This window comes from Companilactobacillus versmoldensis DSM 14857 = KCTC 3814 (assembly GCF_001434295.1).
GTDB lineage: Bacteria > Bacillota > Bacilli > Lactobacillales > Lactobacillaceae > Companilactobacillus > Companilactobacillus versmoldensis.
On sequence record NZ_AZFA01000001.1, the window covers coordinates 1 to 115343 of the forward strand.

Below are 115343 nucleotides of genomic sequence, written 5' to 3' on the forward strand. Positions count from 1 at the left end.
TACCAGAAAGTTTAGACCCGTGAGTTTGCGATTTTTGTATATAAATGATTAATATTTTAAAAATGGAGTGTTTATGTTTTAATATTAAACTATAATTAGATTATTATTAAAAGATTCTCTCAGAGGAGGTACTAATTTGGATTATCAAGGACAAGAAAGCTCGGTACTACAAGGACGCAGTTTCTTAAAAGAAAAGGACTTCACACCCGCAGAATTCCAATATTTTATTGATCTCGGATTGCATTTGAAGGCACTCAAGAAGCAAAATATTCCACATCATTATCTAGAAGGGAAAAATATTGCTTTATTATTTGAAAAGACTTCAACCAGAACTCGATCCGCATTTACCACAGCTGCCATCGATCTCGGCGCTCATCCAGAATTTCTGGGAAAAGATGACATTCAGCTCAACAAGAAAGAAAGTGTTGAGGATACTGCAAAAGTTTTAGGTAGCATGTTTGACGGTATCGAATTCCGTGGTTTTAAACAACAAACTGTTGAAGATTTAGCAAAGTATTCCGGAGTACCAGTTTGGAATGGACTGACAGATGAATGGCATCCAACACAAATGGTCGCCGATTTTATGACAGTCAAAGAGACCTTTGGAAAGTTAAAGGGGATCACCCTGACTTTCGTCGGTGATGGTCGAAATAATATGGCCAATAGCTTTCTTGTTTCAGGCGCCATGCTTGGCGTTAATATCCATATTGTCGCTCCAAAAGAATTGCATCCAAGTCAAGATATCGTTGATTTAGCCAAAAATTATGCCCAGGATTCTGGCAGCCAGATTGTCATCACTGATGATATTGATGAAGGAGTTAAGGGGTCAAACGTGATTTACACCGATGTTTGGGTCTCAATGGGTGAAGAGGACCAATGGGATGAAAGAATCAAGCTCTTAAAACCATATCAAGTCAATATGGATCTCTTGAAAAAGACCAAAACACCTGATGAGCAATTGATATTTATGCACTGTTTACCAGCATTCCATGACGTAACTACTGATTATGCCAAAAACATTAAAGCTAAATATGGGTTGACCGAAATGGAAGTTACCGATGAAGTGTTTAGAAGTAAATACGCTCGCCAGTTCGAAGAAGCCGAAAATAGGCAACATTCTATCAAAGCAATTATGGCAGCAACTTTGGGACATTTGTTTATCCCTAAAGTCTAACTATTAAAAAGGTTGAGTCGCGGTCGTTGATGTGCTAATATTTTAATGCAGAAAAGAAGGATTAATTAGTCGGTTATTTTCAAGCGAGATCAGATTTGGTGAGAGCTGGTCAAATTAATGTCTAAGTCGCACCTTCTCGACAATTAAATATTTATTAATGAGTGGATCTTAATCAACTAGAGTGGTACCGCGGGAAAATCTCGTCTCTTTCGATATGTATTTTTATATGTATTGGAAGAGCTTTTTTTATTAGGAGGAAAAATATGGATTCAAAACAGTTAACAGTTCAGGCATTACAAAAAGTTTTGCCTGATGATATTAGTGAAGAACAAATTACTAATTTGATTGAAAAGCCAAAATCTTCAGACTTAGGTGATTATGCTTTTCCAACCTTTATCTTGGCTAAGTCATTGCACAAAGCACCTAACATGATTGCTGAAGATCTAGTTGGCCAAATCGATCAAGATGGTTTCGAAAAAGTCGTTAATACTGGTGCTTATGTAAACTTCTTCCTCGATAAAGGAAACTTTTCAAATAATATTTTGCACACTGTATTATCTGAAAAAGAAAACTATGGTAATGCCGATGAAGGCAAGGGCGGCAATGTACCAATCGATATGTCATCACCTAACATTGCTAAACCAATGTCGATGGGCCACCTACGTTCAACTGTGATTGGTAATTCGATTGCTAAGATCATTACTAAATTAGGTTACAAGCCAATCAAGATCAATCACTTGGGTGACTGGGGAACACAATTTGGTAAGTTGATCGTCGGGTACAAGAAATGGGGTTCACAAGCTGAAGTTGAAGCTGACCCTATCAATAATTTATTGAAGTACTATGTTCGTTTCCACAAGGAAGCCGAAACACAACCAGAACTTGATGACGAAGCTCGTGCATGGTTCAAGAAGATGGAGGATGGTGACCAAGAAGCCCTCAATCTTTGGACATGGTTCCGAAAACTTTCACTAGCTGAATTCCAAAAAGTTTATGATCGTTTGGATGTAACTTTTGACTCATACAATGGTGAAGCATTCTATAACGATAAAATGGATGATGTTATCAAAACCATTCAAGATAAAGGCTTGCTAGAAGAAAGTCGTGGCGCTGAAATCGTTGACTTGTCTGAACTTGATTTATCACCAGCTCTGATCAGAAAGACTGATGGTGCTACACTTTATATCACTCGTGATTTAGCCGCAGCTATTTATCGTAAAAATACCTATCACTTTGTTAAATCACTATACGTTGTTGGTAGTGAACAAAGTGAACACTTTAAGAAATTAAAAGCAGTTTTAAAGAAAATGGGCTACGATTGGTCCGATGATATCCATCATATCGACTTCGGTTTGATCACTAACGGTGGTAAGAAATTATCTACTCGTAAGGGTCGAGTTATTTTATTAGAGAACGTCCTCAACGACGCCGTCGATTTAGCTAAGAAACAAATCGAAGAGAAGAACCCCGATTTAAAGAACAAAGACGAAGTTGCCGAAGCAGTTGGTGTTGGCGCTGTTGTCTTCCATGATTTGAAAAATGAAAGACGTGACAATTTCGACTTTAACTTGGAAGAAGTTGTTCGTTTCGAAGGGGAAACAGGACCTTACGTTCAATACACTAATGCTAGAGCTTTAAGTATTTTGAGAAAAGCTAAGACAGATGATTATCAAAATGCTGATGACCTTTCACTTGATGACAGCGAAGCCTGGGATACGATCAAATTATTGCAACAATTCCCAGAAATCGTTGATCGTGCTGGTCAAAAGTATGAACCATCCGTAGTTGCTAAGTATGCATTGAAACTTGCAAAGAGTTTCAACCAATATTATGCTCATAGTAAGATTTTGACTGAGGATGATGGCTTGAATGCACGATTAGGATTAGTAAAATCAGTATCGATCATCTTGCAAATGTCACTTGGTCTATTAGGTGTTAGAGCACCAGAGGAAATGTAGTAGGTGGAAAAATTTGGATTGGAAACTTTTTAGGGAACTTTCTGATGTAAAATCAACTTTGTTAGACTTATGTCTATTCATATTGGTCGTAAGCTATTCTTTTACAAAATTTATGACATTTGATTTTGTCAGTGGTTTATTAGGATTGTTAGCCGTGGTGATTTTTCATATCATCATCAATTTTCACAACAATTCCAACATTTATCGGACAGGAAGTTCGAAAAATTTTCGGAAAAAAATCAACCAGCTGAATATTAATCGGGAGAATCTCTCCTATACCAAGAGAATGGTCTATATACTGATCATTATTCCTTTAGCAATCACAGCTTATTTGGTTTACAGTACCGGTTGGTTCGTCTTAGTGGTAGCTATTTTAGGGCTACTTTTAGGGTTCTTGTACACCTCTGGGCCGAAACCATTTTATAAAACAGTTATTGGTGAAGGAATCATGGCTGTGATAACTACAGTCGTGATTCCAGTAGCTTTTATTTACTTAGGAATTGAAAATTCCGGGAAATTGGATTCAAGTACGATCATCGATGTCATCGTGATCTGTCTACCAAATACATTTGCCATTTTCTCTAGTATCTTAGCTGCAAATTTGACTGAGTTAGAGGAAAGAGATCCCGAGGCCGATACACTGGTTGAAAGAATCGGCCAACATAATACGCTAAATTTATTCCGTGCCAGTTGGGCCTTAGCATTCCTATTAGTCCCGATCTTAACGATCATGCAGGTTATCCCGTATGTCGTTGATATCTTGATTTTGTTTTATCCGAGCCTTTGGGACAACTTCCGACCATTTCTTAAAAAGCCGACAGTCAATAATCTTCAATCAGTCTTGCAAGCAACTAATAGACTGTCAGTTACCTACGTTGGACTATTAGCACTGGGAGCAATAATCACAGTAATAATCAGTCTAATCAAATAAATTATCAAAAATAGGCAAATCCAGCCCACGTTGGATTTGCCTATTATTATGTCAAGTTGTGATCTTGAATGAACTGTCTCATTTCTGCAGTCGGAGAAATTTCGACAATTTTAGTTTTATTACTAAATGGGATTTGATATTGTAGTTTATAAGCTGTCAACATCATATTTCCTGATGGAATTGCTGAATTGTATAACTCATCGTTGACGATGGGCCAGTTACTGGCAGCTAAGTGGACCCGGATCTGGTGCGTCCTACCAGTGTGAAGATTTAATTTTAAGAGTGCAAATCGATTACTTTTTTTTAATACTTTATAATCGGTTTGAGCTGGATCACCAGTAGCGATGACCTCCCGTTTGCGCTTGTCAGTCTGATCTCGACCAATTGGTAAATCGATTGTTCCCTGATCACCGATTGGTTTGTTTAAGTCAACAATGGCCAAGTATTGACGCTGTAGGATTTTTTTAGTTAATTGCCGATTCAAGATAGGAACTAGGTAAGGAGTTTTAGCTATTAAAACTAGTCCAGTGGTCAACATATCGATTCGATGGACCATGTATGGTTTATTGGGTGATAAATAAGCTTGAACGTCATTGAATAATGAATCATTTTCAGTTGCTAGATTAGGATGCGTCTTGATATTGGCAGCTTTGTTAACGACAAGGATGTCATTATCTTCATAGGCGATATCGATTTTGCGATGGCCAGGTAGATAGATTTGGTCTGCCGAACGTGGGGGAAAATCAAAAATCAAGGTAATCTCATCGTTGTCATGGACGGTCTCATTAAAAGAGTGATAAGTCCCATTGATCAAAACATCTTGTTTAATGCGTAAATAGTGCTGCCATTTTTTGGGTATTAGCCACTTTTGCAATAATTGCCGGACTGTTAAATCAGCTGTATCGGTAGGATGGTAAATGATTTTTCGTTGATAAATAATAATTTCACTCCTTAAAGATTCTTTGGAAATAGGGAAATAGTCAGAGATTATGGTAAAATTTGTTCTTACAGAGGTAAACGTATTATGAATAATAATCGAGGATTTTGGGATTGGCTGAAGCCAAAACTAAAAGTTGCTTGGTCATACATTAAAAGGTATTGGAAAAGGTTTCAAATTACCCGTTGGTTGATTTTACTGATTCTGACATTTGTTTTAGTACTAAGTGGATTTTGGACTTATAAAGCTAAAACCTCAAATATTGAGAATTTACAAGCATCATTACAAACAAAAACAGTTGTAATGGATAAAGATGGTAACAATGCCGGAGCACTGTATTCTCGCAAGGGAACTTATGTCAAGCTGGATAAGATATCTCCAAATATCCAAAATGCAGTTATTTCTACTGAAGACCGAACTTTTTGGACTAATCCCGGATTTAGTATCAAAGGATACGCGAGAGCTGCATTAGGATATTTGCTCCATCGTGGCATCAGTGGTGGTAGTACCTTGACGCAACAGTTGGCCAAAAATGCTTTACTGACTCAGAAACAGACCTTATCCAGAAAAGGTGAAGAGCTATTTCTGTCGATCGAGATAAATAAAGTATATTCGAAAAAATCGATTTTGACGATGTATCTTAATAATGCTTATTTTGGCAACGGTGTTTGGGGCGTTCAAGATGCTTCTAAAAAATACTTTGATAAGGATGCTAGCAAATTAGATCCCGGCGAGGCTGCGGTGATTGCTGGGATCCTGAAAAACCCAAATGGCTATAATCCAATCGATAATATGGATAATGCCAAGGCACGGCGAAATGTTGTTCTTGGATTGATGGTCGATAATAACAACTTAAGCGAGCAAAAGGCTAAATACTATGAATCGAGTAATATTGATCTGAGTGATGGCTATTCGGAGTCTAGTTCTTACAAATATCCGTACTTCTTTGATGCTGTTATTGATGAAGCAGTCAACAAATATGGTTTGAAGGAAGACGATATTTTGAATGACGGTTATAAAATCTACACAACGTTGGATCAAAATATGCAAAGTTCAATGGAAAAATCGTTTGATAACAATTACTTGTTCCCAAGTAATTCAAGTGACGGCAAAGAAGTTCAAGGAGCTTCGATTTCTGTTGACCCTAATAATGGTGGTGTCCTAGCAGTAGTTGGTGGACGTGGTGAACATACCTTTAGAGGTTTCAATCGGGCTACACAAATGAAACGTCAACCAGGCTCGACCATCAAACCACTGGCTGTTTATACACCAGCAATTCAAAATGGCTACAGTTATGATTCAGAATTACCAGACCAAGTCACAAGCTTTGGTAAGAATAAGTACACTCCAACTAATGCTGATGGCCTTTATCAGGATAAATTACCAATGTATAAGGCCTTGGCTCAAAGTGAGAACGTTCCAGCGGTTGCCTTACTTGACAAAATTGGCGTTAAAAAGGGTGTCTCTTCAGTTGAAAACTTTGGGATCAAGGTCAATAAGAAAGATCAAAACTTAGCTTTGGCCTTAGGTGGTCTTTCAACAGGTGTATCACCTTTACAAATGGCTAAAGCATATACGGCTTTTGCTAACGATGGTAAATTGGCCGATACTCACTTTATTACTAAGATCGTCGATGCAAACGGAACGGTCATCGTTGATAATTCTAACAATTCTACTAAACAGATCATTAACAAAGATACTGCTAAAGAAATGACTAGTATGATGTTAGGAGTTTATAACGAAGGTACCGGTAAGAATGGGAAACCTTCCGGTTATAAGATAGCTGGTAAGACTGGTAGTACTGAAGTTCCACGTTCTTATGGAGCCAACGGTACTAAGGATCAATGGATGATCGGCTATACTCCCGACGTTGTGACGGCTAGTTGGATAGGTTTCGACGATACTAATTCGACCCATTTCATTCAAGGTTCTGATGAAAGTGCGATTGCACCATTATTTAAGAATGAAATGTCCAACATTTTGCCGTATACTAATGGAACATCGTTCAATACGAAGGACGCTGCTGAAATTGCCAGTGAAAATGACGATGATAACAGCAGTGACGACAATGATTTCTTTAAATCATTCGAAGATGGCGTAAACGGTGTAAAAGATAAAGCCAGTGAATGGTATAATGAAATCAAGAATTTCTTTAATTAATTAGGAGGACTATATGAACATTTATGACAGTGCCAACAAATTGGAACAAGATCTAAGAGCTTCAACTGAGGTATCAGATTTGAAGTTGGCTTTTGAGGCTGTTAAGGCTAATGACTTAGCATACAAACTTTTTGACAAGGTTCAAAATGAACAATTTGCCCTTCAACAAAAACAAATGCAGGGTCAAGAGATCACTGATGATGATGTTGAACAAATGCACAAATTGACTGACCAATTACAAAACTTCCAAGAAATCACTAACTTGATGGAAAAAGAAAAGAAAGTTGATTCAATGATGCAAGAATTGAACAAAATCATCTCAAAGCCTATCGCAGAAATTTATCAATGCTAATTTAATCCATTTTGGACTGGGCTAACAATTAGCCCGGTCTTTTTTTATAGGAGGAACAATGAAATTTATTCATGCAGCAGATTTACATTTAGATACTCCTTTTGCCAATATCAAAAATTTTTCTAAGCAGCTGCAAAATGATCTTAGACGTTCAACGTATACTGCGGCAACCAAAGTTTTTGATACAGCTATCAAAGAAAAAGTTGATTTTGTTATTTTGGCTGGTGATACTTATGACAATACTGATCGTTCTTTGAATGCCCAGGATTTCCTCAAAAATCAATTCCTGCACCTCAAAGAAAATGACATCAAAGTCTATTTGATCTATGGGAATCATGACTATTATCGCAACGATTTTTCAACGATCGATTTTCCAGAAAACGTCTTTATCTTTCATGATCAGCCTGAAACGTTTGAATTGACCACTCATGATGGTAAAAAAGTAGGCTTGACTGGTTTCAGTTATTATCAACGACATATTGATCAACAGGTGATTAACGATTATCCTATACGTGGAAATTTTGATTATCAGATCGGAATCCTCCACGGAGGGATTGGCGACAACAATTATGCACCGTTCACTGTGCCAGAACTAATCGCCAAAGGTTACGATTATTGGGCATTAGGACATATTCACAAACGTCAGATATTAAATCAAAATCCCTACGTAATTTATCCAGGAGATACACAAGGGCGTAATCCCAACGAGACTGGTCAAAAAGGCTTTTATTTAGTGACCGTTTTGAATCAGCAGACAACTTTGGACTTTATACCAAGTTCCAGTTATCTCTTTGAGCAAAAAAGAATAGTCGCTCAAAGCAGTGATAATTTAGCTAGTTTGACTACTGAAATTGGTCGTCAGTTGGAAGTCGATGTTCCAACTCTCTTCACGTACCAAGTGGAGTCAGCTCAAGTCTTGGATCAGGAAGTAGTTGCTGCTATTCAGCGTGGTGATCTGATTCAACATTTCGAGCGTCAGCAGTCAAATGGATATTTGTATCAGCTCAAATTGAAATTTAGCCAGACTAAGCAATTGCAAGAAATTGACGCCAAGTATTGGCAAGATTCTGCCAAACAAGTTTTTGACCTAGATGACATCAAAGATTTGGATGCAAAACTATACAGTATTGATGTGATCAGAGAACATTTGAATGATCCTGATTTTTTGGATGAGATCAAGGATCAGACGATTAATTTGATTAATCAACAATTTATTGGAGATAAACAGTGAAATTAATTAAAGTTAATATTTACGGTTTTGGTAAATGGATCGACCAGCAATTCGATATTGCTACTGATTATCAAGTCATCTTTGGTAACAATGAAGCTGGTAAGACGACATTTTTGAATTTTATTAAAAGTATCCTATTTGGATTTGCTTCCGGTCGGGGCAATAATAAATTTGCTCAGTATCGACCTAAGAAGGGGACTAGTTACGGTGGTGAACTGGAATTTATTGATGGACAAACTAAGTGGTTAGTTCGTCGAGTCGACGGTAAGGGTGATGGTGATTTATCACTTTTTCGAGATGGACAACAAGTGCCAAATAAATTGCTGACCCAGATAACTAAGGGATTTTCCAAAGCTGATTTTGAATCAACACATGTTTTTAATGATGAAACGATGCGATCAGTTTATCAGATGGATGAGCAGTCCTTAGAGACCGAAATTTTAAGTTTAGGTGCACTTGGTAGCAAACAATGGTTATCGGTGGCTGATGACCTTGAAAAGGCCAGTGGGGATGTTTATAAGTCTCGAGGGATGAAACAGCCGCTGATCCTGTCGATTAAAAAATATCAGAAATTGCTACAAGAACGAGCTTCGTTTGAAAATCAACAAGCTAAATATCGAAAATTTCAAGATAAAATAATTCAAAATCGTCAAAAAATCAACCAACTTGAGAACGATCGGACACAAAATCAAGTAAGTTTAAATAGAACAAAAATATTGGCTGAGAAGGTTGCTACTTATCAAAACTATCAAGCAACACTCAGGGATATTGACCAGTCTGCCACTAAAATTTCTGAGACTGAATACAATGACTTCGTCAATCATGAACAACAGATTGAATTTATTAAGCAAGTCAATGCTCAGCAAGAAGAGAATTCCATTTCGGTCGAAGAAGACGCCTTTATGAAAAATTACCGCGCCAATCAAGCTGATATTGATTATATTTATAGTCGACGTAACTTTGTTCAAAATACAATTTTTCAGATTGAACAGCTACAAGAACAGTTACGAAAGTCAGATTTTGAAACCGATCAATTGCAGCAAAATAATTCCAATTTGACTGAAGAGATGACCAAGCTTTCTGTAGATGAAATAGATCGATTGCAGGCGCCGAAAGCAAAACTAAATTTGAACATGCCAGTGGCAGTTGTCTTAGTCAGTTTGATCATCGCCTTGGTTTTATCTGGTCCTATTAGATGGGTACTGATTGCAATGGCAATTTTAGGAGCATTATATGGAGGCTACCAATACCAGCAATATCGAACACGTCAAGCTTCTGAAGTTGACACTGATAAAACAATTTCATCCCAACATCATTTTAGCAATGTAACGGTCGAAGAAGCCTTGTCATTGCAGACGGCAATTGATCAACTGGCTGAGAAACGCTCTCAACAAAATGATTTGCAGGCTAAGCTTGATCAATCTGAAGGTGAGTTGCAGAAGTGGCGCAATCTTTATCAGAAGGTTGGCATCATTTCTAATTATGATCAACCTGACGATTTTGTTGCTAAGGTTGATGAATATTTTAATAAGTTGAACCAGATCAAAGGTAAGTTAAAGGCTTTGGACCAACATAAGTCTCAAGCTGATAGTCAATCTGGTAAAGGTGATTTAGCAAAACTGCAAAAAACTCAAAAGGAAATCCTTGCGAAATATCAAATGGATTCTGAATCATTTGAGACGGCCTATCGTAAACAAAAAGCTAATCAAGAACGTCTTGATAAGGTGGCTGCTGATAAAAAATATTTGGGTGCTGACTGGGATGTCTTTACTCAAGTTGACGATTTGACTAGTTTTGAAACTAATTTTAAAAATGCCCAACAAAAGGCCTCACAACTGGATTCACAATACAATGATTTGCTCACTGAGAAGGGCTATTTAGAAAGTTCTTTGAAACAAGTTTTCGACGACCGGGCTTATCAACAGGTGGTCGATGATCTGACTGACACTAAGGAAACGATGGTCGAACAATATGATGAGTGGTTAACTAACAAATTAGCTAGCGACTGGATCCATCAGATGTTGATGTCAGCCAGTGAACGTCGGTTCCCGAAGATGATCGAGCGGGCTAAAAAATACTTCGAAACTTTAACTGACGGAAATTATTCGGGGATCGAAATGACTTCTGAGCATAATTTATGCTTAGTAAGTGCAGATAAAATGACTTATGACGTGCACGAACTTTCGAAAGCTACCACAGTTCAGTTGTATATCTCTTTACGGATGGCATTTGTGATCGAGATATCTGATATAGTTGACTTACCAATTTTGATAGATGATGCTTTTGTCGATTTTGACCAGGATCGTCTGCAAAAGGTCTTTTCGATGATCGAGCAGGTTGCGGCTGAACATCAAATTATTTTTGTGACGGCAAATTTAAATAAGAATATTCCAAATGACCACGTTTTGAAATTGGAGGGGGAAAAAGATGAGTAAACGCATCACGGATTATAAGAATGGCGAACAAATGAGTTTAGAAGCAGTAATAAAACTCTCGGACTATCGCTTGGCAAAAAATGGGAAGCATTTCTTGTCATTAGTTTTTGAAGATAAATCAGGGCAGATTCCTGGTAAATATTGGGATGCTAGCGAACAGGATGCTAATGATTTTAAGGTTGGCGCAATCGTTCAATTAGACGGCAAACGAGATTTATATCAGGGCAAACCTCAAGTGACTATTGCACGTTTGGGCGTGATCGATCCAAATACGGTCGATATGTCACGCTTTGTTCAGACTGCTCCTGAAAAAAGAAGCGATATGGAAAACGAATTTGAAGATGTCTTTTTACAAATAACTAATGGGGCTTGGAATCGGATCGTCCGCTATTTATTCAAAAAATTCCACGAACAATTTTTCACTAGTCCAGCTGCTAAATCAAATCATCATGATTTCCAGGGTGGTCTAGCTTTTCATACGTTAAGCATGGTCCGCTTAGCTGAAAAAATTTCTGATCAATATGCCCAAGTAAATCGTGCCTTATTGATTGCAGGTGCTTGTTTACACGATTTAGGTAAAGTTATCGAGCTCCTTGGCAACCTTGGAATAGAGTACACGTTTGAGGGTAATATGATAGGTCATATTACTATTGTTGATGAAGAGATCACCTTAGCTGCTAAAGAACTGGATATCAAACTTGATTCAGAAGATATGATTCTTTTGCGTCATATGGTCTTGTCGCATCATGGACTCCTTGAATATGGATCGCCTGAGCGTCCTAAATTACTAGAGGCTGAGATTTTACACGACATCGATGTATTAGATGCCTCGATCAATATGATTTCAAAGGCATTGGACAAAACTGATCCAGGGAACTTTTCTGAAAGGATTTTTGGAATGGACAATCGGTCTTTCTACAAACATTCTTAATCGGGTCGAGAGTATAACGTAAAAAATGAATAGAATTATGATATAAAAATATGGACGAAAACCTCGTTTGAGGTCTTCGTCCATATTTTATTTTCTCTTGAATCTATAGTTTTAGTTACAAAGTTTTTGATAGCAAAAAAAATAACCCCGAAGGGTTATTTAAAATCTAATTATTTAGATGATTTTGCTGAGCTACTTGAGCTAGAAGAATTTGTACCGTATCCAGCAAGGACATCTTTAAGATCGTTATCCTTGATTGAAACGTTAGCTTTCTTCAAGACCTTAGAAATAACTGATTGCATTACAGTTGAATCTTGCATCCAACCAGCATAGAGTTTGCTCTTAAGTTCCTTAGTATGATCAGACATCTTACCCTTAGTAGGTTTCTTGTCTAGCTTAAGAATGCTGTAACCATATTGTTTTTTAACTGGTTCTGATGAAATGTCGCCAACTTTATCAAGTTTGAATGCGGCTGATTTCAATGATGTATCAACACTAGTACTGTCGCTATCAAATGGTGACATCTTTCCACCCTTGTTCTTAGTAGCGGAATCAGTAGAATATTTCTTAGCTAATTTAGTAAAGTCGCCACCGTTGTTCAATTGGTTGATAATGTCAGTAGCCTTTGACTTCTTAGCAACTAAGATTTGAGAAACAGTGATCTTAGGTGTATATGACTTCCATTCTTTCTTAAGTTGCTTGTTAGTAACTTTCTTGTTCTTTTCAAGCGCAACCTTTGTTAGAAGGTTAGTCCGAATGTTTTTCTTGAATTGAGCTGTTGTCATACCATTTTGTTGAAGAATAGAACTGAATGAAGAACCATATTGACTCTTGTACTTGTTGTATTCCTTGTCTACTTGCTTACTTGAGACTTCTTTACCATATTGGTTCTCAAGAGCTTTTGAGATGATCATTGTTTGTAATTGTTGCTTACCAGCAGAAGAATCCTTCATTTCTTTATAGTAATCGTTTTGAGTGATTCTACCACCCTTTAATGTAGCAACGGTTTTATTACCGGAACAACCAGCAACAACTGTTACTAATAGCAGACCTGCAAGTGCTAAGATCCACTTAGTCAATCGTTTGTTCATCTTTTTACACATCCTTATTTAATATGTCTATAATTGAAGAGAATACCATAAAATTAAGAAAACTGAAAAGTTATTAAGCAAAAAACACAAAAAATTCATAATTTACTTATTTATATTTTGCAGTTTTTCCAAGTTATCCTTCAATTCAGCTACAGACGATTTTAAGTCTTTAATATCTGGTTGAATATCTTTAGTATAGCTAACCACATCATCTTTGATGCCAGAAACTACCTTTGTGGCATCTTTTGATTGGTTCTTCAAGTCGACAAAATCACTCTTTAAATCTTTTATATTTTTGCCGATGTTGTTATGATAATGTTTAGGCATTGCATAGGTGGATTGATAGTATTCTGCTGCCACACCTGACATTGAGCCTAGGACAAACCCTACGATGAAATTCATTTTATGCCTCCAAATTTTTCTTGATGTTATCTGCACGTGCTTGAAGTTGTTCATCACTAGCTTTACCAGTGTTGTCGCCCCAAGTCATTGAGAAATCGTCATCAGAAGAGTAACGAGGAACTAAGTGAACATGAGAATGCATGACACTTTGATAAGCAATCTCACCATTGTTTTGGCAAATGTTCATTCCAATGATATCCTTATTGGATGCTTTGATAGCCCGAGCCAACATAGGAATTTTTTTGAATACTTTTTGAGCGAGATCTTCGTCATATTCAAAAATATTTTCCACATGTTTTTTGGGAACTACCAATGTATGACCAGGTGTAACTTGCGAGATATCGAAGAAAGCCTTGATATCATCATCTTCATAGATAGTGATATTTGGTATCTCATTTCTAATAATTTTACAAAAAATACAATCGTCCATAAAAAATACCCCTTTCAAAAACAGCATTAAAATTAACCTAATGCTATCATAAAAAGAGTATTAATAAAAACGAAGACAAATAGGTGGTTTATCCATGACTTTAGAAATTAAAGATTTAACAGGGGGCTACGGACAAGTAGCGGTTTTGAAAAAAGAATCATTTACTGTTAAAGATGGTCAAGTCGTTGGCTTGATTGGACTTAACGGTGCTGGTAAGTCGACCACTATCAAACATATCATCGGTTTATTGACACCACGTGGTGGTCAAATTTTGATCGATGGCATGAGTTTGAAACAAGACGTCGAAAATTACCGCAAAAAAATTGCTTATGTTCCTGAAATGCCCATCCTTTATCCAGAATTAACTTTAAAAGAACATATCGATTTAACAATTATGGCTTATGATTTAGATCACGATAAAACTTGGGAAAACGCCAATCGACTTTTGAAAACTTTCCGCTTAGATAACAAACTCGAGTGGTTCCCACAAAACTTCTCTAAAGGTATGAAACAAAAAGTTATGATCGTCTGTGCGTTTATGACCGAAGCACGTCTATTCATCATCGACGAACCATTCACGGGCCTTGATCCTTTGGCTGTTAAAGATTTACTAGATATCGTCGAAGAAAAGAAACAGGCCGGTTGCTCAGTTTTGATGTCAACTCATATTTTAGCAACCGTTCAAGATCATGCTGATAAATTCATTCTCTTAAACAATGGGCAAGTCCGTGCTGACGGAACATTGGATGAATTGAAAGCCAAATTCAATATGCAAGACGCTAACTTAGACGACATTTATATCAAGATGTCTAATGAGGATAACTAATGAATAATTTATGGAGAGACCGATTAAGAAGACATCAACTTGATCAGTTTAAATATTTACGTTTGATTTTTAATGATACCTTCGTCCTAGCTTTTATCGTCTTGCTGGGAGCTTTAGGATTTTGGTATTCAAATCTGCTTGATACTATTAATTCAGAGCTATGGTTTGGCAAAATCGTTGTCGTTGCAATCCTGTTTATCACAGTTCAAGCCGGTCATTTGGCGACATTAATGGAATCACCTGATAGCACCTTCTTACTCGTGAGGGAGAAACAATTTTATAAGTATTTCCAATCGGCAGAAAATTACAGTCGAATCTTGCCGATTTTATTGATTGCTGTTGTGACTTTCTTGCTGTCACCATTCGCCTTTCAAGGAGCTCATATTTCTGCCTTGAGCATCGTTTTATTGGGCCTATCCGCTGTCATCTTCAAGATGGTTCTTTTAGATATTGAATTGTTGGGCTTATATGGTCAACACAGCATTGCCAATATCAACATAAAATTTGCCTCTGAATTAATTTATTTAGTTGTTCTATTGCTATCAGCTTATATTTCAGCATATATTGCACCAGTTGTTGTTCTGATTTGCTGGATCGTCTTGATGAACCGTGGTCAAAAATGGGCCAGTGAAGGTCAATTGCAATGGCAAAAGGCAATCAGTGATGAAAATCAACGGATGTTCCGAGTTAAAAGGTTTTATAATCTCTTTACTGACGTACCCGGTGTAACAAGTAAGATCAAACGTCGTAAATGGTTAGACTTTCTATTTAATAGCATCAAATTGAATCATAAAAATACTTATTTGTTCATGTTTGCTCGTGGAGTAGTTCGTAATAATGAATATATGGGGCTATTTCTCAGATTGACGATCGTCCAAATTATTTTATTATGTTTGATTGATAACTTTTATGTTGCTTTGATCGTTGAAATGCTATTTATTTATTTAGTTGGTTTCCAATTAAAACCTTATTTTAAAGAAGTTATGCAAAACTTAATGCAAAGACTTTACCCAGTGAGTGATAAGAGTAAAATCGCTGATTTCACAAAAATCAGTAATGTAATGCTACTAGTTCAATGGTTTGTCAACATCTTCGCGGTTGTTTATAAATTTGGCTTGAGTAGCAACAGCTTGCTGATCAATCTTGGTGGATTATTAGTGATTGTGTTCTTAAATTATCTTTATTTACCACATCAATTGAAAAAATACCTAGTTAATGGAGAGAATATTTAATGCGATTAAGAAATAAACCTTGGGCTAAAGATATGATCAATGAAAATCTTGATTTGATCTCGATCCAACCCGAAGGTATGGCCGGTAAATGGCAAGAAAAATTTGCCAAAAAACAACCTTTATTTTTGGAAGTAGGTTCAGGTAAGGGTAGATTCATTACAGAACTTGCCCAACAGCATCCAGAGAACAATTATATTGGTATGGAAGTCCAAGAAGGGGCAATTGCCTTACTCCTCAAGAAACAAGTTAACTTGCGTCTACCGAACTTACATTTACTTTTAGATAATGGTTCGAAATTGACGGAGTTATTTGGTGAGAGTGAAGTCGATGGACTTTATTTGAATTTTTCTTATCCATGGCCAAAACATCGACACGAAAAAAGAAGGCTTACATACAAAGCCTTCTTAAAACAATATCAAACTATTTTAACTGACGATGGATATATCCGTTTCAAAACCGACAATCAAGGTTTATTCGAATATTCATTAATGAGTCTTAATAATTATGGTATGAAGTTTGATGAACTTTCACTTGATCTCCATAATGATGAAGACTTGAATCAAGAGAATATTCAAACTGAATATGAAGAAAAGTTCTCAAAAAAAGGCTTCAGGATAAATTACCTGAAAGCCCATTTTGAAAGTTAGTTTTTAATTATTGAACTTTTTTGATATTTAGTAGTTCGCCTGAAATTGCATCAGCAATGAAGTGATATTGAGATACATCAAAGTCGTCCATTGTTGTGACACCACCTACGATGCCCCATGATGATTGACCATTGACATCAACGCGTTGATAGAATGGTTCAACCCATGAACCGATGAACTTACTATCTTCTCCGAGAACTGATTTTACCTTGTTAATGATTTTTTCACTGTCTAAGTGATGCTTTACTAAAACTGTAGCAGCAGCACCTGCAACTAGGGCAGTACCAGCAAAAATAACTGAACCAATACCTTTTTTACTCATATCTTAATCACTCCTTGATGTTTTATAACTTTATATTAACACTTTCCGGAGGGTGATTGTTAGGTCCTTGCCCAAGATGGTAAAAAAGTATAAATATCAACCAATAAAACGATATCATTGGTTGATATTTTTTTATTTATTTTGAGTATTAAATGCATATAATCTTGAATCTTTTTGCGTTAAAATATAAAAATGTAAATAAGAAATCGAATATTTTGATTTATCAGGCTGTTAGAGCAGTTTAATTGACCGTTTTCGTTGGAAAACGTATATTCAAAATAAGAGGTGAAGAATAATATGAAAAAATTTGAAGATTTTGGTCAAAGTGATTACAAAGAAGTAACTAAGGAAGGGAAATACATTCTATTTTTCTATGCTGACTGGTGCCCAGATTGCAAATTTATCGAACCTAAATTACCCGAATTAGAGCAAGAGTACTCTGATTTTGAATGGATCAGTTTCAATCGTGATAATAATATGGATACTGCTCGTGAATTAGGTATTATGGGAATTCCTAGCTTTGTTATTATTGAAAATGGTCAAGAAATTGGTAGACTAGTAAATAAAGACCGTAAGACAAAAGAAGAAGTTGAGACGTTTGTTAACTCGGTAATTAATAAATAAATTTGAGTGAGGGCACTAACTTGTTACTAAGCTTTTATAATCCTGACGTCCTAGGAGACGTCTTAATAGTTGAGTTGGCCAATGATGCCAACGTAAAACAATCCTCTGAAAAAAAGGGTAATGTTGTCAGAATTTTTAATAATGAAACTAATGAAGCCATTGGTTTCAATTTTTTTGGTCTAGCGCAAGAACTTGACTTAACTGAAAAAGGTCAAATGATCTTAGACGCAGCCCAAGTTGATATTTTGAATTCTCACATTAAAGAAGTTGGATTCGACGACACACTTGCAGCTGATGAAACACCTAAGTTCGTCATTGGTCATGTCGATGAGATGAAAGAACATCCAGATTCTGACCATCTTCACATTACTCAAACAGATGTTGGTTTAGATAAACCTGTTCAAATCGTCTGTGGTGCACCTAATATCGATCAAGGACAATTAGTTGTTGTTGCTTTGCCTGGTGCTGTGATGCCTACTGGTATGGAGATCTGGCCTGGTGAATTACGAGGTGTAGATAGTTATGGGATGATCTGTTCTGCTAAGGAATTGGGAATCCCGAACGCGCCGAAGGCACGAGGGATCTTAGTTTTAAATGACGGAAAACCTGGCAATGCTTTTGATTTTGTAGCAGCAGAGAAAATGTTCAATTAGGAGTAATTATGGAAAATACAGTTTATCATTTCGTTGGTATCAAAGGTACAGGGATGAGTGCTTTGGCACTGATCTTAAAAGATCTTGGCTATGAAGTTCAAGGTTCAGATATAGATAAATATACATTCACTCAACGTGGACTTGAACAAGCAGGTATCAAGATTTTGCCTTTTAATGAAGAAAATATTCATGAAGGTTTGACTGTCATCAAGGGAAATGCATTTGACGATGATCAAGTTGAAATTAGAAAAGCTAAAGATTTACATTTACCAGTAGTGACTTATCCACAAATGGTCGGTAAGTTAGTTTCAGAATATACTTCGATCGGTATCGCTGGTTCACATGGTAAGACTAGTACGACTGGACTTTTAGCACATACCTTAAGTGGTATTGCTAAAACTTCTTATTTGATTGGTGATGGTACTGGTAAAGGTGAAAAGGATGCTAAATTCTTTGTCTTCGAAGCTGACGAATATCGTCGTCACTTCTTAGATTATTCACCAGATTACTTAGTTATCACTAACATTGATTTTGATCATCCAGACTATTTCTTTGGTGGGATCAATGATGTCGTTGATGCTTTTGAATCTGAAGCACGTAAGACTAAAAAGGGCATCTTCATTTGGGGCGAGGACAAACATGCTCGCAGTATCAAAGCAGATGCACCGATTTATTACTATGGTCTAGAAGAATCAGATGATATCCGAGCTACTAATATTCAACGTACAGTTAAGGGCTCGTCATTTGATGTGTCAATCAAGGGTGAAAATATTGGTAATTTCCAAGTGCCACTCTTTGGTGAACACAATGTTATGAATTCATTGGCTGTCATCGGTGTTGGTCATATGGAACATCTTGATCACGCTCTGATCAATCGTGAGTTACAAACATTCAGTGGTGTTAAACGTCGTTTCAGTGAAAAACAAGTTGCTGATATGACTATCATCGATGACTATGCTCATCACCCACAAGAAATCAAAGCTACAATTGATGCTGCACGTCAAAAGTACCCTGACAAAGAAGTGATTGCTGTTTTCCAACCACATACTTATACAAGAACATTGGCTTTAATGGACGATTTTGCTAAGTCACTTGATTTAGCCGACAAAGTTTATTTGACTAATATCTTTGGTTCAATTAGAGAAAAGCATGGCGATATCACAAGTAAAGACTTAGGTAACAAGATCCACAAAGGTGGAGAGGTCTTGACACTTGAAGACATGTCACCATTATTGGATTACCACAATGCTGTCATGATTTTCATGGGGGCAGGAGATGTCCAAAAATATGAAACTGCATATGAACGGATTCTCAGTACTTTGAATCCTAATCAACAATAATTTTTAAAATGGAAGATTAAATAATTATAGATAAGTTCTGAAAATAATCTTATAATTACATTAGTCTGAAAACGAAAGCTATGACAGAGCATATTGTCATAGCTTTTTCGTTTTAAAAGAGGGAAGTATATGAATACAAAAATTTCAACACGAGTGAAATTATCTATTCTGGCAGTCGGATTGTTGACCTTCGTCGGCGTCTTAGTCGAAACATCAATGAACGTAACTTTTCCAGAATTAAAACAGGAATTGCATGTCAGTCTGGGTACGATCCAATGGTTAACAACTGGATATTTATTATTGACGACCATTGTCATGAGTACCACAGCTTATATTTTGAAAAAATTTGACTCCAAAAAAGTTTTTATGTTTGCAGCAACTTTATGTTTTATCGGCACACTGGTTTGTTTGTCAGCCGTTTCTTTTCCAATTTTGTTGATTGGGCGACTGATTCAAGCCATATCAACTGGTTTAGCTACACCCTTGATGTTCAATTTGATTTTTACTGAGATCCCGTCATCAAGGCTTGGTGTCTACACTGGACTAGCTAGTGTGATCATCTCTCTAGCACCTGCTTTAGGACCGACCTATGGTGGATTAGTTAATGATATTTGGTCTTGGAGGGCAATTTTCGTTGGCGTTATTCCAATTATCTTATTCTTGGGTATTTTAGGCTGGTTCACCGTTAGGGGTAAAGCTATCGGTACCGACGGAATTAAATTTGATTATTGGAGTGTCATTGGTTTGGCAATTATTTTCTTCATGATTTTATTTACTTTTGATCAAGCTGGAACTAATGGTTGGTTATCACCACAATTTGGTCTTTGGATCATTGCCTCCATTATCATTATTCTGATATTTAGATACTATAATCGTCGTTCAAAACGACAGATGATCGATTTTTCTATTTTGGAATTACCCATTTTAAGGTTACGTTTATTTGGCTATTTTTCACTGCAATTTATTAATATCGGATTATCTTTTGTTTTACCGATCTTTGCTCAAACTGTTTTGAGTGCTAACTCCTCTCAGGCAGGTCTTATGCTCCTGCCGGGCTCTCTGATTGGGGCCATGGTGGGACCATATGCTGGATATTTGTATGATAAAAAGGGTCCAACCGTAACATTACTTATCAGTGGTATCTTGATCACGCTGGGATCATTATCATTTGTTCTAGTTGGAGCAAATTTGACAGTTATTACAATTGGTATTATTTATACAATCGTCAGAATGGGCTTTAACTTTGGTTTCAGTACTTCACTTTCTGATGGGAGCGTCCAAGTCACTGGTTCTAAGAAATCTGATCAGAATTCTTTATTCAGCATGATGCAACAATATGCTGGTTCTCTCGGTACCAATGTTTTGTCAGTAGTAATTTCTGCTGCAGCAATTACCACAGGAACTAATAATAGTGTTATCAATACTTTGCTGGGTGCCAAAATTGACTTTGTGATTTTGACGATCTTATCTGCTTTAGTATTATGCTCGATAATTTATGTGTATTTCAAATATAGTAAAAATAATGAAGCCGAAAAGTCATAAAAACTTTTCAGCTTTTTTGCTTTGAAATTTTCGATAACTGTTAACAAAGGCTCGTTTTTGGTAAAATAGATAATGATTAACTGCGGTTTAATGGGAGAAAATATGACTGAAAATAAAAAATTACTATTAATTGATGGTAACAGTGTGTCATTTAGAGCATTTTTTGCGATGCATAATGTTTTAGATAAATTTATTTCTGGTGACGGTGTTCACACTAACGCCTTATATGCCTTTAATAATATGCTCGAAATCATCCTTAAAGAAGAAAAACCAACTCATGCCTTAGTTGCGTTTGATGCTGGTAAGACAACTTTTAGAACCAAGATGTATTCAGAATATAAAGGTGGACGTGCCAAAACTCCACCAGAATTATTAGAACAATTACCTTTGATCAAAGAGTTATTGAACCTTCGTGGAATCAAGACCTATGAATTAAAGGATTTTGAAGCTGACGATATCATTGGAACACTTTCAAAAGAAGGCGAAAAAGATGATATGGATGTCACTGTCATTACTGGTGACCGGGATCTTACCCAATTGACAACGAAAAAAGTCACTGTTCGAGTCAATGTCAAAGGTGTCACTGAAACAGAATCCTATACTCCCGAACATGTCAAAGAAAAACTAGGTATTGATCCTAACCAAATCATTGATATGAAGGGCTTGATGGGTGATAACTCTGACCATTACCCAGGTGTTGAAAAGGTCGGAGAAAAGACCGCTGTTAAATTGCTCAATCAATATGACAGTATGGACGGTATTTATGACAATATTGATGACATGAAAAAGAGTAAATTAAAGGAACATTTGATCAATGATAAGGATCAAGCCTTCTTGAGTCGTAAATTAGCTACGATCGATACTGATGCACCGATCGAGGTTAAAATGGGCGACCTTGAATATCAAGGTGACAATCAAGAGCAATTGATCAGATTTTATCAAAAGATGAGTTTCAATTCGTTTCTCGAAAGAATGGACGTTGACACCGATACGAATGTTTCTGACTTAGCTGAGATTGAATATTCGCTGTTAGATGAAAAAGCCCTTAAACAAATCGTTTCTGACACAGGTGTTCAGACTGTAATCGTTGAAAGTCTGGGTGAGAATTATCATACGACACCAATTATCGGTCTAGCTGTTGAAAGTGGCGATAAGTATTACGCAACTGATGATGTTGGAATTTTAGAGAACCAAGATTTCAAGGATTGGCTAGCTGACAAGTCCAAAGAAAAATACGTTTTCGACTATAAGAAGACGATTGCCCTATTAGACCGCTATGGCTGCAAGATTGATGGTGTAACCTTTGACATGTTGCTGGTAGCCTACTTACTAGATACAAATGATAGTAAGCAAGATATTGGCCTGGTTGCTCAAAATTACGGTCATAATTTGCCTACAGAAGACGAGTTCTACGGAAAAGGTGCCAAAAAGGCAATTCCAACTGATACTGACAAATTGTTGAATTACTTAGCTCAACAAGCACAAGTTATCGTCAGTTTACATGACAAGATGATGGCTGAATTGAAAGATAATGATCAAGATAGCTTGTATGACGAGATTGAGTTACCATTGACAATCGTTTTGTCAGATATGGAACTTCAAGGTGTGACTGTTCAAGCATCTAAGTTAAAGGAAATGGAAAATTCTTTTGCCCAAAGATTATCTGACATTGAAAAGAGTATCTATGCAGCTGCAGGCGAAGAGTTCAATATCAATTCGCCAAAACAATTGGGTGTCATTTTATTCGAAAAATTAAAATTACCAGTTATCAAAAAGACCAAGACTGGCTATTCTACAGCGGTCGATGTCCTTGAAAAATTAAAGGATAAATCGCCGGTGGTTCAACAAATTTTGGATTATCGTCAAATTTCAAAGATCAATTCAACTTATGCGGTTGGTTTGCAGAAATTCATTCAACCGGATAATAAGATCCATACGATCTATCAACAAACTTTGACGCAAACTGGTCGTTTGTCTTCAATTGAACCTAATTTGCAAAATATCCCAATCAGAATCGATGAAGGTCGTCAGATCAGAAAGGCCTTTGTTCCTCAACATGAGAATTGGGAAATGTTCTCAGCCGATTACTCACAAGTTGAATTGCGGGTCTTAGCTCACATTTCTGGCGATGAGCACATGCAAGAAGCCTTTAAAGAAGATTATGATATTCATGCTCACACTGCCATGCGGATCTTTGGATTAAATAGCACTGATGACGTGACACCAAATATGCGTCGCCAAGCTAAGGCTACTAATTTTGGGATCGTTTATGGTATCAGTGATTATGGTTTGTCTCAAAATATTGGTATCACACGTAAAGAAGCAGCTAAGTTTATTGAGAGTTACTTTGAACAATATCCCGGTGTAAAAAAATATATGGATGACATTGTTAAATTTGCTCGTGAGAATGGTTATGTTGAAACGATCATGCATCGCCGTCGTTACTTACCTGATATTCATGCCAAGAATTTTGCCCAAAGAAACTTTGCCCAAAGAACAGCCATGAATACACCAATCCAGGGTAGTGCTGCTGATATCATTAAAGTTGCGATGATCAATATGCAAAAGAAACTCAAGCAAGAAAATCTTCAAGCTAATTTATTATTACAAGTACATGATGAAATGATTTTTGAAGCACCTAAGTCAGAAATCGAAACTCTAGAAAAAATAGTTCCAAGTGTCATGGATTCCGCTGTTAAACTAGATGTTCCACTGAAAGTTGAGTCAGCACACGGTAAGACATGGTATGAAGCTAAATAATTGTAGGTGAAATAAATGCCAGAAATGCCAGAAGTTGAAACTGTTCGTCGTGGTTTGATCGACCAAGTAAAGGGTAAAAGGATCACTGATATTGAGATCCGTTATCAAAATTTGATCACTGGGGATGTTAATGAATTCGTTGAGACTGTTAAAAACTCAGTGATCGAAGACATTGGTCGTCGAGCTAAATTTTTATTGATCCATTTAGATAATGGATACACTATCATCAGTCATTTGCGAATGGAAGGTAAGTACAAGGTTTCTAGTGATGTGAATGCAATTGACAAGCATTCGCATGCGATTTTCAGTTTAGATGATGGTCAAATGTTGATTTACAATGATGTCCGTAAATTTGGACGGATGCAGTTGTGGCCTACAGATCGTTTGTTTGAGAATAAATCATTGAAAAAATTAGGACCCGAGCCTTTATCTGATGAATTCACTTTTGAAAATATCAAACCTCGGGTCATCAAGCACCGAAAAGATATTAAGACTGTTTTGTTGGATCAATCAGTCATGAGCGGTTTGGGCAATATTTATGTTGACGAAGTCCTCTGGCAAGCAAAGATCCATCCGGAAACTCCTGCTAACCATTTGACAGATGAAGATATAAAAATTATTATCAAGCATGCTAATGACGAGATTCGTCTGGCTATTCAATCCGGAGGTTCAACAGTTAGGTCGTATTTGGATGCCAATGGTCATAAAGGAAATATGCAAGATCGTCTGCAAGTTTATGGCAAAGAGGGATTGCCTTGTCCAAGGTGCCAGACAACAATTGAAAAAATCAAGGTTGGTGGTCGTGGGACTCACTTTTGCCCTCATTGCCAAGTGGTCAAATGAGTCGGGTCTATGGCTTGACCGGGGGAATTGCGAGTGGTAAAACAACCGTTTTAGATATTTTTAAAAAAAATGGTTGTAAAACATATGACGCTGATCAAGTTGCTCGACAAGTGGTAGTTCCTGGTTCAGTTGGTCTCAGGGAGATCACTAAACAATTCAGTAAGCATATTTTGTCGACAGATGGTTCATTAGATCGTAAAAAACTTGGTCGGATAGTTTTTTCTGATCGTCGCCAATTGCGGAAACTTACAGGGATAACGGGACTACTGATCCGCAAGCAGATCCTCAAAATGATTAGTGACATGAAAAAAGACCCCGATCCTGTGATCAATATTTTTGAAATACCGTTATTATTTGAAGGTAAGTATCAATCATATTTTGATGCAACGATATCGATTTATTTAGATCCACAGATTCAGCTAAAACGTTTGATGAAACGGAATAATTTAGATGAAGTGGCCGCTAAAAAGAAAATCGAGAGTCAAATGTCGATGGATCAAAAAAGGTTGCTGGCTGATTTTTCCATCGATAATTCACAAGATTTAACACATTTGGAAACTGAAATATTACAATTATTAAAGAAACTTTAGTGTAGAAAAGAGGAACGCTTATGATCTGTCCACATTGTCACCATGATTCATCAAAAGTTGTTGATAGCCGTCCCAGTGATGAGGGGCGTGCTATTAGAAGAAGAAGAGAATGTGAATACTGCGGTACGCGTTTTACCACCTTTGAAAGGATCGAGAAATCGCCACTGCTAGTTATTAAGAAAAATGGCAATCGTGAGGAGTTCCGCCGTGAAAAATTGCTGCGCGGACTTGTTCGAGCAGCTGAAAAACGTCCAGTTACGATGGATCAGATGAATGCCATTGTTGATAAGGTAGAAAATGAGATCCGGGCAACTGGAGAAAATGAAGTCAAATCGCAAGATATTGGTGAGCATGTGATGAAGGAATTGGCTGATGTCGACGATGTTACCTATATTAGATTTGCTAGTGTTTACCGTGAATTCAAGGATATGAGTGGATTTATGAACGAAGTCCAGGAAATGATGGCAAACGACAAAAAAGATAAGAAAAACGATAAATAAGGAGGAGCAGTGTGCCAAATTTCAACGATAATAACTTAACACCATTAACTGGATTTTGGTGCCTGCCAATGGGACGTTTTACTGACTATGATCGGGAGGTTTTGACGGATATTTATTTGCCGTTGATTGGGCCTTCAGCATTTGCACTTTATCAGTTGTTATGGCAAAAGGTGCCTAATAAAGAGATCGTGACCGATCGAGAAAGCCATACTGTTCTATTATCAGAGCTTGGTATTGATACTCGGGAGTTTTATGAGGCACGGATCAAACTTGAAGCCATGAGTCTGATAAGGACTTATGAGAAACACGATGAGCTTGGTGATTATTTAATTTATCAGTTGATCGAACCGCAAAGTCCAAGTCAATTTATCAATGATAATATTTTGAGTATTTTCTTATTAGAAAATATTGGTGAAACTCAATATAATAAAATAGTTGCTAAGTATTCACAAAAGCTGACAGTTTTAGAAAATTCACATGAGATTTCCAAGGTTTTCTCAGATATATATCATATTTCAAGTAAAGTAAACGCGCCTCCAGCAACTATCACTGAGTCACAAGAAGGTTTTCCTCAGAATAAAAGGGCCACTGGTCCTAAAACTGAGTCAGTAGTTAATAATGATTTGGATTATGAATTGATCGGGAATATAGTTGCTCGGTCTGCCAAAGTTACACGGGAAGATTTAACTAAAAATCAAAAATTGATCAATGATTTACATACTCTTTATGGTTTGAACGAAGTTAATTTAGGAAATGCGATTGCAAAATCAACTAGTTTGATCACCAATCAAATTGATCCAGTGGCTTTGCAGAATCTTGTTGAGCAACATTACGAAAGAAAAGTTAATATTGGCACCCGAGTTGCTAGTGAGCCTCTACAAAAAGCAGATGGCAACTTTGACAAAAATGATCCCCAATCCGTGTTGCTTTATCGAGCTAAAACCACTAGTCCAGCGGACTTTTTAGCTGAGGAGCAGCATCAAAACAACAATGCACCAGGACTAGTTGAGTCAAGGGCATTACGGACAATGAACAGTCGTTCAGTCTTATCTGCGCCAGTACTGAATATTTTGATTCATTATGTTTTACAGTCATCGCCGACTTTGACTTTGCCACTGATGGAGACGATGGCTAATGATTGGCGACGTCATGATGTCAAAACACCTGAAGATGCTTTGAAACGAATCGAGGAACATCAAAATCGTCCCCGTGGTAATTCTCGTAATTTCAACGGTCCTAAGAAGGTCGAGCAATCGACTGATTGGAGCAAGGTCAAGAGTCAACAGGTCGATAATGGCAATGAAGCTGAAGCAGAAAAGAAACGCCAAGAAATGCTTCGTAATTTAAGAAATAAGGGTAAATAACTATGGAAAAATTTAGTGATGCTTTAGCTGAAGGCTTGAAAAATTTTCACTTTAAAAATTCTGATTATAACAAGTTGCTTTCCGAAGCATTAAACGACAGTGATGTAAAAGATTTTTTAAATAAAAACCAAGATAAAATCAGCAAGGAAGCTGTTGATGTCAGTGCTGCTGCTATTTATGAATTTTATAATCATAAAAAGAATAGCAGTGAATTTTCAAAAAATTATACACCCCAATTGATCGTTAATAATCAAAGAATCGAAGTCGCGTATATACCTAATCAACGTAAGGTCAATGCTGATAAGAAAAAGGCTTATGAGTCAGGTTTTGCATTATTGAATATGCCTAGTGATATTCGTAAGGCAAGTTTGAATGATTATGATGGTACGGGTCGACAAGAAGCTTTCATGGCAGCTGTCAATTTTATTCAAAATTATCAACCGGGTGGCAAATTTGTTCCAGGACTATATTTAGCTGGAGATTTTGGTGTCGGAAAAACTTATTTATTAGGTGCCATAGCTAATGAACTTTACCGTCAAAATATCAAAAGTACCTTAGTACATTTTCCAAGTTTTCAAGTTGATATTAAAAATTCGATTCAAGACAATAAGGTAATGGATCAAGTTAATGCAATCAAAGACGCCCAGATTTTAATGATCGATGATATCGGAGCTGATTCAATTTCTGGTTGGATCAGGGATGAAGTCTTAGGAGTTATTTTGCAATATCGGATGCAGGAGAGCTTGCCAACATTCTTTTCTTCAAATTTTTCGATGAATGAATTGGAAAAGCACTTAGCTGATAATAAGAATGTCACTGAGCCAGTGAAGGCAGCCAGAATTATGGAAAGAATTAAATTTTTATCAAGAGAAGTAATTGTTAGCGGTCCCAATCGAAGAAATAAGGGTTAGTCTCTTGCAAATATGAATAATAAATGTTTCAATAAACACATGAAAGACAACACTTCGGTTCTATTCAGGGAGGGTACATTTACTGAAAGCTTACCCATTACTGGAGTTACCACTTCCATTTAAAACTTTATAGCTAGTTGGTTACTTTATAACCATAGAGTGAAAACTGTCATATACAGTTTTAATTTGGGTGGAACCGCGCAGAATGCGTCCCTGAAGTATGAATGCAATTAATGTATTCATACTTCAGGGACGCATTTTTTTGTTGTCTAAATTTTAGGAGGTTACGTGGATTATGTCAGAAATCAAATTAACATTCCCAGACGGAACAGTTAAGGAGTTTGATCAAGGCACAACAACATTAGATGTTGCTAAATCAATCAGTACTTCATTGGGAAAAAATGCTATTGCAGGAAAACTCAACGATACATTGATCGATGTAGAAAGACCTATTAAACAAGATGGTAAGATTGAGATCATCACTGGTAAAGATGATGAGGATTCATTAAAGGTTTTAAGAAACACTGCTAGTTTAGTATTCAGTGCTGCTGCTAAGAATTTCAAGACAGACTTACACTTCGGTGAAAAACAAGCTAATGATGATGGTTTCTATGTTGATACTGATGACAAGGAACAAATCACAGTTGATGAATTGGATTCAATTGCTGAAAGCATGAACAAGGTCATCAAAAAGAACGATAAAGTTGAAAGAACTTTGATGGATAAAGATGAACTAGTTAAGATGTTCAAAGATGATCCATATAAATCTTCATTGCTTGGTGCAATTGATTCTGTTCAAGTGCCAGTATACAAGCTTGATGATTTTATTGATTTCGGATATGATGCCGTCCTTCCAAACATTAAAAACTTGAAACACTTCAAGTTACTTTCTGTTGCTGGTGCATATTGGCAAGGTAAATCAAGTAATCCAATGTTACAAAGAATTTACGGTACAGCCTTCTTTAAACAAGAGGACTTAGATGCTGATATGAAACGCCGTGCAGAAATCAAAGAACGTGACCACAGAACAATTGGACGTGAACTTGACTTGTTCTTCGTTGATCCAGAAGTCGGTGCTGGTCTTCCATACTGGATGCCAAACGGTGCAACTATCCGTCGTGTGATTGAAAGATATATTATCGACAAAGAAGTTGCTTGGGGCTACCAACACGTATATACACCAATTTTGATGAACTTGAATACTTATAAGACTTCTGGTCACTGGGACCACTATCGTGAAGATATGTTCCCACCTATGGATATGGGTGATGGCGAGATGCTTGAATTACGTCCAATGAATTGTCCTTCACATATTCAAATTTACAAACATCACACACGTTCATATCGTGAATTGCCTGTTAGAATCGCAGAATTAGGTATGATGCACAGATATGAAAAATCAGGTGCTTTGAGTGGTTTGCAACGTGTTCGTGAAATGACTCTTAACGATGGTCACACATTCGTTGCTCTTGACCAAATCCAAGAAGAATTCAAACGTACTTTACAATTGATGGTTGAAGTTTACAAAGACTTCGATATCACAGACTACTCATTCAGATTGAGTTATCGTGATCCTGCTAATACTGAAAAGTACTTTGATGATGATGAAATGTGGAACAGATCACAATCAATGCTTAAAGCTGCTATGGATGATCTTGGCTTGGATTATTATGAAGCAGAAGGTGAAGCTGCTTTCTACGGTCCAAAACTTGATGTTCAAACAAAGACAGCTCTTGGTAATGATGAAACATTATCAACAATTCAATTAGACTTCATGCAACCAGAGAAGTTCAAGTTGACATACGTTGGTTCAGATGGTGAAGAACACAGACCTGTTATGATTCACCGTGGTATTGTTTCAACAATGGAAAGATTTATCGCTTACTTGATTGAAATCTATAAGGGAGCATTCCCAACATGGTTAGCACCAACACAAGTAAGAATTATTCCTGTTAACAAGAAATTCCACCAAAACTATGCTGAAAACTTATTAGCAGAGCTACGTAAGAAGAATATTCGTGCTACGATTGATGATCGTGATGAGAAGATGGGTTACAAGATCCGTGACGCTCAAACAATGAAGATTCCTTACACAGCTGTTGTAGGTGATGATGAAATGGCTGATGCCACAGTATCAGTAAGAAAATACGGAGAAGAAAATTCCGAAACAGAATATGTTGGAATGTTCGTAGATTCAGTTAAAGCTGATGTTAATAATTACAGTCGCAAAGCAGAAGGTAAGTAGAGCACAAAAAATGCGTTCAGCTTCCGAGTAATAACACAGAAAACCGGTTCCTCACGAAGTGAGAAGCCGGTTTTTTTGAGTTATGCGAAAGAAGTTGCAGGTAATGATTATTTTGCTTGATGATAGGAGATGCCGGAACCTGAAACATCCTCAATTTTTTCGGATTTATTACCGTTAGCGATGATTTTTCCTTGGATGTCAAAATCTTTGATCATGCCATCTTTTTCTACTATTAAGGAGGTTACTTTCTTACCGGATGTCACGATATTTCCTTTAACGACAAGTTTCTCGATTGATCCACCAGTTTTAACGCTCAATCCATAAGCGGGTAGGGTAACATTTACGCCTTTTAGAAGTGGATTTCCTACTGCACCAAAGGTCTTTAAATCTCCGTTGAAAGTCAGACTACCAACTTTTTTGGATATTTGAACGGCGATAGCTCCATTGGCATATGTAGAGATCGAATCAAATGCTCCATCGACCAGCGTTCCATCATATTGATTGTAACCTCTAGCACCTAGACCATAGGTTTCGATTGGTGCGGTGATCTTAAAGTTTTTAACTGTACCAAAATTGACAAAACCAATTCCGGAGGGACCATAAGAAGTTACTGCTTTCTTGACGAGCCAGTCGTCGACTGTTCCCCAGTTATCTAGGACCATGTCGTTGACTCCATAAGTAGCCGATTCACCATTTTGGATAATGTTTTTAGCATGGGCACCATTAACAATGAAAATTGCTCCAGTGATGATATCAGCGACTCCAAAGGGGAGTTTACCAGTCGAATAGACGTCTTCAGTGGTCAATTTAGAAATTTCGACTTTGCCGCCGAGATCACCGAATCCTCCGATGAAGATACCCGAACCGATAACAGGAGCATTTTTTTGACCAATTGAGACATTTGTGGCTTTTACGTGTATCAAACTGGCTGGATCTGGATTAAAATTATAGATAGTTAGTGCGCCTTGGTAGACATTGACGCCATATTTTTGTGGTTGCTCTGGATAGTGTCGACTGTCGGCGCTGTGAATGGTTAAATCATTGATCTCAATTTTGGAATTTTTGGTACTACCACGGGTGATAAAAGATAATTGTCCAACTAATTCTAGATGATCAAGGATAAAGCTTCCTAAGTCTGATTTAATACCAGCATTGAAAATTGCTTTGTGCTTTGGGTCTGTGACGATTGCTAAATTCTTGATCGTGTTGTTCTTAGTTAATCCAATTCCGTCATTTTCTGGGAATAAGAGTGCTGGGTAAGAGCCATCTTTTCTGGCTGCTCCAGATAATGAAGTGTCCTTGGGTAAGATGAGACTGCTATCTAAGGTCAGGTTACTAGAGATGATGATTTCTTTTTCATGATCTTTTATTGCAGAATAAAGGTTTTTCATATTGTCGATTTGTACCATAAGTTTGCTCCTATTTATTAAGTATTAATGATTGGTCAATAAAAATTATATTGATTAGTTGTGTTAGATATCGTTCACAAACTGAATTTATTATTTACGAAAAGTGAGGTTTTGCAACTATGATCAAATTAATTGCTAGTGATATAGATGGTACGTTTTTTGATGATCAACATGAATACAATCATGAAAGATTCAATCAACAATTAAAATTGTTACATCAACAAGGTGTTAAATTTGCCATTGCTAGTGGCAATTACCTAGGACATTTACAACGAGTCGTTCAATATTCTCCAGTTGACGCCTTTGTTTCCGAAAATGGTGCTCATATCGTGGTCGATGGAGAAGAAGCCTATGCTTCTTATTTAAGTAAAGATACCGTCAATTTGATTATTGAAGACCTACAAAAATTAGGCGATAATTTAAAAGCCTTTATTCTTTCAGGTGAAAAAGCTACTTACACTGAAGCAAAATATGAATCAGCTTTGGACAAATACTATATTCACAATTACAAATTGGTCGATGATGTGAAAAAAGTTAACGATGGCATCTTCAAAGTGAATGTCAGCTTGAATAATGACAAACTAGATGAAGTTGAACAGCGGTTAAATGATCAATTTGGTGGTAAGGTCCATGCTACAGCTAGTGGATTCGGAAGTATTGACATCATTGCTAAAGAGGTCAATAAAAGTTTTGGACTGCAAAAATTAGCTGATCATTACGGTATTTCACTTCAGGATGTGGTATCATTTGGTGACAACAGTAATGATGATGAAATGCTTCAAGAGTCCGGATTAAGCTATGCAATGAAGAATGCTAAGCAGTCTACTAAAGACGCTGCAGACAAAATCACAAAGCTTGATAATAACCATGAAGGAGTCTTGAATACCATCGATAGTTTGTTCGATTGGGATACATCAGAAAAGTATCAAAAATCTTATTGACAGATTTTCTAGATACTGGTAATATTTATACCTGTTGAGATTAAGCAGAAGCGCCCGCTTCTCACCTATGCTTTTTGCCTCTAGGTAAATATACTGTATATACAATTATATTAGTGGGCGTGCGTATGCACCCCACTTTTTTAGTGGGAACATTTTTCGGAGGTGACTACTCATAGCAAGAGATTTATTAGTAAACGATCAAATTCGTTCAAAAGAAGTTCGGTTGATTTCTCAAAATGGAGATCAAGTTGGTGTTAAACCAAAAGCAGAAGCACAACGTTTAGCTGATGCAGCAAATATGGACCTAGTTCTAATGTCGCCAGGTGCAAAACCACCAGTTGCAAGAATCATGGACTATGGTAAGTACAAGTTTGAACTTCAGAAGAAAAATCGTGAAGCTCGTAAAAAGCAAAAGGTCGTCAGCGTCAAGGAAGTTAGACTTAGTCCAACAATTGAAGAAAACGACTTTAATACTAAGCTTAACAATGCCCGTAAGTTCCTGAGTAAGGGCGATAAGGTCAAAGTTTCTCTTCGCTTTAAGGGTAGAGCTATTACTCATAAAGAGATTGGGAAAGAAGTCCTAGATCGAGTAGCTGACAAGACAAAAGACATTGCTCACGTTACTACAAGACCAAAAATGGATGGCCGGAGCATGTTCTTGATGCTTGATCCAATTAGTTCCAAAGACAATAAGAAAAAATAGTGGAGGGATTTCAAATGCCTAAACAAAAAACACACCGCGCCTCAGCTAAGAGATTCAAGAAGACAGCTACTGGTGAATGGAAGAGAAGTCATGCTTATACAAGTCACCGTTTCCACGGAAAGACTAAGAAGCAACGTCGTCAATTGGCAAAATCTGGTTTAGTTTCATCAAGTGATATGAAACGAATCAAACAAATGTTAGCAACATACTAATTCATTCACAGGTAATTTAAAGGAGGAGTCATTATGCCACGTGTAAAAGGTGGAACAGTAACTCGCAAACGTCGTAAAAAGATTTTAAAATTAGCTAAGGGATATCGTGGTTCAAAACATATCACTTTTAAAGCTGCACATACACAAATCATGGTTTCATACCGTTATGCATTCCGTGATCGTCGTCAAAAGAAACGTGATTTTCGTAAGTTATGGATTGCAAGAATCAATGCTGCTGCCAGAATGAACGAAATCAGTTACAGCAAGTTGATGCATGGTTTGAAATTAGCAAATGTTGATATGAACCGTAAAATGTTAGCCCAAATTGCTATCGAAGATCCAAAGGCATTCACAAGTTTAGCAGATAGAGCTAAAAAAGCTTTAGCTTAATTATCAAAACGTAATTTGGGACATTCCAAATTACGTTTTTTTACTAAGTATGATAAATGGGGAAATATTATGTTTAAACCTGATGTTATGTTAAATCGAATTACTGATATAGATGCTGATGACTTAAAGAGAGAGCGTATTACCACTATTATGACTGATTTGGATAATACTATCCTGCCTTGGAATAGTAGTGAATATAGTTTATCGCTTAGAAAGTGGCTCAACATCATGAAAATGGCGAATATTGAAGTGTTAGTCGTTTCGAATAATAGTTATAAACGAATCGAAAAAGCTGTCCATGATCTCGATATCGGGATTGTTGCACGGGCTAAGAAACCTTTGCCATTCGAGATAGTCAAATATATTCGTGAAAATAAGATGGTCAAAGATGAAATCTTATTTGTCGGGGACCAAGTATTGACCGATGTATTGGCAGGATCGCTGTCAGGCGTTAAAACAGTTTTAGTGAAACCAATTGTTGAAACTGATGAAAAAAAGACACGGGTAAATCGATTTTTCGAAAGACCTATATTAAAATATTTACAATTGAAAGATAAAAATCTATATTGGAAGGATTCATTACATGACAGAAAATAATGAAGCTTTATACTGTATTGGTTGCGGTGCAAAGATCCAAACGAACAATCCTGATGGACCTGGTTATGTTCAACCATCAACTTTGAAGAAATATTTGGCTGATGATTCTAAGGAATTATTGTGTAAACGTTGCTTTAGATTACGAAACTACAATGAGATCACTGACGTTGATATCGATGATGATGACTTTTTGAAGTTATTGGATTCGATTTCTTCTCAAAAAGGTCTGATCGTTAATGTGGTTGATATTTTTGACTATGAAGGTAGTGTCATTCCTGGACTACAACGGTTTGTCGGTGACAAGAATATTTTGATCGTCGGTAATAAAGTCGATCTCTTGCCGCACTCAGTCAACCAAAATAAGCTTCTGAACTGGATCCAACAAAAGAGCAAGGAAAATGGGATCAAATCGGTTGATCAAATCATGGTCTCTGCTCAGACCGGAACTAATATTGATAAGTTGATGACAATGATCGAAAAGTATCGTCAAGGCCAAGACGTTTACGTTGTGGGAACTACTAACACAGGGAAATCGACTTTGATCAATCGGATCATCAGTGCTAATTCTGATGTCAAAGATTTGATCACTACTTCCAGATTCCCAGGCACTACACTTGATCAAATCGATATCCCACTCGATGATGGCCATTTCTTGATCGATACGCCAGGTATCATTCACAAGTATCAATTAGCTCATTATTTAGATGAAAAAGAACTCAAGGCTATCACACCGAAAAAACAATTGCGCCCGTCAACTTTCCAATTACGAGATGGACAAACGATCTTTGTGGCTGGATTGGCAAGATTTGACTTTTTAGATGAAAAAACCAATGTGGTTTTTTATTTCAACCAAGGCCTAGTGTTACATCGGACCAAAACGGTCAATGCGGACGAATTTTACCAAAAACATTTAGGCGAGATTTTGAATCCTCCGTATGATGTGACCGAATTTCCGAAATTACACCAAGAGGAATTTACTTCCCACCGCAAATCGGATATTGTTATTTACGGATTAGGTTGGGTCACGATCCCGGCCAATTGCAAGGTTTTAGTGCATGTACCTGAAGGAGTTCGGGTCGCCATGCGAGATGCCATTATTTAAGGAGAACATATGATAATTAAAGGAAAGAAAAATCGCTATTTACGTAGCCAAGCTCAAACTATGAAACCAGTTGTTCGAGTAGGGCGTGAAGGGATCAGTGACAACTTATTAACACAGATCCAGCAATTATTGTATAAAAATGAACTGATCAAAGTTTCATTTTTACAAAATACCATGGCTGAACCACAACAATTGGCAGATGCGCTGACAGAACTAGACGGAGGCATTGCCTTGATTCAGACTATCGGCTCAAAGGCAATCTTCTACAAGAAATCACCTAAGGTAAAAAATCGTAAGTACTCTTTGGAGCTAGACAAAATTTAGTATTAAGTGAAGATGAAAAATGAGAACAAAAAAACAAATTTTAACTAAGGTACAGACTGAGATCAAATCGAATCAGCCTAAACGCCATGTTGGAATTTTAGGTGGCACTTTTAATCCGATTCATACAGGACATTTAGTGATTGCTGAACAAGTTTTTCAACAGTTACACTTAAGTAAAATTCTTTTTCTGCCTGATAAGATACCACCTCATCATGGCGTTTCTAAGCACAAACCGATTGACAGTAATGACCGAATTGAAATGGTAAAATTAGCAATTGAGGATAATATGCATTTTGATTTAGACTTGACCGACGTCAATCGCGGTGGAGTCAGCTATACCTACGAGACCGTTAAAATTCTCAAAGAATGTAATCCTGATACTGAATACTATTTCATTATCGGTGGAGATATGGTAAGAAATTTGCCCGAATGGGCTCACATTGATGATTTAATGCAGATGGTTCATTTTGTAGGAGTTTGTCGAAAGGGTTTTGAAAAAAGCTCTCAGTATCCTATAATTTGGGTGAACACTCCTGAACTAGAAATTAGTTCTAGTATGATCAGAAAGTCGATCAGAACGGGTAAATCCATTAAATATTTGGTGCCTAAGAGTGTCGAAAGCTATATCGAAGATAAGGGGCTTTACCAATGACAGATTTTAATTATGACAAGATAGCACCCGGATTTGACCGTGATGCAGTTTTGAATCGCATGAAAAGTCAAATGAGCGATTTTCGCTTCTCTCATTGCGTTCGGGTGGAAAAAGAGGCCCGTGGTCTCGCTGCAGAAAATGGGATCAATGTTGACAAAGCAGGTTTAGCAGGTCTATTACACGATTATGCTAAAGAAAGACCAGATTCAGAATTCACTGAGATCATCAAAGCCAAAAATCTTGATCCTGAGTTATTGAATTATGGTAATGCTATTTGGCATGGTATCGTGGGTGCTGAAATTATTAAAGATGAACTAAATGTTTATGATGAAGATGTTCTCAATGCCGTACGTCGTCACACTGTTGGTGCAACGACGATGACTGGTGTAGATAAATGTACTTTTATTGCTGATTTTATTGAACCCGCCCGTGATTTTCCAGGTATTGACGAAGCAAGAACCTATGCTGAAAAATCACTTGATGCTGGAGTGGCTTTCGAATTAAAACATTCGATTGCTCACTTGATCGACAAGAATCGGCCAATCTACCCAGACACATTTATAAGTTACAATTATTGGATCAATAAGGGAGAATTATAATTTGAATTCAAAAGAAATGATGGAAATTGCTGTTAAAGCAGCAGATAGTAAACATGCAAATGATATTGAAGTCTTAGATATTAGTAAAGTAAGCATCATGACTGATTACTTTGTCATTATGGATGCTAGTTCACAACGTCAAGTCGATGCTATTGTTCAAGCAGTTTTAGACAAGGCTGGCGAAAACGACATTGATGTTGGACATGTCGAAGGAAAAAGAGATTCTGAATGGATCTTGATCGATATGCACGACATCGTTGTTCATGTATTTACTAGTGAAAAACGTAGTTTTTATAATTTAGAAAAATTGTGGGCTGATGCACCACAAGTAGATATTTCAGATTTGGTAACAGTCAATGATCTATAATTCGTTTGCTCGAGTATACAGCGAGTTGATGGATGACAGTCTCTATCAAAGATGGGCAGATTACGTAAAAAATCACACACCATACTCGGCAAAATCATTGTTGGATGTAGCATGTGGGACAGGTGATCTGACCATTTTGTTAGCTGATGATTTTGATGTCACTGGAACAGATCTTTCTGAAGAGATGTTAAATATTGCCACTGAAAAAGCTGCTGACGCCAAGGTGAAAATCCCTTTTGAACAAGCAAATATGATGGATCTATATACCTTTGATAACTTTGACGTTATCACTTGTTTCGATGATTCGATTTGTTATTTAGGCGACGAGGATGAATTATATATTGCAGCTAAACAGGCATATGATCACTTAAATCCAGGTGGAAAATATCTCTTTGACGCCCATTCATTATTCCAGATGGATCACGTTTTCCCAGGATATATGTTCAATCATAAGGCTGAAGATTCTGCCTTTATGTGGAGTAGTTATCCAGGAGAATACGAACATAGTATTGAACATGAGCTGACATTTTTTAATTATGACGATGTCATCGATGGCTATCTGGTCAATACTGAGATTCATCACGAGCGGACTTATCCAATCGAGACTTTCAAGCAGATCTTGAAAGATGTTGGTTTTAAGAATACTCAAGTTTCTGCTGATTTTGGTGAAAAGCCAGTATCTGATAAGGTTACTAGATGGTTTTTTGATTCAGAAAAGTAGGAGATAGTATGGCAAAAATTTACGGCTTTGTGGCCGAGTTTAACCCATTTCATAATGGCCATAAGCAATTTATTGACCAAATAAGAAAAAAATATCATCCAGATGTACTGATTGCAGTCATGTCAGGCAATTTTGTACAGCGGGGTGATTTTGCTGTTTTAAACAAGCATTTGCGGGCACAGACTGCTGTGGAGAATGGCGTCGACCTCGTGGTCGAATTACCATTTGTGCAGACGGTACAACCAGCTAATATATTTGCCGAGAGTGCTATTCAAATACTACGACAAATCGGCATAACTGACCTGGTATTTGGAACTGAGGCGGAAATGGATTTTCCCCAATTGGCTCGACGGGTCATCATTGAACAGATGGAATTTAAACAGGACTTCACGCATAGTTATGCCGAAAACCTGCACCAACAATTGCTACAAATTGGCGTTGATACGGCTAATAAGCCGAATCAATTGCTGGGGCTGAATTACACGACGGCGATTGAGAAAAAAGGTTATCCGATTAAAGTTCATTCACTGTTGCGCACACAAGATGGCTTTAGTGCAACCAAGATTCGTCAGTCGCTTGGTTCTCAAGATTGGTCAAATATAGTTGATATGGTGCCTCAAGGGACCTATGATTTATTGCGGTCTCAAAAAATTATTACTTGGAACGATTTTTATCCATTTTTAAGGTATAAAATTTTGACGAACACTACTAATGAATTACAATTAATGTATCAAATGGTGGAGGGGTTGAATTTCAAACTAAAAAAAGAGATTAGTCGAACCGATGATTTTGAAAAACTATTGTTTTCTGTCAAATCGAAGAGATATACTTTGGCGCGGATCCGTCGCTTGCTGATGTATGTTTTGATCAATGTTGACAATAAGGAGATGATATCGGCGCTCACTCAAACTTATTTGCGTATCTTAGGATTTAGCGATACTGGTCAGCAGTATTTGCATCAACAAAAGAAAAATTTTAATATACCTTTGATCACTAAGGTCGGACAATCTGAGCATAATTTGATGAACTTAGAATTAAGAGCCGACAGTGTCTATCAATTAGTCAATCATGAAGAACAAAATTTTGGAGTCATTCCTTACATTAAGGGGGAAAACTAATGCTAAACTGGGATGTTCAAGAAGTACGCAAGTACAAAGACAAACCCTTTGATTTTGAAGAAAAATTGAATTTGAAAGACGATTTACAAGATCGTGATTCAGAAGTACTCGACATTGAACCTGTGGAGGTTTCCGGTAGTTTGTTTAACGACCGTGGTCTAGTTATTTCTGATGTTAAGATCAAGACACGGATCACTGTTCCTTCTACACGTAGTTTGGAACCAGTTGAACTTGCCTTAAAATTCCGGATCAATGAAGCATACAATATCGATGCTATTGATACTGAAGATATTGACGATTATTCAATCATTATTCCAATTAATGATGATAATCCAACAATCAATATTTATGAGTCGATCGTGGACAATATTTTGTTAAATATTCCTACGCAAGTCTTAACAACTAAAGAACAAAATGAAGATATCATGCCATCTGGTAAAGATTGGACAGTTATCTCCGAAGATGAGTTTAAGAGACAAAAAGAAGAGGAGCATGTTAACCCCGAATTCGCTAAATTGAAGAATTTATTCAAAGAATAGGGTCAATAATGCGCCTCTTTTATTATTTTTTGTTAATATAGATATGAAATAACTTATTAATTGGAGGTATTTGTATGAGCAAACCACAAATCGGTGTCATTGGAATGGCCGTAATGGGAAAGAATTTGGCTTTAAATATTGAAAGCCGCGGTTATGAAGTTGCTATTTATAATAGAACTGGTTCTAAGACAGAAAATGTTGTTAAAGAACACGCCGATAAAAAATTGGTTCCAAGTTACACAATCGAGGATTTCGTTGATTCACTAGAAAAACCACGTCGTATCATGATGATGGTTAAAGCTGGTGCTGGTACAGATGCTGTTATTGATCAATTATTACCTTTGTTGGACAAAGGCGATGTTTTGATTGACGGTGGAAATACTTTCTTTGAGGACACGATTGAAAGAAATAGACGTTTGGATAAATCAGGTATCAACTTTATTGGAATGGGTGTATCTGGTGGTGAACTAGGTGCTTTACAAGGTCCATCATTAATGCCAGGTGGACAAAAGGAAGCTTATGATTTAGTAGCTCCTATCTTAGAACAAATTTCAGCTAAAGCTGACGAAGATGGCAAACCATGTGTTACTTATATTGGACCAAACGGTGCTGGTCATTATGTCAAGATGGTTCACAACGGTATCGAATATGGTGACATGGAATTAATTTCAGAAAGTTTTAATTTACTTTCACACTTGTATAATAATGATTTAAACAAGGTTGCTGAGACTTTTAAGGATTGGAACAAGGGTGAATTATCAAGTTACTTGATCGACATTACAGCAAGCATCTTAACAAGAAAAGATGACCAAGGCAGTGACGATTATATCGTTAATAAGATCTTGGATAAGGCTGGTAATAAAGGAACAGGTAAGTGGAGCTCACAAAGTGCTCTTGAATTAGGTGTTCCTCAATCATTGATTACATCTGCTGTCTATTCACGTTATATTTCTGCTTATAAAGATGAACGTGTTAAAGCAAGTAAGTCCTTAGTTGGTCCTAAGAATGTTCCTGATGTAAATCTCGATGAATTTGTTGAAAAGATCCGTAAGGCACTCTACTTTAGTAAAATCATGAGTTACGCTCAAGGCTTTGCTCAAATGAAAGCTGCTGGAGAACATTACGATTGGAAGCTCGATTTTGGTAAGATTGCTCAAATCTGGCGTGCCGGTTGTATCATCCGTGCTCAATTCTTACAAAAGATCACTGACGCTTATGATAAAGATCCTAAGTTAGACAACTTATTACTCGATGATTACTTCGAAAATATCGTTGAAGAATACCAAGAAGCTGTTCGTGACGTTGTTAGTTATGCTGTTAAAGTTGGAATCCCTGTTTCAGGATTCATGTCAGCTGTTTCATACTATGATCAATATCGTTCAGAAGTATTACCAGCTAACTTGATTCAAGCTCAAAGAGATTACTTTGGTGCTCATACATACGAAAGAAATGATAAACCTGGTATTTTCCATTATACTTGGTATGAAGAACAATAATTTAGAATTTTGATCAATAAAGTTTAACGTAAAAGGACAAACTTTCTTTTGGAAAATTTGTCCTTTTTTATGTGGTTTAATGTTTTTGCTATAAAAAAAGAATAATTTTTAATATTTTGAATAAAATTCGGATTGAATATTAAAAAAAACTCACTTTGGCTATTTTTAATAAATCGAATATGTTAAAATCTTTATTGCATTGCCTTGCAAAAGGTGAGAAAACGATTAATAATTAATAATAATTAAATTTTATTTAATATACGGGAGATAAAGCATGGCTAAGATACTAGTTATTGAAGATGAAGAGAACATGGCTAAATTTGTTCAACTTGAACTTCAACATGAGAATTATGAAGTTAAAGTTGCAACAGATGGTCGTACTGGCCTTGATACTGCCCTTAATGAAGACTGGGATTTGATCTTACTAGATTTGATGTTGCCAGAGTTGAATGGTATTGAAGTTTGCCGTCGAGTTAGACAAGAAAAGAATACGCCAATCATTATGATGACAGCACGTGATTCGATCATTGATCGAGTTTCAGGCTTAGATCACGGAGCCGACGATTACATCGTTAAGCCTTTCGCAATCGAAGAATTATTGGCACGTATTCGGGCATTATTAAGAAGAATCGATTTGGACATTGACGTTACTCGTAACAATGATCAAGTTTTGAAGTACAAAAACTTAGTGATCGATAAGACAACTCAAACTTTAAAACGAAATGGTGAAGTTATCGACTTGACTAGAAGAGAATATGATTTATTGAGTGCCCTCATGGAAAACGTTGGCACTGTTTTAGGTCGTGATGAATTACTCGAACGTGTTTGGGGAACTGGTTCTAGTACTGAAACTAATGTTGTTGATGTTTACATTAAATATCTTCGTAACAAAATTGACCGCGGTGGTGCACCAAGTTATATTTCAACTGTTCGTGGTAAGGGTTATGTGATGAGACGATGAGAATCTCAATCAGATTTAAATGGACTTTTTTGATCTCATTAGTAATACTAGCAGCATATTTGATAGTTGCTTTTATCGCTTTTAATACAGTTGACAGTGTTGCTAGTGCTGAAGTAGTTCATGATTTTGTCTTAAAATTGATTTGGGTTGGTATCTTTGTCCTATTTTTCGGTATCTTGATCAGTTTCTTTGCCGTGTCATTGTTTTCGAAAAACATCAAAACTGTTAATACAACGATTGATGATTTGAATAAGAAACCTGATTCTGATTCAAGAATCAAGATTAGAAAACGTAATGATGAGATTTACGATTTGACGATCAACATCAATAAAATGCTTGATCGCATGCAAGCCTATACAAATCAACAAAAAGAATTTGTTGAAGATGTTTCCCATGAATTACGTACGCCAGTGGCAGTTTTAGAAGGTCACTTGAGTATGTTGCAACGTTGGGGTAAAGATGATCCTGAAGTTTTGAATGATTCAATCAATTCATCACTTCAGGAATTAAAACGTATGCAATCGTTGATCCAAGAAATGCTTGCTTTGACACGGGTAGAACAGATTGACAGTGAATATTTGGATCAAACGACCGAGGTCAAGCCATTGTTTACTCAAGTTTATAATGACTTTAAAATGTTGCATCCTGATTTCGTAGTAAATTTTGATGATGATATTCAAACTGGTAGCAAAGTTAAGATTTACCGTGATCATCTCGAGCAGGTTTTGATAATCTTGCTCGACAATGCTTTTAAGTATTCTGGTGATCGTAAAGAAATTAATCTTTCTGCTTCAACTAACTCTGCTTTATTGGAAGTGGTTGTACAGGATTATGGTGTAGGAATCGCCAAAAAGGACGTCCAGCGTGTTTTCAATCGTTTCTACAGAGTTGACAAAGCTCGTTCAAGAAAACGTGGAGGTAACGGCTTAGGCCTTGCTATCGCTAAACGTCTGATTGAGATCTACAAAGGGACCATTACTGTAGAAAGCGTGCTTGGTTCAGGGACTGTCTTCCGGATAGAACTGCCAATTTATGTGGAGCCAGAATCTGAAACTGAAACTGACAAAAAATAAAATTTAATTCTAAAGTGATATAACAAAAACGAAAAGGACACTGATAAAATATTTTATCAGTGTCCTTTTTTATTTGAATCAATTAAATTATTTATCGTCATCTGTATGTTGATGTTGTTGACGACCTTGATTCATCTCACGAATGCTCTTGTGTAAATCACTGCGAGATTCGTTATCAGAATTGTCATCTGATGATGAATTATTATTAGAGCTGCCTGAATTAGCCATCAATTTTGCAATTGACTTTTCGGTTACAACCACCTTAACTGGATGCTCAGCTAAATTAGCGTCAGCTTGTTTCTTGATCCGTGGCATGATCACGTAGTTAGTGATCAATTGTTGAATCAAAATAACTACACCACCGACTAGGAAGTAAAGTGCTAGGGCAGCTGATGAGACCATTGAAATGAAGAAAGTGATCAAGGGGTTCATCAGAAGCATTGTTTGCATTTGCTTTCTTTGTTCTTGTGGAACAATCTGTAGTGAAAGCCATGATTGAATGATGTAGAAGACTGTCGCTACAAGAGCAATGATCAAACTAGGTTTTCCAAGAGGGATCGTCATGAATGTTGCGACACCAATTTCTTTGGAATATTGCACGGCTTGGTAAATGGCAATCAAGATTGGCATTTGGAGTAATAGAGGCAAACAGCCAATACCACCAGTTAAACTGATATTGTTTTGTTTGTATACTTCCATCATTAGTTGACTGATTTTTTGCTGTGTTTCAGGATCTTTAGCTTCCTTTTGCTTAGCTTGGATCAGCTTTAATTGCGGTTGAACAGCACGCATCTTTTCCTGTTGAGCAGTTGATTTGTACTGTTGATTCAGTGACAACGGTAAAAGCAACAATCTTACGACAAAGGAAATAATCACAATACCCCAGGCATACGCATCACGACCACCAACGAATTCAGCAGTCGATAGGATCAAGTTTTGGAATGGTGTTCCTAACCACTTGTAAATGAATCCATAGGGGCCGCCAGTAGGAGCATGTTGGACACCACTCTGGGCACAACCTGAAAGGACGACCGCAAATATCACGATCAGTGATAAAACGGAGGCGTATTTCAAAATTTTCTTATTCAATTGTAAACCACCTTTTAAAAATCATATAAACAATATACGTTAAGTTATAGGGCGTTTCAACCAATGACCGTAAACTTTTGGTAATTCTTTAAGTTATCTGAGAAATCATAATCAACCGTTTTTACCTTAGCAAAAGGGGAAGGTGATTGACGGATCTTTTGCAGAAATGAATACAATTTCATTTCATCGCCTTCCGCCTCAATCTTGACCGAGCCATCCATTTCATTTTCCACAGTTCCAGTCACCTCAGAATCTGCTGCTACTTGAACAACTGAATAACGAAAACCAACGCCTTGAACCAGACCATAAACATGTATTGATAGATGTTTCATAAAAATCACTCCGATTATAATATGTTACTCTAATAGTATAAAACAAGAAGGAAGAAAAGCATGAAATATATTGAATCCAAGAAGAACGAAGAAATAAAGCAATTCAATAAATTAAACAAGACCAAAGAAATCAAAAAAACTGGAACTTATCTGATTGAAGGATTTCATTTAGTTCGTGAAGCTGACCAAAATGATCAAAAAATTGTTACGATCTTAGCCACCGAAAATCATCAAGACGATCAACTGATCAAAAAGTATTATGATCAAGCAATTATTATTTCTGATGATATTGCTGAGCAGTTGTCAGAAACTAAGACTCCTCAAGGAATTTTTGCAGTCATAGAGGTTCCTGAACGAACAGAAGTCACACAATTGACTGGTCAGTGGGTCTTCTTAGCCAACGTTCAAGATCCCGGAAATGTCGGGACGATTATTCGAACCGCTGACGCAGCTGGCTACGATGGTGTCATCACGAGTCTAGATACAGCTGATATCTATCAACCAAAAGTTCAAAGATCAATGCAGGGCAGTCAGTTCCACTTACCGATCTATCGCATGGATCTCACTAAGGCACTCGAATTGGCGAAAAAATCTCAATTGACTGTTTATGGTTCAGAGGTGAATGCTGAAGCTGTTCCCTATAATACTTTGGAAAAAGTAGAAAACTTTGCCTTGATCATGGGTAATGAAGCTCATGGATTAAATCAGGCCACTTTGAGTGCGACCGACAAAAATATTTACATTCCGATCAAAGGTAAAGCTGAATCATTGAATGTCGCTGTTGCAGCGGGTGTCTTAATGTACGGTTTACAATCGTTTTAGGCTTGCAAAACTTTTCTGCTTTTGTATAATATGTGTCATATGAATAAGTAAGTCAACATTGATGAAAAATAGTAATCAGGATTATTTATGACAGGAAGGGCCACTGACTGAGAAAGGCCTAATAGATAATTTGATGAATTCACTTTCTGAGTTGCTAAGCTAAGTTACTTTATAACTTCTTGAGTGCACACTTTTTGTGTGAACTAGGGTGGTACCGCGAGTCCTCGTCCCTTTTTTGGGAGAGGATTTTTTTTATTTTAGGAGGTCGAAGATGTCATTAAATGATAGATTAAAAGAACTTCGTGAAAACGGAATTAATGATGCAAAACGTGCACAGCATTTACAGGATTTAAATGATTTAAGAGTTCAATTGTTAGGTAAAAAGGGACCAATCACTCAAGCATTACGGGGGATGAAGGATGTTCCTAAGGAACAACGCCCTGAAATTGGTACTTTAGCTAACAATGTTAAAAAGGATATTCAAACAGCAATCGAAAGCAGGATCGAAGAAGTCAACAAACGGATCATTGCTCAGAAGTTGCAAGAAGAAACGCTTGATGTGACTTTGCCTGCTCAATCGCATGAGGTTGGTACCAAGCATATTTTGAACCAAACAATTGAAGATATCGAACAATTCTTCATCGGATTGGGTTACGAAGTAGCACCAGGATATGAAGTCGAAGAAGATCATTATAATTTTGAACGTCTAAATATTCCTAAGGATCATCCTGCTCGTGATATGCAGGATACGTTCTACATCACTAATGAATTATTGATGAGAACTCAGACTTCTGCTCAAGAGGGACGAGATATGGATGCTCATGACTTCTCTAAGGGCCCTTTAAAAATGATCTCACCCGGTATCGTTTACCGTCGCGATGATGATGATGCCACACATTCACACCAATTCCATCAACTTGAAGGATTGGTTGTTGATAAGAATATCAGTATGGCTGACTTGAAGGGAACTTTAGAAGCTCTTTGCCGTCACGTCTTCGGACCTGATCGTGAGATTCGTTTCCGTCCAAGTTTCTTCCCATTCACTGAACCGTCAGTTGAAGTTGATGTTTCTTGCTTCAATTGTGGCGGTGAAGGTTGCCGTATTTGTAAATATACTGGTTGGATCGAAGTTTTAGGTGCCGGCTTGACACATCCAAATGTTTTGGAAATGTCTGGTATTGATTCGAATGTCTATAGTGCATTTGCTTTCGGATTAGGACCTGAGAGATTTGCCATGTTGAAATACGGTATCGATGATATCCGTGATTTTTACACCAATGATGTCAGATTCTTAGAACAATTCAAAGGAGTAAATTAGTATGAAAATTTCTATTGATTGGTTAAAGGAATATATTCCAGTCACCCATACAGTTGAAGAGATTGCCAATAAAGTCTCATTAACAGGTATCGAATCCGCCCCAGTTGAATTGGGAACAGATCTTTCAAATTTGGTCGTTGGACATATTACATCACTCAAGCCACATCCAGATTCAGATCATTTGAATTTGTGTCAAGTCGATGTGGGTCAAGCAGAATATATTCAAATCGTTTGTGGCGCACCAAATGTAGCTGAAGGTCAATATGTTATCGTCGCACTTGATGGAGCAAACTTACCTGCTGGTAAAGAAATCAAAAAGGGTGCCATCAGAGGACAAGAATCTAACGGAATGATTTGCGGATTAGATGAACTCGGTGTCGAAGAAAGTTTAGTGCCAAAAGCCTTCCAGAAGGGAATTTATGTCTTTCCAAGTGTTGAAGAGCCAGGTGCTGATGCTAAAGAATTATTGGGCTTAAATGATCAAATGGTCGATTTAGATATCACACCAAATCGTGCCGATACTTTAGGTATGCGTGGAGCTGCTTGGGAAATCGGTGCTACTTATGATGAAAAACCAGTCTTCAAAGATCCAGTGATCGATGATAGTAAAGTTGAAGATGATGATAACTTAAAGATCAACATTGAAGCTGACGATTTAGTCCAAGACTATCTGGTAAGAACCATCAAAAACGTTCAAGTTGCTGAGAGTCCACTTTGGATTCAAAGACGTCTTTGGAATCAAGGAATCCAACCTGTTAATAATATTATCGATGCAGCAAATTATGTCATGATCGAATATGGTGAACCGATCCAAGTTTATGATTTGGACAATTTGACTGATGAAACCATCTCAGTAGAAATGGCAACTGACGGTCACAAACTTAATTTGGGCAAAGATGATACTAAAGATCTCAACCATGATGATCTTGTTATCAATTCTGGTGATCAAACACTTGGATTGGCTGGGGTTGTAAACGGTACTTCTGCACAAGTAGATGATGATACGAGAAATATTTTGATTGAGAGTGCTGTTTTTGATGGTACTTCAGTCAGAAAAGCTGCCCAGAGACATGATTTACGTGGAGACGCTTCAAACCGTTTTGAGAAGGGCGTAGATACTGGAGCTGTTGAAATCTCTTTGAATCGTACTGTAGAATTGATTGCTTCAATCACTAAGATTCAAAGTATTTCTCAAGTGATAGTTGGAAAACAGACACCGGCAGAACCGACTGTTATCAAGGCTTCGATCGATCATGTTAATCGGTTGATGGGCATCACTTTGTCAGCTGATGAAATGATTGGTATTTTAGACCGTCTTGGTTTCTCGACGGAACAAAATGGTGATGAACTGACCGTTACTATTCCTACTCGACGTTGGGACATGAGTATTGAAGCGGATTTGATTGAAGAGATCATGCGGATTTACGGATATGAGAACTTGCAAGGTACTTTGCCTTCTGGAAATGAGACTCTCGGTGGTTATACGCCACAACGTGAGTTCATCAACAAATTGAAGAATATTTTGTTGAGTGAAGGTATGGATGAGACAATTAACTTTGGCCTTGTCAGCAAGCAAGAAGCTCGTGATTTTAATTATATTGATTCTGAATACACCCGTGTTCTTCATCCGATGACTGAAGATCATGAATTTCTGAGAACTAGTTTGATCCCAGGATTGATCAAAAACGTCGCCTATAATAAGGCTCGTAAGAATAGTGATCTGAGTTTGTTCGAGGAAGGTCGGATCTTTGATCGTGAATCTGGTCATGATCGTCCTAAGGAAGTTGAATATATCGGTGGTATCATCACTGGTAAAGTTGGAACTGATTCCTGGAATACCTCTGCTAAAGAAATTGATTTCTATGATGTTAAAGGTATCGTTGAAGAATTGTTAAGTTTCGTTGAATTAGATTCTGAAGTTGAATACAGGGCTTCTAAAGAAATCGGCAATCTTCACCCTGGTCAAACAGCGGCAATTTTATTTGATGACCAAGTTATGGGGTATGTTGGTAAGATTCATCCTGAATATCAATCAGCTCACAGTATCGATGATGCGTTCGTCTTTGAATTGAATGTTGATAAATTATTGGCTCAACCAAAGAAAAACGTTAAAGCAATGAGTGCACCTAAATATCCAAGCGTAACTCGTGATTTAGCTATTTTAGTTGCCAAAAATATTACTAGCGGTGAAATTGTTAAACAAATCTTTAATGATGGTGGCCAATACTTGAAAGACGTGAATATCTTTGATGTTTATCAAGGCAGCAACATCGAAAATGGCCATAAGTCACTCGGATACCATTTGATTTTCCAGAATTCTAATGATACATTGACATACGATACTGTTGAAAAAGCATTTACTCAAATTAAGACTGGTTTAATTAATAAATTTAACGTCGAAGTCAGATGATGAGTTTGAAGAAATGGTATAATTTTAATAAATCTAACCGGGAGGCTGCATCTTGAGCCAAAAAGATGAAAAAAAAGATGCACTAAAACGTGAATCTAAAGAAAAGATTTCGACTCGTGCACGTGAACGATCTGTTGCGAACCACATTGCTTATTGGATCTTTGGTGTAATTGCTGTATTAGCAGTGATTGTTGCAATTATTGGCTTTAATTACGTTAATAGTTCACTTCAACCTTATAATTCAAATAGTAAAGAAGATATTGTCGTCAAGATTCCTGTCGGATCATCCAGTAAGGAAATTGCTAAGTCACTAGAATCAGACAAAGTTATCAAGAGTGCAACTGTCTTCAACTATTACATCAAGGCACATAATTATACCGATTTTCAAGCCGGTTACTATACTTTCAAACAATCGATGTCGATGAGTGATATCGTCAATCAATTGCAAAAAGGTGGTACCGCTGAACCAACTGGGGATGCTCACAATAGGGTCCTAGTTCGTGAAGGTGTAACGATTGATCAAATTGGTGATCAAATTCAAAAAACGACTAAATTTAAAAAGTCTAACTTTTTGAAGTTAATGAAAGATAAAAGTTTCTTAAATTCGTTAGCTAAGAAGTATCCACAATTGTTGTCCTCTTCGATGAAGAAAAATAATGTCAGATATCATCTTGAAGGTTATCTCTATCCAGCAACATATGGAGTCTTCAAAGGAATGACATTGAAACAATTAGTTACGCAAATGGTCGAAAAGGAAGATTCAGTCTTACAGCCTTATTATTCACAGATCAAGGCTAAGGATATGACGGTCCAGCAAGTATTGACCATTGCTTCATTAGCTGAACGTGAAGGTGTTACTCAAAAAGATCGTAAAAAGATCGTCGGAGTGTTCTATAATCGATTTGATGCGGATATGCCAATTCAATCTGATATCTCTGTAATGTATGCCTTGAACACACATAAGAAAGAATTATCGAGAAAAGATGTTAAGGTCAAATCGCCATATAACCTCTATAAAAATAAAGGTTATGGACCAGGGCCATTCAATTCACCTAGTCTGCAATCGATCCAAGCAACCTTGAATCCTTCTGATAGAAGTAAAGGTTATCTATACTTCTATGCTAATCTGAAGACTGGGAAAGTTACATACAGTACTAACTTCTCACAACATCAAAGTGGGTATAATTCAATCAGTCAATAGTGTAAAATATAAAATAATTCAAAATCGTCATCTAACCAATCCGGTTAGATGACTTTTGAAATTTATGATAGGCCAGGAGACCTTTTATCTCCACGATAAAGAATTAATGATTTATGGAGGAACGAACAATGGCAGAAAAAAATTATCCAATGACAGCTGAAGGAAAGAAAAAGCTGGAAGAAGAATTAGAAGATCTTAAAAAAGTTAAACGTCCGGAAGTAATTAATCGAATCAAAATTGCTCGTGGCTTCGGTGACTTGTCAGAAAACTCTGAGTATACATCTGCAAAAGATGAACAAAGTGTTGTAGAATCACGTATCTCTCAAGTTACAGAGATGATCCAATATGCTAACGTTGTTGACACTGATGAAGTTGCTAACGATGAAGTTTCGGTTGGTAAGAAGGTAACAGTTCAAGAAGATGATGATGACCCAGAATTTTACACAATCGTCGGTTCAGCTGAATCCGATCCAGATAATGGGATGATCTCCAATAATTCACCAATTGCTCAAGCTTTGATTGGTAAACATGTCGGTGATGCTGTGACTGTCCAAACACCAGCTGGAAGCTATGTTTTGAAGATAAAAACCGTAGATGTTGCCTAAAGAAAACGTTTTCTGTTAAGCTTAGTCTGTGTAAATTTTAAAAATTATCAACGGGGTGAGCTTGATGAAAATAATTATTAGTGATGATGCTGCAAAATGGTATCAAGACAATGTCGATCTAAAACCAGGTGATGGTATTAGATTTTATGGCAAAGTTTACGGGAAAACTATGGTTCACGAGGGTTTTTCAATCGCATTTAGAAAAGAAGAGCCAACAAAACCAGTATCAAGCACTGAAGTTAATGGAATTACTTATTTTATAACTGACAATGATACTTGGTTCTTTGCTCGTTATGATCTAGATGTGGAATACGACTCAAAAACAGATAGTCCTGAATATATTTTTAAATCAAATGAATAAAGATTTAATATTTTGAAGGGAAACCTATGAAGAGAATACTCGAAATAATAAGAAAAAGAACAGGTAGTCAAGCGAAGTCTACTATTCCCTTTCGTTTAAACCTGCTTTTTTTTATTGTCTTTGCATTGTTTGCCTTATTAGTTGGACAATTAGCATATTTGCAAATCGTCTATGGTGGTAAGTTTACAGCAGAGGTTGATAGAACAGATAAAACTGTTATGCAGGGAAGCGTTCCGCGAGGGATGATCTATGATTCTAAAGGAAGGCTCCTAGTCGGTAATTCGACTGAAAGTGCCATTACCTACACTAAGAGCTCTGGCGTTAAGTCGAGTGATATTTACCAAATCGTTAATCGTTTGACGAAATATGTAAATATCAAAGCAGGTAATTTAAGTGACCGTGATAAGGCAGATTATATTTTAGCTGCACCTGGTAAGTCTGCCAAAGTTGCTAAACAAATGCCAAAGTCATATCGTCAAGATTCTAATGGGAATCAACTGTCATCTAATAAGACATACGCTAATGAAGTTAAATACATTGAAGAACAAGGGATTCATTTAAGCAAATCTGATAAAGCTAAGGCAACTGCTTATAAGAAAATGAGTTCAGCTTATTCTTTGGCAACTGTTTTCGTGAAAGATAAAGGACTGACATCAAAAGAAATTGCGCAAGTCAGTGAACATTTAACCGAATTACCTGGTGTAAACGTTGGTACTAACTGGAATCGTGCTTACCCTCAAGGTAGATCCATCGCAAGTATCATTGGTGGTGTTTCTACTGAGCAACAAGGTATTCCTGATGATGAATTAAATACCATGTTGGCAGCCGGATATTCACGGAATGACCGTGTTGGTACTAGTTATCTTGAAAAGAGTTATGAATCGATTTTGGCTGGTACCAAGAGCCAAAAGCAGGTTGAGATCGGTTCTAATAACCAGATCAAAAATAGTAAAGAAATTTATGCCGGCCAAAAGGGTGGCAATTTGAACCTAACGATTGATTCGAAATTCCAAAAGAAAGTTCAAAAGACTTTGAATACTCAGTTTGCTGCTGCTAAATCGGCTGGTATCACTCAGTATTCAGATGGTGCTTATGCTGTGGCAATGAATCCTAAGACAGGTGCAATTTTAGCTATGGCTGGTGTTAAAAATAATACCAAGACCGGTAAGACCACTGAAGATTCTTTAGGCGTTATTAATCGTACCTTCGTAATGGGTTCTGCTGTTAAGGGTGCAACTGTTTTAGGTGCATTGATGGATGGGGTCATCACCCCAGAAAATAATACCTTGCCTGATCAGCCAATTTATTTACCTGGTACACCAGTTAAGAAGTCTGTTTATCCAATTGGTACATACAGTTCCTTGACTGCCCAGAAGGCTCTAGAAGTTTCTTCCAACGAATATATGATGGCTTTAGCAATGAAGGAAGCTAACGCTAAATATACGCCGCATTCATACATTCATATGGATTCGGATATCTTCCAAAAGATGCGTGGTTATTTCAACCAATTTGGTTTAGGTGTTAAAACCGGGATCGATATTTCCGGTGAAACCACTGGTATCGAAGGTGCCACTCATAATTCTGGTGGTTCATTGAAAACTGGTTCTGCACTTGATTTATCCTATGGTAACTATGATGCTTATACGTTGATTGAAATGGCACAATATATTTCAACTATCGCTAATGGTGGTTATCGGATGGAACCTTACATTGTCCAATCGATTCAAAAGACGAAGAACAATGGTAAAAAGGGTGCTATTGAATCCGTTACACAACCGAAAGTCTTGAATCGTGTCGGTTTTACTAATGATGAATTAAAAGTTGTTAAAACTGGTATGTATAATGTTACTCATGGTTCAGATGGTTGGACGACAGGTACCAGACTAAAAGATCTGACTCCATCAGTATCGGCTAAAACTGGTACAGCTCAATCATTCTATTACAATCCGGATGATCCAAATAATAGTGATCCACCATCAACTATTACAACTAGTTTAGTTTCATATGGTCCTTCAAAGGATCCTAATATAGCGATGGCCATCGTTTTCCCTAACCTAACTTCAGAAAACGGTAGTTATCCTCAATTAGTTGCACATCAGATGTATGAAGACTATTATAAGATGACGGGTCAAAGTAAATAGTAAATTGACTCTTTTAATATAGCCGAAAAAATGCTATATTTAATAAGTTGAATTTAGTTAAATGAAAGGATGTTCCAGTAATGAGAGTAAATATAACTATGGAATGTACTTCATGCCATGAACGTACATATCTAACAAGCAAAAGCAAACGTAACAGTCCTGACCGCTTGGAATTAAAGAAGTATTGCCCACGCGAACGTACAGTTACGTTGCATCGTGAAACAAAATAAACAACAGGTATAATTCCTGTTGTTTTTTTTTACTGGAGGTGGCGTCTTGGATAAAGTAAGTTTTAGGAAGGAACAAATTGAAACAGTTAGCAAATTTATGAAAACTGAACAAGCTCAAAAAGAGATCAATCAGATTTATTTGCAACTTTTCGATGATCCTAGCTTTCAAGTTGCTCAATCAGTTGGGATCACTTTGAGTGTTGATAATGAGATCCCAACTTTTCCTATCATTAACAGATGTTGGGAATCTGGTAAAAAAGTTTATGTACCAAAAACTTTTTCCGATTATTCAATGACTTTTGCACGTTATGATGCTAATACGGAATTAGTCGCTAGTACTTTAGGGGTGAAGGAACCTAAGGATTACCAAGCTGATACTTTAGATCCACCAGAGTTGATTATCGTTCCTGGAATTGCATTTTCCGAGGAAGGGAATCATCGCTTAGGATTTGGTTCAGGTTATTATGATCGTTACTTAGCTCAACACCCAACAAAAACAATTGCCTTAGCTGTGTCTAGACAATATTTTGTTAAAACACCATGGCCTGTTTATACCTTAGATCGGCCAGTTGACCAAATAATTTCAGTAGCAGAGGAGAATTAAATGTCATTTCGACGTCGAGATCCTTTTGTAACATGGGCATTATTGGTGTTGATCGCAGTTGTATTTTTACTAGAGTCACTTGCCGGTGGCTCGACCAATCTCCAAACACTAGTCAATTTTGGTGCTAAGATCAATTACTTAGTTCAGGATGGTGACTGGTGGCGCCTGTTCACACCAATATTTTTACATATTGGTGTGCTCCATATTTTAACAAATGGTGTAACATTGTATTTTGTAGGTACAATCTTAGAACCGTTGATTGGACATGTCAGATTTTTAGTGATCTTTCTACTTAGTGGGATCACAGGGAACCTAGCGAGCTTTGCCTTTGGTAGTGCCAATAGCATTTCCGCTGGAGCTAGTACTTCTTTGTTTGGCTTATTTGCAGCCTTTTTGGCACTAGCTTTAATATATCGGGAAAATAACTTTCTCGGCCAAATGGGTAAAACCTTTTTAGCTTTGATCATTATTAATCTACTTCTAGATTTTGCAATGACCGGTGTTGATATTTGGGGCCATTTAGGTGGCGCTGTTGGTGGTTTTCTCCTCGGGATCGCACTTGGCTTACCAGGAATAAGACGTCCTAATATGATCATACGATTGATTTCCTTAGCTTTTTGTTTAGTGATATCGTATTTTATGTATTCAAAAGGTATGGCTGTCTATGGATAACAAAAAAAGTTTCAGAACTCTTTACGATGTTCAACAATTACTGAAACGGTTCGGTACTTATGTTCATTTAGGAAAAAGGCTCTGGGACATTGAACTCATGTCAATTGAGTTAAAAAATATCTATCATAATCAAATGATAGACAAACAAACATTTATCAATGCTCAAATGGTTCTAAAATCTGAGCACAGAAAAGAAGAAAAAAAAGAAGAGGAACGATCAAAGTGACAGATAAAAAGTTAATCGGTGTTGACCTTGGTGGTACAACAATTAAATTTGCTATTCTCACAACTAAGGGTGAGATCCAACAAAAATGGAGTATCGAAACTAATATTCTTTCTGATGGTCAATTGATCATTCCTGATATTATTGATTCGATCAATCATCATATCGATATGTATGAAATGAATAAGGATCAATTTGTTGGGATTGGTTTGGGCTCACCAGGTAGTATCCATTTTGCTGAAGGAACTATCAAAAATGCCTTTAATTTAAATTGGCAAAAAGAAGTGTTCCCTGTTCGTGATATCGAAAAGGGTACAGGTATTCCTGTAACAATCGAAAACGATGCTAACGTAGCTGCACTTGGAGAAAGATGGATGGGCGCTGGTGATAACGCTGATGATGTTGTCTTTGTTACACTTGGTACCGGAGTTGGTGGTGGTATCATTGCCAATGGTAATATCCTTCATGGTGCTGGTGGTGCCGCCGGTGAAATTGGTCATGTCACTGTTGATCCTAATGGTTTCATGTGTACTTGTGGTAAGAGAGGCTGTTTAGAAACAATTGCGTCTGCCACTGGTATCGTGCACGTTGCCCGTGATCGTGCTTCTGAATACGCTGGAAGTTCACAATTAAAGGCTATGTTAGATGATGGTCAAGATATATCTGCTAAAGACGTTTTTGATTTAGCTAAAGAAGATGATGACTTGGCAGTTATCGTTGTTAACTATGTATGTGAATCATTAGGCTTTGCCTTAGCCAATATCGCTAATTCATTGAATCCTAAATATGTCATTATTGGTGGTGGAGTTTCCGCTGCCGGTAAGTTCTTGACTGATAAAGTGGATGCTGCTATGCAAAAGAATGAATTTTCGACAATTAAAGCTTCAACACAGTTAAAATTAGCTACCTTGGGTAACGAGGCTGGTGTTATTGGAGCTGCTTCATTGATTAAAGTTGATTAGAGGGATGTATTAGATGCAGGTTGTAAATATCATATTGTACATAATCATTATTGCAATTTTCTTATATTGGGGAGGCTCTTGGCTTTATTACCGTTATCAAGGTAAAAAGTTGAACGGATCGATTCCTCAAACAGAGTTTGAAGAAACAATGAGAAAAGCTCAAATTGTGGACTTAAGAGAGAAAAATAATTTTGATTCTAAGCACATTTTGGGTGCACGAAATTTACCATATTCTCAATTGAAATACGTTGAAGGTGAGTTGCGTCCAGATTTGCCGGTCTACTTATATGATGAACGTAAAAATATCTGTGTCCGTGCAGCACTCAAGTTAAAAAAATGGGGCTTCACAGATGTTAAATGGTTGGACGATAGATTTTCCGATTGGACTGGAAAAACTAAGAAAACTACAAAATTATAAACAATATTAAGAAGCTAAGACATTGGTCAAGGCTTCTTTATTTGTATGGTGAGAAAATTGAAAATTATTGAATATAAAATGCATCAATTTAGATTAGAATTAGTTCAGCCTTATCGATTTGCTGAATCAACTTTTCGTTATCGACCAATCAATATTGTTGCGATTAAAGATGAATTAGGTAATGTAGGTTTAGGAGAGGTTGAAGCTTTTGAATTTCCAACCTATATCGAAGAGATACAGGCAGATTGTGTCAGGATCCTGAAAACACGGGTGTTGCCACTGCTGGGTTCCAAAGAATTTGACACACCATTTGAGTTCAGTCGTTTCATAAATTCAACCAATGCACCATATATGGCTCGCGCAGCGGTAGAAATGGCCATTTGGGACTTGTTTTCGAAGCGGAACAATATCTCGGTCCAAAAGCTGATTTCTCTGGCTGTCAGCACAAATCAGCCTTTAAAAAAGCAAGTCTCAGTTGGAGTTGCCATTGGAATCAAGACCAATGCTGAACAAATCATTCAGGAGATCGAACATCAATTGGATCTTGGCTACACACGTATCAAATTAAAGGTCAATCATACATATACAGTAGGAATGCTCAAACAAGTCCGTCAGGTATTTCCTAAAGAAGAGATAATGATCGACTGTAACTCTCAATTTTCATTGCGTGACAAAAACTTTTTCCAAAACATCGACGGACTAAACTTTTCCATGATCGAGCAGCCTTTTTCTCAAAAAGATTTTCGCAATCATGCTAAGCTCCAGTCACATTTGATGACACCACTGTGCTTAGATGAAAATATTCGTAATAGTGAAGATATTTGGAAAGTCGTCAATCTTGGCGCAGCCAAAGTTATTAATATGAAACTTGCTAGAGTAGGCGGGATTGCCAATGCATTAGCCCTGACTGTTTTAGCCGAAAATCAGGGTTTAAAAGTTTGGTGTGGGGGAATGTTAGAGACTGGCATCGGACGCGCGTATAATTTAGCCTTAGCAAGTATGCCATTTTACAGTTTTCCTGGTGATATTTCTGCTTCTAATCGCTATTATAAAAACGATGTTATCCGAGAGGATTTTCAATTAGAAGATGGGAAATTGAACGTACCTGAAAAAGTAGGTTTAGGTGTGACTTTAAATCCCGTTGCGAAGGCAAAATTCAATCAAGATGAGTGGATCAAAATATAAAAAAAGATCAAATCCACGGTGGAATTTGATCTTTAATTTTTATTCAATTTTTCAATCATATATGAATGATTGAGTGAAAATCTTCGTTAACCTTGATGAGCTTGTAGGCTCTTTCTGTTTGCACGACGACGGTTTGCTTCGATTCTTTCGTTTTCAGCATCTTCAGGTTCGATCACTGATTTCTTGAAAGCATGAAGAGCACCGTATACAGCTGTAGCTGTAGTTAGTGAACCAAAAAGGAAGCCTTTAACAAAACGAAAACGTTTTTCTTTTTTAGCCATATTGATTCCTCCAATCTTCACTACCATTATGACTTATTTTGTTAAAAAATTCTATAAATTACCAAGATTATTGACTTAAGGAGTGTTATTTTGACAAAAGTTATCGCAATAGTTGGTCCAACTGCCGTAGGGAAAAGTGCTCTTGGTTTACAATTAGCCAAGGAATTCCCTGGGGAGATCATCTCTGGTGATTCTATGCAGATTTATCGACATTTAAATATCGGGACGGCCAAAGATTCACCTGACGAATTAAAGATGGTACCGCATCATTTAGTTGATATTTGTGATGTTGATCAACGATACACTGTAAAAGATTTTCAAAGTAACGCCCGCAAAATCATCCAACAATTGACAAAGGAGAATATAATACCCTTCATCGTTGGAGGAACCGGTTTCTATTTAAATTCTTTGATCCAAAATCTAGACCTTGGTGGTCAACAAGACGCTGATGATAGTTTACGTTCAAGGATTTCTAAAATTGAACAAGAACAAGGTATCGATGGTTTGCAAGATTATTTGCAACAACTCGATCCGAAAGCTTATCAAAAAATTGATATTGATAATCCCAGACGTGTGATTCGTGCAATCGAAGTGTTTGAAACTAGTGGACATTCAATAACTGAACAAGAGAACGGCCAAAGTTTCGCTGAATTTTATTTGATTGGGCTGACTGATGACAGACAAAAGCTTTACCAACGGATCAATTCTCGAGTCGATAAAATGATTGACTTGGGCTTAATCAATGAAGCTCGTCCAGTATATCAACGTCAAAAAGATATTCCCCAAGCTAAAAATGGTATTGGGTATAAGGAATTGTTCCCATATTTTGCTGGTGATGCTAGTTTAGATGAATGTGTGATTGAGATAAAAAAGAATTCACGTCATTTTGCCAAACGACAACTGACTTATTTTCGCAATCAAATGCAAGTCAACTGGCATAATATCAGTGAAGAACCTGATTACTTGGAAAATATTCGCACAGAAGTAAGCAAATTCTTAGCCAAATAGCCAAAAATAAAGGGATTTAATAGGGTCGACCATAAAAAGTTTGTATTTTTTAAATTCGTCGTTGACAGACAACCACCCGTTTCTCTATAATAGTACAAGTGATGTCACAGTGGCTCAGTTGGATAGAGCAACGGTCTTCTAAACCGTAGGTCGCGAGTTCGAATCTCGCCTGTGACATAATTAGATATTTTAGATAAATATCCATTAAAAAAGGTTATCGATAGTTATTAAACTATTGATAACCTTTTTATTTTATTCATTTGACTAGTCCATCAACTGATTCGCTGATAATTCGTTCAGATTTGGTGGCAGGAAGCTTCATGAGCTTTTTATTTGGTCTTCTAAAGAGTTCATACAAGTAATACCCATTTGCATTCTCGAAGAGTTCTGGGTAGTTTCCTGATTGAATATAATCTGAGTAATCACTGTTTAGTGAATTAATATTACTTTGATTGAAGTAGACAGCGAAAGATAACTTATTTTTTTCAGTTGTCGCAGTTTGATAATTATCGACACCATAAAAGATGACACCTTTCTTGGCGAGATCATAGGAACAGACAGCTTGCAATTCGTCGGCTAATTGACTAAATGAATTAGCTGAGCTGTTACCTGAAGAAACATCGACATTATTAAGTTTCACCATTAAAATTTTCGTCTTATCAGCAACTTGCACTTGGTCGATCGAAGCGGCATTGTTGTCAGCAAATTTATTTTGCAGATAGGCCTCTATTTGCTCCGCACTAGCATCCGGACCAGGTCCCTTTGGCGTACCGTCTTTATTGCAGGAAGCAAAACTGACCACGATGGCGACGATGATAACGATAAAAACGGCAATCAGGGTAATGATAGTCCGAATCGTCAGTCGTTTATTGATTTTCTTCTGCTCATCGATCTGAGTTTTATCCCATTTTGGCAACTTGTTTGAAGGTTTATTGTTCATCGTATGACATTTCTTTACTTTGAGTAAGTTTCATCAGAGGAAGTTTTTGCCGAAAAAGTTTTTTCGAATTAGTATCTCGGTAGTGGAGCTCAATTAATTTTGGATCAGCTTCTTTTTCTGGTAGCTCAATCGTAATCGTTTGTTGTGGCGCAAAAGAGATTCCGTTTACGCCCTCGAAATATTTAGTTTCTGGTGTTAAGAATAAATCTTCGATGATTGCTTCAGAATTTCCAGTGTTTTTAAGGATATAATGGCAATCGTTGAGTTCTTCGATGGTGAAGTAGGGTCGATGGATCCTTTTTTGATGTCGAATCAATCGATAAAAGGGGATAGGGATCAAAACGACACCACAAATTACAGCTATAGTAAGTATTCCCAATAATATTGCTTGAATAATTTGCATAAAATCACCTCGCTAAAAGTTCATTCACTATTATTTTACAACATGATAAGATTTATATTACAAAATAAAAAAGCAAACCTACTAAAGTAGATTTGCTATCGTTTAAGATTTAAAATTTAACTTAAATTTTGGTGTATTATTCAATATTGCCGATACTTTCAAGTTCAGATAATTCTTTTCGTCGTGCCTTAATGATCTTTTCCAATTCATCAAGATCGATAATGGTCGATTTCTTTCGAATGAAGCTCCGCGCTGATGATCGCATGGCGATATAGTTAGCTCGCTTCCGGTTTTTACGATGCCATTTTTTGTTGGCTCTTTTTTGTGCCTCTGTTAGTACTATAATTACTCCCCTAAACTTACTAATGAAAAGATTATAAACAGTAATCGTATATGAAAGCAAGTCAATATAAAAATAATTATGTAAAATACAATAGAATTGTAATTTTATCGTATTTTAAAAACCAGATTTTGAATAAACAATTAGGATTGTGTTAATTAATAGAATCATTTTATATAATTACTATTAATTTAATAAAAATATATTGCAAACCCCAAAAATTAATTTTAATATGAATGTGAAATGTGTATAATAAAAATATTGCAGTATATTCTAGGGAATTTTCGAGGTGTGATACTTGGAAGGAAAGTATTCGTTTGTATTTACGATTGCGTTCATTATTGTTGACTTAGTTTTTGCTATTTTAGCAAAGATTGGTCGGATCGATAATGTCGTTGGAATTATAGCGGGCATGATTTTAGTCATTGCTCTCTACATTATTACGAGATTATTTGCACGAATAAATACACCGAAGGGGCGGTTTACTTTATCTCTCCTGAGTGCTGTTTTTATCTTTTTAACAGTAGTGCCATTGGCGGCAACGTCTGTCGTTGCTTAATATGATAAATTTAGGATTGAGGCAATCAAATTTGCTTTAGTCCTTTTTTTATTGATATCAATACCTGTATACTATTTACATTAGGTTTTTTTAGGAGGAACTCTTCGTGAAAAGGCGCACATCTCGAACTGTTATTTTAGGAACTATATTTTTAATATTAAGTGTTTTATATACGTTATTATTAGTCCCACAAGGTTATTTAAGATTCATGGATAGTTACGATATTCTTTTCCACATGAATCGGATTGGAAGCTTGGGGAACATCTTAACCTCGCCAGTCAACTTTGATTACTGGGGTGGGGTTGGCAATATGACCAGTCTTTTTTATCCTTGGTTGACAGTATTGCCGGGGTTTTTGATTTTTCATTTTGCCAATGATCCGATGTTAGACTATCTGATCTTGATTGGGGTCGTGACGTTCTGTACTTTTGTAAGTTCTTACTTCTTCATGAAAAAGTTTTCTGAAAATACGCTTCAATCATTTTTGTTTTCAATTATTTACACGTTAGCATTCTTCCGAATGGCCAGTGTCTTTTATCGTGCTGGAGTTGCAGAATTTATCTGCTATATCTTCATACCAATGTTGTTTTATGAATTTTATCAATTGTTGGTCGGTAAGTTTTCCAAATGGCCACTGTTTGCTTTAGCCTTTACCTTGATCACTTTGACCCATCCACTGACGGCTTTTACGACTGTTATTATTATGGTGCCAATTTTGTTACTAGTGTTATTTTCCAAACGGGCTCATAGTATTAAATATTGGCTACACTTAAGTCTGAGCGGGGTAGAAGCAATTGCAATGGTATTATTAACAACGATTGGCTTTACCTTGCCAATGTATCAGCAGCAAAAGTATATTCCTGTTAATCGTCCAGCCGTTGTGAACTTAGCGCAGACAGCTAAAGATCCAATCAAGTTGTTCCAAGATGCTTTGAGTACAGATCTGAGAAATTACTCCTTTGGGATAATCATGATCCTAGCCTTGATTTTCCTAGTCATTTTCATTTGGAAAGATAAGTTGGTTTATAAAATGGTAGGAATAGAAATGTTGTTGGCACTGTTGTTATCAACCAATATCATTCCTTGGGCCAAACTCCAAGATACATTCTTCAATTATCTGCAATTCCCATGGCGCTTTTTAAATCTGTTCACCTTCTTCGCAGCCATTTATTTAAGCTACGGACTAGCGAGACTAGTCAATAAGCGCTCATCACTGTTGAAATTATTAATGATGGTCGTAGTTTTAGTAGGTTGTGGTAGCCAGGTTTATGTCAGTGGGATGCAATTAAGTAAACAGATCACCACTGCAGTTGACCCAAATAAGTTGGTTTACCATCCGAAAAATAAATTTGTCCAAAAATATACTCAAACAGATTATTACCCGCAACGCAGTATTGAGTATCATGCTCAAATTCGTGCTCATCAATTCTTGGTCAATGGCAAGAAAGTCCATATTAGGGAACATTCTTCTAGCAACGTATATTCATTTAGCTACTATAGTCAAGAGCCGGCGAAAATCGATATTCCAGTTTTAGTCTATAAAGGATTAAGTGTCACAATCAATAATGAGCCAGCGCATTACGATATTTCTAAACGTGGAACCGCCTTGTTGAAGACTAAACCTGGGCAAAATAAGGTCCAATTGCGGTATCATTACTCAACGGTCGCAAAAGCAGCATTGAGCTTGAACGCTGTGGCTCTATTAGTATTAGTTTGGCTATGCATTAATAACGGCAAATTTCTTTATCAGAAAAAAGATATTAATAAAGTGGCTAAAAATGCTGAAAAAAGTTGAAAATTATATTGAACTTTGATATATTTTATTAGTTGCAATCACTATTGCATCTACAACCGCTCAAAATTAGGTTTAAGCTTCGGCACCTAATTGGCGAGTCTTAGAAGGGAGTGTACACACATATGTACGCAATAATTAAAACAGGTGGTAAGCAATATAAGGTTGAGGAAAAAGATTCAATCTTTGTTGAAAAACTTGACGCACAAGCAGGAGATACAGTGACATTTGATGATGTTATTTTAGTATCTGACGGTAGCAGTGTTAAAGTTGGAGATCCAGTCGTAAAGGGAGCTTCTGTCACAGCCAAAGTTGAAAAACAAGGCAAGAACAAGAAGGTTGTTACTTACAAGTACAAACCTAAGAAGCATTCACATACAAAAACTGGTCACCGCCAACCATATACAAAAGTAACTATTGACGCAATCAAAGGTTAATAATTATGATTAAAGCAAGTTTTCATCGAAATGATGATAAAAAGATCGATTCACTGATGATTTTAGGCCATGCCGATTCTGGTCCTTATGGACAAGATATCGTTTGTGCCGCGGTCTCAGCTGTGACGATTGGAACAATCAATAATCTCGAGAAACTTACCAAGATCCAACCTCAAATTGTATTAGATGAGGTCAACGGTGGTCACCTTGGCTGCCGTATAACAGATGCTGTTTCACATGATTCAGCTTTATTGCTAGAAAACCTATATGAGACATTGTTAGATATCGCAGATAGTTATCCTGACAATATAAAAGTTATGCTACAAAAAAATACAATTGAATTTAATTAGGAGGTAAACTTCATGCTTAAAATGAATTTACAATTTTTCTCTCACCATAAAGGTGGAGGTTCAACTGCCAACGGTCGTAACTCTGCTGGACGTAGATTAGGCGCAAAGCGTGCTGATGGTCAAGAAATCACTGCCGGTGCAATCATTTACAGACAACGTGGAACAAAGGTTCATCCTGGATCAAACGTTGGCCGTGGTGGCGACGACACATTATTCGCTCTTAAAGACGGTGTTGTTAAGTTTGAAAGACTTGGCAAAGACAAGAAAAAAGTTTCAGTATACTAAGATAAACCGTAAAGAGGACATGGTCCTCTTTTTTTTATATAAACAACTCGATAATATTGCCATTAAGCTACTAGTATTGGTAAAATGAAGAGAACGTTGCTAATTACACATTAAGGATTGAGGAGATAAATATGTCTATTTCAGTAAACGAGTTTAAAAACGGTCTGACAATTGAAGTCAAAGATGGCATTTGGCGTGTCATTGAATTTCAACATGTTAAGCCTGGTAAGGGGAGTGCTTTCGTTCGTTCAAAGTTAAAGAACTTAAGAACTGGTGCTGTTCAAGAAATGACTTTCAGATCAACTGCTAAAGTTGAAAAAGCTACGATTGATAACAAGAAGATGCAATATCTATATGCCGATGGTGACAATCACGTCTTCATGGATATGACAACTTACGAACAATTGACGATTCCAGCTGAACAAATTCAAGAACAATTGAAGTATTTGAAAGAAAATACTGAAGTAACTGTAATGATGTACAACGGTGAAACTATCGGAGTAGATATTCCAAATACGGTTAACTTAAAAGTTGTTGAAACAGAAGCTGGTATCAAAGGTGATACACAATCTGGTGGATCAAAACCAGCTACAATGGAAACTGGCCTGGTTGTTCAAGTACCATTTTTCGTTAATGAAGGCGACATGTTATCAATCAATACACAAGATGGAACATACATCTCACGTGCAAATTAATTCATAGTTATTGGAGATAAAGTTTATGGCTGATCAAAAATACGTAACATTACAAGATGATGGGAAGGTCAACGGTAACGTTGAGATTTCTCATCAAGTCATTGAGATCTTACTTGGTATTGCAACAAACCAAGTTGAAGGTGTCTATGAAATGCGTGGTACAATATCTAACCGTATCAATTCACTATTTGGTAGAATGAACCATGGAAAAGGTGTCGATGTCGTTTTTCAAGACGGCAACGTGACTGCTGATGTTTTTGTTTATTTAGAATATGGTGTTTCGATACCTAAAGTTTCTTTTGAAATACAGAGATCAGCTATTGAACAGCTTAAATTCATGACCGATATTGACATATCACAAATTAATGTACATGTTGTTGGCTTGATCGCCAAAAAGTCCAACGGTGACGTTGAACGAGTAACAACAGACAAAAAGGAATAATATCAGTGAATATAAATAGACACGAAATTAGAGAACTCGCAGTGCAGACACTTTTTTCTATTGATTCGACCAAAGATGACGTTGAAAGAGCTATTCAATCAACTATGTCTTTAACTGATCTTGAACAAGAGGAAGTTCCCGATTATTTAACTTTCCTTGTTTCTGGTACTTTAGATAAAGAATCTGAATTGGACTCACAAATTTCAAAACAACTAAAAGACAAGTGGACGATCGGACGTTTGTCACGAATTGACCGTGCCATTTTACGCATGGGACTATTTGAAATGCAAAATAGTTTGGAAGTTCCAAAAAAAGTTGCCATCAACGAAGCAATCGAACTCGCCGGAAACTTTGGCGATGATGATTCTAAAGCTTTTGTTAATGGTATCTTATCTAACTTTGTTGAAGGGTAGGCTGGTACAATGTACCAGCCTTTTTGGGTAAATTAACATGATTTTATTAGATGGAAAAAAGGTAGCAAGTGCACAAGATGAAAAAATGGCACAAAGAGTTGCTGCCGTTAAGGAAAAGGGAGTAACCCCTGGCATTGCTGTTATTTTGGTAGGTGATAACAGTGCCAGTGCTGTCTATGTGCGTAATAAACAACGTAGAGCTGAAAAATTAGGGATGAATTCTCAATTGATCCATTTTGAAGCTGGAGTTACAGAAAAAGAATTACTAGATAAAATTGCTGAATTGAATAATGATCCGCAAGTGGACGGATTTTTAGTTCAATTACCATTACCAGATACTATTGATGAGGATCGTGTTATCAATGCGATTGATTCTTCAAAAGATGTTGATGGATTTGCACCTGACAATGTGGGTCATTTGTGGATCGGCGAACCTCATACTAAACCAGCAACAGCAGCTGGAATTTTAACGATGCTAGATTATTACGATGTTGATCTTGATGGTAAAAATGTGGTTATTATTGGTCGGAGCAACATCGTTGGTAAACCAGTCGCAGCCATGATGCTAGCAAAAAATGCAACTGTGACAATTGCTCATTCGCATACTAAGAATTTGAAAGAATTGACTAAAACTGCTGACGTTTTAGTAGTTGCGATTGGAAAAGCTAAGTTTGTTACCAAAGATTATATTAAAGATGGCGCTGTAGTCATTGACGTCGGTATGGATCGTGACGAAAATGGCAAGCTCTGTGGTGATGTAGATTTTGATGATGTTAAAGATACGGCTTCAATGATCACACCAGTTCCTGGTGGGGTTGGGCCAATGACGATTACAGCATTAATGGAGCAAGTCATTGAACTTGCAGAGGATCGAGCAAATGGATAATTCCGAATATTTAACGGTTACCGCACTAACGCAATACATTAAAAGAAAATTTGACGTGGACCCATATTTGGGCCACGTTTATTTGACGGGTGAGATTTCAAACTTTCGTTTCCGTCCCAATGGACATCAATATTTTTCATTGAAAGACGATAAAGCAAAAATTTCTTGTATGATGTTCAAAAGTGCCTTCAGTCAGGTGAAGTTTCGTCCTGAAGAGGGTATGAAAGTCCGTGTCAAAGGGCATGTTTCTGTTTTTGCAGCCAATGGTGCTTATCAACTTTATATTGACTCAATGGAACCTGATGGTTTAGGTGCCTTATACTTGGCCTACGAACAATTGAAGAAAAAATTGAAGCAGATGGGTGTTTTGGATCTGCCAAAAAAGACGATCCCAGCTTTTCCTAAAAGGATTGCCGTGGTCACTAGTCAATCTGGCGCAGTCATTCATGATATCATGACGACTGTCCAAAGACGTTATCCAATCGTTCAATTGGTCTTGTTTCCGGCTCAAGTTCAAGGAGATGCTGCTGCTCAGACCATTGTTGAACGCTTGAAACAGATCAATGAGATGGGTAATTTTGATACCATTATTGTTGGTCGTGGTGGAGGTTCGATTGAAGACCTTTGGCCATTCAACGAAGAAATTGTTGCCGAAGCCATTGTTGCTAGCAAGATCCCGGTCATTTCTTCTGTGGGCCATGAAACAGATACAACGATTGCTGATTTAGTGGCTGATTTACGAGTAGCCACACCAACTGCTGCCGCCGAACAGGCGACACCAGTCTTAAGGGATGTCTTGGTTCAAATTCAAGATTTGAATACCCGTATCTTTAACGCTCAAAATAAAATATTGAATGATTATCGACAAGAAGTTGCCAAGTATTCTGAAAATGTCTTTTTACAGCATCCGGAACGTATCTACGAGGTCTATGCGCAAAAGGTCGATAATTTGCGGTCACGTTTAAGACAGACTATTACAGATCGCACTGGAAAAGAAAAGCAACGTCTTTGGAATATTGAGACTCAATTGGTCAATGTATCACCCCGGGATCAGATCAATCGATCACAAAATCGTTTGAACACTGATTTACAACGGATAGCACTGTCGATGAATCGATCAATCAATTCGAAAAAGAATAACTTTAGTAAGCAAGTGGCAGCTTTAGATTCTTTGAGTCCTTTGAAGACTTTGGGTCGTGGCTACGCTATTGCTACTGATGACAGTGGTAACGTCTTGAAACAGGCAAGTGATTACCAAGTTGATCAACAGATCAATTTGCGTGTTGCCCATGGACAGGTTAGAGTAATTACGAAAAACATTAGTGAGGATAATAATGGCTGAGAAGAAAAAAACTTTTGAAGATAATATGGCAGATTTAGAAAAAATCGTTACAGATCTTGAAGCTGGCAACGTTCCTTTAGAGGAAGCTATGGAAAAATTCAAGACTGGGGTTACTTTGAGTAAAAAACTCCAAAAAACTTTGACCGATGCCGAAACGACTGTTACTAAGATCATGTCAAAGGATGGAAATGAGTCAAATCTAGAAGATAATGATAGTAAGGATAATGATCAATAGTGGAAATCAAAAGTTTTCAAGAATTTCATAAAAAAATATTGCCTGAATTTGATAAGTTTTTAACTGACAAATTAACTGCTGAAATAAAACAACCAATGATGAGAGATTCAATGCTTTATTCATTGAATTCTGGTGGAAAAAGAGTTCGGCCGATGCTGATGTTAGCAACGGTCTATTCTGCTGGCGTTAAATATGAAGATCTACCGAAATATTTTGATATTGCTGGTGCAGTTGAATTGATCCATACCTATTCTTTGATTCATGATGATTTACCGGAGATGGATAATGATGATTATCGTCGTGGTAAGTTAACGTCTCATAAAGAATTTGGGACTGGTCCAGCTGTTTTAGCTGGAGACGGTTTATTGACTCAAGCTTTTTATTGGATTGCTAAATCTGATTTGGATACAAGTAAAAGAATGGCAGCTGTTCGGATATTAAGTCATAATGCTGGCCCGATGGGGATGGTTGCAGGTCAGATGACCGACATCACCAAAGAAGATAAAAAATTGAATATCGATGAATTGACCGCATTGCATAAACAAAAGACAGCTGATCTGATCTCAGCTGCAATTACGATTGGAGCTTCATGTGCTAATCATCAATTATCTAAGGAACTTGTCGCTTATGCTGAAGATGTCGGCTTAGCTTTTCAATTAAAAGATGATCTCGATGATGCTGATGATGGAGAGGATGCCGACAAGAACACCTTCCCTAATTTGATCGGCAAACAGGCGACTCAAGAAAAATTACGTAATTTAGTTAATGAAGCCTTAAATGCAGTATTAAAGGAAGAAAAATTTGACAAAAATCTCTTAGTTAGCTTCTTAGAGTATTTCAAGAAATAGGTGAAAAAATGGCGAAAAAACGTGTTGATGTTCTATTAGTAGAACAAAATCTTTTTGACTCACGGGAACAGGCAAAACGTTCTGTTATGGCAGGCGAAGTTTATAATCAAGACAATTTACGCTTCGACAAGCCAGGAGAAAAAGTTGATCCTGAAACAATTTTTCACGTAGTTGAAGGTGCTCATAGTAAGTATGTTAGCCGCGGTGGTTATAAATTAGAGAAGGCCGTTGAATCTTTTGGGATTGACTTGAAAGATCGAACTTGTTTAGACATTGGTTCTTCAACTGGTGGTTTTACAGATGTTGCGTTGCAAAATGGCGCCAAATTAGTCTATGCCTTGGATGTTGGCTATAATCAATTGGCTTGGAAATTACGTAGTGATGATCGTGTTGTTGTTATGGAACGGGTAAACTTTCGTTACAGTAAACCTGAAGATTTTCATGATGGCTTACCTCAGTTTGCAATGACTGACGTATCATTTATTTCCCTTGAGCTGATCATGCCAACAATGTTCAATATTATAATTCCTGGTGCTGATGCGGTTTGCTTAATTAAGCCACAATTTGAAGCTGGTCCAGAAAATGTTGGTAAACATGGTATTGTCCGTGATCACAAGGTACATCAAATGGTCCTCGAAAAGATTTTGAATTTTGCTGCTGAGACAGGATTCAATGTTACTGGATTAGATTTTTCACCAATCAAGGGTGGCGAAGGTAATATTGAATTCTTGATGCATATCCAAAAGCCATTAGACACGAATGAAGATGGCAAGATAGAAGACAACGTATCGATTGAAAAGACAATGGATGCAGCATATGCAAATCTGAATAAATAGCTGGTGATTCAATGTTAAAGAAATTAATTATTAATAATTTTGCTATCATTAGTCAATTGCAACTTGATTTTAAAAATGGCATGACCGCTTTGACTGGGGAAACTGGTGCTGGTAAATCAATCATTATTGATGCTCTCGGTTTATTGGTCGGTAGTCGTTCGTCAGTTGATTTTGTACGAACAGGCCAAAATAGTTTGACAGTTCAGGGTCTATTTGAGGTTTCCAAAGATAGCCCTGTTTTTGCTGTTTTAGATAAGTACGGAATCAAGCATGAAGATAATCTATTGATCATCAAACGTGAGATCAATCGGAAGGGGCGCAATGTCTGCCGAGTCAATAATGAATTAATCAAAACGACTGTTTTAAAAGAGATTGGTCGTTACTTAGTAGAAATACATGGTCAAAACCAATCTCAGGAACTATTAGATGAAGACAATCATATTGATATCCTAGACCGCTATGCTGACGATTCTTTTGTTTCACTACTAACTGACTATCAAACTCAATTCAGTGACTTACAAGCTAAAAAAAGCCGTTTAAGAGCAATTCAAAAGGATTCTCAGAATATCGCCCAAAGAATTGATATGTTGAAGTTTCAAATTGAAGAGATCGATAGTGCCCAAGTAAAATCCGGCGAGGATGATCAATTGGATGAAGAAAAAAATCATCTCGCTAATTTTGAAAAAATCAGTACCGCTTTGCAAAATAGTTATGAAATATTGTCAACTAATAGTACTGGTGCAGTAGATTCTCTGGGAAAAGTCAGACAGGAATTAGAAGATATCAAAGAATACGATTCTGCTTATCAAGAATTATATGAATCGATCGACGGAGCTTATTACCAAGTCCAAGATGACATGGCCACTATTTCAGATCAGATCGATGGACTAGATTTTGATGAAAATCGTCTTGATGAGATTCAAAAACGTCTGATTGTTTTAGACAATCTCAAAAAGAAATATGGACCAACTTTAGATGAAGTTATCCAGTTTGGTAAGGATGCTCATGATGAGTTATCAAAGATCGATATGGACGATAACTCACAGGACAAACTAGAAAAACAGATTGATCAGCAACAGGCTAAATTAATGAAGATCGCAGAAAAAATCTCACAGCAACGTCATGAAACTGCCAAAACTTTGATCAAATCAATCAATCATGAACTAAAAGATCTTTATATGAAAAATGCCCGCTTCGACGTTGATTTCAAAATTTTAAATTCTGATAATATGACTGAAAAAGGCATCGACCAAATTCGATTCACTTTAAAAACTAATTTGGGTGAAGATTATAAGCCATTGGTCAAAGTAGCATCTGGTGGTGAACTGTCACGTGTGATTTTGGCGTTCGAATCTATCATTGCTGAAAAAATGAATGTCGAGACGATTGTCTTTGATGAAATAGATACTGGTGTAAGTGGTCGGGTTGCCCAATCAATCGGTGATAAGATCTATCGAGTCGCTTCGGCATTACAGGTTTTGTGTATCACCCATTTACCACAGGTTGCTGCCATGAGTGACCAACAGTATCAGATACAAAAAAAGACTGCTCATAATAAGACCGAAACTGAGGTCTCATTATTGAACAGTCAAGCTCGGATCGAAGCAATCTCCCTGATGTTAGCGGGAACAAAAATCACTGATTTGACTCGTGAACATGCTAAAGAGCTTTTGGAACTTGCCCAAGGAGAGCAAGAAAAATTAGATTGATCCTGCTAAGTTGATAGATTTTACTTCAGATAATTCAAAAATTTTATAGAAACTTGAAGATACCTTCATAATATATTTCTTTTGACCGATAGCTTTGACCAGAGTGCCTTGGTACTGTTGATTGAGCGTCGTCGTTAAAATAATTGTGTAATGTTGTTCAAGACTTTGTTTAGCAAATAGGTTGAGTTGATCTGTTGGCATTTGAATTAAGTCGAGTGGAATATTTTCACCGAAATTGAAATCAAAAGTACGATCGATCAAGTCACTGGTTGTTTGGATCAAATTTTGAGCAAAATGGTTATTTGTTAAGCGCGATTGAAGTTGCATTTATATACCCCCGAACGTTTGTTTGCATCTACATTATACGAACAGGGGTTCGCATAAACAAGCTAATTTTAACTTTTCTTAACTATTTTGTTTTGTAATGCTGTGAAAGGCTTGAAGTAAGAGCAATTATATTGCAAAATAGAAACAATATATATAATTAGATAGTAGGGATAAGTTAATGTCATCAAAGGGTATGTTAATAGTTTTATCTGGTCCTTCCGGTGTCGGTAAGGGAACTGTTAGAAAAGCAATGTTAGAAACATCTACGGTCAAATTTGATTATTCTGTTTCGATGACGACTCGTAATATGCGTCCAGGCGAACAAGACGGAGTCGATTATTATTTTAGGACCAACGAACAATTCGAGAACGAAATCAAAAATGGTGGAATGCTCGAATATGCTAAATATGTTGATCATTATTACGGAACGCCATTAAAATACGTTCAACAAAAGCTCGATGCTGGAATCGATGTTTTGTTAGAGATTGAAGTTAATGGTGCTATGCAAGTGCGCGAAAAAATGCCAAATGGCGTCTTCATTTTCTTAACACCACCTGATTTGCCAAGTCTACGTAGTCGGATCACACATCGTGGCACAGACGATCAAAAGACCATCGACAAACGGATGGAACAAGCCAAAAAAGAAATTGCTATGATGTCAAACTATGATTATGCGGTAGTAAATGATAAAATACCTAACGCAGTGAAAAATATCGAAGGTATAATTAGAAGTGAACATCTAAGTGTGCCTCGAGTAATTGACAAATATAAAAAAATAATAGGAGAAGATTAATATGATTAATTATCCATCAATTGATAAACTTTTAGATCGAGTTGATTCTCGTTATTCATTGGCCGTTTTAGCAGCTAAAAGAGCCCATGAACTTGAAGCCGGTGATATTGAATTATTGAATCACTATGAATCACCAAGAACTATTGGTAAAGCTTTCGAAGAAATTGCTGATGGAAAGATCGAAATCGATCCAGACTCAATTCTCCTTGAAAAAGATGCTGAAAAGATCGAAGAAGAAAAAAGAGACGAAAATAACTAAATATTCTCGTTACATTAAGAATTGGCTTTGAGCGTGCCATGATCTTGTGATTTTTAAAAATCAATTTCAAAACTCGATATTTTTATCGGGGCAGTTCATTCCTTCACGGATTGTCGGATAGATGATTGTGGAGGTTTTTTTATTTTATTGGTAAAGTTTTATTAGGTGGTGAATAAATTGGCAGTAGCTTCAGTAATAGTTGACGTTCCAACCATGCAAACTAACCGACCATTTGAATATGAAATACCATCCGCTTTAACTGATGTCGTTATTCCTGGCGTCCGTGTCGAAGTTGGATTTGGTCGTGGAAAACGTAAGATTCAAGGATTTGTCATGGAAGTAAAGAAAACTAGTGATTTTACAGGAAAACTCAAACCGATCATTCGTGTGATCGATGTTAAGCCAGTTCTTTCATCAGAAATGATCAAATTATCTTATTGGTTAGCAGATCGGACGTATTCTTTTCAAATATCATGTTTACAGACGATGCTACCAAATGTGATGCGAGCTAAATATAAACAATTTATTCAAGCAGCACCAGGATTTGAGCAAGATCCAGAAGTCCAACAACTCTTAAATGGACATCTGTTAGTAGAGCTGACTAATGATACGACTGATGAGAAAATCAAAGAAATAGCTCATTTAAAGAGATCTGAAAAAATCAATATTGAATATGTAGTTGAGAATCAAGCTAATTCCCTGACCAGACAAGCGGTAACGACCGAGTTATCAAAAGATGCTTTGCTCAAAAGTCGTGAAGGATTAAGGAAAAACGCTTTGGCTCAACAAAAGCTCTATGATTATTTGATCAAGGAATATGACAATCTTCCGGTCGAATCGAGTGTGATCGAAAAACAAAATGATATTGCCCGTTCCACTTTGAAGACCGCCGAAAAAAATGGTGCTGTAAAATTTGTCGAGATCACCAAACGTCGGAAACCGGTTGGGATAATTCCGGAACAACAAAAGGCACCAACGTTGACCGATGAACAGTCAGAAGCTGTTTCGAAGATAAATTCTGCTATCGATAGTAATGATCCCAAAACTTTCTTGATTGAGGGTGTTACTGGTAGTGGGAAAACGGAAGTTTATTTGCAAACGATGCAACAAGCTTTGAATCAGGGGAAGACTGCCCTGATGCTCGTCCCGGAGATTTCTTTGACGCCTCAAATGGTCAATCGAGTAGTCGGCCGTTTCGGTGATCAGGTGGCTGTCTTGCACAGTGGCCTGTCCAGTGGTGAAAGATATGATGAGTGGTCACGGATCGAAGATGGTTCGGTCAAAGTGGTCGTTGGTGCTCGTAGTGCAGTCTTCGCCCCTTTGAAAAACATTGGTATCATCATTATTGATGAGGAACACGAAGCAAGTTACAAACAAGATGATAATCCTCGTTATCATGCACGTGATGTGGCTTCATGGCGCTCGAAATTTCATAAAGAACCATTGGTATTAGGAAGCGCAACACCTAGTCTGGAATCCCGGGCTAGGGCTGAGAAGGGCGTTTATCAAATGATCTCGATGAAGAAGCGAATCAATGATCATCCACTGCCACACGTTCAGATCGTCGATATGCGGGATGCTGAAAATTCAGCTGTTAAAGGTGATTTTTCACCGCTATTGAAAGATAATATCTGGCGAGCAATGAAACGTAACGAACAGGCTATCGTTTTACTTAACCGTCGTGGTTATTCATCATTTTTGATGTGCCGGGAATGTGGTTTTGTTTTGAAGTGTCCTAACTGTGATGTTTCACTGACATACCACAAGAATCTTGGTAAAATGAAGTGCCATTACTGTGGACATGAGGAACCTGTCCCTCATATTTGCCCTAATTGTAAGAGCAAAAAAATCGGTTTTTATGGTACAGGTACCGAAAATATTGAAAATCAATTAAATGAAATGTTTCCTGAAGCCCGTGTTTTACGGATGGATGTTGATACAACACGTCGCAAAGGTTCACATGCAGCCATCATCAAACAATTTGGTGAGCATCAGGCTGATATCTTATTGGGTACTCAGATGATTGCCAAGGGCTTGGATTTTCCTGATGTGACGCTAGTTGGGGTCATCAATGCTGATACGACACTGAGTATTTCCGATTATCGGGCCAGCGAGCGGACATTTCAACTATTGACACAGGTTAGTGGCCGGGCTGGCCGGGCTGACAAAGAAGGCCATGTCATTATCCAGACGTATAATCCTGATCATTATGCGATCAAGGACGCAGCTAAGCAGGATTATGAGACCTTTTTCAAGCAGGAAATGTATTTAAGACACCAATCAGGTTATACGCCTTATTATTTCACGACTTTAGTTAGTGTTTCCCATCAAGATGAGGGCCAAGCTTTGAAACAAAGTTTTTGGCTAAAAAAGCAATTGCAGGCCGTCTTATCGGACCAGGCTGTCTTACTCGGACCAAGTCCGACAATGATTTCTCGAAAACAGAACAAATATTTTTATCAAATTATTGTAAAATATAAGCGGGGGCCCGAATTACATCAACGACTATTGGAAATACTTTCTGAAACGCAATCGGAAACTAAGAGAGGATTTACAATAGCCATCGATAATGAGCCACAACATATTGATTAACGGAGGTAGTTATATGACAAGTGTGATTTTTCTTGGAACACCCGAATTTTCAGCAACAGTTTTGAAGGGGTTGATTGCAGCGGATTATGATGTTTCTGCTGTGGTGACACAACCAGATAAACCAGTTGGTAGAAAGCAAAGATTACAGGAAAGTCCTACTAAGGCCTTAGCTAGAGATGAGAATATTGAAGTTTATCAACCAGCTAAATTACCAGGTAGTGAAGAGATCGAAATTTTAAAGAAGATCAAACCAGATTTCATCATTACTGCAGCTTATGGACAATTTTTACCTGATTCATTTTTGCAATCAGCTAAAATTGCGGCCATCAACGTTCACGGATCACTGTTACCGAAGTATCGTGGTGGAGCACCGATTCAGTGGGCATTGATGAATGGTGATAAAGAAACTGGTATTTCCATTATGTATATGGTCAAAGCAATGGATGCAGGGGATGTCATTAGTACAGCTAAGATCCCAATTGAAAAAAGTGATGATAACGGTAGTCTCTTTGACAAATTAGCTATTGTTGGTCGTGATCTGTTATTGGAGACGATCCCCAACATCATTTCCAAAGATATCAAACCAGTTAAACAAGATGAATCAAAAGTTGTCTTTTCTCCTAACATTTCCAAGGAACAAGAACATTTGGACTTTTCACGATCTGCTGATCAATTGTTCAATCAAATCAGAGGTTTAAGCCCAAATCCCGGTGCTTGGGTCGATCTTGATGGTAAAAGAACTAAGATCTACCAAACTTCAGTCGAGTTACTAAACAGTAATCAAAAACCGGGCACTGTCGCTGAAGTTACACATAAGAAATTAGTATTAGTTGCCGGTGATGGTAATGGGATCTCAATTGAAAAGATCCAACCAGCTGGCAAGAAAATAATGGAAGTCAACAACTATTTGAATGGTGTTGGCAAGAATTTAACAGAAGGGCAACAAGTGGTTAATATAAATGAATAATTCTCGTGCGTTAGCAGTTGAGGTACTATTAAAGGTTTTGCGAAACAAAGCATACTCGAATATCGAGATAAATAATGTTTTGAAAAAGAGCGACCTTTCCAATGCCGATTCAAGATTGATGACCAACATCGTCTACGGAGTTTTGCAACATAGGTATGTTTTGGAATATCAAATTAAGCCTTATATCCAAGATAAGAAAGTTGAACAATGGGTCATGATTCTTTTGATGACGGCCGTTTATCAAATGCAATATCTTGATAAAGTTCCTGAACATGCGATTTTCAATGAATCTGTCGAAATCGCTAAGGCAAATGGGAACAAAGGCGTGGGCAATTTTGTGACGGCTGTTTTACGGAATTATCAACGTCACGGGTTTCAAGAGTTACCAAAAGGCAACTCGAGTCATGCTTTGAGTTTGCGTTACAGTACACCAATCTGGTTGGTTGATTTGTTGATCCAACAACAAGGGATGAACAAAGCCAAAAGTGTCCTGGAATCGATCAATCAAGCCTCAGATATTTCTATCCGGGTAAATACTAATAAGATCTCCGTTTCAGATCTTAGTGAAAAGTTGTCCTCACAGGGATTTGATATGAAACCCAGTCAAATATCAGCAGTTGGTCTAACTTGTCCGCATGGTAATCTAGTGGACACTGAAGAATTCCGTCAGGGGCTGTTTACCATCCAAGATGAAAGTTCAATGACAGTAGCACCTGCGTTGAATTTGAAAGATGACGAACTGGTTCTAGATAGTTGTGCTGCTCCTGGTGGCAAAACAACTCATATCGCTAGTTATTTAACTAATGGTTCGGTTATGGGCTTGGATATTCATAAGCCTAAAACTAAATTAATACAAGAAAATAGCCAACGACTAGGTTATGAGGATATAATTAAAACTAAGGCATTAGACGCTCGCAAGGCTAAAGATGCTTTTGAACCAAATAGTTTTGACAAGATTTTAGTTGATGCTCCTTGTTCTGGACTTGGTTTGATCAGACGGAAGCCTGAACTAAGATATTTTAGAAAACCAGAAGATCTTTTAGATCTTCAAAAAATACAACTTCAGATCCTTAATAGCTTAACAACGTTGTTGAAACCAAACGGGATCATGGTCTTCAGTACTTGTACTTTTGATGCTGAAGAAAATGAAGATGTAGTTATGAAATTCTTGCAATCAAATAATGATTTTGAGGTTATCCCAGTCAAACATGAACAAGAGCTAGATAAGAACGTTCATGATGGTGTCTTAAAATTATTACCAGATGACTATTTTACAGACGGATTTTTCATTGCCGCTTTCAGAAAAAAACAATAATGAGGCAAGGTCAATTTTATGGATTATGCATTGCTGACTGATGTCGGTAGACTCAGGGAAAATAATCAAGATTACGTGAATGTCTTTAAAAACCAAAAAGGTATTATTTTTGGTATCGTTGCCGATGGAATGGGTGGTCACCGTGGTGGTGACGTAGCCTCAGATATGGCTGTTTCACACCTAGGCCATACGTTTGAAGAAACTAAGATTTCAGATGTTGATGATCTTCGTGAATGGATTCTTAAAGAAATCAGTAAAGAAAACGATCGAATTATTTCAGTTTCCAATCAATTTGATGATTTGAATGGAATGGGAACGACTATGGTCGGCGTCTTCTTTACAAAAGATAAGATGGTCGTTGTCAACGTTGGTGATTCACGTTGCTATGTTTATCGTCAAGGAAAATTAGAACAACTTAGTGTTGATCATTCACTAGTTCATGAATTAGTTGAAACAGGTCAAATTAGTCCTGAAGAAGCTGAAAATCATCCACAGAAAAATATAATTACCCAAACATTAGGTGTATCGCAAACAGTTCAACCTCGAATCAAAAATTTTGATCTGATGGATGATGCGATCATCTTGTTGTGTTCAGACGGATTGACGAATATGGTCTCGCAAGCGGAGATCATTGATGTTTTATCTCGTGATATCAGTTTGGATGAAAAATGTCATATCTTGATCGACAAAGCTAATGAAGGTGGAGGTCGTGATAATATCACCACTCTACTTTTTGCTTCGGAAAGTCGAGGTAAAAAGTAAATGGATAAAGGTTACCTAGTTGGCAATCGTTATGAAATAATTCGTACCCTTGGTGAGGGTGGAATGGCCAATGTGTATTTAGCTAACGATATTAGAACGAATCAAAAGGTAGCCGTTAAAGCTTTACGTTATGACTTACAAGATGATGAATCCGTTAAGAGAAGATTTGAGCGTGAGGCTAAGGCTACAGGTACTTTGTCACACCCCCATATTGTTAACATTTTGGATGTTTGTAATGATAATGGTAATCAGTACATTATTATTGAATACGTTCATGGACCAAATTTAAAAAAATATATTCGCGAGCATTTTCCGATTCCTTATCATGAAGTAGTCGATATCATGGAACAAATTTGCTCAGCTGTCGCTGAAGCACATGCTCACGGAATAATTCATCGTGATTTGAAACCAGAAAACATTTTAGTCGATGATTCTAAAGATCCGATACAAGTCAAGGTTTCTGATTTCGGAATTGCTTTGGCTTTAAGTGATCGGTCGATCACGAGAACAAATTCATTATTAGGTTCGGTCCACTATATGTCACCTGAACAGATACGTGGTGGTTCGGCAACTGCATTGTCAGATATTTATGCATTAGGGATCATTTTATATGAGCTGTTAGCTAAAACAGTCCCATTCCAAGGTGATACCGCTGTGGCAGTGGCATTAAAACATTCAAAAGAGGATATTCCGGATTTACAAAAAATCGATCCCAATATTCCTCAAGCATTGGAAAATGTCGTTTTACGGGCAACTGCCAAAGATCCGAATCAACGTTATCAAGCAGTTACTCAAATGCACGATGATTTAAGTACTTGCTTGTTACCAGAGAGAGCTGGAGAAAAGAAATTTGTTCCGATTCCAACTAATCCGATGGCAAATAACAACTTGGATGAAACTCGTGTGATGCCACCACTTCATGAAACGGGTCAGAGACGTTTGGAACCCCCGAAAAAGAAGAGCAAGAAAAAGCGAAATATTATTGTCGCTTCGATAATTGCTGTTTTAGCCGTTATTATCTTGCTTTTCATGGTCTTCAAAGGGAATCAAGAAACAACGGTCCCAGATCTCGGTAATTTGACTCTCAAGCAGGCTAGGGTCATGCTTCGAGGAGCCGATTTACAAGTCGGAAACATCACCAAAGAAAATGATGACAATGTTGATGCGGGTCATGTGATTCGGTCGGTACCTAATAAAGGATTAAAGATGAAAAATAATGCTGATGTTAATTTGGTCGTGAGTTTAGGGGCAACTTATTATAAGATGCCCAATTTAGTTGGTAAGGAATACGACGATATCTCAGACAATTTATCGAAGCGTGGGTTCAAAGTTAAATTGAAATATATGGCTAATAATAATTACACCGCAGGAACGATTTTGCAGCAAAGTGTTTCTCCAGGTAAGAAGGTTATTGCTAAGAAACAAACTTTGACGTTAACGTTAGCAAAAGCTCAACCAGCTCGTAAGAAAGTTACACACGTTAGAGATTTAACAGGCTACAATCTCAAGAGTATTCAAGATTATGCTAAAGAAATTAATGTTACTCTAGATGTTTCATATGATTTTTCAGATTCGATTTCTGATGGGCTTTTGATCAGTCAGACACCAAGTGCCAATAGCGTTATCAATCCAGGAGATACACTATCAGTTACAATGTCGAAGGGACCTGAAGATTCTAAAAACAACTCCACTAGCGATAGTGATTCAAATAATGATAGTAACAATAGTAGCAGTAATAATAACAACAACAGTAATAATTCAAGTAACAGCACTAAGACTGTAACTAGAAGTATCAACATTCCTTATACGAATGATGGTACGAATTCACCAAACAAAGTTACTATCTATCTCGGAGATAACAACCATAATGTTTCGAATGTTTATCGGACCATGAATATTTCTCAAGATACGCCGTTAACTTTGAGTTTTAGTTTAAAAGATGGACAGACAGGGAACTACACGGTTGAAAATAATAACTCGACCGTTTTGAGTGGTTCAGTAAGTGGGTAATTGCCAATGGAAAGACAAGGTAGGATCATTAAATCAATCAGTGGCTTCTATGATGTGATCGACCAACAAACAGACGAGTTAGTTAGGACCAGAGCTCGCGGGAATTTTCGTAAACGTGGTATCAAACCGGTCGTTGGTGATCTGGTCAATTACGAGAATAGTGGAGACTTAGGATACATTTTGGAATTATTACCAAGACGAAATAGTTTAGTGAGACCACCAATAGCTAATATTGACCAAGCAATTGTTGTTACTTCAGCTATTGAGCCTAAGTTTTCTAGTAACTTACTTGATAAGATCTTAGTTAATATCGAACACAATGGGATAAAACCACTGATTTTTTTAACTAAGACTGATTTGATCAGTTTGACAGATTATCAATCTTTAAAGGATACCTTGCGAGGTTATCAAATTGCCGATTATCAAATTTTCGACGATCAAGATAGTTATAATCATAAGCAGTTGCAACACTTGGAAAATGAATTTACTGACAAAGTAACTGTTTTTACCGGTCAATCTGGAGCTGGAAAATCCACATTGTTGAACCATATCAATCCCGATTTAAATATTGCGACGGCAGAAATTTCGCAAACTTTGAATCGTGGTAAACATACGACTAGACAAGTTTCATTATTTGAATTGTCAGGCGGTCTAGTTGCTGATACACCTGGTTTTTCATCCTTAGAATTGATCGATATCGATAAAGATGAATTACCAACGCTTTTCCCAGAATTTTTGAAATATAGTCCGGAATGTCAGTTTCGTGGTTGCAAACACGTCAATGAACCAGGCTGTATGGTCAAAGAAAAGGTAAATTCTGGAGTGATAATGCAAAGTAGATACGACAATTACTTGTATTTCTTGAATGAAATAAATTCATACAAAAAACGATACTGAGGGGTAGAAGTTATGACAAATAAGATTGCACCATCAATATTATCAGCGGATATTATGAACTTGGAAAAGGATGTAAAAATGGCTGAAAGAGCCGGAGCAGATTTATTCCACGTTGACATCATGGACGGACATTTTGTACCAAATATGTCCTTTAGTCCCAGTGTCGTAGCAGGAATGAAACGTGTCACAGACAAGCCATTGGATGTTCACATGATGGTCGACAATCCTGATGATTTCATTAAACCCGTTGTTGATGCTGGAGCTGACACGGTCTTGATTCATGCTGAAAGTACTAATCATATTTATCGTTCCATTGAATTGGTCAAAAGTTTGGGAGCCAAAGCAGGTGTCGTTATTAATCCGGGAACTCCATTGGAGAACGTTAAATACTTATTCCCAATTATTGACCAAATCTTGGTGATGACAGTTAATCCAGGTTTTGGTGGACAAAAATTTATCCCAGGAATGTTGAAAAAAATTCAACGTTTAGACCAATTGCGTCAGACTACTGATGATGACAATTTCGAAATCGAGGTTGATGGTGGCGTTAACGAACAAACTATCAAACAATGTTCCGAAGCCGGAGCTGATATTTTTGTAGCTGGTTCATATTTGTTTGCTGGCGAAGGAGAAGAAGAATTTTCAAAGAAAATCGCAAATTTAAGAAAATTAGCGGAAGACTAAAATGAAAAGAATAAATATCCTATTAGGAGGCCCTAAGAGCGATTATCCAAGCGATTTATTGAATAATGCATCAATCATACCTGGCAAGTGGGTCGGGGCTGATAGAGGCAATTTATATTTAATTTCACATGGGGTAATGCCGGAGATGGCTATCGGTGATTTTGATTCAATCAACAAGAAAGAACAAAAATTGATCAAAGAAAATATTCCTGACTTTGAAAAATTTCCTCCGGAAAAAGATGATACTGATTCACAGTTGACGATTTTGGCAGCGCATGAAAGATTTCATGCTGAACACTATTATATCTATGGTGCGACCGGTGGAAGAATTGATCATTTTTTAGTAAATTTATATCTGCCATTTGACAAAAGATTTGCTGACTTTTATGATCGAATGTATTTTAAATCGGCTAACAATACTATCAAATTTTTCAAACCAGGGACTTACACAATTTATCATGAGAATGGTATGAAGTACGTTGCTTTTGTTAATCTTGGCCCGGTGACTAAGCTTACTTTAAAAGATGCTAAGTATAAGTTAAAGGACTTTGATTCTGATCATCCGATTAGTTGGGCAAGTAACGAATTTGTAAAAGACACGATCGATTTCAGCTTTGAGAGTGGAGTAGTTGCCGTTATTCAAAGTCGTGATAAGAGTAAAAATTAGTTAAACTGATTTTTATCTTTTGATCTAGATATTTAAAAAAGGAGCCCCAAAGTTAATTTGGGACTCCTTTTTATATAGATTTGGTCACTAAAAAAAGACCATCTAAGATGATCTTTTTTTAAGTAATAAATAAATTATACGCGAGTAACTTTTCCTGATTTCAAAGCTCTTGCTGAAACCCAAACGCGTTTAGGTTTACCGTCAACCATAATACGAACTTTTTGCAAGTTTGGCTTCCAAGAACGTTTTGATTGATTAAAAGCATGTGAACGCTTGTTACCGAACACTGTCTTACGGCCTGTAATAATATCTTTTGCCATGGGACCGACCTCCTTTGGCTACATGTTTTCTTTTAAAATATCACCTGACTAATTTACCATACCAACCAAATCAAATCAATAGGATAATTAATATCAGCTTAAATCTTTAATTAAAAATCTGGCTATGATAAAATTTTAATGTTTATAGTACATTGATCCAGATAGGAGAATCTAACAATGGCAATAACAATCAATACAAAACACGGTCAAATCGATATCTCGAATAGCACAGTCGCATCAATCGTTGGTGGGGCAGCTTCAGACATTTATGGTATCGTAGGAATGGCCAGTAAGAATCAACTAAAAGACGGTATGAACACCATCTTGAAACGTGAGGATTTCTCACGTGGAGTTGTCATTCATCAAGAAAATGATAAACTTGCCGTTGATGTCTATATCATTGTGGGATACGGTATTAAGATATCTGAAGTGGCAAAAAATTTAAAAGAAAAAGTAAAATATAATTTAGAAACAATGCTTGGAACGCCAGCTGGCACTGTGAATGTTTACGTACAAGGAATTAAAGTTTTAGATGATATTAAATAGGATTTGCTGGTTGGAGGAGAAATTTTGAGTATAGAACGTATTACTAAGAAAGAATTTTCTGATATGGTCCGTGTAGCGGCCCATCGACTTGAGAAAAACGCGAAGTTTGTTAATTCTCTAAATGTGTTCCCGGTTCCCGATGGAGATACCGGAACTAACATGAGCTTGACTATTCAAAGTGGTTTCAAATCGGTCAACGAATCAGAGGCTGCCACAGTTGGTGGCTTAGGAAAAGCCTTGGCTAAGGGATTGTTAATGGGTGCTCGTGGTAACTCTGGTGTTATTACGTCACAAATTTTCCGTGGATTTTCAAAAAGCATCGAAAGTAAAGATGATCTTACTGCTGATGATCTAGCTAAAGCTTTTGATGATGGTGTAAAGACCGCCTACAAGGCTGTCATGAAGCCAGTTGAGGGAACAATTTTGACAGTCGCTAAATACGGAGCAAACGCTGCTGTAGAAGCTACCAAGACTTCTGACGATATTGCGGTTATTATGAAAGCCGCTTTAGATGGTGCTAAAGAAGGATTGGCTAAGACACCATCGCTATTGCCAGTTTTGAAAGAAGTTAACGTTGTCGATTCTGGTGGTCAGGGATTAGTATTCATTTACGAAGGTTTCCTAGAAGCTTTAACAGGGGAAACTACAGCTGAAAGTGATGAATATACACCTAATGAAGGTGAAATGGATGAAATGGTCAATGCGACGCATCACCAATCTGTTCAGGGCCAATTCACTAATGAGGACATCAAGAATGGTTACTGTACTGAAATGATGGTCGAATTAGGTCAAGACCCTACGTCTGATGAAACTTTTGACAACGACAAAATGAGAGATTACCTAAGTACAATCGGTGATTCACTGATCGTTGTCTCTGACGATGAAGTTGTCAAAGTTCACGTTCACACCAACTACCCACGTAAAGTTTGGGAAGAAGGACGCAAATTTGGGTCACTTTCCAAAGTTAAGATCGATAATATGCGTATCCAACACGAAACTATCGTCGATAAAGACGAAGTCGTTCCTGCTCCAGCTGAAAAGAAACCAGCCGGTCCAATCGATTATGCTGTGATCGCAGTTTCAACTGGTGATGGTCTAGCAAAACTTTATGAAAGTTTAGGTGTCACTAATATTATTAGTGGTGGTCAAACAATGAACCCATCAACTAACGATATTGTTGATGCTATCAATGCTGCTAATGCTAAACGTGCTTTAATATTACCAAATAACGGAAATATCATTATGGCAGCTAAACAAGCTGCTGGATTAGTTGATATTCCCGTTGCAATCGTACCTTCAAAGACGATTTTTCAAGGAATGACAGCAATGTTGTCATTTAATCCCGATGCAGATCTCGATGAAAACGAAGCTAACATGGAAGACTCACTCGATACCGTCAAGAGTGGTCAAATTACTCAAGCAATCAGAGATACTTCGATCGATGGTCTAGAAATAACTAAAGGTCATTATATGGGTATCGTCGACGGTAAGATTCAAGTTGATAATGCCGATATCGTTGTAGCAACTGAACAAATGCTTGATAAAATGATCGATGAAGATAGTGAAGTTATCACAATCATTATTGGTCAAGATGGTAATCAAAAAGATGCTCAAGCAGTTTCTGATTATCTCGATGAAAAGTATGAAGACTTAGAGACCGAGATCCATCAAGGAGATCAACCAGTATATCCATATTTAGTTGCAGTTGAATAGTTTTCCATTATGAAAGAAGCTAAGACTTTGTCACGGCTTCTTTTTTCAATCTACTTCTGAAATATTCATTGAGAGGGAGGCAGTATGAATTTACAGGAGATTTCAGTATCCACTTTATCTGGAGTTGGTCCTAAACGGATCAGCGCATTAGAATCACTCGGTATCAAATCAATTTATGATCTACTGTTTTACTTTCCCTTTCGATACGAAGATATGGAAGTAAAGAGTTTGAACGACGCTGTTGATCAAGAAAAGATCCTTTTAAAAGGCGTTGTAGCCAGTGATCCGGTCGTGGCTCACTTTGGTTATCGCAAGAATCGGCTAAATGTCCGAATCTTAGTCGAAAATGAATCAATCATGGTGACCTTTTTTAACCAGCCTTGGTTAAAAGATAAGTTTGAGACGGGCAACGAAGTAGCCGTTTATGGTAAATGGAATGAAAATCATCGTGCTCTAACTGGTATTAAAGTCATTGGTGATAGTCATTCAGAAGGTTCAATCGATTCAGTATATTCAGTAAATAAAAATATTCGTCAGAAAACTTTAGTGAATATGATCAAAGAGGCTTTTGATAAGTATCATCAAGATATCATTTCAGTTATTCCTGAGAGTATCATTCAAAAGTATCAATTGATGCATGATGAACAAATGGTCAAAGGGATGCATTTCCCACAAGATGAGAATGAAAACGAAGCGGCAAGAAGAAGCGCTAAATTTCGAGAATTCTTCTTGTTCGAATGTGGCATTCAAAGCGTTAAGGCGCGTGACAATCAAGAAAATGATGGCCTAGTTGAAAGCTATAATCAGGAATTCATCGACCAATTCATTGATAAATTGCCCTTTAAGCCAACTAATGCTCAATCAAGGGTCATCAAAGAGATTCTTGATGACATGCAATCTAAACATCATATGAATCGTTTGCTGCAAGGTGATGTTGGTTCGGGAAAAACAATCGTGGCGGTAACTGCAATGCTTGCGTCAGTCACGGCCGGATTTCAAGCAGCTATTATGGCGCCGACCGAGATCTTAGCCCAACAGCATTTTGATAAAATTAGTTCGCTGTTAACACCCTTAAAACTGAAAGTCGGTATCTTAACTGGTTCACAGACTAAAAAAGAACATGATACGATTGCCGAAAATGTTGCTCAGGGTCGGATCAATGTTGTTGTAGGTACACATGCTTTGATCCAGGAAAGTGTCAGTTTCAAAGATCTAGGCTTAATCGTAATTGATGAGCAACATCGATTTGGTGTTAACCAAAGAAAAGCTCTGAGATTGAAAGGCAATAATCCTGATGTTTTAGCTATGACAGCGACGCCGATTCCTCGGACTTTGGCAATCACGACCTATGGGGACATGGATGTCTCGAGAATCGATGAGTTACCAGCAGGAAGAAAGCCAATTGATACTTATTGGATCAGAAGTCAAAAAATCGAGCAAATGTATCGTTTTGTTGAAAAAGAGTTGAAGACTGGTGCCCAAGCATATGTGGTCACACCGCTGATTTCTGAATCAGAAAAAATCGATTTGAAAAATGCTGAAGTAATTTTTGATAAATTCAATGAATTGTTTGCTCCTAAATATAAAATTGGTTTACTGCACGGACAAATGCCAAATGATGAAAAAGAACAAGTTATGAGTGAGTTTAGCTCTCACAAATTAGACGTTCTTGTCTCAACGACTGTTATTGAAGTCGGGGTTGATGTGCCTAATGCCACTTTAATGGTGATCTATGATGCCAATCGTTTCGGCCTATCGCAGTTACATCAGCTCAGAGGACGTGTTGGCCGAGGGCAGAAACAATCATATTGTATTTTGATTGCCGATCCTAAAAATGATATTGCTTTAGAAAGAATGAAAATCTTAACTTCAACTAATGATGGGTTCGTTTTAGCTGAAGAAGATTTAAAAATGCGTGGTTCTGGAGATCTGCTCGGAAGTAAGCAGTCAGGATTGCCTGACTTTAAAGTTGGTAATCCAATCGTTGATTTCAACATCTTAGAAACCGCTCAGCAAGAAGCTGAACAAATGTTTAAGGATGCAGATACGATAGAAAAACCTGAAAACAAAGTGTTAAAATTGTTTTTAAGTGTTGAGTTTGAACAATTAAATAATTTCGATTAGCGAGGAATAAAAATGAAAATAGCTGTAGACGCAATGGGTGGCGATAATGCCCCGCAAGTTGTAGTTGAAGGTATTGAAAAAGCCCGTAATGAATGGTCAGATATAGAGTTTGTCCTTTATGGTGATGAAACAAAGATCAAGAAATATCTTAAAGATGATAAGAATATTACTATCGTCCACACTGATGAAGAAGTTTTAGGAACTGATGAACCTGTTAAGGCTATCAGGACTAAGAAAAATTCATCGATGGTCAGAGCTGCGAAATCTGTCAAAGATGGTGAAAATGATGCAATGTTTTCATTAGGGAATACCGGTGCTTTGTTAGCTGCTGGTATTTTCATCATCGGTCGGATCAAACAAGTCGATCGGCCAGCTTTGATGCCTACTTTACCAGTTACAAATTCACCATTAGGTGTAAATATGCTCGATGTAGGTGCCAATGCAGAAGCAAAGGCTAGTTACTTACAACAATGGGCTGTCATGGGATCTATTTATGCTCAAGATGTTAAATCAATCAAGGAACCAAGAATTGGTCTTTTGAATAATGGTTCTGAAGAAGATAAGGGCGATACTCTTCACAAAGAAGCCTATGAATTACTTTCAAATACTGAAGAGATCAATTTTATCGGTAATGTTGAATCGAACGATATTTTAGCTGGTGTTGCAGATGTTATCGTGACGGATGGATTTACAGGAAATGCAGCTTTGAAGGCCACTGAAGGAACTGCAACGATTTTATTAAAAGAATTGAAAAAAGCTTTGATGGACAATGGTTTCTTTACTAAAATGGGTGCAGCTATCATTGCTCCATCTCTAAAGGGTATCAAAGCAATGTTCGACACTTCTCGAGCTGGTGGAGCTGTTTTATTAGGTCTCAAATCTCCAGTTGTTAAGGCGCATGGTGCCGCTAATGTCGAAACTATTTTCTATACTGTAAAACAGATTTATGATATGTTGCTTAATGATACAATCAATAAAGCAAATACTTATTTTGAAAAAATGCAAAAAGAGCAATAGTTGCTATTGAAGGAGAAAAATATGTCTGAACAAGAAGTTTTTGATAAAATCGCTAGTCTTTTAGCTGATAAGTTTGAAGTGGATAAGAGTACGATTACTAAAGAGACTTCTTTTACCAAGGATTTAGATGCCGATTCAATTGATTTAGTTGAATTCGTTTTGGAACTAGAAGAAGAATTTGGTAATGAGATCCCAGATGATGATGCTGAAAAGATCACCACAGTCGGGGAAGCCGTTACATATATTGCAAATAACAAAAAATAAGACCATTTGGTCTTATTTTTTTGTGTAATCAATTATTTAACTTTAAAATTTAGTATAATAGTAAGTATTTGAAGGGAGTCGAAAAATGTTAGATCCTAAATTTTTTGAATTATTAAAAGAAGATTACGGAATTACTTTCAATGACAAAAAGATGGTTGAAAGAGCGATGACACACTCTTCATACGATAATGAACACAAAGAACTTAACATTGGAGACTACGAACGTTTGGAATTCTTAGGGGATGCTGTACTAGAAATTAATATTTCCGAATATTTATTTACCCACTTTCCTGAATTACCAGAAGGAAAATTGACACGTTTGCGGTCAGACATTGTTAGAACAGATAGTTTTGCTAAGTTTGCAAAACAAATCCACATTGATAAATATTTACAAATCGGTCGTGGAGAAGAAAAACAAGGGGCGCGTTCACGCCACACTTTGTTAGAGGACATATTTGAAGCCTTCAACGGTGCATTGTACCTTGATCAGGGTAACGACGTTGTTGAGCAATTCTTGACTCAAGTTGTTTATCCACATATTGCTTCAGGTGAGTTTTCTGAAGATACTGATTTTAAAACACACTTACAAGAAAAGTTACAAAAATCTGGCGAAGTCGACATTGACTATCACGTGGTCGATGAAGAAGGACCAGACCATGATAAAAAATTTGAGATCGAATTGATCGTTGACAACAAAATTTTATCAAAGGGCTATGGATACAGTAAAAAACATGCTGAACAGATGGCTGCCAAGCGTGCATTAGAAGAATTATAGGAGTTTAGTTTATGCCATTAAAATCATTGACAATCAATGGATTCAAATCATTTGCTGATAAAACTAAAATAGATTTCACAACTGGTATCACGGGTATTGTCGGTCCAAATGGTAGTGGTAAATCAAATATCACTGAAGCAATCCGTTGGGTCATGGGAGAACAATCTGCACGTAGTTTACGTGGAGACAAAATGGTAGATGTTATCTTTGCTGGTAGTGATACTAGATCACCTATGAATCGAGCTGAGGTTACGCTTGAGTTCGATAACTCTAACCATGAACTTAAATCACCACAGGAAAATGTTACGATTCGTCGAAAACTTTTTCGCAATGGCGATACTGAATTTTCGATTAATAATAAAGCTTGTCGTCTGAAAGACATCAATGCGATTTTCCTTGATTTGGGGATGGGTAAGCAATCATTCTCGATTATTTCGCAAGGACGAGTCGAAGAGATATTCAACAGTAAACCAGTTGAGAGACGATCGATCATTGAAGAATCTGCTGGTGTAGCTTTGTTCAAACAAAAGAAACAGCAAGCAGAGAATAAATTGTCAGAGACGACTGACAACCTACACCGTGTCTCTGATATTGTCTCTGAATTATCCCAACGTGTCGAACCATTGAAAAGGCAAGCTAGTATTGCCCGTGATTATCAAGAGCAGAAGGGCAAATATGATGCTTTATATCAGCAGATTCTAGCCCTTGAAATCAAAGATTTGGCGGGACAACGTGATCATATTCAATCAAATATCAATGAAGTTAAACAAAGCTTGAAAAATATTGATAATCAAGTTAAAAAATCGAATTTACAGGTCAATCAAAATCGGACGGCGACGGCTGAGTTAGTCAAAAAGATTGATGCTCAGCAAAATGATTTAGTTGTTAAATCAAGAGAACTAGAAAAGTTGAACGGCGAAATAGCTGTTTCTGCTGAAAGAAATGGGTTCAATACCTCTAATAAAAATTCAATCAGCAGTCGTATTGATGAGTTATCAAAAGATAAATTAGAAAAGCAACAGGTTTTAGCTAAGAGTCAAGCACAGTTGGATGATTATCAAAGTTCAATTGATGATTATTCTAAACAGTTAAAAAAATTACAACGTTTACAAAGTAAGTCACCAGAAGACCTAAATCAAAACATTAATGATGCTCGTGATAATTACGTTAATGCTTTACAGCAACAGGTTTCCAATAGCAATGATCAGAAATTTTCTAAGAAGCAATTAACTCGTTTAGCCGCCTCGGAAGATGATCAAAATCAGCGTTTAGATAAAATTATCGCTAATTTGAACCAGGTGAATGAAAAAATTGCTATTTCCAAGAATAAATTGTCAACTTTGGATGACGATAATCGTGATTTAGTTAAACGTAGCCAACAAATTGAAAAAGACATTAATCAAGTAACTGAACAAGGCCAGTCAGAGAATTCAGCCTATCTGAAGTTATTAGAAAAAATGCAAGAAACTAAAGCCCGAGCAAACGTGTTAGAGAATATGGAAAATGAACATGCTGGTTTTTTCGATGGGGCGAAGAATGTTCTGAACAATAGTAATAAAATTGCCGGCATTGTTGGTGCAGTCGCTGAATTGATTGAAGTACCTCAACAATATCAAGTCGCTATTGAGACAGTTGCCTCTAATCAATTACAATCCGTTGTTACAAAAGATCAAGCCTCTGCCAAAAAAGGTATCGTCTTTTTACGTAATAGTCGTGGAGGACGGGCAACATTTTTACCTGTTGATATTATTAAGGCACGTCAAATCTATGCCAATGATTTGAATCGTGCTAGCCAAGTTGATGGATTCATTGGTGTTGCTAGTGACTTGATCAAGTACCAAGCACAAATTGAAAACATTGCTAAAAATATTTTAGGAACAGTTTTAGTTGCTCAAAATATTGATGCGGCCACGAAAGTTTCATCTGCAGTGGGACGAAAGTATCGAGTTGTCACAGTCGATGGAAACTTAGTCAACGCTGGTGGTTCATTGACTGGTGGACAGCAAAGACGTTTCAATACTAGTATTTTGACTCGAAAAGATGAATTAGTGCAGTTGAAACAAAAACTACAACAGCAAGATCAAACCCTTGATGACAAGCAAAAGCACGTTCAAGCTTTACGTGATCGTTTAGTTGATCTAAGAAAGGACAGTGCGTCAATCAATGAAGAATTGAAGACTTATACTGCCTCACGTAATCAATTAGAAAATCAACTGACATCACAAGAAAATGAACAAAAACATTTTCAAGAACAGCAACAAACTCTCCAATTCAATCAAAAAAGAACGCAAGAGGAGAAATCGGCTTTAGAAGAAGACCTTAAGTCTCAAGTCAAAACTTCCGACACATTGAAGCAAACAATCGTTGATCTTCAAGCTGAGATCGATGAAAAACAAAAAGTTTTAAACGATTATGACTCAGAGCTGGAAAAGACTAACCAAAAGGTCCATGATATTCAAACAAAATTGGTCGTTGTTAAGAGCAATTTTGAAAATGAATCAGAACAACATAAACGACTTAGTCAAGAGATCAAGAACTTATCACAACAGTCGACGGGATTGAAGAATCGCCTGAACCAATTAGACTCAGAAAAAAGTCAGATCGATCTGAACAGTACCGAGATCAAGCAACGAGTCGCTCAATTGGAAAAGGAGATCAAACAGTCAAAGGAAGACTTACAAAAACTGCAAAAATCTCGAAATCAGAAGGATGAGGAGTCTGAGCAATTAAATCAAACTGCTCAAAGAAATTTTTATCTCCAAAAATCTGCTTCTGATGAGCAAGAAAATTTAGCCATTAAATCGACTAAGTTGTCTAATGAGATCAATAGTCGATTGGATATCTTGTCGGAACAATATCAAATTACTTATGAAGCTGCTATCGCTGAAATCAAGGCTGATGAAGTCGATACTGAAAAACTCAAGCATGATGCACATCTTCTCAAGATGGGAATCAAGGAGCTGGGCACGGTCAATCTTTCCGCTATTGAAGATTATGACAGCGTGAAGGACCGTTATGAATTTTTGACTACTCAACAAAACGATCTTGTCATCGCGCGGAAGCAGTTGCTTGATACTATGACTGAGATGGATAATGAAGTTGTAACTAGATTTAAGAAAACCTTCGACCAAGTTGCAGCGGCCTTTGAAAATATTTTCCCAGAAATGTTCGCTGGTGGACGTGCTAAACTGGTCTTGACCGAACCTGATAATTTATTAGAAACAGGGATCGAGATCGTTGCCCAACCACCTGGGAAAAAATTTCAACGGTTAAGTTTGCTTTCTGGTGGGGAAAAGGCGTTAACTGCAATTACTTTATTGTTTGCTATCATCAAGGTCAATCCAGTACCATTTTGTATCTTAGATGAGGTCGAAGCCTCATTAGATGATGCGAATGTTTATCGTTTTGCTAATTATTTAAATCGTTACGATGATAATACTGAATTTATCGTCATCACGCACCGTAAAGGTACAATGATGAATGTTAATCGACTATACGGAGTTACCATGGAAGAATCTGGTGTTTCCCGGATCCTGTCCGTTCAGGTAAAAGAATAGGAGTAAATATGGGACTTTTTAGTAGAATAAAAAAAGCTTTCACTGGTAAAGAAAAAAATCCTGATCAAGAAGAGCAGAAACCAGTTGAAACTAAAAAAACGACTGAAACTCCGACTGAGGAGCAGTCAACTCAAACTGAAGAAAAAGCTACGCCATCACCGAAAGAAAACCAAGATACGATAGATGATGTGAAGACACCTGAACCAACTGAACCGGTCACTAAAGAAGAATCACAGCAAGTGCCTGCTGAGAATAATTCGACTGAACAAGTTGTTCCAGATGACGAAATCAAAACTGAAGGTTCTGAGACTGAATCTGAAGTTACCAAGAGCAAGATTGAGACGCCAGAAGCTAAGGCAGAAGAATCTGAGTCAAAATCTGAAGAGTCTGTTACTGAATCAACTGACGCTGAAGCACAAGTTCAACAAGCTGAATCTGAGAATAGTATCGATTCAGACAATGCTACTTCTGAGGCTCCGGCTGAAGAAAAGACTGCTGATGATGAGGTCGAGGAATACGATCAGGGCTTGAAAAAGAGTCGGAAGTCATTCAGTGAACGTTTCAATCATTTCTTAGCTAATTTCCGAAGCGTTGATGAGGAGTTCTTCGATGATTTGGAAGAATTGCTGATCGAGTCTGATGTTGGTTATGAAACAGCCATGAGGATCTCTGATGAATTGCGTGAAGAGGTCAAATTAAAGAACGTTAAAAAACGTTCCGATGTGTCCGATGTGATCGTTGAGAAATTAGTCGACATGTACGATGAAGAAGGTAAGGAAGAGGATAACTCATTACACTTTAGTACTGATAAAACTCCGACGGTCTTCTTATTCGTTGGTGTCAATGGAGCTGGTAAGACTACGACAATTGGTAAATTAGCTCATCGTTTCCAAGCTCAAGGTAAAAAAGTTTTGCTGGCTGCGGGTGATACTTTTAGAGCTGGTGCAATCGAACAACTGCAAGAGTGGGGTAAACGTGTTAATGTCCCAGTTGAAGCTAAGGCTGCTCAAACTGATCCTGCCTCAGTTGTTTATGACGCAGTCCAACGTGCAATTAATGAAGACTTTGATATACTGTTAGTCGACACTGCTGGTCGTTTACAGAATAAACAAAATTTAATGCGTGAATTAGAGAAGATCAAACGTGTGATCACTCGTGAATTGCCAGACGCTCCTCAAGAAGTTTTATTAGTTCTTGATGGATCGACTGGACAAAATGCGCTTAGCCAAGCTAAACAATTTAATGAAACAACTAATGTATCAGGGATCGTGTTGACTAAAATTGACGGTAGTTCACAAGGTGGTATCGTCCTAGCGATTCGTAATGAGCTTCATTTACCAGTTAAACTGGTTGGCTTAGGTGAACAAATGGATGACTTGCGTGATTTTGACGCTGAGAAATTCATCTACGGATTATTCAAGGATTTGATCATTAATTCCGGAGAGTAATTATGGATATTAAACGTACTAATGAAATAGTTTTGTTATATAATTTTTATCATTCTTTACTAACGAAAAAACAAGATCAGTATATGAATCTTTACTATGTTGAAGATTTCTCATTAGCAGAAATTGCTGAACAATTGCAGGTTTCTCGCCAAGCTGTGTTGGATAATATCCATCGGACTGTAGCGTCGTTGAAGCGGTTTGAAAATGAGCTAAGTTTAGTAAAGAAAACTCAAGAGATCGATAATGTGGCCAGTGAGCTCAGTCAAATAGTTTTGAAGCATTATTCTAATGACAAGGAATTGTTACGGCTGGTCCAACGGATCTCGAAAATAAATGAGATGTAATAGGAGTTAAATATGGCTTTTGAAGGATTAAGTGAAAGGCTAAATAAAGTCTTTTCATCACTAAGAGGTAAAGGTAAGTTATCTGAAGACGATATTCGAACGGTCATGCGTGAAGTTAGAATGGCCTTGTTAGAAGCCGATGTCAACTTTGATGTTGTCAAAAGCTTTATTAAACAAGTTCGTGAACGTGCTTTAGGTGCAGAAGTAATGGAGAGCTTGACTCCTTCTCAACAAGTGGTCAAAATCGTTGATGACGAATTAACTAAATTGATGGGTACTGAAGCTGTTCCATTGAATAAGGCCCCACATATTCCAACTATCATCATGATGGTTGGACTTCAAGGTGCTGGTAAAACAACGACAGCTGGTAAGTTAGCTAAGCATTTGATGGAAAATGATAAAGCTCGTCCATTATTCATTGCTGGAGACGTTTATCGTCCTGCTGCTATTGAGCAGTTGAAGACGATTGGTGAACAACTTGATGTACCTGTTTACGATGAAGGGACCGATCAGGATCCTGTCGAGATCGTCAAGAGTGGTTTGGCTCAGGCACATGAAAAGAAAAATGATTATGTGATCATTGATACGGCTGGACGTTTGGAAATTGACGAGAAGCTGATGGACGAATTGAAACGTATCAAAGAATTAGCACAACCAAATGAAATTTTGTTTGTTGCTGATTCAATGACTGGTCAAGTAGCTGCTAAGGTTGCTGCCGGTTTTGATGAACAACTGGATATCACTGGTGTCGTTTTAACTAAGTTAGATGGTGATACTCGTGGTGGTGCCGCACTTTCAATCAGATCTGTCACTGGTAAACCAATCAAATTTATTGGTCAAGGTGAAAAACTCGATCAATTAGATGTCTTCCATCCAGATAGAATGGCTAACCGTATTCTTGGTATGGGTGATATGCTGACGTTGATCGAAAAAGCTCAGCAAGATTACGATCAAAAACAAGCTCAAGATATGGCTCAGAAGATCAAAGAAAATAGTTTTGACTTCAATGATTTTATTGATCAAATGGACCAAATCCAAAAAATGGGACCACTAGATGAAATCATGAAAATGATCCCTGGTATGGCTAATAATCCTGCTTTAGCAAACGTCAATATTGATGAAAAAGATATCTCTCATTTGAAGGCCATCGTTTATTCGATGACACCACAAGAAAGAGAAGATCCTAAATTATTGAACCCATCAAGAAGACGCCGGATCGCTTCAGGTTCTGGACGCTCAGTTCAAGAGGTCAATCGAATGATCAAGCAATTCAAGCAATCACAAGATATGATGAAACAGATGAGCAAGGGTAATATGAAGGGCATGGACCAAATGCTTGGTAACGGAGCTCAAGGTCGTTTAGGAAAAATGGCGATGCATTCGATGATTAGAAAGCAGAAAAAGAATAAGAAGAAACGCTTGAAGAAGGTCAAGCGATACAAGAGTAAATAAAGTGTAAAGAAAAAAACTTTACAGAGTGTTTCTTTTTGTGTATACTAACAAAGTTAAGAATTTTAGGAGGAAACACAATGTCAGTTAAAATTAGAATGAAACGCATGGGTAGTAAATTAAGACCTTTCTATAGAATCGTTGTTGCTGATTCACGTTCACCACGTGATGGCCGCTTCATCGAACAAGTTGGTTACTACAACCCAATCTCACAACCAGAAGAACTTAAGCTTGAAGATGACAAGATCATGGACTGGTTACAAAAAGGGGCACAACCTTCAGATACAGTTCGCAACTTGCTTAAAAAAGATGGTTTGATGCAAAAGTATCATGAAAACAAATTTTCAAAATAATTAAGTTATTGGGATCAGATAAAATTCGTTTTGTCTTGGTCCTATTTCTTTATAATTGGAGAACTAAATGACAGACAAACTTTTCCGTGTTGGTAAAATAGTCAATACTCATGGGATCAAAGGTGAAGTTCGAGTGATCGCGATCACTGACTTTCCCCAAGAAAGATTTTCGGCGGGTAGTAAGTTGTTCTTGAAGACCAACAATGGTACCAAAGAGTTTACGATCGAGTCGTCACGTAAACATAAATCATTTACCTTATTGAAGTTTAAGGGTTACGACAATATCAACGATGTAGAGCAGTATAAAAATGCTGAGTTATTTACGACTGATGAGGTAAAGCCTGAGCTTGCTGATGGTGAATTTATGTATAATCAAATCATTGGTCTAAAAGTAGTCGATCAACAATTAGGTGAAATTGGAACAGTGACAGAAATAATGGAACTAGGAGCTAATGACGTTTGGGTCGTCAAGAGTCCCAAATACGATGAAGTGTTAGTTCCTTATATTAAAGATGTAGTGAAAAAAGTTGACTTAGATAAGAAAACTATTCAGGTCGACCTTCCGGATGGATTGATAGATTAATGGATATTTCGATTTTAAGTATATTTCCTAAAATGTTCGATGCTCTAAATGAGTCATTGATCGGTAAAGCACAGGAAAAAGGTCTACTTAATTTAGATGTGTTAGATTTCCGTGACTTTACAACTAATAAACAACATCACGTGGATGATTCTCCATATGGTGGTGGAGCAGGGATGCTTTTACAGGCTCAGCCGATTTATGATGCTATGAGTTATTTAGATGAACAAAAACCTGGGAAAAAGCGGGTCGTTTTATTAGATCCCGCTGGGAAAACTTTCAACACCCAAATGGCCCGTTCCTTTGCCCAAGAGGATCATTTAGTCTTTATTTGTGGTCATTATGAAGGCTTTGATGAACGTATCAAAGATTTGGTGACCGATTCAGTTTCTATCGGTGATTATATTTTGACCGGTGGTGAGTTACCAACTATGAGTATGATCGATGCTACGATGCGATTTGTTCCAGGTGTTTTAGGAAATAATTTTTCAGCTGAGGAAGAATCGTTTTCACATGGTTTGCTCGAGTATCCACAATATACTCGGCCGGCTGATTTCAGAGGTAAAAAGGTCCCTGACGTTTTGATCAGTGGGGATCACGAAAAAATCCGTATTTGGCGTTTGAAAGAGGCAATCAAAAAGACCTTGCGCTTACGTCCCGATTTGTTGGAAACAATAGAATTGACCGAGGAAGAGCAAAGGCTCCTGAATGAAATTCATTCAGATATGTAGTTTACAAGTAACTATAAATAATGTAGTATATTATAAGTGTTTAAACACAATCAACGATGTTCCGCTGTGTATTATTAAAGATATGCATGAGTGTCGGTAAGGGAGAAAAGATTAATGAAACCATTAATTCAAGAAATTACTAAAGAACAACTTCGTTCTGACATTCCAGAATTCCGCGCTGGAGACACAATTCGTGTCCATGCCAAAGTTGTTGAAGGAACTCGTGAACGTATTCAGTTGTTCGAAGGTGTTGTAATCAAGAGACATGGTGCTGGTATCAGTGCTACATATACTGTACGTAAGATGTCAAGTGGTGTTGGTGTTGAAAGAACATTCCCACTTAACACACCACGTGTTGATAAAATTGAAGTTGTTAGATATGGTCAAGTTCGTCGTGCTAAACTTTACTATCTACGTAACCGTACTGGTAAGGCTGCTCGTATTAAAGAACGTCGTCGTGATATCTAATTTTACTAAAAAAGACTCGCTTAACAGCAAGTCTTTTTTTATACCCTTAAATCAAGAATTTAGTATAATACTGCAAATAAAAAACATATCTCCCCAAGAAGATATGTTTGATCAGAAATGTTAAAAAATTTGTGGTCGATAGAGTCCAACGACTTTACCAACGATTTCAACGTTATTTAAAATGATGGGGTCCATCGTGTCATTTTCTGGTTGAAGTCTAAAGTGCCCAGCCTCAGCGTAGAAACGTTTGCAAGTGGCTTCAATGTCTTCAGTCATAGCAATAACGATTTCGCCGTTATTAGCGTTATTTTGTTCATGAACAATGACTTGATCGCCGTCAAGGATACCGACGTTGATCATACTTTCACCATGAATCTTAAGCATGAATAATTCACCAGAGTCACGAACTAAATCAGGAGGTAGTGGGAAAGTTCCTTCAAAGTCTTGTTCTGCGGAAATTGGTTGACCAGCAGCAACAGTACCAATGATAGGAATTTCTTTTGATTTGATACCAATTACGTTTAAACCAGCAATCGTTAGTTCCAAGGCTCTTGGTTTAGTAGGGTCACGTGAAATATAACCTTTTTTCTCTAATCTTGATAAATGACCGTGGACAGTTGATGTTGATGAAAGATCAACAGCTTCACAGATCTCACGAACAGTTGGTGGGTACCCATGTTCATCTAGGTAGTCATGGATGCACTCAAGTATTTGAGTTTGTTTTGATCCTTCGTTTTTTGACATTAGAACACCTCATTGTTAATATCTTAAATAGATTGTATCAAAATCTATATCATAATTCAAACAAGTGTTCGGTTAATGAGGAGGTAAATATGACGGATAATAAAAAATTGGTCAAAAAGTTAAACGACCTGGCTCATAAAGCAAAAGCAGGCACAATAACTAAAGAAGAAGAAAAGGAACAACAAGCTTTACGAAAAGAGTATTTACAAAATTTTCGTGAAGGCTTCAAATCACAAATAGAGATGATGCGCGTCTTTGATAAAGAAGGAAAAGAAGTAACTCCTGACAAAGTCCGTAAAATTCAACGTGAAAAAGGATTGCGTGACGATTAACCTTTAATTTATTTAATAAGTTGTGTAATATTAGATAGGTATGGAAAAGGAGAATAGCATATGTGGTCAATAATCATAGCTGCTATTATTGGTATACTAGTTGGGGTTGTTATAGGTTTCTTCGTTGCTAGATGGTATATGAAGAAGTATTTCCAAGATAATCCACCAATTAGTTCCGATATGGTTAAACAAATGATGTCACAAATGGGTCAAAAGCCTTCCCAAAAGAAGCTTAATCAAGTTATGGCATCAATGAAAGCAGCTCAAAAGAAAAATAAATAATTATTTTGAATCTCAATACGATCAATTCGTATTGGGATTTTTTTTATGCCTTAATAATAATCCTTTATAAATCACGAACTAAAAATATATTATTATGTTAATATCTAATTATAAACAATAATAAACGAACTATATTGTTTTAAATAACGATATTATACGTTAATTCCTTGAAAATGAAAATCAATCTTGGTAAACTTTAAACATGCTCTAAAGGAAGAGGATGACTTATGAAAGATGTTGCAATTATTATGGGTTCCATTTCAGACCTTTCAACGATGCAGTCGACCATCGACACTTTGAAAGAATTGAAAGTTACCTATTCGGTACACGTTATTTCGGCACATAGAATGCCGCAAGAAATGATCAATTTCGGTAAAACTGCCGCCTATAGCGGATATAAAGTAATAATCGCTGGAGCAGGTGGAGCTGCACATTTACCAGGAATGGTAGCTGCAACAACAACATTGCCAGTTATTGGCGTTCCAGTTGAATCAAAAGCTTTAAAAGGCATGGATTCATTGTTATCTATCGTGCAAATGCCAGCAGGTGTTCCAGTTGCCACCATGGCAATCGGCAAAGCAGGAGCAGCCAATGCAGCTCTGATGGCTACTCGGATCTGTGCATTGAGCAATTCAAAGTATCTCGAAACTTTGACAGATTATAAGCAAGCGATGAAAAAGAAATCAATAGAAAGCGGGAAGCAATTTGAATAAAATTCATTTACCCGGCGAAACAATTGGAATAATCGGCGGTGGTCAATTGGGACAAATGATGGCTCAATCAGCTAAAGAAAAAGGTTTCAAAGTTGTTATTTTGGATCCGACTCCGAATTGTCCCGCTGCGCAAGTTTCTGAAGGTCAGGTCGTAGCTGAATACGATGATCTAAATGCTTTGATTGAACTAGCTAAGCAGGTCGACGTTTTGACCTATGAGTTTGAAAACGTTGATGCCAAGACGATCGATGAGGTCAAGAAATATACTGATGTTCCACAAGGGACTAAGGCCTTGATCGTCACGCAAAACCGTTTGCGTGAGAAGCAATTCTTGGTCGATCATCATTTGCCAGTCGTCCCACATGAAAAAATCGAATCAATGGCTGATTTTACGGCTGCGATTGATTCGATCCAGTTACCAGCTATCTTGAAAACAGTCGAAGGTGGATATGACGGTAAGGGTCAATTACTGCTGGAAAACAATGATTTTTCTGAAAATGAAGTTGCTGAATTGATTTCACAAGGTACTTGTATTTTAGAAAGGAAAATCAACTTGCTAAAAGAAGTATCAGTCGTTATTTCCGCTAATTCGCAACAACAACATTCAATTTTTCCCGTAATTGAGAACGAGCATCGCCACAATATCCTTCATTTAAGCAATTGCCCGGCTCGGATCAAGCAGACAACGGAAGAAGAATGTTTCGACGTTGCTGAAAAGATTGCTCGAGAACTTGAATTAGTCGGTACGCTCTGTGTTGAGTACTTTATTTCAACAGATCATCAGGTTTTTGTTAATGAGATTGCACCTCGTCCTCATAATTCAGGCCATTTGACGATTGAATCATGTAATGTTTCGCAATTTGATACACATATTTTGGGAGTTTGTAATTGGCCAATGCCAAAAGTAACTCTATTCCAGTCTGCCGTGATGGTGAATTTATTAGGCCAACACTTAGGGCCAGCTAAGGAAGCTATCAAACAACATGTTGAATGGTATTTCCATGACTATGGTAAAGAAACTGCCAAGAATAATCGAAAAATGGGTCATATCACCATTTTGACTGACGATATTGAGACAGTTAAGCAACAAATCAATCACGATCCAATTTGGAAATCTTAGGAGGAAGCATGGAAAAACAACTACTTTATTCAGGAAAAGCGAAAGATGTATTTGCTACAACTAATGATTCAGAATTATTGATCGACTACAAGGATCAAGCGACTGCGTTCAACGGCAAAGTTAAAGAAGAAATACCTGGTAAAGGGAAACTTAATTGCCAAATCTCTTCCTATATCTTTGATTATTTAATTGAAAATGGGATCAAGACCCACTTATTAAAAAATGTTTCTGATCACGAGCAATTGGTGAGAAAAACACAATTGATCCCGATCGAAGTAGTGTTAAGAAATAAGATTGCTGGAAGTTTTGCTAAGAAATTTGGATTGAAACTCGGCCAAGAATTAACACAGCCGTTGATCGAGTTTTACTACAAGAGCGATGAGTTGGGTGATCCGTTCATCAATGATGATCAAATCGTCTCACTCGATATTGCTACTGAAGCAGAATTGACATTTATCAGAGAGCAAACTCGTCAGATCAATCAACTGTTATTGGCATTATTCAATCAGGATCAACTTGATTTAGTTGATTTCAAGCTGGAGTTTGGTCGCGTGGACAATGAAATTATTTTGATCGATGAATTTTCTCCTGACAATTGTCGTTTATGGGATCAAACTAGTCACCAATCACTGGATAAAGATGTTTTTAGAAAAAAAGAAGCTGATTTAGTCGTTACCTATCAAAAAGTACTTAACCGTTTAAAAGGAGCCCAAAAATAATGACTTTAGTAAAGGTATATGTGACTTACAAAAAATCAATTTTAGACCCTCAAGGTGAGGCTATCACCAATGCAATTCATGGCATGGGTTTTCAAGATGTCAATGAAGTAAGAATGGGCAAGTATTTTGAAATCTCCGTTGACGAGTCATCGAACACGTTAAAAGAAGATATTGAAAAAATCTGCGATAACTTATTGGCTAATCCTAATATGGAAACTTACCGATACGAGTTTGTTGATTCGGAGGCTGTCCAATGAAATTTGCTGTGATCGTCTTTCCTGGATCGAATTGTGATAAAGTTTTGTATTACGCCATTAAAGATGGCGTCAAAGCTGATGTCGAGATGGTTGATTTCCGAAATGATTCCTTAGCTGGTTTCGATGCTGTATTGATCCCAGGTGGATTCTCATACGGAGATTATCTTCGTAGTGGTGCTATTGCTGGTCACGCACCAATCATTCCTGCTATTAAAGAAATGGCTAATGCTGGTAAACCAGTTTTGGGGATCTGTAACGGATTTCAAATATTAACGGAGATTGGTCTGTTAGATGGCGCACTGATCCGCAATAAGAACAATCGTTTCATTTGTGAAACCGTCCCATTGAAAGTTGAAAATGATCAAACGATTTTCACATCGGAATATCAACAAGGTGAAACAATCATGATCCCAGTTGCCCATGGTGAGGGTAATTATTACTGTGATGACAAGACTTTAGCTAGATTGAAAGCTAATCACCAAATTGTTTTTACTTACGAAGATGACATCAACGGGAGCGTTGATAACATTGCCGGGATCACTAACGAAAAAAAGAATGTTTTAGGCATGATGCCGCATCCTGAACGTGCCTTGGAAGAATTAGTCGGTTCAGCTGACGGTTTAAGAATGTTTCAATCAGTTTTAAAAAATCATATGGATAGGGTGAATCAATAAATGACAGAACCAACAGCCACAATGATAGATCAAGAAAAGCTTTACAAGTCTTGGGGATTGAGTGAAGCAGAATTCAAAATCATCAGTGAAGATATTCTGCACCGTTTACCCAATTACACTGAAGCTGGTTTGTTCTCCGTTATGTGGAGCGAACACTGTTCATATAAGAATTCTAAGAACGTTTTACGCAAATTCCCAAATAAAGGTAAGCGAGTTCTAGCTGGTCCTGGTGAAGATGCCGGGATCATCGATATTGATGACAACCAGGCAGTCGTTTTTAAAGCCGAAAGTCATAACCATCCTTCAGCTGTTGAACCATATCAGGGCCCAGCAACCGGAGTTGGTGGGATCATCCGTGACATTTTCTCAATGGGAGCTACGCCAGTAGCAATGTTGAATAGTTTGAAGTTTGGCAATTTAGACAATCATCATACAAAATACCTTGCTAACGAAATCGTTGCTGGTATCGGTGGTTATGGTAACTGTATCGGTATTCCAACTGTTGGTGGGGAGATCTCTTTCCAAAAACGTTATGAAAATAACCCAGTCGTTAACGCTATGTGTGTCGGATTGATCAATAATTCCGATATCAAATATGGTCAGGCATCAGGAGAAGATAATTTGATCATCTATGTTGGTGCAAAAACCGGTCGTGACGGCATTCATGGAGCAACGTTTGCTTCAGACGAGTTCACTGACGAGAATAAGACCCAACGTTCCGCAGTTCAAGTTGGTGATCCTTTCATGGAAAAATTATTGATGGATGCTTGTATCGAATTAGTTCAAAAACATTCTGAATGGATCATGGGAATTCAAGATATGGGAGCCGCTGGACTGGTTTCATCAACCGCTGAAATGGCATCAAAAGCAGAATCTGGATTGGTCTTGGAATTAGATCAAGTACCACAAAGAGAGACAGAGATGTCAGCCTACGAGATCATGTTGTCAGAATCTCAAGAACGGATGGTTTTATGTGTCAAACCAGAGTACAAAGAAAAAATCATCGAATTTTTCGAAAATGCTGGACTTGATGCAGTCGTGATCGGTCGAGTAACTACCGATAAACAATATAAGATCTATCAACATGGTGAGTTAGTAACTGACATTCCAGTTGCAGGTTTAGTAGACGACGCCCCAGAATACGTTCATGAAGGTACGATGCCAGAACGATTGACAAAGGATGATTACAAACATCAATTTGAACCGCAGATCAATTCATTGACCGAAACTTGGCTACAACTATTAAAACAGCCAAATATTGCTTCTAAAGAATATTTCTACCGGACTTATGATTCACAGATCAAAGCTAACACTGTTGTTAAACCCGGAAGTGATGCAGCGACTATTCGTGTTCGTGGGACTAATAAGGCACTTTCGATGACCAATGATGGTAATTCAAAACTAGTTTATGTCGATCCTTATATCGGTGGGCAAAATGCCGTCATCGAAGGCTCTGCAAATTTGATTGCCTCAGGTGCTGAACCACTCGGTATCACTGATTGTTTGAATTATGGTAATCCTGAAAAAGCTGAGATTTTCTGGGAGTTCAATAAGTCAGTCGAAGGAATGGCTTCTGTCTGCGAAAAGCTTGAATTACCAGTCATTTCAGGAAATGTCTCGCTTTATAACGAATTTAACGAAGAAGCGATTTACCCAAGTCCAATGATCGGTATGGTCGGTTTGGTCAAAGATCTTAAAGACGTGATCACTCAAGGATTCAAACGAGTCGGCGATGCAATTTATCTAGTTGGGCAAACCAATGATGATTTCAACGGTTCAGAGATCCAAGCTATGCAAGCAGGGGATGTCAAAGGTGAATTGAATCCCATCGATCTTGAAGATATCAAGCACACGCAAGCAAATATTTTAAAAGCTATCCGTGCGGGAGTTGTCAATAGTTGTCATGATTTGTCAGAAGGTGGTCTGGCAGTTGCCCTTGCAGAAGCAGCATTTGAAAATGAGTTAGGATTCGATGTAACAACCGAATTATCAGCAGTAGCAACATTTTCTGAAACTCCAGGTAGATTTTTAGTTTCAGTTTCGGAACAAGACCGTCACGCATTTGAAGAATACTTTGAAAATAATTTGCAATATTTAGGAAACGTTACTCAGAGAGCAACTTTAAAATTAACTACCAATGATTTCACAGCTGAATTAACAATGTCTGAAGCACTTAATACTTGGAAAGAGGCGATCCCTTGTTTAATGAAGTAAAGAGTTTGAATGAAGAATGTGGAGTTTTTGGAGTTTGGGGTGCAGAAAACGCAAATTACCTAACTTATCTTGGCTTGCATAGTTTGCAACATCGTGGTCAAGAAGGGGCAGGTATCGTCACTAACGACCATGGTAAATTGAATTCTTACCGTAATCTGGGTTTGTTGACACAGGTCTTTTATAAGCCATCATTATTGAATTCATTAACTGGTAATGCTGGTGTCGGTCATGTCCGTTATTCAACGGCCGGCGGAAACAGGATCGAGAATGTTCAACCACCCTTGTTTGATTTCACCGATGACCAGTTTGCCTTGGCACACAACGGTAATTTAACTAATGCTGATACCTTGAAAAAGGATTTAGAACAAAAAGGCGATATTTTTAAATCTAGCTCAGATTCAGAAGTATTACTTCACTTGATCAGACACTCGAAACAAGCTATACAGATCGATAAGATCAAAGAATCGCTTCAACAGATCAAAGGTGGTTTTGCTTACTTGATGCTGACCAAAGATTCATTGATCTTGGCCTTAGATTCACATGGATTTCGACCATTATCAATTGGTCAATTGCCTAATGGCGGGTATGTCGTTGCTAGTGAGACTTGTGCACTCGATGCAGTCGAAGCGAAATTCATTCGTGACGTCAACCCTGGAGAATTGACGATCATCAACGATCAAGGTATCCACGTTGATACTTGGACGGATGACACGACGATGGCAATTTGTTCGATGGAATACATTTATTTTGCTAGACCTGATTCAAATATCTTAGGGGTCAATGTTCATACTGCCCGCAAGCAGATGGGTAAGATCTTAGCTCGGGAACAACCAACTGATGCAGATATTGTCGTTGGTGTTCCAAATTCTTCCTTGTCAGCTGCCAGTGGTTACGCTGAAGGCAGTGGACTTCCATATGAGATGGGATTGATCAAAAACCAATATATGGGTCGGGAGTTCATTCAACCTAGCCAGGAATTACGTGAAAAGGCAGTTCGTCAAAAATTAGCTGCTGTCAAAGGTGTCGTTGACGGTAAAAAAGTTGTCTTAGTTGATGACTCGATCGTTCGTGGGACTACTTGTGCATTTATCGTCAAATTATTAAAAGATGCTGGAGCCATAGAAGTCCACTTACGAATCGCTTCGCCACCATTCAAATATCCTAGTTTTTACGGGATCGATATACAGGACCGCAAAGAATTGATTGCGGCACATAAAAGTAAAGAAGAAATGCGTCAACAATTTGGAGCTGATTCACTTGAATTTCTAAGTGAGACCGGACTGATCGATGCCATTGGATTGAAATATGACTTTCCATATAACGGATTGGACCTTTCATATTTCAATGGTGACTATCCAACACCGCTATATGATTATGAAAAGAATCTTTCTCAAGACTTCTAATTGAATTTTTAAAGGAGAAATCAATGGTCAATCCATATGAAGCAGCGGGCGTCAACGTCAATTCTGGATATGAAGTATCCAATTTTGTTAAAAGTAACTTAGCTAAGGATAAAGCTAAATCCAGTAATATTGGTAATTTTGGTGGGGTCTATGAGATACCTGAAGGATATCGACACCCTGTCCTCGTTTCTGGTAATGATGGTGTTGGAACAAAATTGTTGCTCTCGATCGAAGGAAAAAAATACGACACAGTCGGGATCGACTGCGTCGCAATGTGTGTTAATGATTTGTTGGCTCAAGGTGCTAAGCCACAATATTTTCTTGATTACATTGCAACTGGAAAAATTGATAGCAAGATCAAGAAAGTCTTAAAAGGTATTTTATTTGGTTGTGAATTAGGACAAGTTGATCTAGTCGGTGGTGAAACTGCTGAAATGCCTGATATGTATAGTGAAGCTGATTATGATTTAGCGGGCTTTGCTGTTGGTATTGCTGAAAAAGATGATTTGCTAGTTAAAGAGCAGGTCAACTCAGGCGATACTTTAATCGGTATCCGTTCTAGTGGACTCCATTCGAATGGCTTTTCACTGATTCGCAAGATATTTTTTAAAGATAATCATTTCAATTATGAGACTCATTTAGAGGAATATCCTGATGAGCGTTTAGGAGATTTGTTGTTAGAGCCTACGCGTATTTACACTCAGGAAATTGTACCTTTGTTGGACGATAAATTGGTCAACGGTATATCTCACATCACTGGTGGTGGATTTTATGAGAACATCCCTCGGATGTTGCCAGATGATTTGGCAGCCAGTATCGATCTTGATACTTGGGAATTGCCGGAAATATTCAAATTAGTTCAAAAATATGGCCAACTTGAATTAGCTGATAGGTATCACATTTTCAATATGGGTGTCGGGATGATCTTGGCAGTCGATCCGAAAAACGTTTCAAACGTTCTGAAAAAGTTAAATACTCATGAGCGTCAAGCTTTTGAGATTGGTGAAGTAGTTAAACGTCAAGACCAACCACTGATGCTTGAAGGAGGAAATTTATGAGAGTCGCAATTTTTGCCTCAGGCAATGGGACCAATTTTGAAGCTTTAGCTGGTGACCGTGAACTCTATTCAGCTGGGTTAGAGATTGCACTGCTTATTTGTGACCAACCCAAGGCCAAGGTGATCGAACGTGCTCGTGAAAAAAATATTCCTGTCTTTATCAATCAACTGAAAGATTATCATGATCGTAATGCATATGAACAGGCAATCGTTGATCGATTGGCTGACGAAAATATCGATTATTTATTGTTGGCAGGGTATATGAAAGTTATCACCGAAACCTTGTTGTCGGCCTATCCAGAAAAGATCATCAATATCCATCCATCAAAATTGCCCAAATATCCAGGTTTAGATTCTATTGAGCGTGCTTTTGAAGCACACGAGAAAGAAACTGGAGTCACGATTCATTATATTGACTCTGGAGTCGATACTGGCCCGATCATCGTTCAAGGAAATGTACCAATTTACGCTGGTGATAGTTTGGCAACTCTTGAAGAACGGGTCCACGCAAAGGAACATGAATTATATCCGCAAGTCGTTTTAGAATTACTAAAAAAAATAAAATAGGTGAAGAAAATGAAGAATGCGTTGATTAGTGTCTCAGATAAAACTGGAATCGTTGAATTTGCACAAGGTTTGATCAAAACCGGTTATTCAATCATCTCAACTGGTGGAACATATAAGAAACTGCAAGAGAATGGTATTTCAGTTACCGAGATCGATGAAGTTACTGGATTCCCTGAAATTTTAGATGGTCGCGTCAAGACTCTTCATCCAAAAGTCCACGCTGGCTTATTGGCAAAACGTTCTAACAAGGAACATATGGCGACTTTGGAAAAACTAAATATCAACACGATCGATTTAGTATGTGTCAATCTTTACCCATTCAAAGAAACAATTTCTAAAGGTGATGTAGCTTTACCAGATGCTATCGAACAAATCGATATCGGTGGTCCTTCAATGCTACGTTCAGCTTCAAAGAATTTTGAAAGTGTATATGTAGTAACTGATCAACATGATTATGCTGACGTTTTGGAACAAATCAGTAGTGAGGGAACAGATCAATTAGCTTTCCGTCAAAAATTAGCTGCCAAGGCTTTCCGCCACACAGCCGAATATGATGCCATTATTTCAAGTTATTTAACTGACATTGCTGAGATTGAATTCCCAGAAACTAAGACAATTCCATTAGAATTTAAGCAATCGCTTCGTTATGGTGAAAATTCTCATCAAAAAGCTGCCTTTTATCAAAATTCACTGCCTACAAATTACTCGATTGCTTCAGCTAAACAGTTACACGGTAAGGAATTATCTTATAACAATATCCGTGATGCTGATGCAGCTATCAAGATGGCCTCAGACTTCGATCAACCCTGTGTAGTGGCATTGAAACATATGAATCCTTGTGGTCTCGGTGTGGATGATGAAGATATTTACCAAGCTTGGCAAAAAGCTTATTCTGCAGATAAAATCTCCATCTTCGGCGGCATCGTTGTAGTAAATCGTGAAGTTGACGAAAGGATCGCCAATGAGATGCACAAGATTTTCCTTGAAATCGTTATTGCACCTAGTTTCACTGATAAAGCTTTGGAGATTTTGGAAAGTAAGAAAAACATTCGTTTGTTGACGCTTGATTTCAGTCAATCTAAGGATGCTGATAAGTTTGAATTCACTTCAGTTCTTGGTGGGATGTTAGTTCAAGAACGCGATACAGTGATTGATAGTTATGATGACTTTAAAGTAGTTACAAAGAAGCAACCAACTGCTGAAGAAAAGAAAGCCTTGCTGTTTGCTCAAAAGGTTGTAAAACACGTCAAGAGTAATGCCATCACTGTAACAACGACTGATATGACCCTTGGAGTTGGTGCTGGTCAAATGAATCGGATCGGTTCTGCTAAAATTGCTATCGAACAAGCTGAAGAAAATGGCAATATCAAGGTTCCATTCGTAATGGGATCTGACGCCTTCTTCCCAATGGATGATTGTGTGAAATTTGCTGCTGAACATGGCATTACCGCTATTATTCAACCAGGTGGCTCCATTCATGATCAAGATTCAATTGATATGGCTGACAAATATGGAATTGCTATGGTCTGCACAGGTCGTAGACATTTCAAGCATTAATCCGAGGAGAAGATAATGAAAATATTAGTCGTAGGATCTGGTGCCCGAGAAGATGCGATTTGCCAAGCTTTGCAAAGAGCTGATCGTTTCAATGATATCTTTTGTGCTCCGGGCAACCCAGGAATGAAGTTATTCGATATTCAAACTATTGGGATCAATGAATCAGAATTTGAAAAATTGGCCGATTTTGCCTTGGATAATGATATTGATTACACCATCGTTGGTCCAGAAAAGCCATTGGTCGAGGGAATCGTAGATTATTTCCAATCGCGAGGTTTGAAAATATTTGGTCCTAACAAGGCCGCTGCTCAAATCGAAGGATCCAAAACATTTGCCAAAGATTTGATGGCTAAAGCCAACGTTCCGACAGCTTTTTTTCAAGAATTCACTGATTTTGGCTTAGCAATCGAATACATTGAAAAGAAAAATCAGTTTCCAATCGTTATTAAGGCTAATGGTTTAGCCAGTGGGAAAGGTGTCTTCATTGTTAATGGTTTAGATGAGTCGATCAATATTTTGCATAAATTGTTGGAAGACCATCAATTTGGTACCAAGAAAGTCATTATTGAAGAATATTTAGTTGGTGAAGAATTTTCTCTGATGGCTTTCGTCAATGGGACCAATTTTTATCCAATGCCGATTGCCCAAGATTACAAGCGTGCTCTGGACAATGACAGAGGGATGAACACTGGTGGTATGGGAGCAGTTTGTCCAGTGGATAATATAGACAGTGATGTTGTCTACCAAGCATACAAGGATGTATTAAAACCTTTCATTAAGCAAATGGATACTGATGGAGTTAGTTATACAGGAATCCTTTATGCTGGTTTGATTTTGACCACTAATGGTATCCGCGTGATTGAATTCAACGTCCGTTTTGGTGATCCAGAAACTGAGGTTGTCCTACCAAGGCTGGAGTCAGACTTCTCAAAAGTCATTGCTAACTTACTAGATAATGTAGATATCGATGATATCAAATGGCGTGACGAAGGGATCGATTTAGGTGTTTTTGTTGCTAGCAAAGGGTATCCAATCGAACCAGAGATTGGTTTACCAATTGGTCAAAAAATCGCCTTTCAGGACACTCATTTGAAAATTGATTTTGCAAGTGTATCTGAAAATGGAGATCAATTATTCAGTAATGGTGGTCGATTGTATCTAGTTACCTCACATGCTAGAAATCTTCAAAATGCACAAGATAAGATTTATTCCTTTTTAGAAACTGTCAAAAATGAGAATGTGTTTTACCGTCAAGATATCGGTAACAATGCTAAATAAAAAAGCGTACTTTCTTAACTAGACCAATTTAACTAGTTAATGAAAGTACGCTTTTTATTAATCTTCAAATTCTTTTTTATTTGGATCTGGGATATACTTGAAATCTGGGTCGATTTTATTATCGATTTCTTTCCAAGCTGTTTCCATATCTTGGTTGACTTTATTGGTTTGTTCATCGTCTAATTTTGCTTTAAAATTAAAGTCGATTTCCGGGCCAATCCCAATCGTGATTTTTTTATGTTTCAAAAAGTCAGAAAAAGTTGTTGGTCCTTGATAAACGAAGGGAACCAATGGTGCTTTTGACATTTTGGCGATCAATGAGGCACCGCCACGTAATTTTTTCGAATATCTAGTTCCGGAAGGGAACATAATCAAAATTTGCCCTTTATTTTTTAGAGCCTTGACCGGTCTTTTGATCACGGAAGGTCCAGGATGTTTTCGGTCAACTGGAAAAGCGTGAGCATGATTTAAAATATAACGCAAAATTGGATTTTTGAAGAGTTCGATCTTAGCCATAAAAGTTGCTTCACGAGGCGAGATAGCCAGTGCAAAATATAAAGGCTCCCACCAGGTACGATGCGGTGCAACAATAATGTACGGTTTGTCAGGTAAACTTTCTTTCCCAACGACCTTGTATCGACCATTGGCTACCCAAAGAACAAAACGAGCAACTTGGCGAATAAATTTATAAAACATGGATTATTTTCCCCCAGTAAGTTTTGAAATATGTATAGGTGAAAGATGAAAAAAATAACAAAGGATATTATAGCAAATAGCGGTATCGTAATAAATCAAGATAAAAGTTTGTACTCATTCAATTTGGATACGGTGCTACTTTATGATTTTTCAATCCCAGCCAAAAGAGGCAAGATTGTCGACCTCTGTTCAGGTAATGGTGCGATAGGTTTAAGCCTGGCTGCTAAGACGAAAGCGAAAATCTATCTAGTTGAACTACAGACACAACTGTCAAAATTGGCTGAACAGAGCATCAATGAGAATAATTTACAGCAACAAGTCGAGTCTATCAATGATGATTTAAAGAATGTGCAAAAATATATTGCCCACGATACGGTGGATACGATTGTTTGTAACCCACCATATTTCGCTAAAAATGAGACTACAAAGATCAAAGATAACCCAGTGTTAGCAATTGCTCGACACGAATTAAAGACTGATCTCAATCAAATTCTACACATGTCGATGATTTTATTAAAAGAAAATAGTCATTTATTTTTAGTTTATCGACCAGATCGGTTAGCTGAGCTATTAAAAAAAATGGTCGAGAACAAATTGCAACCTAAACAAATTCGGTTTGTAAGAACTCATGCTAATTCAGAAGCTAATCTGTTATTAGTTGATGCCATTAAGACTAATCATTCAGCATCATTAAAAATTTTACCAGATTTGGTAATGTATGATGGTGATTCGTTGACTGGGGAGGCTAAAGAAATACTACATGAGTAATACGGGATATTTTGTTTATATTTTACTGTGTGCAGACGGGACTTTCTACACAGGAACGTCCAATGATGTTAAAAAACGGGTGGCTACTCATAATCGTGGTCAAGGTGCTAAATACACTAAAACTAGGCGACCGGTCAAATTACTTTATTCGGAAAAATTGATCGACAAATCGGCTGCTTTAAAACGAGAAATTGCCATCAAAAAATTATCCCGTCAGCAAAAGGAAGGATTATTGACGGCTAATGGAATTAGTTGGAAATAGCTATTGCTTTAAGAGCTATTATCCACTATAATACTTAGCTGTATTAAAAATACACACACTTAATGATTCGATTGACGGTGCGCAAGAGCGTTTTAGTCGAATGAGATTTAAGTGGAGGTAAAAACCAGGAGGAAATTTTTATGTCAGTTATTTCTATGAAACAACTTCTTGAAGCTGGTGTACATTTCGGTCACCAAACAAGACGTTGGAACCCTAAGATGAAACCATTCATCTTTACACAAAGAAACGGTATCTATATCATCGATCTTCAAAAGACAGTTCGTATGATTGATGATGCATACAACTATATGAAGGCCGTTGCTGGTGATGATGGTATCTTCTTGTTTGTTGGTACAAAGAAACAAGCACAAGATTCTATCGAAGAAGAAGCAAAACGTGCCGGTCAATACTATGTTAACCATCGTTGGTTAGGTGGTACTTTGACAAACTGGAACACAATCCAAAAACGTATTAAGAGATTAAAGGAAATCAAAGCAATGTCAGAAGACGGAACTTTCGAACGTCTTCCTAAGAAAGAAGTTTCATTGCTTGAAAAACAAGAAGCTAAACTTGAGAAGTTCCTTGGCGGTATCGAAGATATGCCAAGAATTCCTGATGTTATGTTCATTGTTGATCCACATAAAGAAAACATTGCTGTTAACGAAGCTAAAAAATTAAATATTCCTATCGTTGCTATGGTTGATACAAATACAGACCCTGACGATATTGATGTTATTATCCCATCAAACGATGATGCTATCCGTGCCGTACGTTTGATTGTTTCAACAATGGCTGATGCTATTGTCGAAGGCAAACAAGGTGAAGAATCAGTATCAGCTGATGATTTCGCTAAAGATGACGCAAAAGATGGAGACAAATCCATTGAAAATGTTGCCGAAAACGAAGATAATAAGAGTGCTAACGATAACAAATAATTAGATTTTGAGAGTCATCTGTAAAGATGGCTTTCTTTATGACTGGAGGATAATTAATGGCTGCTAAAATTACTGCTGCTCAAGTTAAAGAATTACGTGATAAAACAAGTGTTGGTATGATGGATGCTAAAAAGGCATTGGTTTCTGCTGACGGAGATATGCAAAAGGCTATCGATGAACTTCGTGAGAAGGGTATCGCTAAAGCTGCTAAAAAGAGTGATCGTATTGCTGCTGAAGGATTGGCACATATCGAGATCTCAGGCAACAAAGCTGCTATCATCGAAGTTAACTCAGAAACAGATTTTGTTTCATCTAACGACAAATTCATCAATCTCGTAAACGAAATTGGTAAAGCTATCGTTGAAAATGAACCAAAAGATATGGATGCTGCACTTGCATTGAAGGTTTCTGAAGGTACTATCCAAGAAGCAATCACTGGTTTGACTGCCGTTATCGGTGAAAAAATCACTTTGAGACGCTTCAAGGTACTTGATAAGACTGACTCACAAGTATTCGGTTCATACCTACACAATGGTGGTTTAATTGCTGCTGTTACTATTCTTGAAGGTTCAGATGAGGAAGCTGCTAAAGATGTTGCAATGCACGTAGCTGCTATTAATCCTCGTTACATTGATCGTGATCACGTTCCTAGTGACGTGCTTGATCATGAAAAAGAAGTCTTTACTGAAGAAACAAAAGCTGAAGGTAAGCCTGAAAAGATCATTCCTCATATCGTTGAAGGAAGAGTTAACAAGTTCCTTTCAGAAATTAGTTTAGCTGATCAAGAATTCGTT

124 protein-coding genes, 1 tRNA gene and 1 other annotated feature (1 of these 126 running past the window's edge) are annotated in these 115343 nt (G+C 37.3%); of the genes, 109 read left to right on the top strand and 16 right to left on the bottom strand.

Translation table 11 applies throughout. From position 1 onward, the window contains the following. Nucleotides 1-136: 136 nt before the first annotated feature. The 3 genes from argF (at nt 137) to FC27_RS00015 (ending at nt 4063) form a co-directional block, all read left to right on the top strand. A complete protein-coding gene (argF, locus tag FC27_RS00005; protein WP_010623751.1) occupies nt 137-1174 on the top strand; it encodes an ornithine carbamoyltransferase in 1038 nt (345 codons plus the stop codon). A 263-nt stretch (nt 1175-1437) separates the two neighbouring features. Continuing rightward, entirely contained in the window at nt 1438-3132 is a 1695-nt protein-coding gene (argS, locus tag FC27_RS00010) for an arginine--tRNA ligase (protein WP_010623750.1), read from the top strand. Nucleotides 3133-3145: 13 nt separating this feature from the next. After that, on the top strand, nt 3146-4063 hold the full coding sequence (locus tag FC27_RS00015; RefSeq protein ID WP_010623749.1) for a prenyltransferase: 918 nt from the start codon (nt 3146-3148) through the stop codon (nt 4061-4063). Nucleotides 4064-4109: 46 nt separating this feature from the next. Here the strand turns inward: FC27_RS00015 and FC27_RS00020 are convergent, their stop codons facing one another. Beyond that, nucleotides 4110-4937, bottom strand: a complete 828-nt coding sequence (locus FC27_RS00020) for an RluA family pseudouridine synthase (RefSeq protein ID WP_235807876.1) — start codon at nt 4935-4937, stop codon at nt 4110-4112. A gap of 150 nt (nt 4938-5087) precedes the next feature. Between FC27_RS00020 and FC27_RS00025 the strand changes: the two genes are divergently transcribed. The 5 genes from FC27_RS00025 to FC27_RS00045 are packed head-to-tail and all read left to right on the top strand — an operon-like array spanning nt 5088 to nt 12109. Next, complete coding sequence (locus tag FC27_RS00025; RefSeq protein WP_010623747.1) at nt 5088-7160, top strand: PBP1A family penicillin-binding protein; 2073 nt, start codon at nt 5088-5090, stop codon at nt 7158-7160. Nucleotides 7161-7173: 13 nt separating this feature from the next. Next, complete coding sequence (locus FC27_RS00030; RefSeq protein WP_010623746.1) at nt 7174-7512, top strand: YlbF family regulator; 339 nt, start codon at nt 7174-7176, stop codon at nt 7510-7512. A 58-nt stretch (nt 7513-7570) separates the two neighbouring features. Further along, the gene (locus FC27_RS00035; RefSeq protein ID WP_010623745.1) at nt 7571-8743 is read left to right on the top strand and encodes a metallophosphoesterase family protein; all 1173 of its coding nucleotides are present in this window, start codon (nt 7571-7573) and stop codon (nt 8741-8743) included. Continuing rightward, nucleotides 8740-11178 carry an ATP-binding protein gene (locus FC27_RS00040; RefSeq protein WP_010623744.1) on the top strand — a complete coding sequence of 813 codons (2439 nt, stop codon included), beginning with the start codon at nt 8740-8742 and terminating at the stop codon, nt 11176-11178. Before FC27_RS00035 ends, FC27_RS00040 begins: the two co-directional genes overlap by 4 nt. Continuing rightward, nucleotides 11171-12109 (top strand): 3'-5' exoribonuclease YhaM family protein, encoded by a 939-nt coding sequence (locus FC27_RS00045; RefSeq protein WP_010623743.1) that lies wholly within the window; start codon nt 11171-11173, stop codon nt 12107-12109. The genes FC27_RS00040 and FC27_RS00045 overlap by 8 nt, the downstream gene beginning before the upstream one ends. A gap of 170 nt (nt 12110-12279) precedes the next feature. Here FC27_RS00045 and FC27_RS00050 read toward each other — a convergent pair whose 3' ends face one another. The 3 genes from FC27_RS00050 to FC27_RS00060 form a co-directional block, all read right to left on the bottom strand. Next, nucleotides 12280-13188, bottom strand: coding sequence for a peptidylprolyl isomerase PrsA (locus FC27_RS00050; protein ID WP_050901040.1), 909 nt, complete (start codon nt 13186-13188; stop codon nt 12280-12282). 114 nt (nt 13189-13302) lie between these two features. Beyond that, complete coding sequence (locus FC27_RS00055) at nt 13303-13602, bottom strand: hypothetical protein (protein WP_010623741.1); 300 nt, start codon at nt 13600-13602, stop codon at nt 13303-13305. Between the two features lies 1 nt (nt 13603). After that, on the bottom strand, nt 13604-14032 hold the full coding sequence (locus FC27_RS00060) for an HIT family protein (RefSeq protein WP_010623740.1): 429 nt from the start codon (nt 14030-14032) through the stop codon (nt 13604-13606). 94 nt (nt 14033-14126) lie between these two features. On the opposite strand from FC27_RS00060, the gene FC27_RS00065 reads away from it, so the two are divergent. Genes FC27_RS00065 through trmB form a run of 3 tightly spaced genes read left to right on the top strand, consistent with a single transcriptional unit; the run spans nt 14127 to nt 16737 of the window. Continuing rightward, on the top strand, nt 14127-14858 hold the full coding sequence (locus FC27_RS00065) for an ABC transporter ATP-binding protein (protein ID WP_010623739.1): 732 nt from the start codon (nt 14127-14129) through the stop codon (nt 14856-14858). Then, nucleotides 14858-16090: an ABC transporter permease gene (locus FC27_RS00070; RefSeq protein WP_010623738.1), complete on the top strand. Its 1233-nt coding sequence runs from the start codon at nt 14858-14860 to the stop codon at nt 16088-16090. The genes FC27_RS00065 and FC27_RS00070 overlap by 1 nt, the downstream gene beginning before the upstream one ends. Then, nucleotides 16090-16737, top strand: coding sequence for a tRNA (guanosine(46)-N7)-methyltransferase TrmB (gene trmB / locus FC27_RS00075; RefSeq protein WP_010623737.1), 648 nt, complete (start codon nt 16090-16092; stop codon nt 16735-16737). Before FC27_RS00070 ends, trmB begins: the two co-directional genes overlap by 1 nt. A 7-nt stretch (nt 16738-16744) precedes the next feature. On the opposite strand, the gene FC27_RS00080 is transcribed toward trmB, so the two are convergent. After that, complete coding sequence (locus FC27_RS00080) at nt 16745-17059, bottom strand: hypothetical protein (protein ID WP_010623736.1); 315 nt, start codon at nt 17057-17059, stop codon at nt 16745-16747. 297 nt (nt 17060-17356) lie between these two features. Between FC27_RS00080 and FC27_RS00085 the strand changes: the two genes are divergently transcribed. From FC27_RS00085 to thrS, 11 genes are all read left to right on the top strand, one after another. After that, nucleotides 17357-17683 (top strand): thioredoxin family protein, encoded by a 327-nt coding sequence (locus FC27_RS00085; protein WP_010623735.1) that lies wholly within the window; start codon nt 17357-17359, stop codon nt 17681-17683. 20 nt (nt 17684-17703) lie between these two features. Next, nucleotides 17704-18336, top strand: coding sequence for a YtpR family tRNA-binding protein (gene ytpR, locus FC27_RS00090; RefSeq protein WP_010623734.1), 633 nt, complete (start codon nt 17704-17706; stop codon nt 18334-18336). An 8-nt stretch (nt 18337-18344) separates the two neighbouring features. After that, on the top strand, nt 18345-19676 hold the full coding sequence (murC, locus tag FC27_RS00095; RefSeq protein WP_010623733.1) for a UDP-N-acetylmuramate--L-alanine ligase: 1332 nt from the start codon (nt 18345-18347) through the stop codon (nt 19674-19676). 129 nt (nt 19677-19805) lie between these two features. Further along, nucleotides 19806-21218 (top strand): MFS transporter, encoded by a 1413-nt coding sequence (locus FC27_RS00100; protein ID WP_010623732.1) that lies wholly within the window; start codon nt 19806-19808, stop codon nt 21216-21218. A gap of 102 nt (nt 21219-21320) precedes the next feature. Further along, a complete protein-coding gene (gene polA, locus FC27_RS00105) occupies nt 21321-23978 on the top strand; it encodes a DNA polymerase I (RefSeq protein ID WP_010623731.1) in 2658 nt (885 codons plus the stop codon). Between the two features lie 15 nt (nt 23979-23993). Beyond that, the gene (gene mutM, locus FC27_RS00110) at nt 23994-24821 is read left to right on the top strand and encodes a DNA-formamidopyrimidine glycosylase (protein WP_010623730.1); all 828 of its coding nucleotides are present in this window, start codon (nt 23994-23996) and stop codon (nt 24819-24821) included. Beyond that, complete coding sequence (gene coaE / locus FC27_RS00115) at nt 24794-25411, top strand: dephospho-CoA kinase (RefSeq protein WP_235807877.1); 618 nt, start codon at nt 24794-24796, stop codon at nt 25409-25411. Before mutM ends, coaE begins: the two co-directional genes overlap by 28 nt. Before the next feature lie 20 nt (nt 25412-25431). Continuing rightward, on the top strand, nt 25432-25911 hold the full coding sequence (gene nrdR / locus FC27_RS00120; protein WP_010623727.1) for a transcriptional regulator NrdR: 480 nt from the start codon (nt 25432-25434) through the stop codon (nt 25909-25911). Between the two features lie 11 nt (nt 25912-25922). Next, nucleotides 25923-27275 carry a DnaD domain protein gene (locus FC27_RS00125; protein WP_010623726.1) on the top strand — a complete coding sequence of 451 codons (1353 nt, stop codon included), beginning with the start codon at nt 25923-25925 and terminating at the stop codon, nt 27273-27275. A 2-nt stretch (nt 27276-27277) separates the two neighbouring features. Further along, a complete protein-coding gene (gene dnaI, locus FC27_RS00130; protein ID WP_010623725.1) occupies nt 27278-28186 on the top strand; it encodes a primosomal protein DnaI in 909 nt (302 codons plus the stop codon). Nucleotides 28187-28481: 295 nt separating this feature from the next. Then, nucleotides 28482-30431: a threonine--tRNA ligase gene (thrS, locus tag FC27_RS00135; protein ID WP_010623724.1), complete on the top strand. Its 1950-nt coding sequence runs from the start codon at nt 28482-28484 to the stop codon at nt 30429-30431. A gap of 107 nt (nt 30432-30538) precedes the next feature. On the opposite strand, the gene FC27_RS00140 is transcribed toward thrS, so the two are convergent. Further along, nucleotides 30539-31840, bottom strand: coding sequence for a hypothetical protein (locus tag FC27_RS00140; protein WP_010623723.1), 1302 nt, complete (start codon nt 31838-31840; stop codon nt 30539-30541). Between the two features lie 119 nt (nt 31841-31959). Here FC27_RS00140 and FC27_RS00145 point away from each other — a divergent pair, with 119 nt between their 5' ends. From FC27_RS00145 to FC27_RS00220, 16 genes are all read left to right on the top strand, one after another. Next, nucleotides 31960-32781 carry a Cof-type HAD-IIB family hydrolase gene (locus FC27_RS00145; protein WP_010623722.1) on the top strand — a complete coding sequence of 274 codons (822 nt, stop codon included), beginning with the start codon at nt 31960-31962 and terminating at the stop codon, nt 32779-32781. A 172-nt stretch (nt 32782-32953) separates the two neighbouring features. Beyond that, a complete protein-coding gene (gene infC / locus FC27_RS00150) occupies nt 32954-33484 on the top strand; it encodes a translation initiation factor IF-3 (protein WP_029508109.1) in 531 nt (176 codons plus the stop codon). 14 nt (nt 33485-33498) lie between these two features. Beyond that, nucleotides 33499-33696, top strand: coding sequence for a 50S ribosomal protein L35 (gene rpmI, locus FC27_RS00155; RefSeq protein ID WP_010623720.1), 198 nt, complete (start codon nt 33499-33501; stop codon nt 33694-33696). Nucleotides 33697-33729: 33 nt separating this feature from the next. Further along, complete coding sequence (gene rplT / locus FC27_RS00160; protein WP_010623719.1) at nt 33730-34086, top strand: 50S ribosomal protein L20; 357 nt, start codon at nt 33730-33732, stop codon at nt 34084-34086. Between the two features lie 69 nt (nt 34087-34155). Beyond that, nucleotides 34156-34683 carry a YqeG family HAD IIIA-type phosphatase gene (locus FC27_RS00165; protein ID WP_010623718.1) on the top strand — a complete coding sequence of 176 codons (528 nt, stop codon included), beginning with the start codon at nt 34156-34158 and terminating at the stop codon, nt 34681-34683. After that, nucleotides 34670-35785 carry a ribosome biogenesis GTPase YqeH gene (yqeH, locus tag FC27_RS00170; RefSeq protein WP_010623717.1) on the top strand — a complete coding sequence of 372 codons (1116 nt, stop codon included), beginning with the start codon at nt 34670-34672 and terminating at the stop codon, nt 35783-35785. Before FC27_RS00165 ends, yqeH begins: the two co-directional genes overlap by 14 nt. A 9-nt stretch (nt 35786-35794) precedes the next feature. Beyond that, nucleotides 35795-36109, top strand: coding sequence for a YhbY family RNA-binding protein (locus FC27_RS00175; RefSeq protein ID WP_010623716.1), 315 nt, complete (start codon nt 35795-35797; stop codon nt 36107-36109). 19 nt (nt 36110-36128) lie between these two features. After that, nucleotides 36129-36761 (top strand): nicotinate-nucleotide adenylyltransferase, encoded by a 633-nt coding sequence (locus tag FC27_RS00180; protein WP_010623715.1) that lies wholly within the window; start codon nt 36129-36131, stop codon nt 36759-36761. Then, nucleotides 36758-37360, top strand: coding sequence for a bis(5'-nucleosyl)-tetraphosphatase (symmetrical) YqeK (gene yqeK, locus FC27_RS00185; RefSeq protein WP_010623714.1), 603 nt, complete (start codon nt 36758-36760; stop codon nt 37358-37360). Before FC27_RS00180 ends, yqeK begins: the two co-directional genes overlap by 4 nt. A gap of 1 nt (nt 37361) precedes the next feature. Further along, nucleotides 37362-37727: a ribosome silencing factor gene (gene rsfS / locus FC27_RS00190; RefSeq protein ID WP_010623713.1), complete on the top strand. Its 366-nt coding sequence runs from the start codon at nt 37362-37364 to the stop codon at nt 37725-37727. Continuing rightward, the gene (locus tag FC27_RS00195) at nt 37717-38448 is read left to right on the top strand and encodes a class I SAM-dependent methyltransferase (protein ID WP_010623712.1); all 732 of its coding nucleotides are present in this window, start codon (nt 37717-37719) and stop codon (nt 38446-38448) included. The genes rsfS and FC27_RS00195 overlap by 11 nt, the downstream gene beginning before the upstream one ends. 8 nt (nt 38449-38456) lie before the next feature. Then, nucleotides 38457-39566, top strand: coding sequence for a nucleotidyltransferase (locus tag FC27_RS00200; protein ID WP_010623711.1), 1110 nt, complete (start codon nt 38457-38459; stop codon nt 39564-39566). Then, complete coding sequence (locus FC27_RS00205; RefSeq protein WP_010623710.1) at nt 39566-40105, top strand: YceD family protein; 540 nt, start codon at nt 39566-39568, stop codon at nt 40103-40105. Before FC27_RS00200 ends, FC27_RS00205 begins: the two co-directional genes overlap by 1 nt. 74 nt (nt 40106-40179) lie before the next feature. Continuing rightward, a complete protein-coding gene (gene gndA / locus FC27_RS00210) occupies nt 40180-41601 on the top strand; it encodes an NADP-dependent phosphogluconate dehydrogenase (RefSeq protein WP_010623709.1) in 1422 nt (473 codons plus the stop codon). A 274-nt stretch (nt 41602-41875) separates the two neighbouring features. After that, nucleotides 41876-42562 carry a response regulator transcription factor gene (locus FC27_RS00215; protein WP_010623708.1) on the top strand — a complete coding sequence of 229 codons (687 nt, stop codon included), beginning with the start codon at nt 41876-41878 and terminating at the stop codon, nt 42560-42562. After that, nucleotides 42559-43635 (top strand): sensor histidine kinase, encoded by a 1077-nt coding sequence (locus tag FC27_RS00220; protein WP_010623707.1) that lies wholly within the window; start codon nt 42559-42561, stop codon nt 43633-43635. Before FC27_RS00215 ends, FC27_RS00220 begins: the two co-directional genes overlap by 4 nt. An 87-nt stretch (nt 43636-43722) precedes the next feature. On the opposite strand, the gene yidC is transcribed toward FC27_RS00220, so the two are convergent. Next, a complete protein-coding gene (gene yidC / locus FC27_RS00225) occupies nt 43723-44724 on the bottom strand; it encodes a membrane protein insertase YidC (RefSeq protein WP_010623706.1) in 1002 nt (333 codons plus the stop codon). Between the two features lie 56 nt (nt 44725-44780). Continuing rightward, nucleotides 44781-45056 carry an acylphosphatase gene (locus FC27_RS00230; protein ID WP_010623705.1) on the bottom strand — a complete coding sequence of 92 codons (276 nt, stop codon included), beginning with the start codon at nt 45054-45056 and terminating at the stop codon, nt 44781-44783. Nucleotides 45057-45116: 60 nt separating this feature from the next. Here FC27_RS00230 and FC27_RS00235 point away from each other — a divergent pair, with 60 nt between their 5' ends. The 14 genes from FC27_RS00235 (at nt 45117) to menC (ending at nt 58208) form a co-directional block, all read left to right on the top strand. Next, entirely contained in the window at nt 45117-45878 is a 762-nt protein-coding gene (locus FC27_RS00235; protein WP_010623704.1) for a TrmH family RNA methyltransferase, read from the top strand. Nucleotides 45879-46149: 271 nt separating this feature from the next. After that, complete coding sequence (gene pheS, locus FC27_RS00240) at nt 46150-47196, top strand: phenylalanine--tRNA ligase subunit alpha (protein WP_010623703.1); 1047 nt, start codon at nt 46150-46152, stop codon at nt 47194-47196. A gap of 1 nt (nt 47197) precedes the next feature. After that, nucleotides 47198-49606: a phenylalanine--tRNA ligase subunit beta gene (pheT, locus tag FC27_RS00245; RefSeq protein ID WP_010623702.1), complete on the top strand. Its 2409-nt coding sequence runs from the start codon at nt 47198-47200 to the stop codon at nt 49604-49606. 52 nt (nt 49607-49658) lie between these two features. Continuing rightward, nucleotides 49659-50807: an endolytic transglycosylase MltG gene (mltG, locus tag FC27_RS00250; RefSeq protein WP_010623701.1), complete on the top strand. Its 1149-nt coding sequence runs from the start codon at nt 49659-49661 to the stop codon at nt 50805-50807. A 128-nt stretch (nt 50808-50935) separates the two neighbouring features. Next, complete coding sequence (gene greA / locus FC27_RS00255) at nt 50936-51412, top strand: transcription elongation factor GreA (protein WP_010623700.1); 477 nt, start codon at nt 50936-50938, stop codon at nt 51410-51412. 64 nt (nt 51413-51476) lie between these two features. Continuing rightward, entirely contained in the window at nt 51477-51773 is a 297-nt protein-coding gene (locus FC27_RS00260; protein WP_010623699.1) for a HesB/YadR/YfhF family protein, read from the top strand. Nucleotides 51774-51799: 26 nt separating this feature from the next. Beyond that, nucleotides 51800-53914 carry a peptidoglycan D,D-transpeptidase FtsI family protein gene (locus FC27_RS00265; RefSeq protein WP_010623698.1) on the top strand — a complete coding sequence of 705 codons (2115 nt, stop codon included), beginning with the start codon at nt 51800-51802 and terminating at the stop codon, nt 53912-53914. 80 nt (nt 53915-53994) lie between these two features. Continuing rightward, nucleotides 53995-54144, top strand: coding sequence for a 50S ribosomal protein L33 (gene rpmG / locus FC27_RS11540; RefSeq protein WP_010623697.1), 150 nt, complete (start codon nt 53995-53997; stop codon nt 54142-54144). A 46-nt stretch (nt 54145-54190) separates the two neighbouring features. After that, entirely contained in the window at nt 54191-54748 is a 558-nt protein-coding gene (locus FC27_RS00270) for a 5-formyltetrahydrofolate cyclo-ligase (RefSeq protein ID WP_010623696.1), read from the top strand. Further along, complete coding sequence (locus FC27_RS00275) at nt 54749-55420, top strand: rhomboid family intramembrane serine protease (protein ID WP_010623695.1); 672 nt, start codon at nt 54749-54751, stop codon at nt 55418-55420. Next, on the top strand, nt 55413-55646 hold the full coding sequence (locus tag FC27_RS00280; protein ID WP_010623694.1) for a YqgQ family protein: 234 nt from the start codon (nt 55413-55415) through the stop codon (nt 55644-55646). Before FC27_RS00275 ends, FC27_RS00280 begins: the two co-directional genes overlap by 8 nt. After that, the gene (locus tag FC27_RS00285) at nt 55643-56605 is read left to right on the top strand and encodes an ROK family glucokinase (RefSeq protein WP_010623693.1); all 963 of its coding nucleotides are present in this window, start codon (nt 55643-55645) and stop codon (nt 56603-56605) included. Before FC27_RS00280 ends, FC27_RS00285 begins: the two co-directional genes overlap by 4 nt. Before the next feature lie 28 nt (nt 56606-56633). Beyond that, entirely contained in the window at nt 56634-57023 is a 390-nt protein-coding gene (locus FC27_RS00290; RefSeq protein ID WP_029508106.1) for a rhodanese-like domain-containing protein, read from the top strand. Nucleotides 57024-57080: 57 nt separating this feature from the next. Beyond that, complete coding sequence (gene menC / locus FC27_RS00295; RefSeq protein ID WP_010623691.1) at nt 57081-58208, top strand: o-succinylbenzoate synthase; 1128 nt, start codon at nt 57081-57083, stop codon at nt 58206-58208. A gap of 86 nt (nt 58209-58294) precedes the next feature. Here menC and FC27_RS00300 read toward each other — a convergent pair whose 3' ends face one another. Beyond that, nucleotides 58295-58489, bottom strand: a complete 195-nt coding sequence (locus FC27_RS00300) for a DUF3042 family protein (protein WP_010623690.1) — start codon at nt 58487-58489, stop codon at nt 58295-58297. 90 nt (nt 58490-58579) lie between these two features. On the opposite strand from FC27_RS00300, the gene miaA reads away from it, so the two are divergent. Together miaA and FC27_RS00310 are read left to right on the top strand one after the other, a co-directional pair. Then, the gene (miaA, locus tag FC27_RS00305) at nt 58580-59497 is read left to right on the top strand and encodes a tRNA (adenosine(37)-N6)-dimethylallyltransferase MiaA (protein WP_010623689.1); all 918 of its coding nucleotides are present in this window, start codon (nt 58580-58582) and stop codon (nt 59495-59497) included. 103 nt (nt 59498-59600) lie between these two features. Further along, a tRNA-Arg gene (locus tag FC27_RS00310) sits at nt 59601-59674 on the top strand. A gap of 79 nt (nt 59675-59753) precedes the next feature. On the opposite strand, the gene FC27_RS00315 is transcribed toward FC27_RS00310, so the two are convergent. The 3 genes from FC27_RS00315 to FC27_RS12125 all read right to left on the bottom strand — a co-directional run bounded on the left by FC27_RS00315 (nt 59754) and on the right by FC27_RS12125 (nt 61105). Beyond that, nucleotides 59754-60437: a hypothetical protein gene (locus tag FC27_RS00315; RefSeq protein ID WP_010623688.1), complete on the bottom strand. Its 684-nt coding sequence runs from the start codon at nt 60435-60437 to the stop codon at nt 59754-59756. Further along, nucleotides 60427-60840 (bottom strand): hypothetical protein, encoded by a 414-nt coding sequence (locus FC27_RS00320; protein WP_010623687.1) that lies wholly within the window; start codon nt 60838-60840, stop codon nt 60427-60429. Before FC27_RS00320 ends, FC27_RS00315 begins: the two co-directional genes overlap by 11 nt. A 136-nt stretch (nt 60841-60976) precedes the next feature. After that, on the bottom strand, nt 60977-61105 hold the full coding sequence (locus FC27_RS12125) for a hypothetical protein (protein WP_268869675.1): 129 nt from the start codon (nt 61103-61105) through the stop codon (nt 60977-60979). A 373-nt stretch (nt 61106-61478) separates the two neighbouring features. Here FC27_RS12125 and FC27_RS00325 point away from each other — a divergent pair, with 373 nt between their 5' ends. The 14 genes from FC27_RS00325 to recN all read left to right on the top strand — a co-directional run bounded on the left by FC27_RS00325 (nt 61479) and on the right by recN (nt 72009). After that, on the top strand, nt 61479-61739 hold the full coding sequence (locus FC27_RS00325; RefSeq protein WP_010623686.1) for a hypothetical protein: 261 nt from the start codon (nt 61479-61481) through the stop codon (nt 61737-61739). A 106-nt stretch (nt 61740-61845) separates the two neighbouring features. Then, the gene (locus FC27_RS00330; RefSeq protein ID WP_029508104.1) at nt 61846-63534 is read left to right on the top strand and encodes a glycosyltransferase family protein; all 1689 of its coding nucleotides are present in this window, start codon (nt 61846-61848) and stop codon (nt 63532-63534) included. A 44-nt stretch (nt 63535-63578) separates the two neighbouring features. Next, nucleotides 63579-63645, top strand: a sequence feature (ribosomal protein L21 leader region). 11 nt (nt 63646-63656) lie between these two features. After that, nucleotides 63657-63968: a 50S ribosomal protein L21 gene (gene rplU / locus FC27_RS00335; RefSeq protein WP_010623684.1), complete on the top strand. Its 312-nt coding sequence runs from the start codon at nt 63657-63659 to the stop codon at nt 63966-63968. A gap of 5 nt (nt 63969-63973) precedes the next feature. After that, nucleotides 63974-64318: a ribosomal-processing cysteine protease Prp gene (locus tag FC27_RS00340; protein WP_010623683.1), complete on the top strand. Its 345-nt coding sequence runs from the start codon at nt 63974-63976 to the stop codon at nt 64316-64318. Between the two features lie 12 nt (nt 64319-64330). Next, nucleotides 64331-64603, top strand: a complete 273-nt coding sequence (rpmA, locus tag FC27_RS00345) for a 50S ribosomal protein L27 (RefSeq protein ID WP_010623682.1) — start codon at nt 64331-64333, stop codon at nt 64601-64603. A 131-nt stretch (nt 64604-64734) separates the two neighbouring features. Further along, entirely contained in the window at nt 64735-65298 is a 564-nt protein-coding gene (efp, locus tag FC27_RS00350; RefSeq protein ID WP_010623681.1) for an elongation factor P, read from the top strand. A 25-nt stretch (nt 65299-65323) separates the two neighbouring features. Continuing rightward, complete coding sequence (locus FC27_RS00355) at nt 65324-65740, top strand: Asp23/Gls24 family envelope stress response protein (RefSeq protein ID WP_010623680.1); 417 nt, start codon at nt 65324-65326, stop codon at nt 65738-65740. A gap of 5 nt (nt 65741-65745) precedes the next feature. Then, nucleotides 65746-66153 carry a transcription antitermination factor NusB gene (nusB, locus tag FC27_RS00360; RefSeq protein ID WP_268869674.1) on the top strand — a complete coding sequence of 136 codons (408 nt, stop codon included), beginning with the start codon at nt 65746-65748 and terminating at the stop codon, nt 66151-66153. 37 nt (nt 66154-66190) lie between these two features. After that, nucleotides 66191-67039: a bifunctional methylenetetrahydrofolate dehydrogenase/methenyltetrahydrofolate cyclohydrolase gene (locus FC27_RS00365; RefSeq protein ID WP_010623678.1), complete on the top strand. Its 849-nt coding sequence runs from the start codon at nt 66191-66193 to the stop codon at nt 67037-67039. Beyond that, nucleotides 67032-68381 (top strand): exodeoxyribonuclease VII large subunit, encoded by a 1350-nt coding sequence (gene xseA / locus FC27_RS00370; RefSeq protein ID WP_010623677.1) that lies wholly within the window; start codon nt 67032-67034, stop codon nt 68379-68381. The genes FC27_RS00365 and xseA overlap by 8 nt, the downstream gene beginning before the upstream one ends. Next, the gene (locus tag FC27_RS00375; protein ID WP_010623676.1) at nt 68374-68616 is read left to right on the top strand and encodes an exodeoxyribonuclease VII small subunit; all 243 of its coding nucleotides are present in this window, start codon (nt 68374-68376) and stop codon (nt 68614-68616) included. Before xseA ends, FC27_RS00375 begins: the two co-directional genes overlap by 8 nt. Further along, nucleotides 68616-69464, top strand: coding sequence for a polyprenyl synthetase family protein (locus FC27_RS00380; protein WP_010623675.1), 849 nt, complete (start codon nt 68616-68618; stop codon nt 69462-69464). The genes FC27_RS00375 and FC27_RS00380 overlap by 1 nt, the downstream gene beginning before the upstream one ends. An 8-nt stretch (nt 69465-69472) precedes the next feature. Further along, complete coding sequence (locus FC27_RS00385) at nt 69473-70300, top strand: TlyA family RNA methyltransferase (protein WP_010623674.1); 828 nt, start codon at nt 69473-69475, stop codon at nt 70298-70300. A gap of 11 nt (nt 70301-70311) precedes the next feature. After that, nucleotides 70312-72009, top strand: coding sequence for a DNA repair protein RecN (recN, locus tag FC27_RS00390; RefSeq protein WP_010623673.1), 1698 nt, complete (start codon nt 70312-70314; stop codon nt 72007-72009). Here recN and FC27_RS00395 read toward each other — a convergent pair. Continuing rightward, nucleotides 72001-72336, bottom strand: coding sequence for a hypothetical protein (locus tag FC27_RS00395; protein ID WP_010623672.1), 336 nt, complete (start codon nt 72334-72336; stop codon nt 72001-72003). The genes recN and FC27_RS00395 overlap by 9 nt on opposite strands. Nucleotides 72337-72514: 178 nt before the next feature. Between FC27_RS00395 and gmk the strand changes: the two genes are divergently transcribed. The 10 genes from gmk (at nt 72515) to FC27_RS00445 (ending at nt 83282) form a co-directional block, all read left to right on the top strand. Beyond that, nucleotides 72515-73129 carry a guanylate kinase gene (gmk, locus tag FC27_RS00400; RefSeq protein ID WP_010623671.1) on the top strand — a complete coding sequence of 205 codons (615 nt, stop codon included), beginning with the start codon at nt 72515-72517 and terminating at the stop codon, nt 73127-73129. A 1-nt stretch (nt 73130) separates the two neighbouring features. Continuing rightward, the gene (gene rpoZ, locus FC27_RS00405; protein ID WP_010623670.1) at nt 73131-73388 is read left to right on the top strand and encodes a DNA-directed RNA polymerase subunit omega; all 258 of its coding nucleotides are present in this window, start codon (nt 73131-73133) and stop codon (nt 73386-73388) included. A gap of 213 nt (nt 73389-73601) precedes the next feature. Then, entirely contained in the window at nt 73602-75980 is a 2379-nt protein-coding gene (gene priA, locus FC27_RS00410) for a primosomal protein N' (RefSeq protein ID WP_050901039.1), read from the top strand. Nucleotides 75981-75993: 13 nt separating this feature from the next. After that, nucleotides 75994-76947, top strand: coding sequence for a methionyl-tRNA formyltransferase (gene fmt, locus FC27_RS00415; RefSeq protein WP_010623668.1), 954 nt, complete (start codon nt 75994-75996; stop codon nt 76945-76947). Further along, nucleotides 76940-78262 (top strand): 16S rRNA (cytosine(967)-C(5))-methyltransferase RsmB, encoded by a 1323-nt coding sequence (gene rsmB, locus FC27_RS00420; protein ID WP_010623667.1) that lies wholly within the window; start codon nt 76940-76942, stop codon nt 78260-78262. Before fmt ends, rsmB begins: the two co-directional genes overlap by 8 nt. Before the next feature lie 18 nt (nt 78263-78280). Continuing rightward, nucleotides 78281-79024, top strand: coding sequence for a Stp1/IreP family PP2C-type Ser/Thr phosphatase (locus FC27_RS00425; RefSeq protein ID WP_010623666.1), 744 nt, complete (start codon nt 78281-78283; stop codon nt 79022-79024). Next, a complete protein-coding gene (gene pknB, locus FC27_RS00430; protein ID WP_010623665.1) occupies nt 79025-81034 on the top strand; it encodes a Stk1 family PASTA domain-containing Ser/Thr kinase in 2010 nt (669 codons plus the stop codon). Nucleotides 81035-81040: 6 nt separating this feature from the next. After that, complete coding sequence (gene rsgA, locus FC27_RS00435) at nt 81041-81931, top strand: ribosome small subunit-dependent GTPase A (RefSeq protein WP_010623664.1); 891 nt, start codon at nt 81041-81043, stop codon at nt 81929-81931. A gap of 12 nt (nt 81932-81943) precedes the next feature. Next, nucleotides 81944-82615, top strand: a complete 672-nt coding sequence (rpe, locus tag FC27_RS00440; protein ID WP_010623663.1) for a ribulose-phosphate 3-epimerase — start codon at nt 81944-81946, stop codon at nt 82613-82615. Nucleotide 82616: 1 nt separating this feature from the next. Then, nucleotides 82617-83282, top strand: a complete 666-nt coding sequence (locus FC27_RS00445; RefSeq protein WP_010623662.1) for a thiamine diphosphokinase — start codon at nt 82617-82619, stop codon at nt 83280-83282. A gap of 134 nt (nt 83283-83416) precedes the next feature. Here FC27_RS00445 and rpmB read toward each other — a convergent pair whose 3' ends face one another. Then, a complete protein-coding gene (gene rpmB, locus FC27_RS00450) occupies nt 83417-83602 on the bottom strand; it encodes a 50S ribosomal protein L28 (RefSeq protein ID WP_010623661.1) in 186 nt (61 codons plus the stop codon). A gap of 177 nt (nt 83603-83779) precedes the next feature. Between rpmB and FC27_RS00455 the strand changes: the two genes are divergently transcribed. The 14 genes from FC27_RS00455 (at nt 83780) to rplS (ending at nt 98971) form a co-directional block, all read left to right on the top strand. Beyond that, complete coding sequence (locus FC27_RS00455; RefSeq protein ID WP_010623660.1) at nt 83780-84148, top strand: Asp23/Gls24 family envelope stress response protein; 369 nt, start codon at nt 83780-83782, stop codon at nt 84146-84148. A gap of 24 nt (nt 84149-84172) precedes the next feature. Next, entirely contained in the window at nt 84173-85861 is a 1689-nt protein-coding gene (locus FC27_RS00460) for a DAK2 domain-containing protein (protein WP_010623659.1), read from the top strand. Nucleotides 85862-85945: 84 nt separating this feature from the next. Then, complete coding sequence (gene recG / locus FC27_RS00465) at nt 85946-87985, top strand: ATP-dependent DNA helicase RecG (RefSeq protein WP_010623658.1); 2040 nt, start codon at nt 85946-85948, stop codon at nt 87983-87985. 12 nt (nt 87986-87997) lie between these two features. After that, nucleotides 87998-89002, top strand: coding sequence for a phosphate acyltransferase PlsX (gene plsX / locus FC27_RS00470; RefSeq protein ID WP_010623657.1), 1005 nt, complete (start codon nt 87998-88000; stop codon nt 89000-89002). 21 nt (nt 89003-89023) lie between these two features. Beyond that, on the top strand, nt 89024-89266 hold the full coding sequence (gene acpP / locus FC27_RS00475; protein ID WP_010623656.1) for an acyl carrier protein: 243 nt from the start codon (nt 89024-89026) through the stop codon (nt 89264-89266). 85 nt (nt 89267-89351) lie between these two features. After that, the gene (gene rnc, locus FC27_RS00480; protein WP_010623655.1) at nt 89352-90041 is read left to right on the top strand and encodes a ribonuclease III; all 690 of its coding nucleotides are present in this window, start codon (nt 89352-89354) and stop codon (nt 90039-90041) included. An 11-nt stretch (nt 90042-90052) separates the two neighbouring features. Then, nucleotides 90053-93598: a chromosome segregation protein SMC gene (gene smc, locus FC27_RS00485; RefSeq protein WP_010623654.1), complete on the top strand. Its 3546-nt coding sequence runs from the start codon at nt 90053-90055 to the stop codon at nt 93596-93598. Between the two features lie 8 nt (nt 93599-93606). Further along, nucleotides 93607-95046 carry a signal recognition particle-docking protein FtsY gene (ftsY, locus tag FC27_RS00490; protein ID WP_010623653.1) on the top strand — a complete coding sequence of 480 codons (1440 nt, stop codon included), beginning with the start codon at nt 93607-93609 and terminating at the stop codon, nt 95044-95046. 2 nt (nt 95047-95048) lie between these two features. After that, nucleotides 95049-95390, top strand: coding sequence for a YlxM family DNA-binding protein (gene ylxM, locus FC27_RS00495; RefSeq protein ID WP_010623652.1), 342 nt, complete (start codon nt 95049-95051; stop codon nt 95388-95390). Between the two features lie 12 nt (nt 95391-95402). After that, nucleotides 95403-96842 (top strand): signal recognition particle protein, encoded by a 1440-nt coding sequence (gene ffh / locus FC27_RS00500; RefSeq protein ID WP_010623651.1) that lies wholly within the window; start codon nt 95403-95405, stop codon nt 96840-96842. Between the two features lie 77 nt (nt 96843-96919). Further along, nucleotides 96920-97192, top strand: a complete 273-nt coding sequence (gene rpsP / locus FC27_RS00505) for a 30S ribosomal protein S16 (RefSeq protein WP_010623650.1) — start codon at nt 96920-96922, stop codon at nt 97190-97192. A 67-nt stretch (nt 97193-97259) separates the two neighbouring features. Beyond that, nucleotides 97260-97775 (top strand): ribosome maturation factor RimM, encoded by a 516-nt coding sequence (gene rimM / locus FC27_RS00510; protein WP_010623649.1) that lies wholly within the window; start codon nt 97260-97262, stop codon nt 97773-97775. Further along, nucleotides 97775-98503: a tRNA (guanosine(37)-N1)-methyltransferase TrmD gene (gene trmD, locus FC27_RS00515; RefSeq protein ID WP_010623648.1), complete on the top strand. Its 729-nt coding sequence runs from the start codon at nt 97775-97777 to the stop codon at nt 98501-98503. Before rimM ends, trmD begins: the two co-directional genes overlap by 1 nt. 114 nt (nt 98504-98617) lie before the next feature. Further along, nucleotides 98618-98971, top strand: coding sequence for a 50S ribosomal protein L19 (gene rplS / locus FC27_RS00520; RefSeq protein ID WP_010623647.1), 354 nt, complete (start codon nt 98618-98620; stop codon nt 98969-98971). 120 nt (nt 98972-99091) lie between these two features. On the opposite strand, the gene lexA is transcribed toward rplS, so the two are convergent. Further along, nucleotides 99092-99715 (bottom strand): transcriptional repressor LexA, encoded by a 624-nt coding sequence (lexA, locus tag FC27_RS00525; protein WP_010623646.1) that lies wholly within the window; start codon nt 99713-99715, stop codon nt 99092-99094. Between the two features lie 89 nt (nt 99716-99804). Between lexA and FC27_RS00530 the strand changes: the two genes are divergently transcribed. The 13 genes from FC27_RS00530 (at nt 99805) to purD (ending at nt 111888) form a co-directional block, all read left to right on the top strand. Next, nucleotides 99805-100047: a DUF896 domain-containing protein gene (locus FC27_RS00530; RefSeq protein ID WP_010623645.1), complete on the top strand. Its 243-nt coding sequence runs from the start codon at nt 99805-99807 to the stop codon at nt 100045-100047. Between the two features lie 60 nt (nt 100048-100107). Beyond that, nucleotides 100108-100329 carry a YneF family protein gene (locus FC27_RS00535; protein WP_010623644.1) on the top strand — a complete coding sequence of 74 codons (222 nt, stop codon included), beginning with the start codon at nt 100108-100110 and terminating at the stop codon, nt 100327-100329. Between the two features lie 227 nt (nt 100330-100556). Further along, nucleotides 100557-101042, top strand: coding sequence for a 5-(carboxyamino)imidazole ribonucleotide mutase (gene purE, locus FC27_RS00540; RefSeq protein ID WP_010623643.1), 486 nt, complete (start codon nt 100557-100559; stop codon nt 101040-101042). Continuing rightward, complete coding sequence (purK, locus tag FC27_RS00545) at nt 101035-102162, top strand: 5-(carboxyamino)imidazole ribonucleotide synthase (protein ID WP_010623642.1); 1128 nt, start codon at nt 101035-101037, stop codon at nt 102160-102162. The genes purE and purK overlap by 8 nt, the downstream gene beginning before the upstream one ends. Before the next feature lie 8 nt (nt 102163-102170). Next, nucleotides 102171-102881, top strand: coding sequence for a phosphoribosylaminoimidazolesuccinocarboxamide synthase (purC, locus tag FC27_RS00550; protein ID WP_010623641.1), 711 nt, complete (start codon nt 102171-102173; stop codon nt 102879-102881). Then, nucleotides 102881-103138 carry a phosphoribosylformylglycinamidine synthase subunit PurS gene (gene purS, locus FC27_RS00555; protein WP_010623640.1) on the top strand — a complete coding sequence of 86 codons (258 nt, stop codon included), beginning with the start codon at nt 102881-102883 and terminating at the stop codon, nt 103136-103138. The genes purC and purS overlap by 1 nt, the downstream gene beginning before the upstream one ends. After that, the gene (gene purQ / locus FC27_RS00560; protein WP_010623639.1) at nt 103135-103812 is read left to right on the top strand and encodes a phosphoribosylformylglycinamidine synthase subunit PurQ; all 678 of its coding nucleotides are present in this window, start codon (nt 103135-103137) and stop codon (nt 103810-103812) included. Before purS ends, purQ begins: the two co-directional genes overlap by 4 nt. Beyond that, complete coding sequence (gene purL / locus FC27_RS00565) at nt 103813-106026, top strand: phosphoribosylformylglycinamidine synthase subunit PurL (RefSeq protein WP_010623638.1); 2214 nt, start codon at nt 103813-103815, stop codon at nt 106024-106026. Beyond that, entirely contained in the window at nt 106011-107429 is a 1419-nt protein-coding gene (gene purF / locus FC27_RS00570; RefSeq protein WP_010623637.1) for an amidophosphoribosyltransferase, read from the top strand. The genes purL and purF overlap by 16 nt, the downstream gene beginning before the upstream one ends. Before the next feature lie 23 nt (nt 107430-107452). Beyond that, entirely contained in the window at nt 107453-108487 is a 1035-nt protein-coding gene (gene purM, locus FC27_RS00575) for a phosphoribosylformylglycinamidine cyclo-ligase (RefSeq protein ID WP_010623636.1), read from the top strand. Next, nucleotides 108484-109053 carry a phosphoribosylglycinamide formyltransferase gene (gene purN / locus FC27_RS00580; protein WP_010623635.1) on the top strand — a complete coding sequence of 190 codons (570 nt, stop codon included), beginning with the start codon at nt 108484-108486 and terminating at the stop codon, nt 109051-109053. Before purM ends, purN begins: the two co-directional genes overlap by 4 nt. A gap of 9 nt (nt 109054-109062) precedes the next feature. Next, nucleotides 109063-110610: a bifunctional phosphoribosylaminoimidazolecarboxamide formyltransferase/IMP cyclohydrolase gene (purH, locus tag FC27_RS00585; protein ID WP_010623634.1), complete on the top strand. Its 1548-nt coding sequence runs from the start codon at nt 109063-109065 to the stop codon at nt 110608-110610. A 15-nt stretch (nt 110611-110625) separates the two neighbouring features. Next, nucleotides 110626-111888 (top strand): phosphoribosylamine--glycine ligase, encoded by a 1263-nt coding sequence (purD, locus tag FC27_RS00590; protein WP_010623633.1) that lies wholly within the window; start codon nt 110626-110628, stop codon nt 111886-111888. A 57-nt stretch (nt 111889-111945) separates the two neighbouring features. On the opposite strand, the gene FC27_RS00595 is transcribed toward purD, so the two are convergent. Beyond that, the gene (locus FC27_RS00595; protein ID WP_010623632.1) at nt 111946-112584 is read right to left on the bottom strand and encodes a lysophospholipid acyltransferase family protein; all 639 of its coding nucleotides are present in this window, start codon (nt 112582-112584) and stop codon (nt 111946-111948) included. 45 nt (nt 112585-112629) lie between these two features. Between FC27_RS00595 and FC27_RS00600 the strand changes: the two genes are divergently transcribed. The 4 genes from FC27_RS00600 to tsf all read left to right on the top strand — a co-directional run. Then, the gene (locus tag FC27_RS00600) at nt 112630-113352 is read left to right on the top strand and encodes a tRNA1(Val) (adenine(37)-N6)-methyltransferase (RefSeq protein ID WP_010623631.1); all 723 of its coding nucleotides are present in this window, start codon (nt 112630-112632) and stop codon (nt 113350-113352) included. Continuing rightward, entirely contained in the window at nt 113345-113614 is a 270-nt protein-coding gene (locus FC27_RS00605) for a GIY-YIG nuclease family protein (RefSeq protein WP_010623630.1), read from the top strand. The genes FC27_RS00600 and FC27_RS00605 overlap by 8 nt, the downstream gene beginning before the upstream one ends. 140 nt (nt 113615-113754) lie before the next feature. Continuing rightward, on the top strand, nt 113755-114549 hold the full coding sequence (rpsB, locus tag FC27_RS00610) for a 30S ribosomal protein S2 (protein WP_010623629.1): 795 nt from the start codon (nt 113755-113757) through the stop codon (nt 114547-114549). 56 nt (nt 114550-114605) lie between these two features. Next, a protein-coding gene (gene tsf / locus FC27_RS00615) for a translation elongation factor Ts (protein WP_010623628.1) crosses the window boundary here: on the top strand, nt 114606-115343 show its 5' portion. It continues 141 nt past the right edge of the window; the window shows 738 of its 879 coding nt (coding positions 1-738); the start codon lies at nt 114606-114608; its stop codon lies off the right edge, out of view.

Excerpts from the sequence above, each read along its gene's own strand:
- argS (WP_010623750.1), top strand. The coding sequence starts at position 1,438 with ATGGATTCAAAACAGTTAACAGTTCAGGCATTACAAAAAGTTTTGCCT.
- FC27_RS00025 (WP_010623747.1), top strand. The coding sequence starts at position 5,088 with ATGAATAATAATCGAGGATTTTGGGATTGGCTGAAGCCAAAACTAAAA.
- FC27_RS00030 (WP_010623746.1), top strand. The coding sequence starts at position 7,174 with ATGAACATTTATGACAGTGCCAACAAATTGGAACAAGATCTAAGAGCT.
- FC27_RS00035 (WP_010623745.1), top strand. The coding sequence starts at position 7,571 with ATGAAATTTATTCATGCAGCAGATTTACATTTAGATACTCCTTTTGCC.
- FC27_RS00045 (WP_010623743.1), top strand. The coding sequence starts at position 11,171 with ATGAGTAAACGCATCACGGATTATAAGAATGGCGAACAAATGAGTTTA.
- FC27_RS00055 (WP_010623741.1), bottom strand. The coding sequence starts at position 13,602 with ATGAATTTCATCGTAGGGTTTGTCCTAGGCTCAATGTCAGGTGTGGCA.
- FC27_RS00060 (WP_010623740.1), bottom strand. The coding sequence starts at position 14,032 with ATGGACGATTGTATTTTTTGTAAAATTATTAGAAATGAGATACCAAAT.
- FC27_RS00065 (WP_010623739.1), top strand. The coding sequence starts at position 14,127 with ATGACTTTAGAAATTAAAGATTTAACAGGGGGCTACGGACAAGTAGCG.
- FC27_RS00070 (WP_010623738.1), top strand. The coding sequence starts at position 14,858 with ATGAATAATTTATGGAGAGACCGATTAAGAAGACATCAACTTGATCAG.
- trmB (WP_010623737.1), top strand. The coding sequence starts at position 16,090 with ATGCGATTAAGAAATAAACCTTGGGCTAAAGATATGATCAATGAAAAT.
- FC27_RS00080 (WP_010623736.1), bottom strand. The coding sequence starts at position 17,059 with ATGAGTAAAAAAGGTATTGGTTCAGTTATTTTTGCTGGTACTGCCCTA.
- FC27_RS00085 (WP_010623735.1), top strand. The coding sequence starts at position 17,357 with ATGAAAAAATTTGAAGATTTTGGTCAAAGTGATTACAAAGAAGTAACT.
- murC (WP_010623733.1), top strand. The coding sequence starts at position 18,345 with ATGGAAAATACAGTTTATCATTTCGTTGGTATCAAAGGTACAGGGATG.
- FC27_RS00100 (WP_010623732.1), top strand. The coding sequence starts at position 19,806 with ATGAATACAAAAATTTCAACACGAGTGAAATTATCTATTCTGGCAGTC.
- polA (WP_010623731.1), top strand. The coding sequence starts at position 21,321 with ATGACTGAAAATAAAAAATTACTATTAATTGATGGTAACAGTGTGTCA.
- mutM (WP_010623730.1), top strand. The coding sequence starts at position 23,994 with ATGCCAGAAATGCCAGAAGTTGAAACTGTTCGTCGTGGTTTGATCGAC.
- nrdR (WP_010623727.1), top strand. The coding sequence starts at position 25,432 with ATGATCTGTCCACATTGTCACCATGATTCATCAAAAGTTGTTGATAGC.
- dnaI (WP_010623725.1), top strand. The coding sequence starts at position 27,278 with ATGGAAAAATTTAGTGATGCTTTAGCTGAAGGCTTGAAAAATTTTCAC.
- thrS (WP_010623724.1), top strand. The coding sequence starts at position 28,482 with ATGTCAGAAATCAAATTAACATTCCCAGACGGAACAGTTAAGGAGTTT.
- FC27_RS00140 (WP_010623723.1), bottom strand. The coding sequence starts at position 31,840 with ATGGTACAAATCGACAATATGAAAAACCTTTATTCTGCAATAAAAGAT.
- FC27_RS00145 (WP_010623722.1), top strand. The coding sequence starts at position 31,960 with ATGATCAAATTAATTGCTAGTGATATAGATGGTACGTTTTTTGATGAT.
- rpmI (WP_010623720.1), top strand. The coding sequence starts at position 33,499 with ATGCCTAAACAAAAAACACACCGCGCCTCAGCTAAGAGATTCAAGAAG.
- rplT (WP_010623719.1), top strand. The coding sequence starts at position 33,730 with ATGCCACGTGTAAAAGGTGGAACAGTAACTCGCAAACGTCGTAAAAAG.
- FC27_RS00165 (WP_010623718.1), top strand. The coding sequence starts at position 34,156 with ATGTTTAAACCTGATGTTATGTTAAATCGAATTACTGATATAGATGCT.
- yqeH (WP_010623717.1), top strand. The coding sequence starts at position 34,670 with ATGACAGAAAATAATGAAGCTTTATACTGTATTGGTTGCGGTGCAAAG.
- FC27_RS00175 (WP_010623716.1), top strand. The coding sequence starts at position 35,795 with ATGATAATTAAAGGAAAGAAAAATCGCTATTTACGTAGCCAAGCTCAA.
- FC27_RS00180 (WP_010623715.1), top strand. The coding sequence starts at position 36,129 with ATGAGAACAAAAAAACAAATTTTAACTAAGGTACAGACTGAGATCAAA.
- yqeK (WP_010623714.1), top strand. The coding sequence starts at position 36,758 with ATGACAGATTTTAATTATGACAAGATAGCACCCGGATTTGACCGTGAT.
- FC27_RS00195 (WP_010623712.1), top strand. The coding sequence starts at position 37,717 with ATGATCTATAATTCGTTTGCTCGAGTATACAGCGAGTTGATGGATGAC.
- FC27_RS00200 (WP_010623711.1), top strand. The coding sequence starts at position 38,457 with ATGGCAAAAATTTACGGCTTTGTGGCCGAGTTTAACCCATTTCATAAT.
- FC27_RS00205 (WP_010623710.1), top strand. The coding sequence starts at position 39,566 with ATGCTAAACTGGGATGTTCAAGAAGTACGCAAGTACAAAGACAAACCC.
- gndA (WP_010623709.1), top strand. The coding sequence starts at position 40,180 with ATGAGCAAACCACAAATCGGTGTCATTGGAATGGCCGTAATGGGAAAG.
- FC27_RS00215 (WP_010623708.1), top strand. The coding sequence starts at position 41,876 with ATGGCTAAGATACTAGTTATTGAAGATGAAGAGAACATGGCTAAATTT.
- FC27_RS00220 (WP_010623707.1), top strand. The coding sequence starts at position 42,559 with ATGAGAATCTCAATCAGATTTAAATGGACTTTTTTGATCTCATTAGTA.
- FC27_RS00230 (WP_010623705.1), bottom strand. The coding sequence starts at position 45,056 with ATGAAACATCTATCAATACATGTTTATGGTCTGGTTCAAGGCGTTGGT.
- FC27_RS00235 (WP_010623704.1), top strand. The coding sequence starts at position 45,117 with ATGAAATATATTGAATCCAAGAAGAACGAAGAAATAAAGCAATTCAAT.
- pheS (WP_010623703.1), top strand. The coding sequence starts at position 46,150 with ATGTCATTAAATGATAGATTAAAAGAACTTCGTGAAAACGGAATTAAT.
- pheT (WP_010623702.1), top strand. The coding sequence starts at position 47,198 with ATGAAAATTTCTATTGATTGGTTAAAGGAATATATTCCAGTCACCCAT.
- greA (WP_010623700.1), top strand. The coding sequence starts at position 50,936 with ATGGCAGAAAAAAATTATCCAATGACAGCTGAAGGAAAGAAAAAGCTG.
- FC27_RS00260 (WP_010623699.1), top strand. The coding sequence starts at position 51,477 with ATGAAAATAATTATTAGTGATGATGCTGCAAAATGGTATCAAGACAAT.
- FC27_RS00265 (WP_010623698.1), top strand. The coding sequence starts at position 51,800 with ATGAAGAGAATACTCGAAATAATAAGAAAAAGAACAGGTAGTCAAGCG.
- rpmG (WP_010623697.1), top strand. The coding sequence starts at position 53,995 with ATGAGAGTAAATATAACTATGGAATGTACTTCATGCCATGAACGTACA.
- FC27_RS00275 (WP_010623695.1), top strand. The coding sequence starts at position 54,749 with ATGTCATTTCGACGTCGAGATCCTTTTGTAACATGGGCATTATTGGTG.
- FC27_RS00280 (WP_010623694.1), top strand. The coding sequence starts at position 55,413 with ATGGATAACAAAAAAAGTTTCAGAACTCTTTACGATGTTCAACAATTA.
- FC27_RS00300 (WP_010623690.1), bottom strand. The coding sequence starts at position 58,489 with ATGGCTAAAAAAGAAAAACGTTTTCGTTTTGTTAAAGGCTTCCTTTTT.
- FC27_RS00315 (WP_010623688.1), bottom strand. The coding sequence starts at position 60,437 with ATGAACAATAAACCTTCAAACAAGTTGCCAAAATGGGATAAAACTCAG.
- FC27_RS00320 (WP_010623687.1), bottom strand. The coding sequence starts at position 60,840 with ATGCAAATTATTCAAGCAATATTATTGGGAATACTTACTATAGCTGTA.
- FC27_RS12125 (WP_268869675.1), bottom strand. The coding sequence starts at position 61,105 with ATGCGATCATCAGCGCGGAGCTTCATTCGAAAGAAATCGACCATTATC.
- rplU (WP_010623684.1), top strand. The coding sequence starts at position 63,657 with ATGTACGCAATAATTAAAACAGGTGGTAAGCAATATAAGGTTGAGGAA.
- FC27_RS00340 (WP_010623683.1), top strand. The coding sequence starts at position 63,974 with ATGATTAAAGCAAGTTTTCATCGAAATGATGATAAAAAGATCGATTCA.
- rpmA (WP_010623682.1), top strand. The coding sequence starts at position 64,331 with ATGCTTAAAATGAATTTACAATTTTTCTCTCACCATAAAGGTGGAGGT.
- efp (WP_010623681.1), top strand. The coding sequence starts at position 64,735 with ATGTCTATTTCAGTAAACGAGTTTAAAAACGGTCTGACAATTGAAGTC.
- FC27_RS00355 (WP_010623680.1), top strand. The coding sequence starts at position 65,324 with ATGGCTGATCAAAAATACGTAACATTACAAGATGATGGGAAGGTCAAC.
- FC27_RS00365 (WP_010623678.1), top strand. The coding sequence starts at position 66,191 with ATGATTTTATTAGATGGAAAAAAGGTAGCAAGTGCACAAGATGAAAAA.
- xseA (WP_010623677.1), top strand. The coding sequence starts at position 67,032 with ATGGATAATTCCGAATATTTAACGGTTACCGCACTAACGCAATACATT.
- FC27_RS00375 (WP_010623676.1), top strand. The coding sequence starts at position 68,374 with ATGGCTGAGAAGAAAAAAACTTTTGAAGATAATATGGCAGATTTAGAA.
- FC27_RS00385 (WP_010623674.1), top strand. The coding sequence starts at position 69,473 with ATGGCGAAAAAACGTGTTGATGTTCTATTAGTAGAACAAAATCTTTTT.
- recN (WP_010623673.1), top strand. The coding sequence starts at position 70,312 with ATGTTAAAGAAATTAATTATTAATAATTTTGCTATCATTAGTCAATTG.
- FC27_RS00395 (WP_010623672.1), bottom strand. The coding sequence starts at position 72,336 with ATGCAACTTCAATCGCGCTTAACAAATAACCATTTTGCTCAAAATTTG.
- gmk (WP_010623671.1), top strand. The coding sequence starts at position 72,515 with ATGTCATCAAAGGGTATGTTAATAGTTTTATCTGGTCCTTCCGGTGTC.
- rpoZ (WP_010623670.1), top strand. The coding sequence starts at position 73,131 with ATGATTAATTATCCATCAATTGATAAACTTTTAGATCGAGTTGATTCT.
- priA (WP_050901039.1), top strand. The coding sequence starts at position 73,602 with ATGCAAACTAACCGACCATTTGAATATGAAATACCATCCGCTTTAACT.
- fmt (WP_010623668.1), top strand. The coding sequence starts at position 75,994 with ATGACAAGTGTGATTTTTCTTGGAACACCCGAATTTTCAGCAACAGTT.
- rsmB (WP_010623667.1), top strand. The coding sequence starts at position 76,940 with ATGAATAATTCTCGTGCGTTAGCAGTTGAGGTACTATTAAAGGTTTTG.
- FC27_RS00425 (WP_010623666.1), top strand. The coding sequence starts at position 78,281 with ATGGATTATGCATTGCTGACTGATGTCGGTAGACTCAGGGAAAATAAT.
- pknB (WP_010623665.1), top strand. The coding sequence starts at position 79,025 with ATGGATAAAGGTTACCTAGTTGGCAATCGTTATGAAATAATTCGTACC.
- rsgA (WP_010623664.1), top strand. The coding sequence starts at position 81,041 with ATGGAAAGACAAGGTAGGATCATTAAATCAATCAGTGGCTTCTATGAT.
- rpe (WP_010623663.1), top strand. The coding sequence starts at position 81,944 with ATGACAAATAAGATTGCACCATCAATATTATCAGCGGATATTATGAAC.
- FC27_RS00445 (WP_010623662.1), top strand. The coding sequence starts at position 82,617 with ATGAAAAGAATAAATATCCTATTAGGAGGCCCTAAGAGCGATTATCCA.
- rpmB (WP_010623661.1), bottom strand. The coding sequence starts at position 83,602 with ATGGCAAAAGATATTATTACAGGCCGTAAGACAGTGTTCGGTAACAAG.
- FC27_RS00455 (WP_010623660.1), top strand. The coding sequence starts at position 83,780 with ATGGCAATAACAATCAATACAAAACACGGTCAAATCGATATCTCGAAT.
- recG (WP_010623658.1), top strand. The coding sequence starts at position 85,946 with ATGAATTTACAGGAGATTTCAGTATCCACTTTATCTGGAGTTGGTCCT.
- plsX (WP_010623657.1), top strand. The coding sequence starts at position 87,998 with ATGAAAATAGCTGTAGACGCAATGGGTGGCGATAATGCCCCGCAAGTT.
- acpP (WP_010623656.1), top strand. The coding sequence starts at position 89,024 with ATGTCTGAACAAGAAGTTTTTGATAAAATCGCTAGTCTTTTAGCTGAT.
- rnc (WP_010623655.1), top strand. The coding sequence starts at position 89,352 with ATGTTAGATCCTAAATTTTTTGAATTATTAAAAGAAGATTACGGAATT.
- smc (WP_010623654.1), top strand. The coding sequence starts at position 90,053 with ATGCCATTAAAATCATTGACAATCAATGGATTCAAATCATTTGCTGAT.
- ftsY (WP_010623653.1), top strand. The coding sequence starts at position 93,607 with ATGGGACTTTTTAGTAGAATAAAAAAAGCTTTCACTGGTAAAGAAAAA.
- ylxM (WP_010623652.1), top strand. The coding sequence starts at position 95,049 with ATGGATATTAAACGTACTAATGAAATAGTTTTGTTATATAATTTTTAT.
- ffh (WP_010623651.1), top strand. The coding sequence starts at position 95,403 with ATGGCTTTTGAAGGATTAAGTGAAAGGCTAAATAAAGTCTTTTCATCA.
- rpsP (WP_010623650.1), top strand. The coding sequence starts at position 96,920 with ATGTCAGTTAAAATTAGAATGAAACGCATGGGTAGTAAATTAAGACCT.
- rimM (WP_010623649.1), top strand. The coding sequence starts at position 97,260 with ATGACAGACAAACTTTTCCGTGTTGGTAAAATAGTCAATACTCATGGG.
- trmD (WP_010623648.1), top strand. The coding sequence starts at position 97,775 with ATGGATATTTCGATTTTAAGTATATTTCCTAAAATGTTCGATGCTCTA.
- rplS (WP_010623647.1), top strand. The coding sequence starts at position 98,618 with ATGAAACCATTAATTCAAGAAATTACTAAAGAACAACTTCGTTCTGAC.
- lexA (WP_010623646.1), bottom strand. The coding sequence starts at position 99,715 with ATGTCAAAAAACGAAGGATCAAAACAAACTCAAATACTTGAGTGCATC.
- FC27_RS00530 (WP_010623645.1), top strand. The coding sequence starts at position 99,805 with ATGACGGATAATAAAAAATTGGTCAAAAAGTTAAACGACCTGGCTCAT.
- FC27_RS00535 (WP_010623644.1), top strand. The coding sequence starts at position 100,108 with ATGTGGTCAATAATCATAGCTGCTATTATTGGTATACTAGTTGGGGTT.
- purE (WP_010623643.1), top strand. The coding sequence starts at position 100,557 with ATGAAAGATGTTGCAATTATTATGGGTTCCATTTCAGACCTTTCAACG.
- purC (WP_010623641.1), top strand. The coding sequence starts at position 102,171 with ATGGAAAAACAACTACTTTATTCAGGAAAAGCGAAAGATGTATTTGCT.
- purS (WP_010623640.1), top strand. The coding sequence starts at position 102,881 with ATGACTTTAGTAAAGGTATATGTGACTTACAAAAAATCAATTTTAGAC.
- purQ (WP_010623639.1), top strand. The coding sequence starts at position 103,135 with ATGAAATTTGCTGTGATCGTCTTTCCTGGATCGAATTGTGATAAAGTT.
- purL (WP_010623638.1), top strand. The coding sequence starts at position 103,813 with ATGACAGAACCAACAGCCACAATGATAGATCAAGAAAAGCTTTACAAG.
- purM (WP_010623636.1), top strand. The coding sequence starts at position 107,453 with ATGGTCAATCCATATGAAGCAGCGGGCGTCAACGTCAATTCTGGATAT.
- purN (WP_010623635.1), top strand. The coding sequence starts at position 108,484 with ATGAGAGTCGCAATTTTTGCCTCAGGCAATGGGACCAATTTTGAAGCT.
- purH (WP_010623634.1), top strand. The coding sequence starts at position 109,063 with ATGAAGAATGCGTTGATTAGTGTCTCAGATAAAACTGGAATCGTTGAA.
- purD (WP_010623633.1), top strand. The coding sequence starts at position 110,626 with ATGAAAATATTAGTCGTAGGATCTGGTGCCCGAGAAGATGCGATTTGC.
- FC27_RS00595 (WP_010623632.1), bottom strand. The coding sequence starts at position 112,584 with ATGTTTTATAAATTTATTCGCCAAGTTGCTCGTTTTGTTCTTTGGGTA.
- FC27_RS00600 (WP_010623631.1), top strand. The coding sequence starts at position 112,630 with ATGAAAAAAATAACAAAGGATATTATAGCAAATAGCGGTATCGTAATA.
- FC27_RS00605 (WP_010623630.1), top strand. The coding sequence starts at position 113,345 with ATGAGTAATACGGGATATTTTGTTTATATTTTACTGTGTGCAGACGGG.
- rpsB (WP_010623629.1), top strand. The coding sequence starts at position 113,755 with ATGTCAGTTATTTCTATGAAACAACTTCTTGAAGCTGGTGTACATTTC.